This is a genomic window from Rhizobium leguminosarum (genome assembly GCF_001679785.1).
In the GTDB taxonomy this organism is placed as follows: domain Bacteria; phylum Pseudomonadota; class Alphaproteobacteria; order Rhizobiales; family Rhizobiaceae; genus Rhizobium; species Rhizobium leguminosarum_R.
This window is the reverse complement of sequence record NZ_CP016286.1, coordinates 3,160,001-3,274,235: the sequence shown is the minus strand read 5'-3', so window position 1 is coordinate 3,274,235 and position 114,235 is coordinate 3,160,001. Positions and strand designations below refer to the sequence as shown.

At 61.3% G+C, this 114,235-nt stretch carries 107 protein-coding genes, 1 tRNA gene, 1 other RNA gene, 2 pseudogenes and 1 riboswitch (2 of these 112 cut by a window edge); of the genes and pseudogenes, 47 read left to right on the top strand and 64 right to left on the bottom strand.

Going from position 1 to position 114,235, the window contains the following annotated elements:
* A protein-coding gene (locus BA011_RS16170) for an ABC transporter transmembrane domain-containing protein (protein WP_065281202.1) crosses the window boundary here: on the bottom strand, positions 1-1,021 show its 5' portion. 782 nt of this gene lie to the left of the window's left edge; only the first 1,021 of its 1,803 coding nucleotides appear in the window; the start codon lies at positions 1,019-1,021; the stop codon falls past the left edge of the window.
* Positions 1,022-1,213: 192 nt separating this feature from the next.
* Here BA011_RS16170 and rpmE point away from each other — a divergent pair, with 192 nt between their 5' ends.
* On the top strand, positions 1,214-1,435 hold the full coding sequence (gene rpmE / locus BA011_RS16165; RefSeq protein WP_003542805.1) for a 50S ribosomal protein L31: 222 nt from the start codon (positions 1,214-1,216) through the stop codon (positions 1,433-1,435).
* Positions 1,436-1,626: 191 nt separating this feature from the next.
* On the opposite strand, the gene BA011_RS16160 is transcribed toward rpmE, so the two are convergent.
* The 3 genes from BA011_RS16160 to BA011_RS16150 form a co-directional block, all read right to left on the bottom strand.
* On the bottom strand, positions 1,627-2,142 hold the full coding sequence (locus BA011_RS16160) for a DUF1465 family protein (RefSeq protein ID WP_003542804.1): 516 nt from the start codon (positions 2,140-2,142) through the stop codon (positions 1,627-1,629).
* 391 nt (positions 2,143-2,533) lie between these two features.
* Positions 2,534-2,725, bottom strand: coding sequence for a DUF1192 domain-containing protein (locus BA011_RS16155; protein ID WP_003542803.1), 192 nt, complete (start codon positions 2,723-2,725; stop codon positions 2,534-2,536).
* A 21-nt stretch (positions 2,726-2,746) separates the two neighbouring features.
* Positions 2,747-4,045: an MFS transporter gene (locus tag BA011_RS16150; RefSeq protein ID WP_065281201.1), complete on the bottom strand. Its 1,299-nt coding sequence runs from the start codon at positions 4,043-4,045 to the stop codon at positions 2,747-2,749.
* Between the two features lie 172 nt (positions 4,046-4,217).
* Between BA011_RS16150 and BA011_RS44335 the strand changes: the two genes are divergently transcribed.
* Positions 4,218-4,382 (top strand): hypothetical protein, encoded by a 165-nt coding sequence (locus tag BA011_RS44335; protein ID WP_186806445.1) that lies wholly within the window; start codon positions 4,218-4,220, stop codon positions 4,380-4,382.
* 45 nt (positions 4,383-4,427) lie between these two features.
* Here the strand turns inward: BA011_RS44335 and BA011_RS16145 are convergent, their stop codons facing one another.
* The 8 genes from BA011_RS16145 to tkt form a co-directional block, all read right to left on the bottom strand.
* Complete coding sequence (locus BA011_RS16145) at positions 4,428-5,351, bottom strand: PhzF family phenazine biosynthesis protein (RefSeq protein WP_065281200.1); 924 nt, start codon at positions 5,349-5,351, stop codon at positions 4,428-4,430.
* 150 nt (positions 5,352-5,501) lie between these two features.
* On the bottom strand, positions 5,502-6,527 hold the full coding sequence (locus BA011_RS16140) for a class I fructose-bisphosphate aldolase (RefSeq protein ID WP_065281199.1): 1,026 nt from the start codon (positions 6,525-6,527) through the stop codon (positions 5,502-5,504).
* 225 nt (positions 6,528-6,752) lie between these two features.
* Positions 6,753-7,955: a phosphoglycerate kinase gene (locus BA011_RS16135; protein ID WP_186806444.1), complete on the bottom strand. Its 1,203-nt coding sequence runs from the start codon at positions 7,953-7,955 to the stop codon at positions 6,753-6,755.
* Between the two features lie 70 nt (positions 7,956-8,025).
* The gene (locus BA011_RS16130; RefSeq protein WP_065281197.1) at positions 8,026-9,900 is read right to left on the bottom strand and encodes a potassium/proton antiporter; all 1,875 of its coding nucleotides are present in this window, start codon (positions 9,898-9,900) and stop codon (positions 8,026-8,028) included.
* 495 nt (positions 9,901-10,395) lie between these two features.
* Complete coding sequence (locus BA011_RS16125) at positions 10,396-10,575, bottom strand: hypothetical protein (protein WP_065281196.1); 180 nt, start codon at positions 10,573-10,575, stop codon at positions 10,396-10,398.
* A 151-nt stretch (positions 10,576-10,726) separates the two neighbouring features.
* Positions 10,727-11,041, bottom strand: coding sequence for a hypothetical protein (locus BA011_RS16120; protein ID WP_065281195.1), 315 nt, complete (start codon positions 11,039-11,041; stop codon positions 10,727-10,729).
* A 250-nt stretch (positions 11,042-11,291) separates the two neighbouring features.
* The gene (gap, locus tag BA011_RS16115; RefSeq protein ID WP_024323244.1) at positions 11,292-12,302 is read right to left on the bottom strand and encodes a type I glyceraldehyde-3-phosphate dehydrogenase; all 1,011 of its coding nucleotides are present in this window, start codon (positions 12,300-12,302) and stop codon (positions 11,292-11,294) included.
* 81 nt (positions 12,303-12,383) lie between these two features.
* On the bottom strand, positions 12,384-14,357 hold the full coding sequence (gene tkt / locus BA011_RS16110; RefSeq protein WP_065281194.1) for a transketolase: 1,974 nt from the start codon (positions 14,355-14,357) through the stop codon (positions 12,384-12,386).
* A 333-nt stretch (positions 14,358-14,690) separates the two neighbouring features.
* Here tkt and BA011_RS16105 point away from each other — a divergent pair, with 333 nt between their 5' ends.
* From BA011_RS16105 to ssrS, 3 genes are all read left to right on the top strand, one after another.
* Positions 14,691-14,966, top strand: coding sequence for a DUF4164 domain-containing protein (locus tag BA011_RS16105; protein WP_012758879.1), 276 nt, complete (start codon positions 14,691-14,693; stop codon positions 14,964-14,966).
* A gap of 15 nt (positions 14,967-14,981) precedes the next feature.
* Positions 14,982-15,368, top strand: coding sequence for a cell division protein ZapA (locus BA011_RS16100; RefSeq protein WP_065281193.1), 387 nt, complete (start codon positions 14,982-14,984; stop codon positions 15,366-15,368).
* Positions 15,369-15,427: 59 nt separating this feature from the next.
* Positions 15,428-15,586: non-coding RNA, 6S RNA (gene ssrS / locus BA011_RS16095), on the top strand.
* An 84-nt stretch (positions 15,587-15,670) separates the two neighbouring features.
* On the opposite strand, the gene BA011_RS16090 is transcribed toward ssrS, so the two are convergent.
* The 3 genes from BA011_RS16090 to BA011_RS16080 form a co-directional block, all read right to left on the bottom strand.
* Positions 15,671-16,678, bottom strand: a complete 1,008-nt coding sequence (locus BA011_RS16090) for an NAD-dependent epimerase/dehydratase family protein (RefSeq protein WP_065281192.1) — start codon at positions 16,676-16,678, stop codon at positions 15,671-15,673.
* A 97-nt stretch (positions 16,679-16,775) separates the two neighbouring features.
* Positions 16,776-17,312 carry a helix-turn-helix transcriptional regulator gene (locus BA011_RS16085; protein WP_065281191.1) on the bottom strand — a complete coding sequence of 179 codons (537 nt, stop codon included), beginning with the start codon at positions 17,310-17,312 and terminating at the stop codon, positions 16,776-16,778.
* Positions 17,313-17,388: 76 nt separating this feature from the next.
* Complete coding sequence (locus tag BA011_RS16080) at positions 17,389-17,721, bottom strand: ArsR/SmtB family transcription factor (RefSeq protein WP_027668253.1); 333 nt, start codon at positions 17,719-17,721, stop codon at positions 17,389-17,391.
* A gap of 55 nt (positions 17,722-17,776) precedes the next feature.
* Here BA011_RS16080 and BA011_RS16075 point away from each other — a divergent pair, with 55 nt between their 5' ends.
* The 5 genes and pseudogenes from BA011_RS16075 (at position 17,777) to BA011_RS16055 (ending at position 20,362) form a co-directional block, all read left to right on the top strand.
* Entirely contained in the window at positions 17,777-18,259 is a 483-nt protein-coding gene (locus BA011_RS16075; RefSeq protein ID WP_027668254.1) for an SRPBCC domain-containing protein, read from the top strand.
* Between the two features lie 11 nt (positions 18,260-18,270).
* Positions 18,271-18,624 carry a glyoxalase/bleomycin resistance/dioxygenase family protein gene (locus BA011_RS16070; protein WP_065281190.1) on the top strand — a complete coding sequence of 118 codons (354 nt, stop codon included), beginning with the start codon at positions 18,271-18,273 and terminating at the stop codon, positions 18,622-18,624.
* Positions 18,625-18,722: 98 nt separating this feature from the next.
* A complete protein-coding gene (gene gnd, locus BA011_RS16065; RefSeq protein WP_065281189.1) occupies positions 18,723-19,754 on the top strand; it encodes a phosphogluconate dehydrogenase (NAD(+)-dependent, decarboxylating) in 1,032 nt (343 codons plus the stop codon).
* Positions 19,755-19,826: 72 nt separating this feature from the next.
* Positions 19,827-20,170: pseudogene (locus BA011_RS16060) on the top strand (mechanosensitive ion channel protein); the annotation flags it as partial.
* Positions 20,168-20,362, top strand: a complete 195-nt coding sequence (locus tag BA011_RS16055) for a mechanosensitive ion channel family protein (RefSeq protein WP_065281187.1) — start codon at positions 20,168-20,170, stop codon at positions 20,360-20,362. The pseudogene BA011_RS16060 and the gene BA011_RS16055, both read left to right, overlap by 3 nt.
* Before the next feature lie 6 nt (positions 20,363-20,368).
* On the opposite strand, the gene BA011_RS16050 is transcribed toward BA011_RS16055, so the two are convergent.
* A complete protein-coding gene (locus BA011_RS16050) occupies positions 20,369-20,746 on the bottom strand; it encodes a DoxX family protein (protein WP_065281186.1) in 378 nt (125 codons plus the stop codon).
* A 234-nt stretch (positions 20,747-20,980) separates the two neighbouring features.
* Here BA011_RS16050 and mprF point away from each other — a divergent pair, with 234 nt between their 5' ends.
* Positions 20,981-23,587 carry a bifunctional lysylphosphatidylglycerol flippase/synthetase MprF gene (gene mprF / locus BA011_RS16045; protein ID WP_065281185.1) on the top strand — a complete coding sequence of 869 codons (2,607 nt, stop codon included), beginning with the start codon at positions 20,981-20,983 and terminating at the stop codon, positions 23,585-23,587.
* Positions 23,584-24,966: a virulence factor family protein gene (locus tag BA011_RS16040; RefSeq protein ID WP_065281184.1), complete on the top strand. Its 1,383-nt coding sequence runs from the start codon at positions 23,584-23,586 to the stop codon at positions 24,964-24,966. Before mprF ends, BA011_RS16040 begins: the two co-directional genes overlap by 4 nt.
* An 81-nt stretch (positions 24,967-25,047) precedes the next feature.
* On the opposite strand, the gene BA011_RS16035 is transcribed toward BA011_RS16040, so the two are convergent.
* From BA011_RS16035 to ruvC, 10 genes are all read right to left on the bottom strand, one after another.
* Complete coding sequence (locus BA011_RS16035) at positions 25,048-25,611, bottom strand: DinB family protein (protein ID WP_065281183.1); 564 nt, start codon at positions 25,609-25,611, stop codon at positions 25,048-25,050.
* Between the two features lie 73 nt (positions 25,612-25,684).
* Positions 25,685-26,197 carry an NUDIX hydrolase gene (locus BA011_RS16030; RefSeq protein ID WP_065281182.1) on the bottom strand — a complete coding sequence of 171 codons (513 nt, stop codon included), beginning with the start codon at positions 26,195-26,197 and terminating at the stop codon, positions 25,685-25,687.
* 7 nt (positions 26,198-26,204) lie between these two features.
* Positions 26,205-27,107 (bottom strand): metallophosphoesterase, encoded by a 903-nt coding sequence (locus BA011_RS16025; RefSeq protein WP_065281181.1) that lies wholly within the window; start codon positions 27,105-27,107, stop codon positions 26,205-26,207.
* Positions 27,108-28,148, bottom strand: a complete 1,041-nt coding sequence (ruvB, locus tag BA011_RS16020; protein ID WP_017968121.1) for a Holliday junction branch migration DNA helicase RuvB — start codon at positions 28,146-28,148, stop codon at positions 27,108-27,110. It abuts the gene before it with no gap.
* Positions 28,145-28,549, bottom strand: a complete 405-nt coding sequence (locus BA011_RS16015; protein WP_081374214.1) for a PIN domain-containing protein — start codon at positions 28,547-28,549, stop codon at positions 28,145-28,147. The genes ruvB and BA011_RS16015 overlap by 4 nt, the downstream gene beginning before the upstream one ends.
* Positions 28,546-28,830 (bottom strand): AbrB/MazE/SpoVT family DNA-binding domain-containing protein, encoded by a 285-nt coding sequence (locus BA011_RS16010; RefSeq protein ID WP_065281180.1) that lies wholly within the window; start codon positions 28,828-28,830, stop codon positions 28,546-28,548. The genes BA011_RS16015 and BA011_RS16010 overlap by 4 nt, the downstream gene beginning before the upstream one ends.
* Positions 28,831-28,905: 75 nt before the next feature.
* On the bottom strand, positions 28,906-29,520 hold the full coding sequence (gene ruvA, locus BA011_RS16005; protein ID WP_065281179.1) for a Holliday junction branch migration protein RuvA: 615 nt from the start codon (positions 29,518-29,520) through the stop codon (positions 28,906-28,908).
* Positions 29,521-29,535: 15 nt separating this feature from the next.
* Positions 29,536-29,949 (bottom strand): type II toxin-antitoxin system VapC family toxin, encoded by a 414-nt coding sequence (locus tag BA011_RS16000; protein ID WP_065281178.1) that lies wholly within the window; start codon positions 29,947-29,949, stop codon positions 29,536-29,538.
* Positions 29,949-30,200 carry an AbrB/MazE/SpoVT family DNA-binding domain-containing protein gene (locus BA011_RS15995; protein WP_017961997.1) on the bottom strand — a complete coding sequence of 84 codons (252 nt, stop codon included), beginning with the start codon at positions 30,198-30,200 and terminating at the stop codon, positions 29,949-29,951. The genes BA011_RS16000 and BA011_RS15995 overlap by 1 nt, the downstream gene beginning before the upstream one ends.
* 57 nt (positions 30,201-30,257) lie before the next feature.
* Positions 30,258-30,767 carry a crossover junction endodeoxyribonuclease RuvC gene (gene ruvC, locus BA011_RS15990; protein ID WP_003542749.1) on the bottom strand — a complete coding sequence of 170 codons (510 nt, stop codon included), beginning with the start codon at positions 30,765-30,767 and terminating at the stop codon, positions 30,258-30,260.
* 244 nt (positions 30,768-31,011) lie between these two features.
* Here ruvC and BA011_RS15985 point away from each other — a divergent pair, with 244 nt between their 5' ends.
* Complete coding sequence (locus BA011_RS15985; RefSeq protein ID WP_065281177.1) at positions 31,012-33,327, top strand: methyl-accepting chemotaxis protein; 2,316 nt, start codon at positions 31,012-31,014, stop codon at positions 33,325-33,327.
* 127 nt (positions 33,328-33,454) lie between these two features.
* A complete protein-coding gene (locus tag BA011_RS15980) occupies positions 33,455-34,456 on the top strand; it encodes an LLM class flavin-dependent oxidoreductase (RefSeq protein ID WP_065282564.1) in 1,002 nt (333 codons plus the stop codon).
* Between the two features lie 94 nt (positions 34,457-34,550).
* Here BA011_RS15980 and BA011_RS15975 read toward each other — a convergent pair whose 3' ends face one another.
* Positions 34,551-35,297: a YebC/PmpR family DNA-binding transcriptional regulator gene (locus BA011_RS15975; RefSeq protein ID WP_065281176.1), complete on the bottom strand. Its 747-nt coding sequence runs from the start codon at positions 35,295-35,297 to the stop codon at positions 34,551-34,553.
* 141 nt (positions 35,298-35,438) lie between these two features.
* Between BA011_RS15975 and BA011_RS15970 the strand changes: the two genes are divergently transcribed.
* A complete protein-coding gene (locus BA011_RS15970) occupies positions 35,439-35,942 on the top strand; it encodes a pyridoxamine 5'-phosphate oxidase family protein (protein ID WP_012758860.1) in 504 nt (167 codons plus the stop codon).
* A 36-nt stretch (positions 35,943-35,978) separates the two neighbouring features.
* Here BA011_RS15970 and BA011_RS15965 read toward each other — a convergent pair whose 3' ends face one another.
* From BA011_RS15965 to BA011_RS15935, 7 genes are all read right to left on the bottom strand, one after another.
* A complete protein-coding gene (locus tag BA011_RS15965; protein WP_065281175.1) occupies positions 35,979-36,824 on the bottom strand; it encodes an MBL fold metallo-hydrolase in 846 nt (281 codons plus the stop codon).
* 169 nt (positions 36,825-36,993) lie between these two features.
* Positions 36,994-37,818, bottom strand: a complete 825-nt coding sequence (locus BA011_RS15960) for a TIGR00282 family metallophosphoesterase (protein WP_017961990.1) — start codon at positions 37,816-37,818, stop codon at positions 36,994-36,996.
* A 3-nt stretch (positions 37,819-37,821) separates the two neighbouring features.
* Positions 37,822-38,409, bottom strand: coding sequence for a 5-formyltetrahydrofolate cyclo-ligase (locus BA011_RS15955; protein ID WP_065281174.1), 588 nt, complete (start codon positions 38,407-38,409; stop codon positions 37,822-37,824).
* Positions 38,410-38,526: 117 nt separating this feature from the next.
* Positions 38,527-39,222, bottom strand: a complete 696-nt coding sequence (locus tag BA011_RS15950) for a hypothetical protein (RefSeq protein ID WP_065281173.1) — start codon at positions 39,220-39,222, stop codon at positions 38,527-38,529.
* Between the two features lie 59 nt (positions 39,223-39,281).
* The gene (locus tag BA011_RS15945) at positions 39,282-40,199 is read right to left on the bottom strand and encodes an NAD-dependent epimerase/dehydratase family protein (RefSeq protein ID WP_065281172.1); all 918 of its coding nucleotides are present in this window, start codon (positions 40,197-40,199) and stop codon (positions 39,282-39,284) included.
* A complete protein-coding gene (locus BA011_RS15940; protein ID WP_065281171.1) occupies positions 40,196-41,020 on the bottom strand; it encodes a glycosyltransferase in 825 nt (274 codons plus the stop codon). The genes BA011_RS15945 and BA011_RS15940 overlap by 4 nt, the downstream gene beginning before the upstream one ends.
* 267 nt (positions 41,021-41,287) lie before the next feature.
* Complete coding sequence (locus BA011_RS15935) at positions 41,288-42,508, bottom strand: NAD-dependent epimerase/dehydratase family protein (protein ID WP_065281170.1); 1,221 nt, start codon at positions 42,506-42,508, stop codon at positions 41,288-41,290.
* Between the two features lie 119 nt (positions 42,509-42,627).
* On the opposite strand from BA011_RS15935, the gene ybgC reads away from it, so the two are divergent.
* The 14 genes from ybgC to serA all read left to right on the top strand — a co-directional run bounded on the left by ybgC (position 42,628) and on the right by serA (position 59,249).
* Positions 42,628-43,083: a tol-pal system-associated acyl-CoA thioesterase gene (gene ybgC / locus BA011_RS15930; protein WP_003552508.1), complete on the top strand. Its 456-nt coding sequence runs from the start codon at positions 42,628-42,630 to the stop codon at positions 43,081-43,083.
* A 375-nt stretch (positions 43,084-43,458) separates the two neighbouring features.
* Positions 43,459-44,178 carry a protein TolQ gene (gene tolQ, locus BA011_RS15925; RefSeq protein WP_003542733.1) on the top strand — a complete coding sequence of 240 codons (720 nt, stop codon included), beginning with the start codon at positions 43,459-43,461 and terminating at the stop codon, positions 44,176-44,178.
* Between the two features lie 18 nt (positions 44,179-44,196).
* The gene (gene tolR, locus BA011_RS15920; protein ID WP_003542730.1) at positions 44,197-44,652 is read left to right on the top strand and encodes a protein TolR; all 456 of its coding nucleotides are present in this window, start codon (positions 44,197-44,199) and stop codon (positions 44,650-44,652) included.
* Positions 44,653-44,660: 8 nt separating this feature from the next.
* Positions 44,661-45,803 (top strand): hypothetical protein, encoded by a 1,143-nt coding sequence (locus BA011_RS15915; protein WP_065281169.1) that lies wholly within the window; start codon positions 44,661-44,663, stop codon positions 45,801-45,803.
* A 460-nt stretch (positions 45,804-46,263) separates the two neighbouring features.
* The gene (tolB, locus tag BA011_RS15905; protein WP_065281168.1) at positions 46,264-47,571 is read left to right on the top strand and encodes a Tol-Pal system beta propeller repeat protein TolB; all 1,308 of its coding nucleotides are present in this window, start codon (positions 46,264-46,266) and stop codon (positions 47,569-47,571) included.
* 152 nt (positions 47,572-47,723) lie between these two features.
* Complete coding sequence (gene pal / locus BA011_RS15900; RefSeq protein WP_027683223.1) at positions 47,724-48,257, top strand: peptidoglycan-associated lipoprotein Pal; 534 nt, start codon at positions 47,724-47,726, stop codon at positions 48,255-48,257.
* 163 nt (positions 48,258-48,420) lie between these two features.
* A complete protein-coding gene (gene ybgF, locus BA011_RS15895; RefSeq protein ID WP_065281167.1) occupies positions 48,421-49,407 on the top strand; it encodes a tol-pal system protein YbgF in 987 nt (328 codons plus the stop codon).
* A gap of 11 nt (positions 49,408-49,418) precedes the next feature.
* Entirely contained in the window at positions 49,419-50,894 is a 1,476-nt protein-coding gene (gene tilS / locus BA011_RS15890; RefSeq protein WP_065281166.1) for a tRNA lysidine(34) synthetase TilS, read from the top strand.
* A 96-nt stretch (positions 50,895-50,990) separates the two neighbouring features.
* Positions 50,991-52,922 (top strand): ATP-dependent zinc metalloprotease FtsH, encoded by a 1,932-nt coding sequence (ftsH, locus tag BA011_RS15885; protein WP_011653398.1) that lies wholly within the window; start codon positions 50,991-50,993, stop codon positions 52,920-52,922.
* A gap of 241 nt (positions 52,923-53,163) precedes the next feature.
* On the top strand, positions 53,164-54,516 hold the full coding sequence (gene glmM / locus BA011_RS15880) for a phosphoglucosamine mutase (protein ID WP_029871976.1): 1,353 nt from the start codon (positions 53,164-53,166) through the stop codon (positions 54,514-54,516).
* Between the two features lie 321 nt (positions 54,517-54,837).
* Positions 54,838-55,077 carry a hypothetical protein gene (locus BA011_RS15875; protein WP_064651403.1) on the top strand — a complete coding sequence of 80 codons (240 nt, stop codon included), beginning with the start codon at positions 54,838-54,840 and terminating at the stop codon, positions 55,075-55,077.
* Positions 55,078-55,370: 293 nt separating this feature from the next.
* Complete coding sequence (locus BA011_RS15870) at positions 55,371-56,207, top strand: outer membrane protein (RefSeq protein ID WP_065281165.1); 837 nt, start codon at positions 55,371-55,373, stop codon at positions 56,205-56,207.
* Between the two features lie 187 nt (positions 56,208-56,394).
* A complete protein-coding gene (locus BA011_RS15865; RefSeq protein WP_065281164.1) occupies positions 56,395-57,573 on the top strand; it encodes a phosphoserine transaminase in 1,179 nt (392 codons plus the stop codon).
* A gap of 80 nt (positions 57,574-57,653) precedes the next feature.
* Complete coding sequence (gene serA, locus BA011_RS15860; RefSeq protein ID WP_003542699.1) at positions 57,654-59,249, top strand: phosphoglycerate dehydrogenase; 1,596 nt, start codon at positions 57,654-57,656, stop codon at positions 59,247-59,249.
* Between the two features lie 91 nt (positions 59,250-59,340).
* Here the strand turns inward: serA and BA011_RS15855 are convergent, their stop codons facing one another.
* Positions 59,341-59,607 carry a hypothetical protein gene (locus BA011_RS15855; RefSeq protein WP_027668285.1) on the bottom strand — a complete coding sequence of 89 codons (267 nt, stop codon included), beginning with the start codon at positions 59,605-59,607 and terminating at the stop codon, positions 59,341-59,343.
* Positions 59,608-59,770: 163 nt separating this feature from the next.
* Between BA011_RS15855 and BA011_RS15850 the strand changes: the two genes are divergently transcribed.
* The 7 genes from BA011_RS15850 (at position 59,771) to BA011_RS41680 (ending at position 69,106) form a co-directional block, all read left to right on the top strand.
* Entirely contained in the window at positions 59,771-61,924 is a 2,154-nt protein-coding gene (locus BA011_RS15850) for a putative bifunctional diguanylate cyclase/phosphodiesterase (RefSeq protein WP_151343486.1), read from the top strand.
* A 448-nt stretch (positions 61,925-62,372) separates the two neighbouring features.
* Positions 62,373-63,572, top strand: coding sequence for a tRNA 2-thiouridine(34) synthase MnmA (mnmA, locus tag BA011_RS15845; protein ID WP_065281163.1), 1,200 nt, complete (start codon positions 62,373-62,375; stop codon positions 63,570-63,572).
* Positions 63,573-63,707: 135 nt separating this feature from the next.
* Positions 63,708-63,784, top strand: a tRNA-Met gene (locus tag BA011_RS15840).
* Between the two features lie 511 nt (positions 63,785-64,295).
* Entirely contained in the window at positions 64,296-65,009 is a 714-nt protein-coding gene (locus tag BA011_RS15835; protein ID WP_065281162.1) for a DUF4238 domain-containing protein, read from the top strand.
* Between the two features lie 74 nt (positions 65,010-65,083).
* Positions 65,084-66,466 carry an IS1380 family transposase gene (locus BA011_RS15830; protein ID WP_065281161.1) on the top strand — a complete coding sequence of 461 codons (1,383 nt, stop codon included), beginning with the start codon at positions 65,084-65,086 and terminating at the stop codon, positions 66,464-66,466.
* 209 nt (positions 66,467-66,675) lie between these two features.
* Positions 66,676-68,355 (top strand): SEC-C domain-containing protein, encoded by a 1,680-nt coding sequence (locus BA011_RS15825; RefSeq protein WP_065281160.1) that lies wholly within the window; start codon positions 66,676-66,678, stop codon positions 68,353-68,355.
* A gap of 205 nt (positions 68,356-68,560) precedes the next feature.
* Positions 68,561-69,106 carry a hypothetical protein gene (locus BA011_RS41680; protein WP_151343485.1) on the top strand — a complete coding sequence of 182 codons (546 nt, stop codon included), beginning with the start codon at positions 68,561-68,563 and terminating at the stop codon, positions 69,104-69,106.
* Between the two features lie 21 nt (positions 69,107-69,127).
* On the opposite strand, the gene BA011_RS15815 is transcribed toward BA011_RS41680, so the two are convergent.
* The 8 genes from BA011_RS15815 to pobA form a co-directional block, all read right to left on the bottom strand.
* Positions 69,128-69,316 carry a hypothetical protein gene (locus tag BA011_RS15815; RefSeq protein WP_065281158.1) on the bottom strand — a complete coding sequence of 63 codons (189 nt, stop codon included), beginning with the start codon at positions 69,314-69,316 and terminating at the stop codon, positions 69,128-69,130.
* A gap of 342 nt (positions 69,317-69,658) precedes the next feature.
* Positions 69,659-70,492: a VCBS domain-containing protein gene (locus tag BA011_RS15810; protein WP_065281157.1), complete on the bottom strand. Its 834-nt coding sequence runs from the start codon at positions 70,490-70,492 to the stop codon at positions 69,659-69,661.
* Positions 70,493-70,899: 407 nt separating this feature from the next.
* The gene (locus BA011_RS15805; RefSeq protein ID WP_011653344.1) at positions 70,900-71,616 is read right to left on the bottom strand and encodes an ABC transporter ATP-binding protein; all 717 of its coding nucleotides are present in this window, start codon (positions 71,614-71,616) and stop codon (positions 70,900-70,902) included.
* Positions 71,597-72,361 (bottom strand): ABC transporter ATP-binding protein, encoded by a 765-nt coding sequence (locus tag BA011_RS15800; RefSeq protein ID WP_065281156.1) that lies wholly within the window; start codon positions 72,359-72,361, stop codon positions 71,597-71,599. The genes BA011_RS15805 and BA011_RS15800 overlap by 20 nt, the downstream gene beginning before the upstream one ends.
* The gene (locus BA011_RS15795) at positions 72,358-73,362 is read right to left on the bottom strand and encodes a branched-chain amino acid ABC transporter permease (protein ID WP_065281155.1); all 1,005 of its coding nucleotides are present in this window, start codon (positions 73,360-73,362) and stop codon (positions 72,358-72,360) included. The genes BA011_RS15800 and BA011_RS15795 overlap by 4 nt, the downstream gene beginning before the upstream one ends.
* A gap of 1 nt (position 73,363) precedes the next feature.
* Positions 73,364-74,227: a branched-chain amino acid ABC transporter permease gene (locus BA011_RS15790; RefSeq protein ID WP_065282562.1), complete on the bottom strand. Its 864-nt coding sequence runs from the start codon at positions 74,225-74,227 to the stop codon at positions 73,364-73,366.
* Between the two features lie 75 nt (positions 74,228-74,302).
* Positions 74,303-75,475: an ABC transporter substrate-binding protein gene (locus BA011_RS15785; protein ID WP_065281154.1), complete on the bottom strand. Its 1,173-nt coding sequence runs from the start codon at positions 75,473-75,475 to the stop codon at positions 74,303-74,305.
* Between the two features lie 61 nt (positions 75,476-75,536).
* Complete coding sequence (gene pobA / locus BA011_RS15780) at positions 75,537-76,709, bottom strand: 4-hydroxybenzoate 3-monooxygenase (RefSeq protein WP_065281153.1); 1,173 nt, start codon at positions 76,707-76,709, stop codon at positions 75,537-75,539.
* A gap of 117 nt (positions 76,710-76,826) precedes the next feature.
* Here pobA and BA011_RS15775 point away from each other — a divergent pair, with 117 nt between their 5' ends.
* Positions 76,827-77,717, top strand: a complete 891-nt coding sequence (locus BA011_RS15775) for a helix-turn-helix domain-containing protein (protein WP_065281152.1) — start codon at positions 76,827-76,829, stop codon at positions 77,715-77,717.
* Positions 77,718-77,750: 33 nt separating this feature from the next.
* Here BA011_RS15775 and BA011_RS15770 read toward each other — a convergent pair whose 3' ends face one another.
* The 3 genes from BA011_RS15770 to BA011_RS15760 form a co-directional block, all read right to left on the bottom strand.
* Positions 77,751-78,029, bottom strand: coding sequence for a hypothetical protein (locus BA011_RS15770; protein ID WP_065281151.1), 279 nt, complete (start codon positions 78,027-78,029; stop codon positions 77,751-77,753).
* Between the two features lie 79 nt (positions 78,030-78,108).
* Positions 78,109-80,493, bottom strand: coding sequence for a phosphoketolase (locus BA011_RS15765; protein ID WP_065281150.1), 2,385 nt, complete (start codon positions 80,491-80,493; stop codon positions 78,109-78,111).
* 71 nt (positions 80,494-80,564) lie between these two features.
* Complete coding sequence (locus BA011_RS15760; RefSeq protein ID WP_065281149.1) at positions 80,565-81,743, bottom strand: acetate/propionate family kinase; 1,179 nt, start codon at positions 81,741-81,743, stop codon at positions 80,565-80,567.
* 96 nt (positions 81,744-81,839) lie between these two features.
* Here BA011_RS15760 and BA011_RS15755 point away from each other — a divergent pair.
* Positions 81,840-82,142: pseudogene (locus BA011_RS15755) on the top strand (inorganic phosphate transporter); the annotation flags it as partial.
* 70 nt (positions 82,143-82,212) lie between these two features.
* Here the strand turns inward: BA011_RS15755 and BA011_RS15750 are convergent.
* Both BA011_RS15750 and BA011_RS15745 read right to left on the bottom strand, forming a co-directional pair.
* On the bottom strand, positions 82,213-83,784 hold the full coding sequence (locus BA011_RS15750) for a putative bifunctional diguanylate cyclase/phosphodiesterase (RefSeq protein WP_065281147.1): 1,572 nt from the start codon (positions 83,782-83,784) through the stop codon (positions 82,213-82,215).
* A 455-nt stretch (positions 83,785-84,239) separates the two neighbouring features.
* Entirely contained in the window at positions 84,240-84,794 is a 555-nt protein-coding gene (locus BA011_RS15745) for a histidine phosphatase family protein (RefSeq protein ID WP_065281146.1), read from the bottom strand.
* Positions 84,795-84,900: 106 nt separating this feature from the next.
* Positions 84,901-84,976: riboswitch (cobalamin riboswitch) on the top strand.
* A 51-nt stretch (positions 84,977-85,027) separates the two neighbouring features.
* Between BA011_RS15745 and BA011_RS15740 the strand changes: the two genes are divergently transcribed.
* Genes BA011_RS15740 through BA011_RS15730 form a run of 3 tightly spaced genes read left to right on the top strand, consistent with a single transcriptional unit; the run spans position 85,028 to position 86,677 of the window.
* Positions 85,028-85,237: a CbtB domain-containing protein gene (locus BA011_RS15740; protein ID WP_020051492.1), complete on the top strand. Its 210-nt coding sequence runs from the start codon at positions 85,028-85,030 to the stop codon at positions 85,235-85,237.
* 13 nt (positions 85,238-85,250) lie between these two features.
* Positions 85,251-85,997, top strand: coding sequence for a CbtA family protein (locus BA011_RS15735; protein WP_065281145.1), 747 nt, complete (start codon positions 85,251-85,253; stop codon positions 85,995-85,997).
* A 50-nt stretch (positions 85,998-86,047) separates the two neighbouring features.
* On the top strand, positions 86,048-86,677 hold the full coding sequence (locus BA011_RS15730) for a hypothetical protein (RefSeq protein ID WP_065281144.1): 630 nt from the start codon (positions 86,048-86,050) through the stop codon (positions 86,675-86,677).
* Here BA011_RS15730 and BA011_RS15725 read toward each other — a convergent pair.
* Positions 86,662-87,324: a sulfite oxidase-like oxidoreductase gene (locus BA011_RS15725; protein ID WP_065281143.1), complete on the bottom strand. Its 663-nt coding sequence runs from the start codon at positions 87,322-87,324 to the stop codon at positions 86,662-86,664. The genes BA011_RS15730 and BA011_RS15725 overlap by 16 nt on opposite strands.
* Positions 87,325-87,511: 187 nt before the next feature.
* Here BA011_RS15725 and BA011_RS15720 point away from each other — a divergent pair, with 187 nt between their 5' ends.
* The 6 genes from BA011_RS15720 to BA011_RS15695 all read left to right on the top strand — a co-directional run bounded on the left by BA011_RS15720 (position 87,512) and on the right by BA011_RS15695 (position 95,322).
* Complete coding sequence (locus tag BA011_RS15720; protein WP_420493431.1) at positions 87,512-89,311, top strand: sensor histidine kinase; 1,800 nt, start codon at positions 87,512-87,514, stop codon at positions 89,309-89,311.
* Positions 89,308-90,642: a sigma-54-dependent transcriptional regulator gene (locus BA011_RS15715; protein WP_065281141.1), complete on the top strand. Its 1,335-nt coding sequence runs from the start codon at positions 89,308-89,310 to the stop codon at positions 90,640-90,642. The genes BA011_RS15720 and BA011_RS15715 overlap by 4 nt, the downstream gene beginning before the upstream one ends.
* A gap of 230 nt (positions 90,643-90,872) precedes the next feature.
* Positions 90,873-91,856, top strand: coding sequence for a tripartite tricarboxylate transporter substrate-binding protein (locus BA011_RS15710; RefSeq protein WP_065281140.1), 984 nt, complete (start codon positions 90,873-90,875; stop codon positions 91,854-91,856).
* Positions 91,857-92,069: 213 nt separating this feature from the next.
* Positions 92,070-92,531, top strand: a complete 462-nt coding sequence (locus BA011_RS15705; protein ID WP_020051485.1) for a tripartite tricarboxylate transporter TctB family protein — start codon at positions 92,070-92,072, stop codon at positions 92,529-92,531.
* 9 nt (positions 92,532-92,540) lie between these two features.
* Positions 92,541-94,046, top strand: coding sequence for a tripartite tricarboxylate transporter permease (locus BA011_RS15700; protein WP_065281139.1), 1,506 nt, complete (start codon positions 92,541-92,543; stop codon positions 94,044-94,046).
* 106 nt (positions 94,047-94,152) lie between these two features.
* Positions 94,153-95,322 (top strand): M20 aminoacylase family protein, encoded by a 1,170-nt coding sequence (locus BA011_RS15695; RefSeq protein WP_065281138.1) that lies wholly within the window; start codon positions 94,153-94,155, stop codon positions 95,320-95,322.
* Positions 95,323-95,353: 31 nt separating this feature from the next.
* Here BA011_RS15695 and BA011_RS15690 read toward each other — a convergent pair whose 3' ends face one another.
* The 15 genes from BA011_RS15690 to BA011_RS15620 form a co-directional block, all read right to left on the bottom strand.
* Positions 95,354-96,199 (bottom strand): metal ABC transporter permease, encoded by an 846-nt coding sequence (locus BA011_RS15690; RefSeq protein ID WP_065281137.1) that lies wholly within the window; start codon positions 96,197-96,199, stop codon positions 95,354-95,356.
* The gene (gene sitC / locus BA011_RS15685) at positions 96,196-97,056 is read right to left on the bottom strand and encodes an iron/manganese ABC transporter permease subunit SitC (protein ID WP_065281136.1); all 861 of its coding nucleotides are present in this window, start codon (positions 97,054-97,056) and stop codon (positions 96,196-96,198) included. Before sitC ends, BA011_RS15690 begins: the two co-directional genes overlap by 4 nt.
* The gene (locus BA011_RS15680; RefSeq protein ID WP_065281135.1) at positions 97,053-97,958 is read right to left on the bottom strand and encodes a manganese/iron ABC transporter ATP-binding protein; all 906 of its coding nucleotides are present in this window, start codon (positions 97,956-97,958) and stop codon (positions 97,053-97,055) included. Before BA011_RS15680 ends, sitC begins: the two co-directional genes overlap by 4 nt.
* Positions 97,955-98,887 (bottom strand): metal ABC transporter substrate-binding protein, encoded by a 933-nt coding sequence (locus BA011_RS15675; protein WP_065281134.1) that lies wholly within the window; start codon positions 98,885-98,887, stop codon positions 97,955-97,957. Before BA011_RS15675 ends, BA011_RS15680 begins: the two co-directional genes overlap by 4 nt.
* Positions 98,888-99,182: 295 nt before the next feature.
* The gene (locus tag BA011_RS15670; protein WP_065281133.1) at positions 99,183-100,970 is read right to left on the bottom strand and encodes an adenine deaminase; all 1,788 of its coding nucleotides are present in this window, start codon (positions 100,968-100,970) and stop codon (positions 99,183-99,185) included.
* On the bottom strand, positions 100,967-101,887 hold the full coding sequence (locus BA011_RS15665; protein ID WP_065281132.1) for a nucleoside hydrolase: 921 nt from the start codon (positions 101,885-101,887) through the stop codon (positions 100,967-100,969). The genes BA011_RS15670 and BA011_RS15665 overlap by 4 nt, the downstream gene beginning before the upstream one ends.
* 107 nt (positions 101,888-101,994) lie before the next feature.
* Positions 101,995-103,038: a LacI family DNA-binding transcriptional regulator gene (locus BA011_RS15660; protein WP_065281131.1), complete on the bottom strand. Its 1,044-nt coding sequence runs from the start codon at positions 103,036-103,038 to the stop codon at positions 101,995-101,997.
* A 174-nt stretch (positions 103,039-103,212) separates the two neighbouring features.
* Positions 103,213-104,643, bottom strand: a complete 1,431-nt coding sequence (locus BA011_RS15655) for an efflux transporter outer membrane subunit (protein WP_065281130.1) — start codon at positions 104,641-104,643, stop codon at positions 103,213-103,215.
* A 148-nt stretch (positions 104,644-104,791) separates the two neighbouring features.
* Positions 104,792-107,902 carry an efflux RND transporter permease subunit gene (locus BA011_RS15650; protein WP_065281129.1) on the bottom strand — a complete coding sequence of 1,037 codons (3,111 nt, stop codon included), beginning with the start codon at positions 107,900-107,902 and terminating at the stop codon, positions 104,792-104,794.
* A gap of 48 nt (positions 107,903-107,950) precedes the next feature.
* Entirely contained in the window at positions 107,951-109,162 is a 1,212-nt protein-coding gene (locus BA011_RS15645) for an efflux RND transporter periplasmic adaptor subunit (protein WP_065281128.1), read from the bottom strand.
* A 170-nt stretch (positions 109,163-109,332) separates the two neighbouring features.
* Positions 109,333-109,935, bottom strand: a complete 603-nt coding sequence (locus BA011_RS15640; RefSeq protein ID WP_012758802.1) for a TetR family transcriptional regulator — start codon at positions 109,933-109,935, stop codon at positions 109,333-109,335.
* Positions 109,936-110,145: 210 nt separating this feature from the next.
* A complete protein-coding gene (locus tag BA011_RS15635) occupies positions 110,146-111,090 on the bottom strand; it encodes a phosphoribosylaminoimidazolesuccinocarboxamide synthase (protein ID WP_065281127.1) in 945 nt (314 codons plus the stop codon).
* Positions 111,091-111,174: 84 nt separating this feature from the next.
* Entirely contained in the window at positions 111,175-112,917 is a 1,743-nt protein-coding gene (locus BA011_RS15630; protein ID WP_065281126.1) for an SLC13 family permease, read from the bottom strand.
* Positions 112,918-113,008: 91 nt separating this feature from the next.
* The gene (locus BA011_RS15625) at positions 113,009-113,707 is read right to left on the bottom strand and encodes a phosphoribosyltransferase (protein ID WP_065281125.1); all 699 of its coding nucleotides are present in this window, start codon (positions 113,705-113,707) and stop codon (positions 113,009-113,011) included.
* A 14-nt stretch (positions 113,708-113,721) separates the two neighbouring features.
* Positions 113,722-114,235, bottom strand: partial view of a pseudouridine synthase gene (locus BA011_RS15620; protein ID WP_065281124.1) — the 3' portion only. It continues 293 nt past the right edge of the window; only the last 514 of its 807 coding nucleotides appear in the window; its start codon lies off the right edge, out of view — the gene reads right to left on this strand; it ends in the stop codon at positions 113,722-113,724.

The window sequence follows — 114,235 nt, the reverse complement described above, 5'->3', positions numbered from 1 at the left end:
GCTCAGGGCTGGCGGGGGCTGCGATCGGCGAGACCTCGTCGAGAAGCTCGGTCAGCCGGTCTGCGGCACCGGCTGCCTGCGAGAGCTCACCCCAGACCTCCGACAGCGCGCCCAGCGAACCGGCGGTGATGACGGCATAGAGCAGGAACTGGCCGAGCGTGCCGGCCGAAAGCGTGCCGGCAAGCACGCTATGGGCGCCGACCCAGAGCACGGCGACGACGCTGCCGAAGATCAGCGTGATGGCGATCCCGGTTAGCAGCGCGCGGGAGCGGATGGCGGCGCGGGCCGCCTCGTAGGCGGACTCGACGGCGGTGCCGTAACGCGTCGCTGCGGCATCCTCGCCGTTGAAGGCCTGGACTGTGCGGGTCGCGGCGATCGTCTCGTTGGCGAAGGCGGAGGCATCGGCGAGCGTATCCTGGGCGGCGCGTGAGCGCTTGCGCACCGAGCGGCCGAAGGCGACGAGCGGGAAGACGATCAGCGGGATCGCTCCGATGACGAGGCTCGAAAGCTTCGGCGAGGTGACGATCATCATGCCCATGGCGCCGATACAGAGGATGAAGTTCCTGAGCGCCACCGAGGCGGTGGCGCCGACGGCGGACTTGATCTGCGTCGTATCGGCGGTCAGCCGCGAGACGATCTCACCGGATTGATTGACGTCGAAAAAGGAGGGCGACAGCCGGGTCACATGGGAAAAGACATCGCGGCGAAGATCGGCGACGATGCGCTCGCCGATGGTGATGACGAAATAATAGCGCAGTGCGCTGGCGACCGCGAGCACGATGGCCATGACCATCAGCATGGCGAAGTAGCTGTTGATGAAGCGGCCGTCGGACTGGGTGAAGCCGTGATCGATCATCCGACGCACGGCGAGCGGCAGCGCCAGCGAGGTGATGGCGGCAAGCGCCAGCGACATCAGCGCACCGGCCACCAGGCCGCGATAACGCATGACATAGGGCGTCAGCCTGCCGAGCGGTCGCAGCGATCGCGTCTTGTTTTTCTCAGCCCGTGCCTGCTCTGCCAAATCGTCTCCGATCGCCCGCAGGACCCGCGCAATGCGGCCTGTTGGCTCTTGTTATCTAGGCGTCCTTCATGTATAGGCACCGCATCCTAATGGGAAGCCGTAGCCATCCGACTGCGGCTTCATTTATTCAATCGGTTCGTTGGCCGCAACTGCATGCGGCAAATTGAACTCCGGTATCGCAGGAAGATTGTTATGAAAGCAGGCATCCATCCCGAATATCACATGATCAAGGTGGTCATGACCGATGGCACTGAGTACGAAACCCGCTCGACCTGGGGTTCGGAAGGCGCTGTCATGAACCTCGAAATCGATTCCAAGTCGCATCCGGCCTGGACCGGCGGCAACCAGCAGCTCATGGACCGCGGTGGCCGCGTCTCCAAGTTCAACAAGCGTTTCGGCGGCCTCGGCCTCTAAATCGCTCCTGCTCGACGGAATTCGAAGAGAGCCCGGTTTTGCCGGGCTTTTTTGCGTTTGCAACGGCTTACTGTGCTGCGCGTCTTTTCAGACGCGCAAAGGAAGCTGGAGGGATGCCGGCGTTCAGCGGCAAACAAAAAACCGGCCGCGCAAGACGCAGCCGGTTTGTATTCGAATTCTTGCAGGTCCGGTCAGTTGTTGCCGAAGGCAGTCTGCAGCAGGGAAAGCTGGGCCTGGACGCTGTTCTGATTATCGTGAACGATCACCGCTTCGGACGGGCGGTAGATCTCGCGGTCGAGCAGGGCAATGCGGTTCTGCAGACGCAGCGAGCGTTCGACGAGGTCGCGGAAGGATTCCGGCAGGTCGCCCCAGCCGGGCGCGGCGCGGTCGACGTTGAAGCCGTCGAGGCGAACCTTGTTCTTTTCAGCCAGCACCTGATCGCGAGACATTTCGCCATTGTTGACGGCGCGCTGCAACAGCAGCCAGGAGGCCATCTGCATGAGGCGGGTGGTGAGACGCATCGATTCCGCGGCGTAGAGAACCGAGGCCATCCGCGGCAGAACCTTGGAAGCGGCGCGGCCCTGACCGTCGAGATAGGCGGCGGTCTCTTCGACCAGCGACATGCCTTCCGCATACAGTGCCTTGAACTGCGAAGATGCAGCGGCGCGACCTGCAAAACTGATCGTGTTCAATCCAACTTCCGACATCGCAATAGTCCCTGTTCGCACGCAGCTACATATATTCAGGTAACGCCGGTTCCGATGGAAAAGTTTCCAGGCCGGGTCTTTATGACTTTAAGATGGTATCATTAGCCCAAATGCGCAAGCCGTTTCTTAAGAAAGGGTTAATCTCCACAGTTTCGTGGAAGTGCGCCGGCCATAGGAAAAAGAAGAGCCGCAAACGCGGCTCTCAAGGTAAAACAGGGAGAAAAATCAGACCAATTCACCGCTTGGAAAACTGTCTGAGATCCAGAGGAAATCCGGATGAATACAGTAATACCTTATAAAGCTTAATATTTTATTAATATTGTGCCGGATTAAGACTTGAGGCGGGCTATTTCATCCGCCTATAGCCTTGTTTTTCGGGGTTTTTATCGGGTCACGAGCGGAAGAAGCTTTCCGCCGCCTGCCGCCCGGAGGCTTTGCGGGCGGCCTCGGCCTCGAGACGGGCGATCTCCGTCTTCAGCAATTCCACCCGCGCCTTCAATTCGTCGACCGAAAGCATGGAGAGATCGGCGCCGATCTCGTGGGCGACTTTCTTCTGCGGCCGGTCATCATCGATGAAGCTCATGGTTCGTCCTCCGTTCGCTGCCTAACCAAACTTTACAGCAGGATCGTCGCTTTCGGGAGACTTTCCGGTTTCGAAAGGTTTGCCGGCGCCGCGATCGGCAAGCGACATGCTTTGCGGTGTCAGGATCGCCGAGGTGCCGGTCGGGATCGTCGTGTAGGCGTCGCGGTCGCTGGCGGGGACCGCGGCCCGGATGCGGCTCCTGATGATGGCATAAACGGTGATCAGCACATGGGCGATGGCGGTGACGAGGAAAAGCGCATGCGGCGTGATCGCCGACATGACGGGACCGCTGAGCGTCGGGCCGATCACCGTGCCGATGCCATAGAGCAGCAGCAGGCCGCCGGAGACCTTGACGAAATCCTCTGACGCCGCGAAGTCGTTCGCGTGGGCGACGGCGATCGGATAGAGCGTATTTGCCACTGCGCCGTAAAGGACGACGAGCCCGATCAGCAAAGCGGGGGACGTCGGGTGGAGCAAGAAGATCAGCAGGCCAGCAAGGGCGGCGATCCCCGACATGGCGGCGAGCACGTAACGCCGGTCGATGCGATCGGAAAGCCGGCCGGCCGGCAGCTGCATCACCGCCCCGGCGAAGATGGTGGCGCTCATCATGACGGCGATGCTGGTGTCGGACAGGCCGGCGCCGGCGCCGAAGACGGCGCCGAGCGTGCCGTAGGCACCGTTGGCGATACCGACGAGCAGAATACCGAGGCAGGAGACCGGCGAATTGCGATAGAGCGCCGGCAGATCGAGGCGCACCGCCTTCAGCGGCTGCGGCGAAGCGGCGGTCGACAGCGTCGTCGGCAGCATGGCGATGCAATAGAAGATGCCGCAGATCATGAACAGCACCGGTGTGCGCACATCCTCGAGCGGGATCATCATCTGGCCGCCGACGACGCCGATGAGTGTGATGCCGATATAGAGCGAGAAGATCGCGCCGCGGCTCTCGTTGCTGGCGCGCTCATTCAGCCAGCTTTCGATGATCATCGACGTGCCGGCGGTGGAGAAGCCGGTGACGGCGCGCAGGACCACCCACCAGATCGGATCGATGATGATGCCGCTGACCAGCGCAATGATGGCGATGATCGAGATGAAGCCGGAAAAGGCACGCACATGGCCGACGCGGCGCACGATCTTCGGCGCAACCAGGCAGCCGATGACGAAGCCCCCGGCCCATGAGGTGCCGAGCAGGCCAAGCGTCGTCGTTCCGTAGCCTTCGAGATTGCCGCGCACCGGAAGCAGGATGCCCTGCAGGCCGTTGCCCATGAAAAGGAAGAGCGTGCCAAAGAGCAGCGCGGCGACGGACAGCAGATTTCTCTTCATTTCCCCAGACTCGGTCTTAGCGATTTGCAATGACATAAGGCAGGACCTGCGTCAGCCCAGCCTCAAGATGATTGATTGTGCCCCGGAATGTCTTTACGGCGTGTCGAGATCCTCTTGTTCGCGCGGAAAAATGTCCGTCCTGTGACATTCCGAAAAACGGAAAAAATAAAGCATGACAAAGCTGATAGCCTTGCTGCTCATCCTTGCCATGGCGATACAAGTGATCAAGCCGCTCGGGCTTCCCGGCCTCAGGCGGCGAATGGATTTCTGGAAGCTCGCGCTGATCGCGTTCGCCGTCTGGGCAGTGGCTCTGCTTTCGCGCGATTTCCTGATATAGCCCCGGACTACCTCTAGCGCAGGGGTACGGTCCGAGCTGCGACTGTCAGTCTTGCAAGCTAATTTCTCCGCGCATGACGGAAACGCAGCCTCCCGAGATGACGACATCGGTGACGATGCCGTCGGATTTCACGACATCAAGGGTGATGACGCTGCGGCGGCCCATTTCGACGCCCTGTTCAATGGTGATGCGGGCGTTCATATCGGCCTCCGGCGCAAGCGAGACGAGATAGGCACCAAGCGCCGCTGACGCGCTGCCCGTTGCCGGATCTTCGGGCACGTTGTCGAGGGGCGCGAACATGCGGGCGCGAATATTCCACGGATTTTCGGCTGTCCTCACATAGAGGAAGAGCGAGAAGTCGTGGCCGCTCGTCGCCTGACGGCCAGCAGCTGCCTGGAACCCGGCAAGGTTTGGGCGGACGGCGGCCAGCGCCTCGAGACCGTTCACTTCTGCAACGGCGAAATTCAGGCCGACGGATGCAAAGACCGGGGCATGGGTGGTGCTGACGATGACACCGGGGTCGAGCGAGACGCAGCCGGCGATGGTTTCCGCGGCGATGGTGTCGCCGATCGTCAGCGGCTGCGGCGCGCGGATGGCGGCAGCAGCAACCTTTCCGCCGCTGCGTTTCAGGCTGACTTCGACGATGCCGGCCTTTTCTTCGAAACGCAGCGTATCGCCGACCGGCTTGCCGAAAATCTCCGCCTGCTGGCCGAGCACATAGGCGGTGCCGACGTTCGGATGTCCGGCAAAGGGTATTTCCATCGTCGGGGTGAAGATGCGCACGCGGGCGGAATTTTGCGGGTTTTCCGGCGGCAGGACGAAGGTGACTTCGGAATAATTGAACTCGGTGGCGATCTTTTGCATCGCCGCATCGCTCAGACTGCGCGCATCGGAGATGACGGCAAGCGGATTGCCCTCGAAGCGGGTGGAGGTGAAGACATCGACGGTGACGTAGGAGAGGGTGTTCATGGCGACTCCCGTTGTGACAGGGCGCTATGAGTAATCACGGTTTTTCGCGGAACGAAGCGGTTTCTTGTCGCCGTGACAATGAGAGGGAAGGAGAGAGGGCAGGAAGCTGCGTTCGCCGCTCTCTGCCCATTAGTTCAAAGCTCCAAAAGCTCAGGCGGCCTTTTCCAGGTCTTTCTTCCAGTTGCCCTTGGCGGCGAGGCTGTTCATCTCGGCGCGGTGGGTGAATTCGCGTTGGCCGGCAGCGACGTTTTCCTGCTTGCCGTTCCAGGCCCGGAGCGCGCTGTCCTGCAGGGCGCGGCCGTAGGAGAAGGTGACGAACCACGGCAGGTCGCCGCTGGCATTGATCGCCGAAAGATGGGCTGTCGCTTCTTCGGTCGTCTGGCCACCGGAGAGGAAGGCGATGCCGGGAACAGCGGGCGGAACCGTCGCCTTCAGTACCTTGACGGTGCGTTCGGCAACTTCCGCGACCGAGGCCTTGCGGGCGTTCTTGCCGTCGATCACCATGTTCGGCTTGAGGATCATGCCTTCGAGGTTGACACGGGCATCGGCCAGTTCCTCGAAAACGATGCGCAGCGTGGATTCGGTCACTTCGGCGCAGCGGTCGATATTGTGGTCGCCCGGTTTGCCGTCCATCAGGCATTCCGGCTCGACGATCGGAACGATCCCGGCTTCCTGGCAAAGTGCGGCATAACGAGCAAGCGCCTGAGCGTTGGCGCGGACGGAACCGCGGGTCGGCAAGGTTGACGAGATGGCGATGACGCCGCGCCACTTGGCGAAGCGGGCGCCGGCTTCATAATATCTGGCGAGGCGCTCGCCGAGGCCGTCGAGGCCTTCGGTGATGGTTTCAGCGGGATATTTGGCCATCGGCTTGGCGCCGGTATCGACCTTGATACCGGGGATGGCGCCGGCTGCGCGGATGATATCGACGAAGGGCGTGCCGTCCGCGGCCTTTTGGAACAACGTCTCTTCGAAGAGGATGACGCCGGAGATATATTTTTTCATCGCCTCGTCGGAACGGAAGAGCATCTCCCGGTAGTCCCGCCGGCTCGTTTCGGTCGATTCGAGGTTGATCGTGTCGAAACGCTTCTTGATGGTGGAGGTCGATTCATCGGCGGCGAGCAGCCCCCGGCCGCCCGCAACCATCTGCACTGCAATGTCTTCCAGTCGTTCGCTCATTTCGTTCTCTCCACAACAATAAACATCGGCACTTGAGGAATATAGAACGCGGATAACAGAAGTTGATAGCGAGGAAAATGGAAGGCTAAGTCATTGAAACGATTGAATCCAATTCAATCGTTTGAAAATTTGGGATTTTTTTCATCATCTGAGCAAAAGACCGCGGAAGCTGTTTTTCTTCCACGGTCTATCCGCATGTAAAATCTGCGGAATCACTCGCGCCGACTATCCGGCGGCGTTGAGGACGGCGACGCCGGGAAGCTCTTTGCCTTCCATCCATTCGAGGAAGGCGCCGCCGGCGGTCGAGACATAGGTGAAATCGTCGGCAACGCCGGCATGGTTGAGCGCCGAGACGGTATCGCCGCCGCCGGCAACGGAGGCGAGCTTGCCGGCTACGGTGCGCCCAGCAGCATATTTCGCGGCAGCGACCGTTGCAGCATCGAAGGGTTCGATCTCGAAGGCACCAAGCGGGCCGTTCCAGACCAGGGTTGCGGCGCGCTCGATCCAGGCATTGATGGCCTCAACGGATTTCGGGCCGACATCGAGCACCATGGCATCGGCAGGAATGGCGTTGATATCGACCGTCTCGTTGGCGGCACCCGCCTTGAACTCGCGAGCGATCACGCCATCCTCCGGCAGGATGATGGCGCAGCCGGCGGTGGCGGCCTCGATCATGATCTGCTTGGCGGTCTCGGCGAGATCATGTTCGCAGAGCGACTTGCCGACATTGGTGCCGCGGGCGGCGATGAAGGTATTGGCCATGCCGCCGCCGATGACGAGCGCATCGACCTTCTTCACGAGGTTCATCAACAGGTCGATCTTGGTGGAGACCTTGGCGCCGCCGACAATCGCGACGACGGGGCGAGCGGGATCACCGAGGCCCTTTTCCAACGCTTCCAGCTCGGCCTGCATGGTGCGGCCGGCATAGGCCGGCAGGTGGTGGGCAAGACCTTCGGTCGAGGCATGGGCGCGGTGGGCGGCCGAAAAGGCGTCGTTGACGTAGATGTCGCCGTTGGCGGCAAGCGCGTTGGTGAAGTCGGGGTCGTTCTTTTCCTCGCCCTTGTGGAAGCGGGTGTTTTCCAGAAGCAGGATGTCGCCGTCATTCATCGCGGCGACGGCGGAGGCGGCGGCTTCGCCGATGCAGTCGGAGGCCGTCAGCACGGCATGATCAAGCACTTCCTCGACGGAAGGGGCGATCAACGACAGCGACAGATCCGGCGAAGGGCCATCCTTCGGCCGGCCAAAATGGGCGAGCAGGATCACCTTGGCACCTTTTTCGGACAATTCGAGGATCGTCGGCGCCACACGCTCGATGCGCGTCGTATCGGTGACCTTGCCGTCTTTCACCGGGACATTGAGGTCGACGCGGACGAGAACGCGCTTGCCGCGGATGTCGGAAAGATCGTCGAGGGTCTTGAAAGAAGGCATGGGGAGGATCCTGTCGTGGTTGGCGAAAGTTGCGCCGAACATAGCAAGGATCATTCGAGACGCAAGGCGTTCAGCGGCCGTTTTCGCGTGTGCCTTCGTGGCGTCCGGCCGGTGGTTTCGGTGTGCTTTCGGAAGCTGCGGTTTCCCGGTTCCGGCGTCCGTTCAACCGGTCGCGGATGCGCTGGATGATGTCCTTGAGATTGAGGAAGATCGGCAGCGTAATTGCCGGTTCGACTGCTTCGAGCGACATGCCGACGGAGGTGATGTGATCGTGCTCGTCGAGATCGCGGACGATGAGGATGATCGAGCCGAGGCGGACGCGGTCAGCATAGTCGGCCTTGCCGCCGAGACGCTGGCGCATCAATTCGGCGATCGTCAGGCCCTTTTCGGATTCGTTGAGCAGGCCGGGGCCATAGGCGGCGTCGAGATCGGCGGCGGGGCGGGCGGGAGAGAGCGCGAAGGCCCCGAAGAATTCGGCATCGTCGTCATCAACAGGCGCCCGGCTGGCGAAGAGCCGGTCGAGCAGGCGGGAATAGCTCGGCACGATGAAGAGGTAGACGAGATCGTGCTCGCGCAGCCGCCCGGCATATTGATAACGCATCGACTTGCCGTCGCGGATGACGAGCGAGGGTGTCGCCCAGCGCGGAATGCGCTCGCCGCGCAGCACCGGGCTATCCTTGATGACGCGGTAGGAGAGCAGTTCGTGGTTGGCTGCGCCCGGCAGGTCGACCTCGACCTTGTCGACGGCGCCGATGCGCGGCGGAATGATCAGCCCGAGCTTCTTGGCGACGGGTTTGATCGTCCAGCCCTGGAGGAGCAGCGAGACCAGCACGATGATGAAGGCGGTATTGAAATAGATCTGGCCGTTCTCAAGCCCGCCGAGGATGGGCATGATGGCAAGCAGGATGGAGACGGCGCCGCGCAGGCCGACCCAGGCAACGAAGCCGATTTCCTGCTGCGTGTAATCGAAGGGAAGCAGCGACAGCCAGATCGCCAACGGCCGGGCGACGAAGATCAGGAAGAGGGCGAGCAGGATGGCCGGCACGATGATGACAGGGAATTGCGACGGCGTGGCGAGCAGGCCGAGCACCAGGAACATGATGATCTGCGCCAGCCAGGTCATGCCGTCCTGGAAGCGCTTGATGGTGCCGATCGCCTGCATCTTCCGGTTTCCGGCGTAGATGCCGGCGACATAGACGGCGAGGAAGCCGCTGCCGCCGACCGCGCCGGTGAAGGAGAAGACGAGAAGAGCGAGCGCCAGCACGAAGATCGGCGTCAGGCCGCGATCGGTATCGAGCTTGCTGACGATCAGCACGATCATCATGCCGCCGAGCAGGCCGAGAATGACGCCGAGGCCCATCTGCTGCACGAACATGGCGAGCATACCGATATTGATGCCGGCATAACGCTCGCCGCTCGCCAGCACCTCGACGAGGGCGATGGTGAGGAAGATTGCCATTGGGTCGTTGGTGCCGGATTCGACTTCCAGCGTCGAGCGCACCTTGTCGCGGATGTTGATGCCGCCGATGCGCAACAGGAAGAAGACGGCGGCGGCATCCGTCGACGCGACGATCGAGCCGAGCAGCAGTCCTTCCAGCCAGGTGAAATTCAAAAGCCACATCGCTGCGAAAGCAAAGAGCGAGGCGGTGATCAGCACACCGACCGAGGCGAGCGCCAGAGAGGGCACGGCCGCCAGCCGGAAGGCCTGCATCGGCGTGCCGAAGCCGGAATCGAAGAGGATGATGGCCAGCGCGATGGAGCCGAGAATATAGGCGAGATAATTGTTGCTGAACTCGATGCCGAGGCCATCGACGCCGGCAGCAAGGCCGATCATCAGGAAGAGCAGCAGCAGGGGGGCGCCGAAGCGGAAGGCGAGCAGGCTCGAAAATGCGGCAAGAAGCACGAGCGCCGTCGAAACCAGCACCACGATATAGAACGCTTCCATGCCCACCCCTTTCCATCGACTTCTTCGCGAACACAGCCGCCCCGGCCGATCCGCCTCTATTCAACCCCTCCGTCACACGCGGCGATCCGTCAGTAAACGGCAAAACGTCAGAGAAGGGTAGGCCTTGCGGCTTAACCTCGTCGCGATGCTGCTTCATGCTGCTGAACGGCTGCCGGACGGCCAACCGACACGGAATGCTACGGGAGAAATTCTCTATAAGGAATGTATAGGAAAATCAGGCAAGAGCAGGGCAAAAAAGACAGGCATGGATTTTTCCTGCCGGTATCTGCGAATGGCAACAGAATAAGACACGCTCCTCCTTTCACCCGGCCCGTTTGCCTTGTCCGATGACGGGAAGAATGGATTGCAGGCGCGGATGCGGAGGGGGGGAAATGAGCGCTGAGATATTTCGATATCGGGTGGACATGCCGGCCGCCCAGCGAGAGCAGCCGGCTGTCGGTTGTGCCGGAAGCGGCCGGCCGGGGCCTTGCTCTGTTATCCCAACACTTCCTGAAGTATGACGATGGCGAGAAACGAGAGGCCAATGAACGCGGCAACCCAGATGACCAGACGATTAGCCTTTGCCAACACGGCAGGTCTGACGTCCCGCTTGGGGTGAAACCGTTGCCGCCGTTTGAGGGTGGTTTGGGACAAGCGTTTTTGTGCCTCTGCCATTTATCACCTCCACTTGGCTCATTTTAGCCATTGTGCAGTGCTGCGCATTTCCTCAATCTAGCACGCTTGCCCAGCGGATTGCCAACCCGTGCAGCGAAGCCTATCGAATTCGTCGCTTCGATATGGCTTCGAAACCGGTGCGGATTGGCGCTCAGTCTTCTGTGTCCTCGCCCTCGTCGGTCAGATCCTCGACCGGGACCAGGAACACGACGAACTCGTCCTCGATCGTCCGTTCGGGATCGTCGTCGAATTCATAGGCGTGCTCGACTTCACTTGCTTCCTCGGCCGTTGCCTTGCGCAAGCTCAGGGCCGCTTTGCGGTCCCAAAGAGGTTTGCCTTCGGATTCCAGGACGGTCAGATCGTCGCGAAAGTCTTCAGCCTCGAAGAAATGCGTCGCTTCCTCGTGATTTTCCGAGCGAAAACTGGCAACGGCGCGGCCGGCGATTTCAACGGTAAAGTAATCCATCCATCTCTCTCATTTTCATGCGGGCGACAGTGCTACCGCACGGTATTGGCGTTCCGTACCTGGCCGGTGGCCGATGCGGCGTGAGGAAACTGGGCATTTTGGAATGTCCAGGGTGACGTATTCTAACAGATCTCTTCCAGGCAATGGGCGAAAAGATGCCAGTGCGGGAAAGCTGGCTTCGTTTGGAGGCACGGCAACAAAAAGCGGCCCGGTTTCCCGGGCCGCTTGCATGTCGATGCCTCAAGAGCGCTCAGATGAGCTTGGCGAAAGCGACTGCCGTGTCGGACATGCGGCTGGAGAAGCCCCACTCGTTGTCGTACCAGGACAGGACGCGCACGAAGTTGCCTTCCATGACCTTGGTCTGATCGGTTGCGAGGATTGAGGAGTGGCTGTCGTGGTTGAAGTCACGGGAGACGAGCGGCTCGTCGGTGTAGCCGAGGATACCCTTCAGCTTGCCGTTTGCAGCAGCCATGATGGCTTCGTTGATTTCGCCAACGCTGGTCGCCTTCTTGGAGACGAACTTGAAGTCGACGACCGAAACGTTCGGGGTCGGAACGCGGATCGAGGTGCCGTCGAGCTTGCCTTTCAGATGCGGCAGAACGAGGCCGACTGCCTTGGCTGCACCCGTCGAGGTCGGGATCATCGAGAGGGCAGCAGCGCGGGCGCGATACAGGTCCTTGTGCATCGTGTCGAGCGTCGGCTGGTCGCCGGTGTAGGAGTGGATGGTCGTCATGAAGCCGTGGTCAATGCCGACGGCGTCGTCGAGAACCTTCACGACCGGCACCAGGCAGTTGGTGGTGCAGGACGCGTTGGAGATAACCAAGTGCTCCTTGGTGAGCTGGTCATGGTTGACGCCGAAGACGACCGTGAGGTCGGCACCATCGGCAGGCGCCGAGACGATGACGCGTTTGGCGCCGGCCGTCAGGTGAGCGGCAGCCTTGTCGCGGGCGGTGAAGATGCCGGTGCATTCCATCGCGATGTCGACGCCGAGTTCGCGGTGCGGGAGCGTTGCCGGATCCTTGATCGCCGTGACCTTGATCGGCTTGCCGTTGCCGACGATAATCGTGTCGCCCTCGACCTTCACCGTTGCCGGGAAGCGGCCGTGGATCGAGTCGTAGCGCAGCAGGTGGGCGTTGGTTTCAACCGGGCCGAGATCGTTGATGGCGACGACTTCGATGTCGGTGCGGCCGGATTCGACGATGGCGCGAAGGACGTTGCGGCCGATGCGGCCGAAACCGTTGATGGCAACCTTGACTGTCATGTTCATTCACTCCCGATAGAGTAGGGCCCGATAGCGAGGGCCTGGAATTGAGGAGATGGAGAGCGCCTCAAGGCGCCCTCATTAAAGCTTTGCTTCGGCGGCCGCAACGACGGCGTCGGCGGTGATGCCGAAATGCTTGTAAACTTCCTTGACCGGGCCGGAAGCGCCGAAGCTCTTCATGCCGATAAAGGTACCTTCCGGTCCAATGAACGCATCCCAGCCTTCGCGAACGGCGGCTTCGACGGCGATCTTGACCGGCGAGTTGCCGAGAATTTCCTTGCGATAGGCTTCCGGCTGCTCGAAGAACAGTTCCGTGCAGGGAACCGATACGACGCGGACGGTGACGCCCTTGGCTTCGAGTGCGTTACGCACCGCAACGGCGATTTCGACTTCCGAGCCGGAAGCAAAGATCGTCACCTTGGCGTCGGCATTGCCGGCCAGCGTGTAGGCGCCCTGTTCGCAGAGGTTCTTTTCGCTGTATTCGGTGCGGGCCGCCGTGAGGTTCTGACGCGTTAGAGCAAGGCCTGAAGGACGGTTGTGTGTCTTGATAGCGATCTGCCAGCATTCCGCCGTCTCGGTGGCGTCGGCCGGACGGAAGACCATCAGGTTCGGGATGGCGCGCAGACCGGCGAGCTGTTCGACCGGCTGGTGCGTCGGGCCGTCTTCGCCGACGCCGATCGAGTCATGCGTCAGGACGTGAATGACGCGGATGCCCATCAGCGAAGCAAGGCGGATCGGCGGGCGGCAATAATCCGAGAAGATCAGGAAGCCGCCGCTATAGGGGATGAGGCCGCCATGCAGCGCAATGCCGTTCATGGCAGACGCCATGCCATGCTCGCGGATGCCCCAATGCATGTAACGACCGGCGAAATCCGTCGGGGTGATCGAATGCATCTGGCTGGTCTTGGTGTTGTTCGACGGCGTCAGATCGGCGGAGCCGCCGAGCGTTTCCGGGAGGAAGCCATTGATGACCTCGAGCGCGTCTTCCGAAGCCTTGCGGGTCGCAACAGTCGGCTTGGTCTCGGCGAGCTTCTTCTTGTATGCGCTGATCGCGGCGTCGAAACCTTCCGGCAGCTCGCCTGCCATGCGGCGGGTGAACTCAGCCCGGGCCGGAGCCTTGGCGAGGCCGTCTTCCCAAGACTTGACGAGCTCGACGGAGCGGGCGCCGGCTGCACGCCAGCTGTCAAGGACGTCCGGGGGGATGACGAAGGCTTCTGCTTCCCAGTTCAGCGCCTTGCGGGTGGCGGCGATTTCCTCGGCGCCGAGCGGGTTGCCGTGGACTTTGTGGGTACCGGCCTTGTTCGGGGCGCCAAAGCCGATGATCGTCTTGCAGGCGATGAAGGTCGGGCGGTCGGACTTGTGGGCAGCTTCGATCGCGGCGGCGATGGCGGCCTGATCATGACCGTCGATCTCGATCGTGTTCCAGTGAACGGCCTTGAAGCGGGCGACCTGGTCGGTGGAATCCGACAGCGAGACGGCGCCGTCGATGGTGATCGAGTTATTGTCCCAGAACAGGACGAGCTTGTTGAGCTTCAGATGGCCGGCGAGCGCGATGGCTTCGTGGCTGATGCCTTCCATCAGGCAGCCGTCGCCGCAGATCGCATAGGTATAGTGATCCTGGAGATCGGAGCCGAACTCCTCGCGCAGCTTGCGTTCGGCAATCGCCATGCCGACGGAATTGGCGATACCCTGGCCGAGCGGACCGGTCGTCGTTTCGATGCCGGTCGCATGACCGTATTCCGGATGGCCGGCGGTCTTCGAGCCGAGCTGACGGAACTGCTTCAGATCCTCGATCGTCATGTCAGGGTAGCCGGTCAGATAAAGCAGCGAATAAAGCAGCATCGAGCCATGGCCTGCCGACAGCACGAAGCGATCGCGGTTCGGCCAGTGTGGCTTCTTCGGATCGAACTTCAGATATTTGGTGAACAGGACCGTCGCCACGTCAGCCATGCCCATCGGCATGCCCGGGTGGCCGGAGTTCGCCTTTTCAACGGCGTCCATGGCGAGAAAACGGATCGCATTCGCCATCCGGTCGTGTTGTTCGGGAGAGGTCATGGCTTTTCCGCAAGTTCCGGGTGTCGGGGGATGGCCTCGAGCCTCCAAGACCATCGAGTGAAAGCGGCAGAGACATAGCAGTTGGGACGGGCAAGTCAATAAATGGCAGGCCAAATCCGGGCGTGCAGCGGCGATTTTTGACATTTGATCGCGCGATTGTACAAATGACGAATCTGATGTGACGGGCATGTGTAAAACGCTCATCCACAGGATAGGCCGGTGGGCAGGTGACGGGATTTATTGACGGGCCGTTTACGAGCGGCATATCCTCTTGAAATCACAGGATCGGTGCGGAGCGCCGATTCGCGGATCCTGCGCGGGAATCGGAAAGGCATGATGCCCACAGGCAAAACCATGGAAGCAGCGCTCAACGAGCTGAGACAGGCGATTTCGAGCCTCGAAAACGCCGTCGACATGCGCGTCGAGCGCCAGCGGGAGCAGGGCGAGATCGAGGGCGAGGTGCGGCGCGTGCATGCCGATCGCTCCCGGCTGGCGCAGGAGCTCGACCAGGCCGAATTCCGCGCCAACCGGCTGGAAGAGGTCAATCGCGAGGTCTCGCGGCGGCTGGTGACGGCCATGGAAACGATCCGCGCGGTTCTGGATCGCTGATAGAAAGAGTTTGGCATGGCGCAGGTGACGGTAACGATCGACGGCAAGGCCTATCGTATGGCCTGCGAAGAAGGGCAGGAGGATCACCTGACCGATCTCGCCAACCGCTTCGACGGCTATGTCGGCCATCTCAAGGATCAGTTCGGGGAAATCGGCGATCTCAGGATCACCGTCATGGCCGGCATCATGGTTGTGGATGAAATTTCCGAACTCACGCGCCGCGTCGCTGGATTGGAATCCGAGCTCGAGTCGCTGCGCGGCAACCGCGATACGGTGCTTGCGGCGACCGCCCGCACCGAGGAAAACCTAGCCGCGGCGCTCAGTGAGGTTTCGAGCCGCATCCGCGGCATCACCGACAAGCTGAACGGCCGGTCCGCCCCGAACTCAATTGATCTCAATTAAATAAGGACGGCTTGCTGCTGCCACTGGCGCGTCGGCGCAAACGACCTTATATATCGGCATGCGGTCTGCGCCTCTCGACAGGAACCACAATCCCTGGGGCCATACTCGATCCAAAGGGAGCTGTCCCTGGCCAGGCCCGTGGGCCTGGACACACGGCGCCCACCTACGTTTGTAGGCACCCAGGATCGTAAACATCCATCGGTGGTCGTGGATCGCACCCTTTCCTTCTATTTTCAGCGAAGACGCCGGATCGACAGCGAGCATCAGGAAGGTTCTTGTCGGAAAGAGCAACGATTTCGCTCTCAGCGGCGATCGTCGTCTTGTCCTTGGCATACCGGGTACGGCCCTTCGGCGAAGACCTCGTCGTGATAGCCCTTGGAGCCGACATTCAGCGCCAAAGGGCTTCGCCACTCCCTGTTGTCGCGCAGGCAATCAAGCACGAAACGGAAATCATATCGCGGCCGCCAGCCGAGTTCCCGTCTTGCGCGTTCGTTGACATAGACACGGTCGAGCGAAGGAAACATCTTCCAGCCGTGTGATGCGTAAAGGGCGCCTGCACCTGGGAACAGTCGTTCGACGACGTGAGGCGCATCGCGCCGGATCGCGGCGAGATCACTTGCCGAAAACGGCGTCGTGGCGGAGATGATGTAGCGGCCAAAGCCGATTGCCGGCGCCTTTTCGAGCGCCAGCAGATGGGCGCCGACCACGTCGCTGATATCGACGCGGCGGTGAAGAAGCTCGTTGGCCTGGGCATTCTCTGCCGAATAGCCGTTGCGAATGTCAGGATCGTCGTCGTTTTCGGGGAAGAAGCGCGACGTTCTGAGAATGACCACCGGCAGGCCGGATTTGCGGGCGAAGAGTTCGCACAGACCTTCGGCGGCGAGTTTCGTCACGCCGTAGATGTTTTTCGCGACGGGAAGCACGTCCTCGGTCACCCATGCCGCCGGTTCGCCGGCAGCCGGCGTCAATGCCGCGCCGAAGGTGCTAGTGGTGCTGGTGAAGACGAAACTTGCAACGCCTGCGGCGACCGCTTCTTCCAGCAGGCTGAGGGTGCCGGCGATATTGGTGTCGAGGAAATCGTAATTGCCGTGGGTTGCCACATGCGGCTTGTGCAGCGTTGCGGCATGGATGACGTGGCTGATGCCTGACATTGCCTGCCGGACGAAGGCGCGATCATTGATCGAGCCGACCATGTCGGTAAAAGCCGAGGGCTTGATATCGATGCCGCGCACCCAGCGGCTTTCCGCCCTCAAGGTTCGCATCAGCGCCTCTCCGAGATGGCCGGCACTTCCCGTTACCAATATCGTCATCACATCGTCTCCTGACCGTTCGGCGGCGGACGCTATAAAGACTAAGGTTTTCAGACAACGCATAAATTATGCATGGGCGTGCAGGAAAGCTTGAGGCTCAGCCGATGGTCGTAACAAGGCGGCCGGTGCTGCCGTCGGAAAGCATGATCCGTTCCCAGGTCACGCGGCCGGCGGCGATCGGCAGCAGCGCATTGCCGTTGGCGCCGGTATCGAGGGTCAACGACGAGAGCCTGCCCTCATGCCAGCCGCGCTCCTCCAGCGACTGCTCGGTGGCGGCGATTTCGGCGGAGGCATAGGAGAACAGAGAACGGCCGAGAAAGGCGCCGAGCGGCGCCCGCCACTCCGCCTGTCGTGGGCGAGAGGCGGAGAGCAGACGGTGGGTGCGGTCGCAGATCAGATGCACCGGCCGGACGGAATCCTCGACCAGCCGCTTCAGCGCCGCATCGACTGCTGCATATTGCGGGGAGGCGAAAATCCGTTCCAGTTTGATGGCCTGTTCGCCCGAGAGAGCGAGCTGATCGCGCTCCCAGCGCGATACCGTCGCCTGGTTGACGCCGACGAGTTCGGCGAGATGTTCCTGCTTCATGCTGCGCAGCAGCCGCATGCGGCGTAAGCCGGCGCCCGATATCGTCATTTGCCTGATCCCGTGCCGTTTTGGCCAGCATAAGGCTTCGGCTGACCGGCCGGCAAGCTGTTAGGCGGCTGGATCATTATTCGGGCTGCCCATCGAGGTCGCCCTTCAGCCGGTCGAGAATCGACAAGGAATGGCCGGCATAGGCGCTGATCCAGCGGTCATAGATGTGTTTGATCGGCAGGCTATTCAGGTGGTTCCAGCGCTCGCGGCCTTCCTTCCTGGCGATGACCAGGTCAGCCTCTTCCAGCACCTTCAGATGCAGCATCACCGTACAGCGATCCATCTGCGGAAACATCTCGCAAAGGGTCCCTGTGGTTCGGGGACCCTCCTTGAGCAGATCGAGGATTTCGCGGCGGCGATGATGCGCCAGCGCCTTGAAAACGGGGTCGTCGGTTGATTCGCTTGACATGTTATATTTTTATAACATAATGGTGCCAGGCACAATGGAGAAGAGGAGAAGTGTCATGTCTCTTGGAATCCGCGTTTCCGGCCGTATCGGCCGCCCCGTCGCAGAGGTTTTCGACGCCGTCGTCAACCCGAAGAAACTCAGCAGCTATTTCACCACGATCGGCGGAGCGAGCGCGCCGCTCGTGAAGGGCACGACGGTGACCTGGTGGAAGGATGCGCCGGTCGAGGTCGTCGATCTGGTGCCGGAAAGCCGCATCGTCCTGCGCTGGGATGGCGGCACTGGCGAAGACAAGGCGACCTACAAGACGCTGGTGGAGATGGACTTCAAGCCGCTGGAGGATGGTGGCACGCTGGTGACGATTGCCGAGAGCGGCTGGCGCGAGGACGAGGCCGGCCGGCGCGGCACCTATCTCAACTGCGAAGGCTGGACGCAGATGCTCTGCAGCATGAAGGCCTTCGTCGAATATGGCATCAATCTGCGCGAAGGCATGTTCCTCAGCGAAATGAAGGGTGAGCCGGCCAGCGCGCCGGACGTTTGAGGAGAAAGGTCATGACGGAACTTCTTTATGGCGGCGTCGATATTGCGATGAAGGTGCCGCTGCACCAGTATCAGGCGACGGTCGCCTTCTATCGCGATGTCATCGGCCTCAAGCAGATCGGCGAAGGTGATGCGGCGCTGTTCGCTCTCGGGCCGATCCGGCTCTGGATCGACGAGGTGCCGGCGATGAGCCAGGCGGAACTCTGGCTGGAGTTGATGACACCGGATCTCGAGAGGGCTACCGCGCATCTCGAAACGGCAGGTGTCATTCGCTGCGATCCGATCGAGGCGTTGCCGGAGGATCTGCGCGGCGCCTGGATCGTCAATCCGGCCGGTATCGTGCATCTGGTGCGCGAGGCGCAATAGTCGCATTCGTCAATATGACCGAGACTTCGCTTGCCTGTCACACCGCGGGTGCTAATTTCCGGATTCGATACTTCATTTCGGTTTCCAGGAGATTCATTATGCAGCTTGGCATGGTTGGTTTGGGCCGCATGGGCAATTATATGGTCCAGCGCTTGATGCGAGGCGGTCACGAATGCGTTGTCTACGACGCAAGGCCGGAAAGCGTTGCCGAGCTCGCAGGCCTCGGCGCGATCGGCAGTGCTTCGCTCGCGGAATTCGTCTCGAAGCTCGCCCATCCGCGCGCGATCTGGCTGATGCTGCCGGCGGCGATCGTCGACAAGGTACTGGCGAGCCTGGTGCCGCTGCTTGAGAATGGCGATATCGTCATCGACGGCGGCAACTCCTATTATCATGACGATATCCGCCGCGGCGCCGACCTCATCACCAAGGGCATCCACTATGTCGATGTCGGCACCAGCGGTGGCGTCTTCGGCCTCGAGCGCGGTTATTGCCTGATGATCGGCGGCGAGAAGGGCATCGTTGAACACCTTTCCCCGATCTTCGCGACGCTGGCGCCCGGCGTCGGCAAGACCGAAGCCTCGCCGAACCGGAGCCCCGAAGCGGCTGCGGTCAGCACCGCGGAACAGGGTTACCTGCATTGTGGCCCGCATGGTGCCGGTCATTTCGTCAAGATGGTGCATAACGGCATCGAATACGGCCTGATGGCCGCCTATGCCGAAGGTATCAATATCCTGAAACACGCCAATATCGGCGCTGCTTCGCACGAGGCCGATGCGGAAACCGCGCCGCTAGCTCATCCGGAACATTTCCAATATGACTTCAACCTGCAGGATGTCGCCGAAGTCTGGCGCCGCGGCAGCGTCATCACCTCCTGGCTGCTCGATCTCACCGCCGATGCGCTGCATGCCGATCCCGCACTTTCGAAATATGCCGGCCGCGTCTCGGACAGCGGCGAAGGCCGCTGGACGATCATGGCGGCAATTGACGAAAGCGTGCCGACGCCGGTGCTGAGTGCTGCGCTCTACGGCCGTTTCTCCTCGCGCGACAATGACGAATTCGCCAACAAGGTGCTGTCGGCAATGCGCGCGGGCTTCGGCGGCCACGTGGAAAAGCCGGCCGCGAAATCCTAAACCAATTAAAGTGCTACAGCGCCCCGCGGCTCTCGAAAAGACGCGTGGCGCTGTAGCGCGCGCCGTCATAGCCGACGCTGTCAGGCGGCGCAGATGGCGGGCTTCCATCTCGCGCCGCGCCTCATCCCGGCATTGATCTTCGCGGCGGCAACGGTGCTGACACTTCTCAGCCTCAGCTGGCCACCGCTCAGCCAGAGCATCGCGATCGTCTGCGTCGTCGCGCTCCTCGTCCAGTGCTTTACGATCTGCTTCGGCGGCGTGCTGGTCGATCTCATCGGGCTGACGAGGGTGGAGGAAGAACGGCAGCGTATCACCGCTGCGATCATGCCCGGGCCGACGGTCGCATTGTTCTGGTACCGGCGCTGTGCGACTTTCGTCATCTATTCATTTTCGGCTGGGCGGTGATTCAGTCGATGATGACGAAGCCCGGCGAGCAATTCGTCATCCGCCGCAATGCGCTGGCGATGATCCGCAATGCCTTCAAGGAAAACGGCATCGAATCTGCCGTGCCGACGGTGCAGGTGGCAGGCGATCGCGACGCGGAGGTGGATGCTGCCGTCGCGCGCTACGCCGCGCATGTCCGGGCGGGCGCCGAGCCGGCGGCATGAACCGCCTTACATCGCGCCGGCGGCTGCGATCAGCAGGCCGCCGATGATCGCCATGTTGGTTTTCCAGGTATTGATCGCGCTGTCGCGCGCCGTTCCCTGCATGTCCCAGAAATTCAGCAGCATGACGGTGGCCGCCAGCGTGAAGATGATGAGACCGAATGCCGCTGTCGTGACGAAAAGGCCGAGCATCAGCAGGATGCCGGCGACGATCTGGAACATGCTGCCCAAGACCAGCACTCCTTTCGCAAAAGGGACGCCGCGGGCTTCGATCGCGTCGGTCAGCGGCACGATGACGAAAAAATGATGAATGCCGCCAGCGACATAGAGGCCGCCCAGCAGCAGACGTCCGAGGGCAAGTATTACGAAGGCCGCATCACCCTGCATATCGAACCGTTCTCCCGCGTCTCAAATCTCCATCGGGGGCAAGGCTCTGCCGAAGCTTACGAAAATGCAATGTGCCGCGACGCCCACCTGCGCAAATTCGCCCCAATTGAGGATGATTGAGGCGCAAAGGGCGAGGTGGGGTAGCGGCGGCATGGCTTCATAGAGCTTCTATGCCTCTTATGTTACGTCATCTGAAATGATTCCCGCCACGCTGGCAGTTGCGACAGGTACGAGATGTCGGGTCACGGCAATTTGGAAAATATCGAAGAAACGGACGGCGGGTTTTCTTTTCGCGGGCTATTCAGACGGTACAGAACGCCGTTGTTGGCAGCCGCGTCACTCGTGGTCTTCTGCCTCGTCGGTTACGCGATCATGCAGCTCACCAACGAGGTGCGCTATGACGACGTCGTCGGTGCGCTGGCGGCGACCAGGCCGAGCGCGATCCTGCTTGCGCTGTTCTTCACGGCGCTCAGTTTCCTCGCGCTGATCTTCTACGACCTCAACGCCATCGAATATATCGGCAAGAAGCTGCCCTTTCCGCATGTGGCGCTGACGGCGTTCAGCGCTTATGCGGTCGGCAATACCGCCGGTTTCGGCGCGCTTTCGGGCGGCGCGATCCGCTACCGCGCTTATACGCGCCTCGGGCTCTCGCCGGAGGATATCGGCCGCATTATCGCCTTCGTCACGCTGTCCTTCGGTCTCGGGCTCGCGGGCGTTGCGGCGATCGCCCTCATCGTCATCGCCGACGAGATCGGCCCGCTGATCGGGGTCAGTGCCTTCCTCCTGCGGTTGATCGCCGGTTCGATCGTCGCCATTCTGGGCGCGGTGATGATTATCGGCCGTGACGGGCGCGTGCTCGATCTTGGCCCTGTGGCAATCCGCCTGCCGGATTCGCGTACCTGGTCGCGGCAGTTCCTCGTTACCGCCTTCGATATCGCCGCCTCGGCGTCCGTGCTTTACGTGCTGCTGCCGCAGACGGCCATCGGCTGGCCGGTCTTCCTCGCCGTCTATGCGATCGCAGTCGGACTCGGCGTGCTCAGCCATGTTCCGGCCGGGCTCGGCGTGTTCGAAACCGTGATCATCGCCTCGCTCGGCAGCGCGGTGAACATCGATGCCGTGCTCGGATCGCTGGTGCTCTACCGGCTGGTCTACCATGTGCTGCCGCTGCTGATCGCCGTGCTCGCGGTCTCGGCGGCGGAGCTGCGGCGCTTCGTCGATCATCCGGCCGCCTCCAGTGTGCGGCGCATCGGCGGACGGCTGATGCCGCAGCTGCTGTCGGCTCTCGCGCTGCTGCTCGGCGTCATGCTGGTGTTTTCCAGCGTCACGCCGACGCCGGACCAGAACCTCGAATTCCTCTCCAACTATCTGCCGCTGCCGATGGTCGAAGGGGCGCATTTCCTCTCCAGCCTGCTGGGGCTGGCACTCGTCGTCGCCGCGCGCGGCCTCGGCCAGCGGCTCGACGGCGCCTGGTGGGTGGCCGTGTTCTCGGCGCTTGCCGCGCTGACTTTGTCGCTGCTGAAGGCGATCGCGCTCGTCGAAGCCGCTTTTCTCGCCTTCCTCATCTTCGGGCTTTTCGTCAGCCGCCGGCTCTTTACCCGCCAGGCTTCGCTGCTCAACCAGGCGCTGACGGCGTCCTGGCTGATGGCGATCGCCGTCATCGTCGTCGGCGCCGTCGTCATCCTGCTCTTCGTCTATCGCGACGTCGAATACAGCAACCAGCTCTGGTGGCAGTTCGAGTTCACCGCCGAGGCGCCGCGCGGGTTGCGCGCCGTCCTCGGCATTACCATCATCTCGTCGGCGATCGCCGTCTTCAGCCTGCTCCGGCCGGCGACCTTCCGGCCGGAACCGGCGACGGACGAGGCGCTGGCGCGCGCCGTCGAGATCGTCATGAAGCAGGGCAATGCCGACGCCAATCTGGTGCGCATGGGCGACAAGAGCATCATGTTCTCGGAAAACCGCGATGCTTTCATTATGTACGGTCGGCAGGGGCGCTCTTGGATCGCGCTGTTCGATCCGGTCGGCGACCATCGCGCCGTGCAGGAACTCGTCTGGCGTTTCGTCGAAGCCGCGCGTGCCGCCGGCTGCCGGGCCGTGTTCTACCAGATATCGCCGGCGCTGCTGTCCCATTGCGCCGATGCCGGCCTTCGCGCCTTCAAGCTCGGCGAACTGGCGGTGGCCGATCTCAGGACCTTCGAGATGAAGGGCGGCAAATGGGCGAACCTTCGCCAGACGGCAAGCCGCGCCCAGCGCGACGGGCTGGAATTCGCCGTGGTCGAACCGCAGGACCTGTCTTCGGTCATCGATGATCTAGCCGCCGTTTCGACGGCCTGGCTCGAGCATCACAATGCCAAGGAAAAGGGCTTCTCGCTCGGCGCTTTCGATTCCGATTATGTCTCCTCGCAGCCGGTCGGCATCCTGAAAAAGGACGGCAGGATCGTCGCTTTCGCCAATATCCTCGTGACCGAATCCAGACAGGAGGGCACGATCGATCTCATGCGCTTCTCGCCGGACGCGCCGAAGGGCTCGATGGACTTTCTCTTCGTGCAGATCATGGAATATCTGCGCGGGCAGGGTTTCACCCACTTCAACCTCGGCATGGCGCCTCTCTCCGGCATGTCGAAACGCGAGGCGGCGCCTGTCTGGGACCGCATCGGCAGCACCGTCTTCGAACACGGCGAGCGCTTCTATAACTTCAAAGGCCTTCGGGCATTCAAATCCAAGTTTCATCCGCACTGGCAACCGCGCTATCTTGCAGTCTCCGGAGGAGGCAATCCGATGATCGCGTTGATGGACGCGACATTTCTAATCGGGGGCGGATTGAAAGGGGTAGTGAGAAAATGATCAGGACAATCCTTCTTGCCACGGCATGCGCCTGCATGCTCGCGGCCGCACCGGCTGATGCCGCCGAGGAAACCACGCAGAGATTCGAAACCGGGCTCATTCCGTCGCCGCACATCTTCCTGCCAGAAGGGGAGGTGAAGGGCACGGTGATGCTGATCTCGGATGCGGCCGGCTGGGGCGACTATGAGAAGGGCGAAGCCGACAGGTTGGTCGCCGAAGGCGCCGTCGTCATCGGCGTCGACTTTCCATCCTATATCCAGGCGCTCAGCCGCTACGACGTCAGCCTCAACGACGGCTGCGTCTATATGGTGTCGGACATTGAATCGCTGAGCCAGCAGGTGCAGCGCGCGACCGGCAACAGCGCCTATCACCTGCCGATCGTCGCCGGCATCGGCGAGGGCGGGGCCTTGGCGCTGGCGATCACCGCGCAAACACCGGATGCGACCATCGGCCAGACACTTGCCGTTAATCCGGTCGCCGGCATTCCGCTTGCCAAGGAGCTTTGCACGCCGGCGTCCAAGCAGGTGGTCGGCGAACGCACGGTCTATGGCCTTAGCGACGGCATCCTGCCGGACCCGATCATTACCGTCTTTACGCCTGATGCCAATAAGGATGGCCGGGCGCATGCCGAGGCGCTGAAGAAGGCCCATGACGAGATCGAGATCCGCGATTCCACCGACGATGCGCAGACGGCGTTTGCCGATACGCTCGACGATCTCGTCACCGCCTCCGGCGCTTTCGGCAACCCGCTTGGCCTGCCGCTGGCGGTGCTCGAGGCAACGCCGGCCTTCGATACGATGGCGGTGATCTATTCCGGCGACGGCGGCTGGCGCGACATCGACAAGGAGGTCGGCGGCACGCTGCAGAAGGAAGGTATTCCGGTCGTCGGCGTCGATTCGCTCCACTATTTCTGGTCGGAGCGCAAGCCGGAGGAGACCGCCGCCGATCTTTCGAAGATCATCGATTTCTACCGCAAGCAGTGGAAGGTGAAGCACGTGCTGCTCGTCGGTTATTCCTTCGGCGCCGACGTCGTGCCAGCCACCTACCAACTCCTCAAGCCAGCCGAAAAGTCGGCGGTGGCGCAATTGTCGCTGCTGTCGCTTTCGCATGAAGTCGACTACGTCATCTCCGTTCTCGGCTGGCTCGGCCAGAAGACGGAAGGGGCGGCAGGTGATCCCGTCGGCGATCTGAAGAACATCGATCCGAAGCTCGTCCAATGTATCTACGGCAAGGACGACGATGACGATGTTGCTTGTCCGGCGCTGAAGGATAGCGGCGCCGAGGTCATCGAACTGCCCGGCGATCATCACTTCGACGAGAATTACGATCTTCTCACTAAGACAATCATCGACGGGCTGAAGAAGCGGCTGCAGAATTAATGCATGTCGCCCAAACTATGCAGCGGTTTTGCACGACATGCATCAAATAGAGACTTACGCACTCGCGGCCCGCAGGACGCGCTAACGCATCAGCTTCTCTTCGCTCCAGCCGAGATCTATAAGCTCGCTGCCGCGGAAGCGGGCATCGTCGGCAACGATGAATTCGTCGAGTTGCGGCGGAGCGACGCTAGTGCCGGACAGCATCGAATGCACCTGTCCGCGATGATGGGTCTGATGCTGGAAGAGGTGGGCGAGCACGTCCTCCATCCGCTCCTCCTGGATGCGGTCGCCGCGATGGAGGCTGATGGTCGAGGTGAGCCTCTCCGGCGTCAGGGCATCGCAAAGCGCCGTCAGGCGCTGATCGACCTTCGCCTGCGCTTCTGCCAGCGAGGAAACGTCATCGAACGGTTCGTCTACCTCGAAGGCCTTGAGCCCGAGCGTGCCGCCTTCCAGGCCGTCGACATAGAACCAGTCGACCGTGATGATATGGTTCAAGGTTTCCTTGATCGAGGGGAAGAAGCTGGAGCGTGGCGCTTCGAATTCTCCAGGCTTTAAAGTCGCGCAGGCCTGAAGTAGCCGGCGGTTGGCGAGGGCGTTGTTATAGGCAAGTTTGCGGAATGGCCTGACAGGATCGAAGGTCGGCATCGGCGCATCTCCTCTTTAAGCGCTTTTGGCTACAGCACCGGGCGCCTTTTGAGGCGCAAAGGACGTCGTAACATCAGTCTTTGCCGTCGAGATCGCCGTCCCGCCAGACGAGATGACGTGGCACAACGGGAAGGTTTTCGATTTCATCGGAGATGAAATAGGGCGGGATGTCGAGTGCGCACAGGGCATTACGCGTTGCCGGCACCCATTTGAACTCGAGATGGTTGTCGCCGTCCTCGACGCGATGGATGATCTCGCCGGACAAAAAGGGGAATTCCGGCGGGAGGTCCATCAGGTAATAGAGACCGAGTTCATGCCAGTCGCGCTGTTCGTAGCGGAAGAAGTTCTCGACGATCCACAGCAAGCGATGGACGGTCACCTCAACGCCCAGTTCTTCCACCATCTCCCGTTTCAGTGTTTCCTCCGACGTCTCGCCGATTTCCGCCCTGCCGCCTGGAAAGGTCCAGAAGGGCTCATGCACGGCGCGGTGGACGAGCACGTGGCCGTCGCGAAAGCCGAGGCCGGCGATGCGATAGTTGAAACGCTCAGCGCCCGCATTCAGGCGGATGAGAGTGCGCTTGGCCATGCCATTCTTATCCAAGATCGATCACGACAATTTCCGGCGGCACGCCGAAGCGCACCGGTGCGATGGAGCAGCCGAGGCCGCCGGAAACGATGATATTACGCCCCTCCTCGATCATATGGCCATAGGCGTAGCGGTTGCCGTAACGCGAGGGCACGATCGGCGAACGGCCGAGGAGGCGGATCTGTCCGCCATGCGTGTGGCCCGATAGCGTCAGCGAGACACGCTCGGGCACGCGCGGAAAGATATCGGGCTCATGGGCGAGCAGAATGACGGGCGCATCGTCCGTCACCTGAGCCATCGTTCCATCGAGATCGTCGAGGCCGCGCATATGTGTGCGACGCCATTTCCGGCCGGGCAGAAGCGCCAGCTGATCTTCGAGGCCTGCCAGCCAGAAGCCGCGGCCATCCTTTTCGAGCCGAACGGCGCGGTTGCCATAGACCGGGATGCCGACGTCGGCGAGGGCCCGGTGTCCGAATGTTTCCATCCCGCCGTTCTTCTGGGCGGTCCTATCCTCCCACCAATCATGGTTGCCCATGACCGCATGGACGCCGAGAGGGGCCTGCAAGGTGGCGAGCGCCTTCGACCATTGGCTCGAATGCACGTACTGCGTCACCATGTTCATGCCGGCGGCATAATCGCCGAGCAGGACGGTGACGTCGCCTTCAAGTTCATTCGCCCTGTGGCAGATCGCGGCAATGCGGCTTGCCGACATCCAGGGTTCGCAGGCATGGAGATCGGCGAGCGCCACGACGCGCAGCTTGAGCCCCGGGGTCCATCCCGGAGGCGTCAGCTGGTAGCGGGTGATGGCGAGCCGCGCGAGCGGTTCATAGGCGAAGGCGTAACCACCGAGCGACATGACGCCTGCGACACCGCCGCCCAGAACCTTGAAAAATCCGCGGCGGGTGATCACTCAGTTGTCCTCCTGGAACAGCCGGAACTGCGCAGCCTCCATATCCTTGGGCGGTTGCATTCCCAGATGTTTCCACGCGATTGCGGTCAGAACACGGCCGCGTGGCGTGCGCTGGATGAAACCTTGCTGGATCATGTAGGGCTCGATGATGTCCTCGATCGCGTCGCGCGGCTCGGAAAGGCCGGCGGCAATGGTTTCGATGCCGACTGGACCGCCGCCGAAATTGACGGCGATCATGTTGAGGTAACGTTTGTCGAGCTGGTCGAAGCCGACATTGTCGACCAGCAGGCGGGTCAGCGCCTCGTCGGCGATCTCGCGGGTGACGGCTTCCGCCCTTGCCACCTCGGCGAAATCGCGCACGCGCCGCAGCAGCCGGCCGGCGATGCGCGGGGTGCCGCGGGCGCGTCTTGCGATCTCGCGGGCGCCCTCCTCGGTGATCGGCAGGTTCATCAGCCGCGCGCCACGGCGCACGATCAGTTCCAGCTCCTCGACGGTGTAGAAGCTCAGGCGCACCGGAATGCCAAAGCGGTCACGCAGCGGCGTCGTCAACAGGCCGAGGCGGGTGGTGGCCGCCACCAGCGTGAATTTCGACAGGTCGATCTTCACCGAGCGAGCGGCAGGGCCTTCCCCGATGATGAGGTCGAGCTGGAAATCTTCCATGGCCGGATAGAGGATTTCCTCGACGGCCGGATTGAGGCGATGGATTTCGTCGATGAAGAGCACGTCGCGCTCCTCGAGATTGGTGAGCAGGGCAGCGAGATCGCCGGCCTTGGCGATAACAGGGCCCGACGTCGAGCGAAAGTTGACGCCGAGCTCTTTGGCCATGATCTGCGCCAGCGTCGTCTTACCGAGGCCGGGCGGCCCGACGAAGAGCACATGGTCCAGCGCTTCGCCGCGGTTTTTCGCCGCCTCGATGAAGACCTTGAGATTGGCGCGCGCTTCCGCCTGGCCGGTGAACTCGTCCAGCGATTGCGGGCGCAACGTGATATCAAGGTCTTCGCCCCGCTTTTCCGGCGATATCAGGCGGGCGGATTCGCTCATGAAAGAAGCTCCATACCTGGCACGGTCTTGAACGCGTGCCGGTCAAATGTCTTGGTCGCCTGGCATCCCTCATCCGCGGCGCGGTAGCCGATCAAGGCATCGGCAAAATCGGCGTTTCGCGTTTCCACGGCCCTCAGGGCCTTGATAACGAGGGTCTGGTTCTCGATGTCCAATCCCCTGACGCGTGTCAACTTGCCGATTGCCTCGACAACATCCTTTTTCTTGAAGCCGAACCGTGCGCGCAACGCCCAATCCAGTTCCAAGAGGTTCAGCAAGGAGAGAAATCCACGATAATCCCTGCCGATGCCTTCACCGAATTTCAGGGCGGCCGCCCTTTGCTCTGGATCATCGTCGACGATGAGCCTCAGCAGGACGTTTGTATCCAAGCCATAGGCCATCATGCCGCTACATCCGATTTCGACCGCGTGGCTTCGTTGACCACATCGCTGCCCGCAGCGTCGGTGACGGTTGCGTCGATCTCCTCCAGGGAAGCACGACCATTTGGAGGCGATCCCAGAAGGCCGGCGAGATCATTGAAGTTGATCGATTTCGGTGTAATCACGACCTCTCCATCGATGATGGAGAAAACAAGCTGATCGCCGGGCTGAAGGCCGAGCGTGTCCCGGAGCTCTTTCGGAAGCGTTATCTGGCCTTTGGGTGAAAGCGTAAATTCTCCCCGCATTGAACAGAAATCCTATTTTCATGTGTTGGTTGGAAAATTTGTCAATCAGCGGAAAAAATGACAATTCATCCTACTCTACCGCGCCAGTTCCTTCAACCCTAGCCGGATCAGCTTGGCGCTGTCGGCACCTTCGCCGGCCGTCTTCATTGCCGCGGCAATCGCATTTGCCGCCTGGTCGCGGGAATAGCCGAGGTTGGTCAGCGCGGAAACCGCATCGGCGACAGGCGCGGCCGCGACCCCTTCGCCGAGTTCCTGCTTGAGGGCGATATTGATCGCTTCCCCGGCAAAGGCCGGCGCTCGGTTCTTGAGCTCGGTGACGAGGCGCATCGCCACTTTGGGACCGACGCCCGGCGCACGCGAGACGGCGGCGCGGTCCTGCAGGGCAATCGCATTGGCAAGTTCGCCTGGCGTCAGCGTCGAGAGCACGGCGAGCGCTACCTTGGCGCCGACGCCTTGGACGCTCTGGAGCAGATTGAACCATTCCCGCTCCAGTGCCGTCATGAAACCGAAGAGCTTCAACTGGTCCTCGCGCACATAGGTCTCGATGAACAGCACGCAGGCCTCGCCTGCCGAGCCGATTTTCGACAGGGTGCGGGCCGAGCAATAGGCGACGTAGCAGACGCCGTGCACATCGACGAGCACATAGTCTTCGCCGATCTCGTCTATGGTGCCTTTCAGCTTGCCGATCATGGGTCGTGGTCTCTCTCAAGGATGCGTTTCGGGGGTTATAAGGTCAACGGAGGGGAAATAGGAGCGGTATCCGCTGGGATCGCGGGTCAAAATTCTGTAGCCCCTTATCGCCGCATGCGCGCCGATGAAGAAATCGGGCAATACCCGTTCGCGCCCACCGCCGGCGCGACGGTAAAGCCGGAAGGCCGCAGCAGCGGCGAATGCAGCCGGCCAAGGCAGATTTTCGCGGCGGAATTCTTCCTGCGGCAGCAGTCGATCGACTTCGTCCACGTCGTCGTACCGAACGGAAAATTCGGAATAGATGATCGGGTTTATGAGGACAGGACCGTCTTTGAAGACGTCAAGCATCTTTCGACGCGACCAACCGTGCCAGTCCGAACCGACCACGGCCAGATCGACAAGTATGTTCGTATCGACAAGTGTGGCCATCAGCGATCACGGGTCATCGACATAAGGTCTTCGGCATCAATCTCCTGATCGCCAGTGCCCTCGAGACGACGGATCGTCTGTATAAAACGATCCAGGCGGCCCCGATCCTCGATCTCCTGCTTGCCGTTCTTCGGCGAGAGAACGAGCTTGCCGCCCTCTATCGAGAAAATGACCTCGCTGTTGGCCTCGATGCCGACAAGTTCCCTGAGATCACGAGGAATGGTGACCTGGCCTTTGGACGTAACTCGCATCTTGTTGCTCCTTCAAAGTAAGAATTATCCTTACCAATGGAACAAGTCAAGAACAAGCTATCCGGCCAATGCCTGCCGCATTCGGTTGCTGCCGCGATTATGCGCATGGCAGATGGCGATCGCCAAGGCGTCGGCGGCGTCGTTGCCCTTGAATTCGACCTTCGGCATCAGGATCTTCAACATCATGTGGATCTGTTGCTTTTCGCCATGGCCGACGCCGATGACGGCCTTCTTCACGGCGTTCGGGGCATATTCGGAGACCGGCAGCCCGGCGCGCGCCGGCACCAGCATGGCAATGCCGCGGGCCTGACCAAGCTTCAGGGTCGCCACCGCATCCTTGTTGACGAAGGTCTGTTCGACGGCCGCCTCATCCGGCTTATAGCTGTGGACGATCTCCGCCAGGCCGTCGTGCAATTGGCAAAGGCGGGAGGCAAGGTCCATGTCTCCATCGGAGGTCACGGTTCCGGATGCCACAAACCGCAGGGAATTGCCTGATGTCTCGATGATTCCCCAGCCGGTGCGGCGAAGCCCGGGATCGATACCGACGATGCGAATCGTATTTTGCATGGTTCAACCTATAGCCATTGCGAAATAACTGCCATTGATATGTGAACAAAACAAAAACGTTCCCGGATTTCGGCCCCGCCATTTACCGCGAATTAAAACAGATGCCTGAATTCTAGTCATCGAATACGAGGGGGCTTCTTTTCGCGAGGATTTAAGCCCCCGATGTTCTGTTTATAGGCCAGTTGATCAGGCATGCGCTGCGTGCCCGCGCTTGGCAGGTGCGTTCAGAAGGGGTTCGTCGTACATGGCTCGGAGATTTCAATCCCTGTCCTTTAAGGTCATCGCCACATTCATTTTGCTGACCGTGCTGTCGATCGCGGTCATTGATGTGCTTGCCTATTTCGCCAGCAGCCGCATTTCCGACGAGCAGGCGCTGAAGGCCAAGGAAAGCGTGCTGATCTTTCGCGGCGACATGCTGCAGGATCAGCTGACGCAGCTTGAAAACCAGGCCAATTCCATCGCGCGTATCGAGGCGCTGCAGATGTCGATCACCAGCCTAAAGAGCGGCTGGAAGACGATCGAGAAGACCTCGGGCGACGCCCGCGCCGAGCTGAAGAAGGTTTTCATATCGGGCAATCCCAACCCGGCAGATCAGCGCGAGAAGCTCATGAAGCCGGAAGAGCCGAGCGGCTTTTACTATTCGAACCATGAGAAGACACAGGGCGAAGTCGCTCGCGACCTTGAGGATACCGCCTTCAGCGATCTGCTGATCGCCGACCTCGAAGGTACCGTGCTCTATTCCTACAAGAAGGAAGACGACTTCGCCGAGAACCTGAAGTCGGACGCCTGGAAGGCAACCGGCGCCGGCATCGCTTTCGCCAAGGCGATCGAGAATACCGCCAAGGCGACCGATGACGCCGCGCCGACAGGCTTTTCCGGCCTTCGCGTCGATGCCGCCAGCGGCAAATCGGCGATCTTCTATGCGGTGCCGATCATTAAGCTCGGAGCGGCCAAGGGAATCATTCTTTTCAAGGTGCGCGACGACATCGTCTCCGGCATCCTTGCCAAGGGCATCGTCCGGGGCAGCACGGCGCGGGCGGCGATCGTCTCCGGCGATGGTTCCGCCATCGGTCTCGACGGAAGCGGTAAGCTTGCGACGCTCGATGCGACACCCTTCACCTTCATCAAGAGCGCGCTTGCCAGTTCGACGATGACGGTTGCCGATTTCGATAGGGCGGACGGCGCGGCCCGCGCCTATGTCCGCGGCATCGACTATCGCGGCGACCGCTTCCTCGTGGTCGAGAGTGTGCTGTTGAGCGAGCTCAATGCCGGCTCGATCGAGATCGCCACCCTGCTGACGATGATCGGCATCGGCGTGCTCGTCGTCATGGCGATCGCGACCGGGCTCGTCACCAATTTGCTGTTTTCGCCGCTTGCGCGGCTTGCCGGCGTCACCCGCGATGTCGCCGACGGCAAACTCGACAGCGAGATCGGCAGCCTGAACCGCAAGGACGAGATCGGCACGATGGCCAATGCGCTCGACCGCTTTCGCCACTCGCTGATCGAAAGCCGCGAACTCGAAGCCGCCAGCGAAGAGACGCGCCTGCAGGCCGAGCACGACCGTCAGCAGAACCTTGCCGAGCGCGAGGCTGAGGCGAAGACGCTGCAGCAGGTGGTCGAGGCGCTCGACGAAGGCCTGCATCATCTGGCGAACGGCGATCTCGCCTATCAGATCGATACCCGCTTCCCGAACGAGCTCGAAAGCCTGCGCGTCAATTTCAACGAGGCGCTGGCGACGCTCAGCGAAACCATGACGGCCATCGGCGGCAACTCGATGGCGGTGCGCGCCGGCTCCGAGGAGATGCGCACCGGCGCCGACGAACTTGCCGGGCGCACCGAGCGCCAGGCCGGCTCGATCACCGAGACGGCGACTGCGATCAGCGCCATCACACAGTCGGTCCGCCGGCAGATCGAGCGGGCCGAACAGGCCGAGCGCATCGCCCGCGACGCCAAGAAGGAGACGACCGGCTCAGGCCAGATCATGCGCGAGACGATCGCGGCGATGGAGGCAATCCAGGCCTCCTCGCGCCAGATCAACACGATCATCTCCGTCATCGACGACATCGCCTTCCAGACGAACCTCCTGGCGCTCAATGCCGGCGTCGAGGCGGCGCGCGCCGGTGAATCCGGCAAGGGCTTCGCCGTCGTCGCCATGGAAGTGCGCGAGCTGGCCCAGCGCTCATCGAGTGCCGCCAAGGAGATTTCCAGCCTGCTGCAGAAATCGACGTATGAGGTCGAAAGCGGCGTTACGCTGGTGGAAAAAGCGGGCGTCGCGCTGACGGGCATCGGCGCCCATGTCGAGGCGATCAACGGGCAGATCAACGAGATCATGAGTGCGACCCGCGAGGAGGCCAATACGCTGCGCGAGATCAATAGCGCCGTTGCCGAACTCGACGCGATGACGCAGCAGAACGCCTCGATGGTCGAGGAGACGACGGCGGCGATCCACCGGCTGGCGACCGAAGCCCTGGAAATGGATCGCCAGCTCGGCAATTTCACGCTGCCGCCCGGCCACCACAAGCCGAGCGCTGAGGTGCATATGCTGCGCCGTCATCGGTAAATGATTGCTTCTGATCTTGCACAGGGGGTCGCGCTCGCGCGGCCTTTTTTGTTTGCGCGGATGGTTTGGAATGGTGCGGACGCGAACCTACATAGACGGCATCGTTCAACTGCCCGGCAGGTTTCCCATGGTTCCCTTTTCCATACTCGACCTTTCCCCCGTTGCCGAAGGCAGCACCGTGCGCCAATCCCTCGATGGCTCGGCGCGGATGGCTGTGAAGGCCGAGGAATTCGGTTACAAGCGCTTCTGGCTCGCCGAACATCATGGTATGCCGGGGATCGCCAGTGCTGCCACCGCCGTCGTCATCGGCCATGTCGGAGCTGCGACAAAACGCATCCGCATCGGCTCCGGCGGCATCATGCTGCCCAATCATTCGCCGCTGGTCATCGCCGAGCAGTTCGGCACGCTGGAGGCGCTCTTCCCCGGCCGCATCGATCTCGGCCTCGGGCGCGCGCCGGGAACGGATATGCGCACGGCACAGGCGCTGCGGCGCAACCTCGAGGCCGGCGCAAACAGTTTCCCCAACGATGTGGTGGAACTGCAGCAACTCCTCGGCACGCCGGTCGAGAACCAGGCGATCCTCGCAGTTCCCGGCAATGGCTCGCATATCCCGATCTGGCTGCTCGGCTCCAGCCTCTACAGCGCCCAGCTTGCGGCCATGCTGGGGCTTCCCTATGCCTTCGCTTCGCATTTCGCGCCCGACATGCTGCTCGATGCGATCGCGATCTACCGCGACCGCTTCCAGCCCTCGGCGACGCTCGACAAGCCCCATGTGATGGTTGGCGTGATGGGTGCGGTGGCGGCGACGGATGAGGAGGCTCGCTACCATTTCACTTCCGCAGAGCAGCAGTTCGTCAATCTGCGCCGCAATGTCCGCGGCCCGTTTCCGCGTCCGGTGGCCGATATGGCGGACTTCTGGTCGCCGATGGAAAAGATGAATGTCGAACACACGCTGCGTTATGCCGTGGTCGGCTCGCCGAAGACGGCGGAGGCGAAACTGACGGAGTTTCTACAGGAAACGGAGGCCGACGAGGTGATCATCTCGATGCCGATCCACGACATCGAGGCGCGGCTGACATCGGTGGAACTATTCGCGGGGCTGGGAAATTTCATGCGAGCCGCCGCTTAGGATCTACGCAAGGCGCACTCCGACGGCGCCATCTTTCCGGCAAATAAAAACCCGGCGTTGTGCCGGGTTTTTATTTGATGCCTGCCTGAGGAGATCAGGCCGAGAGCTTCGCCAGCACTTCTTCCGAGACCTCGAAGTTGGAATAGACGTTCTGCACGTCGTCGTCGTCTTCCAGGCTGTCGATGAGTTTCAGCAGCGACTGGGCTTTTTCCTCGTCTACCGGCACGTTGTTCTGGGCGCGCCAGACGGCCTTGACGGTTTCGGCTTCGCCGAGGCTCGATTCCAGCGCTTTCGCCACTTCGCCGAGGGCTTCGAAGGCGCAGGTGATGTAATGGCCGTCTTCGTCGGTCTCGACGTCGTCAGCGCCGGCTTCGATCGCGGCTTCCATCACCTTGTCAGCATCACCGACGGAAAGCTTGTAGGTGATTTCGCCGACATGGTCGAAGGAGAAGGAAACGGAGCCGGTTTCGCCGAGAGCGCCGCCGGCCTTGGTGAAGCTCGAGCGGACGTTGGAGGCGGTGCGGTTGCGGTTGTCGGTCAGGGCTTCGACGATGATCGCCGTGCCGCCGGGGCCGTAGCCCTCATAGCGGACTTCATCATAATTTTCGCCGTCGGCGCCGGCTGCCTTCTTGATGGCGCGGTCGATATTGTCTTTCGGCATGGACTGGGCCTTGGCGTTCTGGATCGCCAGGCGAAGGCGGGCGTTCATCGTCGGGTCGGGCAGGCCGGCCTTTGCGGCAACGGTGATTTCGCGCGCAAGCTTGGAGAACATTTTCGACCGCACGGCATCCTGACGGCCTTTGCGGTGCATGATGTTTTTAAACTGTGAATGGCCAGCCATGGCACCCCTGTTCACGTCTCATTGTTCGGAATGGGCCGCCTTATAAGAGCGAAACGGCACCCGTTCAAGGAAAAAGCAGTTCGGAACAAAGGTGAGGGGATGACGTTTCAACCGAACTCCATCCAACGGAAAGGAACGGTCATGGCAAGTCTCAGTGAGGCGCAGGAACATCCAGCACGTCAGCTCTGGGATCAGGTCAACGATGTTCATGCCGGCATGCTCGGAATTTCCGGACTGGACATGCACATGCAGCCGATGGCGCCGCATGCCGATCCCACCACCAACACCATCTGGTTCTACACCAAGACCGACGCCGACATCGTGCGCGCCATCAAGCCCGGCAGCCGTGCGCATTTCTGTGTCATCGGCAAGGATCACGACTATCACGCCTGCCTCGCCGGTGTGATCGAGGTGCATCCCGACCCCTCCAAGATCGAGGAATACTGGAGCTCGATCGTCGCGGCCTGGTATGACGGCGGCAAGAAGGACCCCAAGCTCACCATGCTGTCCCTCCATGTCGACGATGCCGAGATCTGGGTTTCCACGGGCAACAAGCTGAAATTCGGCTGGGAGATCGCCAAGGCCAATCTCGACGACGACAAGATGCCGGATGTCGGAATCAAGCGCCACCTGCAGTTCGCCTGATGCGCGAGGCCCAGAAGGAGACGCCGGGCCTTTCTATTACTGCACGCCCTTGAAGACATAGATCAGCGGCTTTTTCGGCAGCGTCCGCATCGAGACGGTGATACTGTCATCGGGCGCATTGGCGACGTCGAAGTCCTTGCCGAACATCGAGACGAAGGCTTCAACCGGCGGGCCGCGCCGGTGCATCGGCAGGATCAGCGACGAGCGTAGCCGTTTGATGACGCGGCTCATGCTGTCGGCGCCCATGGTCAGGCCGCCATCGACGGGGACCATGACGACGTCGAGGCGGCCGATCTCGGTATAATGGGTATCCGTCAGTTCGTAATGCAGGTGGCCGAGATGGCCGATGCACAGACCGGCGATCTCGAAGATGAAGATGGAATTGCCGTTCTCGTGCGAGCCGCCGAGGCCATAGCTGAAGCGGATATCCGTCGTGACGTTGCGGATATAGGCATCGCCGACGACCAGATTCACATTGGCCTTCTCGTCCGGAACATCGCTCCACCCGTGCAGTACGTGCTTGATGCCCGGATCGGGCGCCAAGGTGAAGTGGGTCGAGTGGGCCTTGTTCATGGTCACGACGTCGGGCATCGTCGCCGGCCTGTACCAGCCATTATAGTCTGTCGCGATGACGATGCCGCCCGGGGTCTCGATCGCGAAGGTGGAGTGGCCGAGGAAGGTGAGTTTGACGTCCTCGCCCTCGGAGACGGCAGGCACCAGCGGCGGGGCGCCGGAAAAGCTTGCGAAGGTCACTTTGGGGATGGTTTGCGCGATTGCCTGGCACTGGCTGACCGGCGGCCGCTGCTCTTGTGCCCCGGCAAGATTCGGCGCGGCGAAGTCCGCAAGGCATGCGATAGCGAGGACAAGATATCGCGGCTTCATGCCACCCCTCCGGCGCTCTATCACCCTTCAATCGGCGCATAATCCTTTCCGAAAATCGATCCCGATTTTCGGGGTTATGCGCGAATGGCGGGGAGGATGCGGCATGAGGCCGCAGGGGTCCAGACCGAGGATGCTCACAATTGCGTGTTGGACGGCCGCGCGTCGCCTGTTACCGCCAGAACTCCGGCAGAGTTTCGGCCAGCCGCGGCCCGAGCCGGAGCGGCGCGATCTTTTCGGCAAGTCCCGTCGTATCCGAAATCTCCACGCCGACGCCGCAGATCGTCGCGGGGCCGTTGGCGGCTTCCATGCGGCCCTTCGGCATCTTGGAGATGAAGCGGTTGAGCGGCTCCTCCTTGTCCATGCCGAGGGAGGAGTCGTAGTCGCCGCACATGCCGGCATCCGACATATAGGCGGTGCCGCCGTTCAGGATCTGTGCGTCGGCGGTCGGTACATGCGTGTGGGTGCCGACGACGAAGCTGGCGCGGCCGTCGACGAAATGGCCGAAGCACTGCTTCTCGCTGGTCGCCTCGGCATGGAAATCGAAGATGATCGCGTCGGCCTGCTCCTTCAGCGGGCACGCGTCGAGGATGACCTCCGCCGATTTGAAGGGGTCGTCGAGTTCCGGATGCATGAAGACCCGGCCCATGACGTTGGCAACGAGCACACGCGCGCCGTTCCTGGCATAGAAAAGGCCGGAGCCGCGGCCGGGCGTGCCTTGGGGATAGTTGGCGGGACGCAGGAATTGATCGTGGCGGCCGGCAAAAGCGACGGCTTCCTTCTGGTCCCAGACGTGATTGCCCGTCGTCACCACATCGGCGCCGGCATTGATCGTTTCCAGAAAGATATCCTCGGTGATGCCGAAGCCGCCGGCGGCGTTCTCGCCGTTGACGATGACGAAATCGAGCTTGAGGTCGGAAACCAGGCCGGGGAGGCGGTCCCATACCGCCGTGCGTCCCGTCTTGCCGACCATGTCACCCAGAAAAAGCAGCCGCATTCCCTATCCAATCCAAGAGGCAAAAAAGCGAAGGCCGCTTTCTGTCAGGATGGCATCCAGGCTTATGTCGTGCGGCTCGTCGGGCACATGTGCCACTTCCTGGCAGTCGAATGCAATGCCGATCAGCTTTGGATGCAGGCCTTTTTGCCTTAGCCGGCTGATGGCGCGGTCGTAGTGGCCGGCGCCGTAGCCGATGCGGTGGCCGCGGGCATCGAAGGCCGAAAGCGGCACCAGCATGATCTCGGGATCAAGAATGGCGGCATCCGAGCCGGGGCCGACCGTGCCGAAACCGGTATCGATGAGGGGCGCACCTTCCGCCAGCTCGCGAAAGACGATGGTCTGCCGATCGAGGATCGCCGGCACGCAGAGCCGCGCACCGCGCACGGCAAAGCGCGCCATCAGCGGCCTGATATCGGCTTCCGAACGGATCGGCAGGAAGCCGGAGACGATCGTATCCAGCGCAAAACCGACGGCCTCGCCGGCATGGTCGGCCATTGCGAGGCTTTTGGAGGCGCGTTTCTCGGCGGGGATGGCGTCGCGTGCGGACAGCCGTTCGTCGCGCAGCTGCGCTTTCAATTCTTTCGCGGTCATTGGATCTGCCGGTTCTGAGAGATTTGACCGAGCATAGACGGCTGGATGTCCGATGCAAATGCAGGATGCGACAGCATCACGTTCGTTTCACGTCTCGCCCGCTTGCGGTAGCGGTCGTCAGACGACGATGCTTGTCGGTATTGTCGCCGTGGCGATGGAGAAGCCTGCCAGATTGGCCCCAGCCTGCCGGTCCTGCTGCCGCAAATCGCGCATCGCTTTTTCGAGCACTTGCTTGAGTTCGCGCACAACCGCCTTGAACTCTTCCATCGTTTCGCGATCATCGGCCGAAATGCCTGAAAATTTCGGGGCATCCTCGGCGACGCTCGCATAGGCCTTGCGGGCGTTGGCGGCGGCGTCCGGTTCCTGCGAACCGGTCTCGCCGGCCGCAGTTTCCCCCGCGGTATCCGTCAGCGCAGCATCGGCCCCGCTGGTCGCGACTGCTGTTGCAGCCGTGGTTGCATCCACCGGAACAGCCGTTGCCGGGCTGCCGGTCGCGACTGATGATGCGAATTCGGAGGCGGCGGTGCCGACCTTGCGCGCCAGTTCGGCGGCCAGCCGGGCGACCACCTCAGGTGCCATGTTGGAGCTGCGCAGCATCTCCAACTCCTGTTTTGCCTCTTCGAGCTTGCGTTGCGCCTTCGCCTTGGCCTCGTCTCCCGAGTTCGCCAAGGTCTGGCGCATCTGCTGCAGCGCCTGCGTGGCGCGCTGCAGCTTCAGCACGCCCTGATCGGTCTCGCTTCCGGGGGCGGATAGGGCTGCCGTCGAAGACGCGCCGCGCAAGATGATGGAGGCAGACGTGGTTGCGACCTGCATGAACAATTCCCCGATTTTTAATTCAGGCCCCGATTGCGATTCGGGCACATTCTGCAACGTCAGACTTGCGTGGACCTGTGTCTTGGGGATTTAGGCAGCGCAACGGCCAGCCGCTGCATCGTCTCGTCGAATAGAGGGGTTCCGCCGGGCGCCCAGCCGAGCGCGCGGATTTTCGCAGTGCTCATGGGATTGAGCGCGGCGCTATCGGCAGGGGCCGGCAGCGCGTGTCGACAGCCCGTCTCGCGGCGGATGGGTGAAAGGATATCGCGCGTGTCGACTGACATGTCCGAGACGTTGAAGACCTCGCCGGAGATGCGGGTGCTTTCCGTCTCCAGCATCAGTCTCACCGCACGACCGAGGTCGCGGCCGTGAACTTCCGTTCCCAGGCGGGCAGTAACCGGCCGGCCGGCGAGGTAATCGGCGATGAGGCCGTCCCATTTGTTCGGCGAGAGATCGCCATAGACGCCGGTCGGCCTCAGGCTTACGCCGGCAAAACCCGGCGTGGAGAGGTGGGCAAGCGCGCGTTCGGCATCGAGCTTGATCTGGCCGTAGAGTGTTTCGGGCTTGGCCAGCATCGTCTCCGTCAGTTCGGTTGCCTCGGGATGTTCGCCGTAGGCGGCGCGGCTGGACAGGAAGACGCAGCGGCGCGTGCCGGCGCGTTTGGCGGCTTCGAAAAGCCGGACGGTGCCGTCGAGGTTCAACCTGTGGAAGGTCTTCGGGTCGTCGCCCTCGCCGCCGCGATATTTACCCGGAACATGGCTGAAGGCGGCGTGGACGAAGAAATAGGCGTCGTCGAAGACGTCGATCTGATCCTTGTCGGGATCGAGCGAAAGCGCTGCGAACTCGACCGGGCGGGAGAAGAGGCGGGGCAGCGGCGCGCGGCGCCCGCCGACGATCACCTGATATCCAGCGGCCAGCAGTTCCTCGACGACATACCGGCCGACGAGACCCGTTCCACCCGATACCAGTACCTTCATGCTGCCCCTTCCGGATTGTCCAGCGCCGTGATCTCAGGCACATCGCCGCCATCGTGGAAACGGTGCCACAGATCGATCAAAGGTTGTAGTCGCGCTGCCTTGGGATGATCCTTTTCCCACGGTTTTTCATACTGGTAATGCAGGATCGAAATGCTCTTCCAGTCCCAAAGCTCCGGCATGGTGAACCATACATATTGCAGCATGTTGAAATAAACCGGCAAGCCGTGCCAATCCGGGAAGAACGTCTCGAGAAAGGTCTGATCGGTACGTCGCCAGAAGGCGTTCGGCCTGTCGAGACTTTCGAGCATGTGCCGGAACGTGTCATGCGAGGGCGTGGCGACGAAGACTCCGGAATTCATGCGGTGGAAGTCGGCGAGGCTTTCGTAGACATTGGGGGCGGCGGAAAATTCCGGATAGAGGAAGAGCCTGTCGACGTTCTTCAGCACGAGGGCGTCGGCGTCGATGAAGACGCAGCGCTGGTATTCGACGAACTGCCAGAGCCTGAGCTTGCAGAAATTGTCGAGCGGCGAATGGAAATCCGGTTTGCGGCCCTTGGTGAAAGGAGCTGTCGAATGAAGCTGACCGCGGGCGTGGCGTTCGTTGAAGGCCGCAGAGAGCGGCAGGTGCTCGACTTCGATCAGGCGGCAGTCGAGCGCTTCGATGGGTGCGAGAATGGCTTTGTCGACACCGCCGGTGTGGAGAATGACGATGTCGGCGGTGGTGCCGGTTCGGCGCAGGGAATGGGCGAGCGCAGTCGCGCCCATGGCGTAATCGGCATTGGTGACGAGTGTGATGTAGGCGAAGACGGACGAACGGTTCATCGGGTTCGGCTGCCCCGATACATCTTGTTCCGGCGAAGGAGAGACGGCAAGGCGTTGCCACACGTCTCTTCTCCCCAGCGGGGAGAAGGTGCCGGCAGGCGGTTGAGGGGGTGAGCGACGACAGGAGCGACTGCGCTGAGCGCGAGCGAAGGGCAATGAAGGGCGTGCCGTGTGGCCCCCTCATCCGACCCTACGGGCCACCTTCTCCCCGCTGGGGAGAAGGGGGAGCAAGCCGCGGCCTTCCTAGCCTTCGTCATCTCTCGGCACTCATGAAACCGACTTCAGCCGCTTGCCTTCCGGATCGTGATTGATCGTCGCGGCGATGTCCTTGGTCCAGGCGGAGACGGCCGGAACGCGCGAGCGGTCGACGCGATAGGCGAATTTCTTCGCGACATCGACGATCTCGCCGAGCAGGCCCGCTTCCAGCGTGATCGGTTCGAGGCCGAGATCGCGGAATTTTTCGTTCCGGACAACCAGCTCGTTCTCGGCGGCTTCCTTACGCGGGTTGGGCAGCCAGGCAATCTTGGCGCCGCTCATCCTGGCGATCATCTCGGCGAGGTCGCGCACCCGGTGGGTTTCGGTCATCTGGTTGAAGATCTCGACGCGGGCGCCGCGGGCCGGCGGATTTTTCAGCGCCAGCTCGATGCAGCGCACCGAATCCTGGATGTGGATGAAGGCGCGGGTCTGGCCGCCGGTGCCGTGCACCGTCAGCGGATAGCCGATCGCCGCCTGGATGAGAAAGCGGTTCAGCACCGTGCCATAATCGCCGTCATAGTCGAAACGATTGATCAGCTGCGCGTGGCGGCGCGTCTGCTCGGTATGCGTGCCCCAGACGATGCCCTGGTGCAGGTCGGTGATCCTCAGGCCGTCATTCCGCGCGTAGAACTGAAAGAGAAGCTGATCCAGGCACTTAGTCATATGGTAGATCGAGCCGGGATTGGAGGGATAGAGGATCTCCTGGCTGACCGTCTCGCCGCCAGCAGTCTCGATGCCGACCGGCAGGTAACCCTCGGGGATCGCCGCCCCGACCGTCGAATAGCCGTAGACGCCCATGGTGCCGAGATGGATGAGATGGGTATCGAGATTGAGCTCCGTCAGCGCGTTCAGCAGGTTGTGCGTGGCGCTGACATTGTTGTTGACCGTGTAATTCTTGTGGCGGTCGCTCTTCATCGAATAGGGCGCGGCCCGCTGCTCGGCGAAATGGATGACGGCATCCGGGCGATGTTCGGAAAGCCAGTTCTTCAGGAGTTCGTAATCCTTGGCGAGATCGATCAGATTGAAGTGGATGCGGCGCCCGGTTTCGGCATGCCAGATGCGGGTGCGCTCCTGGATCGAATCCATCGGGGTCAGCGACTGAACGCCGAGTTCGGTGTCGATCCAGCGGCGCGAGAGATTGTCGAGGATATGGATGTCGTGCCCGGCATCGGAGAGATGCAGCGACGTTGGCCAACCAATGAAACCGTCTCCGCCCATAACCGCAATCTTCATCGCATCGTCTCCTGATTGGTCGCTCGTTGTCGGGAATAGTTAGGAATTGTGACAATCATTCAATGCTTGCCTGTCGGGAAGCGTTGCGCCAAACAGGGCACCTCAGTTTGGAGAAAATTATGACGGAACGCCCTTTTTCCATTTCGGGAGAGCTGACGGAGACCGGACACCGCCTCGTTCAGCGGGTCTATTATGAAGATACGGACTTTTCCGGTCTGGTCTATCACGCCCGCTACCTGCATTTTCTGGAGCGCGGCCGCACCGATTATCTGCGCTGCCTCGGCGTCGAGCAGCGTGAACTCGTCAGCGCCGACGAGGAGGGGCTGGTTTTCGTCGTCCATCGCATGGAGATCGACTTCAAGAGCCCGGCGCGCATGGACGATGTGCTGACGATCCTGACGCATACGGAAAAAGCCGGCGGCGCCAAGATGGTGCTCAATCAGCAGATTCGCTCGGGTGAGACGCTGCTGATCGCCGCCAAGGTGATCATCGCCGTCATCAACGCCCGGGGGCGGCCGAGGCGGCTGCCGGAAACACTGGCGGTGAAATTCCTGGAGGGCAGCACGCCGTTGTAGTCAGATTCGCTTGAAATTCAGGTCTTGTCAGAACTTGAGTTTTATGTGAAGGAATTCCCGCGCCGCAGGATGAGCGCTCTTTCGGCAGCCGGACCTTGCTCCGGTCAAGTAATCCATGGAACGAAATCTTCCAAACACAGGCTTACTGTCGCAGTCCGGCACTAACGATCTATTAACCATAATAGTGTCTTACTGGGAAAGTCGGAGTTTGTGCGGTGCACGCCTTCCTTTGACCAAATTTGACGGCAAGAAGGCGGAAGATGAGCTTGGAAGTTTGACCAGGGCTTTGGGCGGCGGCCGCCGGACACTTCTTGCGAGATCAGTTTGTGCCGCCCGGTCCAGCACCGGGCGTTTGGATTCGGGGATTTTGGACCAATGGAACAAGTAGGATTGGCAGCAGCAACGACGGACGTCAGCCTCTGGTCGCTTTTCATGCAGGCCGGCATCGTCGTCAAGCTCGTCATGCTCGGGCTCATCGCGGCCTCGGTGTGGACGTGGGCGATCGTCATCGACAAATACCTGGCCTATGGCCGCGCACGGCGCCAGTTCGACAAGTTCGAACAGGTGTTCTGGTCGGGCCAGTCGCTGGAAGAACTCTACCGCTCGCTGTCGGAGCGCAACAATACAGGGCTCGCGGCAATCTTCGTGGCCGCCATGCGCGAATGGAAGAAATCCTTCGAACGCGGCGCCCGCTCGCCGATCGGCCTGCAGATGCGTATCGACCGCGCGATGGACGTGACGCTCGCCCGTGAGACCGAATTTCTCGGCGCCCGCCTTGGATCGCTCGCGACCATCGGCTCGGCCGGTCCGTTCATCGGTCTCTTCGGTACGGTCGTCGGCATCATGACCTCGTTCCAGGCGATTGCCGGCTCGAAGTCGACCAACCTTGCGGTGGTTGCGCCCGGTATCGCCGAAGCGCTGCTTGCCACCGCGATCGGTCTCGTCGCGGCTATCCCGGCAGTTATCGCCTACAACAAGTTCTCTGCCGATGCCGGCAAGCTCTCGGGCCGCATGGAAGGTTTCGCGGATGAATTCTCCGCCATACTTTCGCGCCAGATCGACGAGAAACTGCAGCCGCGCGCTGCCGCTCAGTAACCAACGGAGTATTCTGACATGGGTATGGCTGTTGGAGGCAATGGCGGCGGGGGCGGCGGACGCCGTCGTCGCGGCGGTCGGAACAGGGCCGTGATTTCTGAAATCAACGTGACGCCGCTCGTCGACGTCATGCTGGTGCTTTTGATCATCTTCATGGTCGCGGCACCGATGATGACTGTCGGCGTGCCGATCGACCTGCCGGAAACGCAGGCCAAGGCGCTGAATTCCGAGACGCAGCCGATCACCATTTCCGTCAAGAATGACGGCGAGGTGTTCCTGCAGGAAACGCCGATCCCAGCCGCGGAGATCGCCGCCAAGCTCGAGGCGATCGCCACCACCGGCTATAACGAACGTATCTTCGTGCGCGGCGACGCGACCGCGCCTTATGGCGTCATCGCCGATGTCATGGCCCGAATTCAGGGCGCAGGCTTCAAGAATATCGGCCTCGTGACGCAGCAGAAGAAGGACCAATAGCGCGCAAAATGAAGGCCAGTGTCATCACATCTGCTGTTTTGCACGGCCTGGTGCTCACCTGGGCGATGGTATCGCTCGGCGCTCCGGAATCCTTCAAGGTAGAGGATTTCGAGGCGATGCCGGTCGATCTCGTGCCGGTGGAATCCATCACACAGATGCAGCAAGGCGACAAGAAGGCTCCGAAGAAGGAGACTTCCGCGCCCGTGCCGACGACGCGGCCGCCGATCCCGCAGCCGGCGGAGAATGCCGGCGACAACAATGTCGACATGAAAACGCCGCCCGTCCCGAACGCCAAACCCAGTAATACTGAGGCTGCCGCGGCGAATTCGACCGATAAGCCGATGCCGAAGATCGATCCTAAGCCGAATGACGTCAACGAGATCGTCAAGGAGGAAACGGAAGTCGAGCAGCCGAAGGAGGTCGCTTCAATTCCGCCGCCGAAGCCTGTCGAAGTGACGCCGCCGAAGCCCGAGGAAAAACCGCCGGAAGAACAGGCCAAGCCGGAGGAGCCGCCGAAGCCCGATGCCGAGGCGCTGCCGGACAATGTACCGACGCCTGTCGCCAAGCCGCAGGTGAAGCCGCCGGAACCACAGCAGCCCGTCGAAAAGCCGCCGGAAAAGACTGCGGATCAGCCGAAGACCGCCGACACACCGACGGACAAGAAGAAGGCGGACAAGAAGCAGGAAACTGCGAAATCCGCCTCATCGATGAAGAGCGACTTCAATGCCGACGAGGTTGCTGCGCTGCTGAATAAGACCGATCCTTCCGCTGGGGGTGCGAAGCGCTCGACGCAGGAAGCATCGCTTGGTGCGAAGAAGAGCAATGGTGGTGCTGCACTTAGCCAGAGCGAGATTGATGCCGTACGCGGCCAGATCTCTGGCAACTGGACGGTTGTTTCCGGGTTGGCGGGCGCTAACGAGGTTCATCTTAAGGTTCGTGTTCAACTTGATCCGGCCGGTAATGTCGTTGGCGATCCCGAGGTCATTGCTTCAGGCGGGCCGGATTCAACACGTCAAGCGCTCAAGAGCAGTGTCTACCGCGCTGTTATGAAATCATCTCCTCTCAAAAATTTGCCTGCAGACAAATATGAGGGAGAAAATGGCTGGAACGAGCTGGATCTCAACTTCGATGCCAGCGATCTGGGAATCTAAATGTTGAGTAGCTTATCCCATTTCGCGAAGTCTATCGGGGCGTTGACGATGTTAATGGCTGCTTTCTCACTGCCGCCTGATGGACATGCGGAGGCGATGAGTCGGGAAAAAACTGACTCAAAAGCAAAGATTTTAAGTATGCCCGTCATCGATGCGATGCGAAATGCCATCACAAATCGTTTTGTCCTTCCTGCGGGCCTGAAGGATGCCGCCAGCGTTCATTTAAGGTTCCGTGTGCGCCTCGATAGGACGGTCGCATTATCGGAACTCCCGGCGCGGAGGTCAGTGGTGGCAGCGAACGTACACGTAAAATCATTACCGACGCAGCTCTTCGCGCAATTGTCCGTGCAGCTCCTTACGCGATGCTTCCAAAAGATAAATACGATGCCTGGAAGGAAGTCGTTTTGTACTTCGACGCCAGCCAACTGAACCTATAAAGTGCTGAAAGGCTTGTTTTGATATGGTCAAGTGTTCCCTCATCCGTGCCCTGATGGTCGTTGCCGGTCTAGTCGGGGCCGCAGTCTTTACGACTCCGGCGAACGCGCTTGTCGAGATCAATATCAACAAGGGTAATATCCAGCCGCTTCCGATCGCGGTGACTGATTTCCAGGGCGACATGGGCGCGCAGGTCTCGCAAGTCATCGCCGCCGACTTGCAGCGGTCCGGTCTCTTCGCACCCATCAACAAAACCGCCTTCATCGAGAAGATTTCTAATCCCGACGCTTCGCCGCGCTTCGAGGACTGGAAGGTCATCAATGCCCAGGCGTTGGTCACCGGCCGGGTTACCAAGGAAGCGGATGGCCGCCTTCGTGCCGAATTCCGCCTGTGGGATACTTTTGCCGGACAGCAGATGACCGGTCAGCAATTCTATACGCAGCCGGAGAACTGGCGCCGTGTGGCTCACATCATCGCCGATGCGATCTACAAGCAGATCACCGGTGAGGAAGGTTATTTCGACACCCGTGTCGTCTTCGTCTCCGAATCCGGCACCAAGCAGCAGCGCAAGCGCCAGCTGGCGATCATGGATCAGGACGGCTTCAACGTGCGAATGCTGACGGATGGCAGCGATCTCGTGCTGACGCCGCGCTTCTCGCCGAGCCGGCAGGAAGTCACCTACATGTCCTTTGCCAACCAGCAGCCACGGGTCTATCTGCTGCAGCTCGAAACCGGGCAGCGCGAAGTCGTCGGCAATTTCCCCGGCATGACATTCTCGCCGCGCTTCTCGCCTGATGGTCAGAAGGTGATCATGAGCCTGCAGCAGGATGCCAATTCCAACATCTATACGATGGACCTGCGCTCGCGCACGACGACCCGGTTGACCTCGACGGCGGCGATCGACACGTCGCCCTCCTATTCGCCTGACGGCGCACGCGTCAGCTTCGAAAGCGACCGGGGCGGAAAGCCGCAGATCTACGTGATGAACGCGGATGGCTCGGGCCAGACCCGTATTTCCTTCGGCGACGGCTCCTATTCGACGCCGGTCTGGTCGCCGCGCGGCGATCTTATCGCCTTCACCAAACAGGCCGGCGGCAAGTTCTCGATCGGCGTGATGAAGCCGGATGGTTCCGGCGAGCGCATCCTGACGACCGGCTTCCACAATGAGGGCCCGACCTGGGCGCCGAACGGCCGCGTGCTGATGTTCTTCCGCCAGGCGGCGGGGTCGGGCGGTCCGCAGCTCTATTCGATCGATCTGACCGGTTACAACGAGCAGCTCGTGAAGACGCCGACCTACGGCTCCGACCCGGCCTGGTCGCCGCTAATGGAGTAGGCGATGCGCTGCTGCCTTCTTGTCGCCCCAAAGTCATGGAACCGAGCGGCCAAGGGACAAATCAGTAAATCGTTAACCATAATCTTTGAGGGGCGGTTAACCGAGTGCGGTTACTGTCCGGAAACCCTGATGAAATCGCAAGGAGACCGGCCATGAGCCGAATTCATACCCCGGCAATGAGCCGCATGCAGAATTTCGCCCGCAACCCCGTCATGATCGCGCTTATCGCCGGCCTTGCGCTCGCAAGCTGCGCCAAGAAGCCGCCGAACAGCGCCGGCGACCTCGGCCTCGGCACAGGTGCTGGCGGCGCTGCAACGCCGGGCTCGGCCCAGGACTTCACAGTCAATGTCGGCGACCGCATTTTCTTCGATACCGATTCCTCGTCGATCCGCGCCGATGCCTCGCAGACGCTCGACCGTCAGGCCCAGTGGCTCGGCCGTTACCCGAACTACCAGATCACCGTCGAAGGCCATGCCGACGAACGCGGCACGCGCGAATACAACCTCGCGCTCGGCGCCCGCCGTGCGGCTGCCGCCAAGGACTATCTCGCTTCGCGCGGCGTCCCGGCGCAGCGCCTGAAGACGATCTCCTACGGCAAGGAACGTCCGGTCGCCGTCTGCGACGATATTTCCTGCTGGTCACAGAACCGCCGCGCGGTTACCGTGCTTGGCGGCGCCGGCATGTAATTGCCGAGCAACAATTCGCTTTTTCGAAAGGCGGCCCGCTCAGGGGCCGCCTTTTCTTTTTGACCACACTTTGGCCAGACTCCGTTGCTTTTTGAAAGCAATTGGAAAAATCTCCTGTTCGTGCCATCGAGGTGCGAAGAATCACTGGGACAGGACGATACATATGAAGAAATTTGTCGTGGCAGGCATGCTGTGCCTCGCGGCTGTGACCGGAAGCGAACGGGCAGCCTATTCGGCCTCGTTCTTCGGGCTACATCTCGGCGGCCGATCCGCGGAAAACCAGGCGGCGCCGCCCGTCGTCAAGGTGCAGAGCGGCGATGCGGAGGTCCGCGTGCAGCAGCTCGAAGAGCAGCTGCGGCAGCTGAACGGCCGGATCGAGGAGATGAGCTTTCAGCTTCTGCAGATGCAGGAGACGATCCGCAAGCAGCAGGAAGACAATGAATTCCGCTTCCAGCAGCTCGAAAAGACGGGTGCCAGCGGCGGCGCCAAGGCTCCTGTCAAGAAGAGCGAGACCGATGCTGCTCCGGCAGCCTCCGGCGGCGACGACATTGCCAAGGTGATCCAAGCACCGCAGGGAGCCGAAACGGCTCCCTCCACCAGCGTGCCGGAGAATAGCGGCCTCGGCCAACCACCGAAGGAACTCGGCTCGATCGATTTCGATCAGAACGGCAATCCGATCGGTGGAAGCGTCGACGAAAACGCCACGATCGGTTCCGGGCCGATTCCCGATGCCAGCCGCAAAACGCCGCAGCAGACCGCTTCGCTCGGCAGCGAGGCCGATCAGTACAAGGCCGCCTATGGCCACGTGCTATCCGGCGATTACAGTACGGCCGAACAGGAATTCACGCAGTATATCGCCCGCTACCCGAGCAGTGCGCGGGCGGCGGACGCCAATTTCTGGCTCGGCGAAGCGCTCTATTCGCAGGGCAAGTACAATGAGTCGGCCAAGACCTTCCTCAACGCGCATCAGAAATACGGCACATCGGAAAAGGCGCCGGAAATGCTGCTGAAGCTCGGCATGTCGCTTGCCGCCCTCGACAATACCGAGACGGCCTGTGCAACGCTGCGCGAAGTGTCGAAGCGTTATCCGAAGGCCTCGCGTGCCGTCATAAGCAAGGTTGCGAGCGAACAGAAGCGCCTCTCCTGCTGAGGTCTTCCGGAATGTCTCCGGAAGCCGCATCGCCTCAACTGGCGATCCTCCAGTTTCTCACGTCGCTTCAAAGCCCTGCGCGCATTCTCGTCGCGATATCAGGCGGCAGCGATTCCACCGGCCTGCTTCTTCTGCTCGATGAAGCCGTGAAGGCCGCGCCCCATCTCAAGATTTCCCTTTGCGCTGCGACCGTCGATCATGCGTTGCGCGCCGGCTCCGCAGACGAGGCGCGTGAAGTCGCAGCGCTCTGCGCATCGCTAGGCATTCCCCACATCATCATGATCTGGCAGGGCGACAAGCCGAAAACCGGTATCATGGCTGCGGCCCGAGAGGCACGTTATGGCCTGCTTGCCACTGCCGCCGAACGTTTCGAAGCCGATCTCATCGTTACGGGCCATACGTTCGACGACCAGGGCGAAACGCTTGCCATGCGTGGGATGCGAACGGAGCAGCTTTCGACCGGTATTGCAGATGCGGTGCTCTTCGACCGGCGTTTCTGGATTTTACGGCCGCTTCTTTTTTCCACCCGGGTAGATATCCGCGCTTTCCTGAAAGAGCGGGGCGTGCCGTGGATCGACGATCCTAGCAACGAGGATACGAAGTACGAGCGCGTGCGGATGCGCCGGCAGCTTTCGGCTGATGCAGGCATGGAGAAGGATATTGGCGCGGCCTGGGAGGAGCGGCTGGCCCTGTCGTCCAGAGGAGCTGAATGGCTGGATCGTCATTTCCGGCTTCACGGCGGCCTGCTCGGGCAGGTGATGCCTGATGGGTTGCGGCAGGATCGCCTCGTCCTCGACTATGTACTCGCCCGTCTGGCAGCCGTTTTCGGTGGGCAGCCGTTTGTGCCGGGCAGGGCGCAGATGGAGCGGGTTCTCACATTTGCCACCGGCAGCGGGCTTGGACGAATGGCCGCCGGCAGGGTGGTGTTTGATCTCAGGCGCGACGGGCTTTATCTGGCGCGCGAGAGCCGGGGGATATTGCCCCTGGTTCTGCGGCCGGGAGAGGCTGGGGTTTGGGATGGAAGGTTCGGGGCCGTAAATAGGTCTGGAACGACTATAGGGGTGGAAGCCCAGGCCGGACACTCCCTCATTCCCGCCCTCGGGTCCAACCCGAGGGATGTCACAGGAATCCAGCCACCGCGCGTCGGCGCGGCGAATGACTCAACAATGCGTGAAGAGCCTCCCGCGCCCAAGGAGTTGGGCGCGCTGGATTCCTGTGACGAGCACAGGAATGAGGGAGGGTTGGGCAGGGACTTTCCCAAAGGCGCATGGAGGCGCGCTATCGCTTCGGCGCCGGCGTTATCGGCCGAAGGGACCCCTTTATCTGAGGAATCTGCCCGCATGGTCGAACAAACACCCTATTTCGCACCCTTCGACCGCTTTTTGACACGATTTGACTTCATCTTTGCCAATAGGCTTTCGGCGGTTTTCGCGACGGCGCCCTATGCGAGGCTGCCTTTAAGAAGTATTGACGGAAAAACCATCTGACTTAGGGGATCGCCTTGGCAATCGCACGGCGCAACCCTATGTTAGAAACGAATAAGACGGTCGCCATGAGGCGGCTGTTCCATGCTGGGGAGTTCAATGAACCCTAACTTACGTAATTTCGCCTTGTGGGCGATCATAGCGCTTCTGCTGATCGCCCTTTTCAGTATGTTTCAGACGGCGCCGGCGCAAACGGGCTCCCGCGAAATCCCTTATTCGCAGTTTCTGCGTGAGGTCGATGCGGGCCGCGTGAAGGACGTCGTGGTCACGGGCAACCGTCTCTCCGGAAGCTATGTTGAAAATGGCACCACCTTCCAGACCTATTCGCCTGTGATCGACGACAGTTTGCTCGATCGCCTGCAGTCGAAAAATGTCCTGGTTTCCGCCCGTCCTGAAACGGACGGCTCCTCGGGTTTCCTCAGCTATCTCGGCACGCTTTTGCCGATGCTTCTGATTCTCGGCGTCTGGCTGTTCTTCATGCGGCAGATGCAGGGCGGTTCACGCGGGGCGATGGGGTTCGGCAAGTCCAAGGCCAAGCTGCTCACCGAAGCGCATGGCCGCGTGACTTTCGAAGACGTTGCCGGTGTCGACGAGGCCAAGCAGGATCTCGAAGAAATCGTCGAATTCCTGCGTGATCCGCAGAAGTTCCAGCGTCTCGGCGGCAAGATCCCGCGCGGCGTGCTGCTCGTCGGCCCTCCGGGTACCGGCAAGACGCTGCTCGCCCGCTCGGTTGCCGGCGAAGCCAATGTGCCCTTCTTTACCATTTCGGGCTCCGACTTCGTCGAAATGTTCGTCGGCGTCGGCGCAAGCCGCGTGCGCGATATGTTCGAGCAGGCGAAGAAGAATGCGCCCTGCATCATCTTCATTGACGAAATCGATGCCGTCGGCCGCCATCGCGGCGCCGGTCTCGGCGGCGGTAATGACGAACGCGAGCAGACGCTGAACCAGCTGCTGGTCGAAATGGACGGCTTCGAGGCGAATGAAGGCGTGATCCTGATCGCGGCCACCAACCGCCCCGACGTTCTTGACCCGGCGCTGCTGCGTCCCGGCCGTTTCGACCGTCAGGTCGTGGTGCCGAACCCCGACATCGTCGGCCGCGAGCGCATTCTCAAGGTGCATGCCCGCAACGTTCCGCTGGCGCCGAATGTTGATCTCAAGATCCTCGCCCGCGGTACGCCCGGTTTTTCCGGCGCCGATCTGATGAACCTCGTCAACGAAGCCGCCCTCATGGCCGCCCGCCGCAACAAGCGCGTCGTGACCATGCAGGAATTCGAGGACGCCAAGGACAAGATCATGATGGGCGCCGAGCGCCGTTCCTCGGCGATGACCGAGGCGGAAAAGAAGCTCACCGCTTACCATGAGGCCGGACACGCCATGACCGCGCTCAATGTCGCTGTCGCCGATCCGCTGCACAAGGCGACGATCATTCCGCGCGGCCGTGCGCTCGGCATGGTCATGCAGCTTCCCGAGGGCGACCGCTACTCGATGAGCTACAAGTGGATGGTCTCACGCCTCTGCATCATGATGGGCGGCCGCGTTGCCGAAGAGCTCACCTTCGGCAAGGAGAACATCACTTCGGGTGCCTCCTCCGACATCGAGCAGGCCACGAAGCTTGCCCGCGCCATGGTCACGCAGTGGGGCTTTTCCGATCAGCTCGGTCAGGTCGCCTATGGCGAGAACCAGCAGGAAGTCTTCCTCGGCCACTCGGTTTCGCAGTCGAAGAATGTTTCGGAAGCAACCGCGCAGAAGATCGACAATGAAGTGCGCCGCCTGATCGATGAAGCCTATACGCAGGCCCGCAAGATCCTGACGGAAAAGCACGACGAATTCGTCGTGCTTGCCGAAGGTCTGCTCGAATACGAGACACTGACCGGCGAAGAGATCAAGGCGCTGATCCGCGGCGAAAAGCCTTCCCGCGATCTCGGCGATGATTCGCCGCCAAGCCGCGGCTCGGCTGTTCCGAAGGCCGGCGCACGGCCTGCCACCAAGGGCGATGAGCCCGAAGGCGGCCTCGAACCGCAGCCGCATTGAACAGCGGCACTACCTTGAACAAGGCCGGATTTCCGAAGTGGGAGATCCGGCCTTTTCTATTGGTAACGGGATATAATCATTTTTCTTGCTAATTTACGTGCTGATCGCCGCATTTTGTGGCATTCCGCTGAATTGAGGCGAGCATGAATCACGCTCCTGGATTGACGACATTCCACTGAAGCCGGATTCGCTTGGAACGATGCGCTGCCTTGAATGGCGCGCGGAAAGCGCAGGAGTGCAGATGAAAAGACGCTATTTCGGTACCGACGGCATTCGCGGCCAATCCAACGTCTTCCCGATGACGCCGGATCTCGCCATGCGGGTCGGCATTGCCGCCGGTACGATCTTCCGCCGCGGCAATCACCGCCACCGGGTTGTCATCGGTAAGGATACGCGCCTTTCCGGCTATATGCTGGAGAACGCCATGGTCGCGGGCTTCACGGCGGCGGGCCTCGACGCCTTTATTCTCGGCCCGATCCCGACACCAGCTGTCGCCATGCTGACGCGCTCGCTGCGCGCCGATCTCGGCGTGATGATCTCTGCTTCGCACAATCCTTACGAGGATAACGGTATCAAGCTCTTCGGTCCCGATGGCTACAAGCTTTCAGACGACATCGAGGCCGAGATCGAGGATCTGCTCGAAAAGGACCTGAATGCGCAGCTTGCCAAATCCGACGATATCGGCCGCGCCAAGCGCGTCGACGGCGTGCACGACCGCTACATCGAACATGCCAAGCGCACGCTGCCGCGCGACGTGACGCTGCAGGGTCTGAGGATCGCGATCGATTGTGCCAATGGAGCCGCCTACAAGGTGGCACCGGCGGTGCTCTGGGAACTCGGCGCCGAGGTCGTCACTATCGGCAACGAGCCGAACGGCACCAACATCAATCTGAATTGCGGCTCCACCAGCCCCGTCGCGCTGCAGAAAAAGGTCGACGAGGTGCGCGCGGATATCGGCATCGCGCTCGACGGCGATGCGGACCGCGTCATCATCGTCGACGAGAACGGCTCGATTGTCGACGGCGACCAGCTGATGGCCGTCATCGCCGAGAGCTGGGCCGAGAGCCAGCAGCTGCGCGGCAATGGTATCGTTGCGACCGTCATGTCCAATCTCGGCCTCGAGCGTTTCCTCGAGGACAAGGGCCTCGGCCTTGCCCGGACGAAGGTTGGTGACCGCTATGTCGTTGAGCATATGCGCCAGCACAATTACAATGTCGGCGGCGAGCAGTCCGGCCACATCGTGCTTTCGGATTACGGCACGACCGGCGACGGTCTCGTCGCGGCGCTGCAGATCCTGGCCGCGGTCAAGCGTACCGGAAGGACTGTCAGCGAGGTCTGCCGCCGCTTCGAGCCGGTGCCGCAGCTCCTGCGCAATGTCCGCATCAGCGGCGGTAAGCCACTGGAGGATATCCAGGTGCAGAAGGCGATCGCCGATGCCGAAGCCGAGCTTGCCAGGAACGGCCGCCTCGTCATCCGCCCCTCGGGCACCGAGCCGCTGATCCGCGTCATGGCCGAGGGTGACGACCGCGCCCAGATCGAGCGCATCGTCAACGAACTCATCGGCACGATCTCGAACGTCCGGACCGCCGCCTGATTTTTTCGGGACGGAATATCAAAAGCCGGTGCGCAAGCGCCGGCTTTTTCGCTATTGGCGCGCCTTCGAAGATCTACGCCGGATCGTCTTCCCGCCGGAACCGTTTCCGCCCTTCCGAAGATAAGATGTCAGTGACTTGCCAGCTTTGCTTCCGGTAGGGAGCAAGCCTCGGCTGCAGCATGTCCGGGCGCAGTGAGCACCGAAACGGCATCCACGGAAATTCGCCGATGCCTTGGTGACAGAGCTGTCACCTTGGTGACAGTGCTGTCAACCTCCACACGCGGATGCTACACGGCGGCGTTTGCATTCAAAGGAAATATCATGAAAAAATTGGTGCGCCTGCTGCTGACGATCGCTCTCGCATTCGTCGTCTTTACCGGTTTCCGCTGGTATCGCTACATCACCAACACCGACAGCCCCTACGATGAAATCGGCATCACGCTCAACAATGCCATGCCAGGCCCGATCAATGCCTGGGGCTGTGCCAAGCTCAAAACGACCTTTGGCAGCTCCTTGCCCCCGTACGGCTGCGCCGCCGAAAATGCGACGCAATGGAAGTAACGGCAGGATTCGCCGAGTGGAGTCGACCGACTTGACGGCGAAGGAAACCGACTTTGCGATTTGACGGTGTGGACTTCATATCGTTGCAGCTGGCGGTCTTCGGTGAGTCCGGCGGCTGCCAGCTTGAACCTAACTCCACGATATCGAGGAATTTGCCGCCAATCTCTCTCTTAACGTTTCTTCCCATTTATAGTTAAGCAGCTTTTAACGTTTCCAATTCATTATCCATACGAAGCGTACCAGATTGGCGGCGATTGAGCCTGCCGACGCAACGAGATTTTGGAGTGGGATCCATGAAAAGAAGCTTGTCCGGCATCTTCGCCGCATTGTTGATCGCGACAAATGCCTATTCCGCGGACTTCGCTCCTGCCGAGCCTATCCCGGAGCAGCCGCCCGAGGTAACGGTCACCGAAGCGACCGGCTGGTACCTGCGCGGCGATGTCGGCTATGCCTTTACCGATCTGCGCGGCGCCCGCTATTTTCAGGGCAGCAACGCCACGGAAGTCGATTTCGACGACGCTGATCTCGATGACGCATGGACGATCGGCGGCGGTGTCGGTTATCAGATCAACAGCTATCTGCGCACCGATCTGACCTTCGACTATCTCACCCAGGCGGATTTCAAGGGCTCGACGGTTGGGCAGTGCGGCTTTCCGCTGGTGGACTGCACTTCGAGCGACCGCTCTTCGCTGACAGCCTATACGCTGCTTGCCAACGCCTATGTCGATCTCGGCACCTATGGCTACGTCACGCCTTATGTCGGCGCCGGTATCGGTGGTTCCTACGTGAAGTGGAAGAACCTGCGCAACGTCGCCTGCGCCGATGACGGCAGCTTCTGCGACGATCAGGTTACCCATGGCGGCAAGGGCAACTGGCGCTTCACCTATGCTCTGATGGCCGGTGCTTCGATCGACGTGACGTGCAACATCAAGGCCGATGTCGGTTACCGTTATCTGCATATCGATGGCGGCAACATGTTCGGCTATGCCGACAATGGCGGCCCGGGCCGCGACAAAGGTCTCACCGCCCACGAAGCCCGCGTCGGCGCCCGCTATCTCTTCGGCGGCTGCGCCCAGGCGAGCTACGAACCGCCGCCGGAAATCCCGCTGCAGCAGCCGATCTACAAGTAAGTCCGATCGCCTTACACCAGAAGCCGCCCCCAACCGGGCGGCTTTTCGTATTGCGGCCCTACCGCCCTGCGTCAAAATATGTTCCGCCCGCGACACTTCGATCTTGACTATGACGCGCCGGATCCATACACACGGCGGCGGGACACCCTTCCCCAACGAAGGGCTTTCTATCTGAGAGGATAGCATCATGGCGAAGACCGCAAAGCCGGACATCCGTCCGCACAATACCCATTTTTCTTCTGGCCCTTGCTCGAAGCGCCCCGGTTGGTCGCTCGAAGCCCTTTCCGACGCGGCCCTTGGCCGTTCGCACCGCGCGAAGGTCGGCAAGGCCAAGCTCAAGCAGGCCATCGACCTTACCCGTGAAATTCTCGAAGTGCCGGCGGATTACCGCATCGGCATCGTTCCGGCGTCCGATACCGGTGCCGTCGAAATGGCGCTTTGGTCGCTGCTCGGCGAACGCGGCGTTGACATGCTCGCCTGGGAAAGCTTCGGCGCCGGCTGGGTCACCGATGTCGTCAAGCAGCTGAAGCTCAAGGATGTGCGCAAGCTCGAAGCCGGTTACGGCGAGCTTCCCGATCTCTCCGCCGTCGATTTCGACCGTGACGTCGTCTTCACCTGGAACGGCACCACCTCCGGCGTGCGCGTGCCGAACGCCGATTTCATCCCAGCCGACCGCAAGGGTCTGACGATCTGCGACGCCACCTCGGCCGCTTTCGCGCAGGCACTCGATTTCGCCAAGCTCGACGTCGTCACCTTCTCCTGGCAGAAGGTTCTGGGCGGCGAGGGCGCCCATGGCGTCATCATTCTTTCGCCGCGTGCCGTCGAGCGTCTGGTCAACTACACGCCGGCCTGGCCGCTGCCGAAGATCTTCCGCATGACCTCGGGCGGCAAGCTGACGGAGGGCATCTTCCAGGGCGAGACGATCAACACCCCGTCGATGCTCTGCGTCGAGGACTATATCGATGCGCTTGTCTGGGCGAAGGGCCTCGGCGGCCTCAAGGGGCTGATCGCGCGTGCCGATGCCAATGCCAAGGTCATTCACGATTTCGTCGCGGCAAACGATTGGATCGCCAATCTCGCCGTCAAGGCGGAAACGGCCTCCAACACTTCCGTCTGCCTGAAGATCGTCGACAAGGACATCGCAGCGCTTGATGACGACGGCCAGGCGAATTTCGCCAAGGGCTTGGTCGGCCTCCTTGAAAAAGAAGGTGTCGCCTATGACGTCGGCCACTACCGCGACGCGCCGTCGGGGCTGCGCATCTGGGCTGGCGCCACGATCGAGGCATCCGACATGCAGAAGCTGATGCCGTGGCTTTCCTGGGCCTTCGAAACACAGAAGGCGCAGCTCGCTCAGGCCGCCGCCTGAGGTGATCGCATCCGGCTCCGCCATAGGGCGGAGCCTATTCCTGATTCATTCATCGCTGAACACTTTTGAAGGAGGCCCTCATGGCACCTCGCGTTCTCGTATCCGACGAATTGTCGGAAACCGCCGTCCAGATTTTTCGCGACCGCGGCGTCGAAGTCGATTTCGAACCGCAGCTCGGAAAGGACAAAGACCGTCTGCTCGAAGTCATCGGCAAGTATGATGGCCTGGCCATCCGCTCCGCTACCAAGGTGACTGAAAAGATCATCGAGGGGGCGACGAACCTCAAGGTCGTCGGCCGTGCCGGCATCGGCGTCGACAATGTCGATATCCCGGCCGCCTCGCGCCGCGGCATCATCGTCATGAACACGCCCTTCGGTAACTCGATCACGACGGCCGAACATGCGATCGCGCTGATGTTCGCCGTCGCCCGCCAGCTTCCGGCCGCCGATACCTCGACGCAGGCCGGCAAGTGGGAGAAGTCGAAGTTCATGGGTGTCGAGATTACCGGCAAGACGCTCGGCGTCATCGGTGCCGGCAATATCGGCTCGATCGTCTGCGCCCGGGCTATCGGCCTAAAGATGCACGTCGTCGCCTACGACCCGTTCCTTTCCAAGGAGCGTGCCGAAGAGATGGGCGTCACCAAGGTCGAGCTGGAAGAGCTTTTCGCCCGCGCCGACTTCATTACGCTGCATGTGCCGATGACCGACAAGACACGCGGCATCCTCAACAAGGAAGCGCTGGCGAAGACCAAGCCGGGCGTGCGCATCATCAACTGCGCCCGCGGCGGCCTCGTCGATGAGGCCGCGCTTGCCGAGGCGATCAAGTCGGGCCATGTCGCCGGTGCCGCCTTCGACGTGTTCGAGGTCGAGCCCGCCAAGGAAAGCCCGCTCTTCGGCCTGCCGAACGTCGTCTGCACGCCGCATCTCGGTGCCTCGACGACCGAGGCGCAGGAAAACGTCGCTTTGCAGGTGGCCGAACAGATGGCGGATTACCTCGTCAACGGTGCCGTCTCCAACGCCATCAACATGCCGTCGATCACGGCTGAGGAAGCGCCGATCCTGAAGCCTTTCATCCGCCTTGCCGATGTTCTCGGCGCCTTTGTCGGCCAGGTCACCGAAGAGCCGATCAAGGAAATTGAAATCCTCTATGACGGCATCACTGCCAACATGAACACGCGGGCACTGACGAGTGCTGTGCTCGCCGGCCTCATCCGCCCGCAGGTCGCCGACGTCAACATGGTTTCGGCGCCGATCATGATCAAGGAAAAGGGCATCGTGCTCTCCGAGGTCAAGCGCGACAAAACCGGCGTCTTCGACGGCTATATCAAGCTGACGGTGACGACGGAAAGCATGACGCGCTCGGTCGCCGGCACGGTGTTTTCGGACGGCAAGCCGCGCTTCATCCAGATCAAGGGCATCAACCTCGATGCCGATGTCGGCTCGCACATGATCTACATCACCAATACCGACGTCCCTGGCATGATCGGCTTCATCGGCACGACGCTTGGTGCTGCCGGCGTCAACATCGCCAACTTCCAGCTCGGCCGTGACAAGCAGGGCGGCGACGCCATCGCACTGCTCTATGTCGACGGCAAGGTTGATGACGCCGTGCTTGCTGAGTTGACCGCCCACCAGGCGGTACGCCAGGCAAAACCGCTGACCTTCAATATCGACTGAGTTTCCTTCTCAGGATCTCGATCAAGGAAGAACGAAAAACCCGGCGCGGGAAAACGGCGCCGGTTTTTTTCCGTGTCAGCAACCAATAAATTTAGTGGTGCCGGCGTTTCCGGCGGAGAATTTTGCCGAAACGGGCGACATCGTCTTCAGCCTTGGTGCGGTGAAGGAAGGCGAGCCTGCTGCCGTCGAGGCCTTGGAAGAATTCGTCCCAGGAAATCTCTTCCTGCGTTTCAGAGGAAAAATCGACGCGGACGGTTTCGCTATCGCTTGCGTCCTTGATGCGGGCGGGATGGCCGCCGCGCTCCTCGATCCAGTGTCTGATCCTGCTGTAATCCGTCGTCGTGCCGAACCTGCCCATGAACCCTCCTCAGCAATTCGATTGCGACTTCGATGCCCAAGAACGCACGATCGAGGGAATTGTTCCATGGTGCCTCAAATATTTTATCGAGGCCCGAGATCGCGATGGCAAACCGCCGCTTTTGCACATTCTGAGGGCGAAAGCCTAAAGTTTAACCCTGTGTATGATTCTGATTTTATTTAAGTTTTCTCGATATATCCCTGGCATCGGCATCAACCGCGCGCGAAGTTCCATGGCCCCCTTGCAGAAGACCGAGCAGACCGAAGCACCAAACGACGACTTCCGGTCATTGTTTGCAACGCATCCGTCGCCGATGTGGGTCTATGATCCGGTAACGCTGCGCTTTCTCATCGTCAACGAAGCGGCGGCAGCACTTTACGGCTACGGCGCGGACGAATACCAGCGCATGACGGTTCTGGATATCCGCCCGGAGCATGAGCGGGAGAGGATGATCGACGCCATCAGCGGCCGTACCGACATGGAAAAGGCGGAACGCTGGGTTCACCTCAAGGCGAGCGGCGAGACCTTCGAAGTGCTGACCTATGGCCGAGAAGTGCGTTTCGAGGGTCGGGCCGCAATCCTGGCAATCGTGCAGGATCGCACCGAGGTCAACGCCGCCAGACGCCAGATCAGCGATACCCGCTCGCTTCTCGACAGCATCGTCGACAACCTGCCGGTCGGCGTCTTCGTCAAGGACATGGAAGCGGACGGACTTTACGTGCTTTTCAACGAGGCCTGCGGCGACATCGTCGACATGAGGGCGGAGCACGTGGTCGGCCGAACCGACCGGGCGCTGTTTCCTCCCAGCCAGACAGACGCCTTCCGCGAGCAGGATCGCCGGGCCTTCGAAACCAATGCGGCAATCAGCTTCGAGGAGACGATGCTGCGCGCCGATGGCGTGCCGCGCATCCTGCGCACCGTCAAACGCGCCCTGCCGACGCCGGAGGGCCATGCGCCGCGTTATCTGCTCGGCATCTCGCAGGACGTGACGGAGGAGCGCACCGTCGAGGCAAAGCTTGCCCATCTCGCCATGCATGATTCGCTCACAGGCCTGCCGAACCGGGCGGCATTTTCCAGGCGTATCAACCAGCGGGCGGTCGAAGCGACCACCGATAGCCCGATCGCGCTGCTTTATATCGACGTCGATCACTTCAAGCATATCAACGACAGCAAGGGACATGCCGCCGGCGACGCGCTGCTTTGCCAGGTGTCGGAGCGGCTGCTGCAGCTGGCGGAGGAGGGCGATCTCGTCGCCCGTCTCGGCGGCGATGAATTCGCCGTCGTGCTGGAGCTCGACGGATCGGAGCGGGCCGGACGTTTTGCGCAGCGGCTGCTCAAGGCGCTGAGCCGTGCCTTCGATCTCGACGGCGCCCGGGAGCATGTCACCTGCAGTATCGGCATCGCCTTGGCGCCCGACCATGCCGGCGACGCGGATGTGCTGATGCGGCACGCGGATCTGGCGCTCTATGCCGCCAAGGAGAGCGGACGCTCGACCTATCGTTTCTACGAGACGGAAATGCGGCTTGCCGCCGAGCGCCGGCACGTGATGACCGCCGAGCTGTGGGAAGCGCTGGAGAAGCGCCAGTTCGAGCTGCATTACCAGCCGATCGTGCAGCTCGACAATGACGGCATCGGCGGCTTCGAGGCGCTGATCCGCTGGCGCCATCCCAGGCGCGGGCTGGTGGCGCCGATGGAATTCATTCCGCTCGCCGAGGAAACCGGCCTTATCGTGCCGATCGGCGACTGGGTGATCCGGGAAGCTTGCCGCACGGCTGCCGGCTGGCCCGCCCATCTGAGGATCGCCGTCAATCTCTCCGTCAGCCAGTTTCGGCATGCGAGCCTGCTTTCGACCGTGGTCGCGGCGCTCGACGAGACGGGCCTCAATGCCGACCGGCTTGAAATCGAGATCACCGAGTCCGTATTCCTGACCGATGCCGATCAAAGCCTGCCGCGGCTGCGCGCATTGAAGGCGCTCGGCGTCCGCATCGCCATCGACGATTTCGGTACCGGCTATTCGTCGCTGAGCTATCTCCGGTCCTTCCCCTTCGACAAGATCAAGCTCGACCGCAGCTTCGTTTCGGGCATCGAGACGGATGCGGGCAATCTCGCCATCGTGCGTGCCGTCGTCGGCATCGGCTCCGGCTTCAATGCGACGACGCTGGCCGAAGGGATCGAGACGGAGGAGCAGTTGCAGAAGCTGCGCGCCGAAGGTTTCAGTGAGGTGCAGGGTTATCTGCTCGGCCGGCCGATGCCGCAGCACGAGGCGGAGGCGCTGATCTACGGCCGCGCGCTGAAGGCCGTTTGGTCACGCAGATAGAAGCGCTTGTGCGGCAGCAGGGATCAGCCGTGTGGGTGAGGCATGCCGCCTGATGCCATCAAGCATTCGTTATTTTGAGAAAGGCGGCCGAAGCGGCATAATTGTCGCGGGCTGGAAAGGAGAATGTCTATGAAACGCTTTTCATTCTCGACGATCGGACTGGCGCTCGTAACCACCATCATCGCCAATCCGGGCATCGCATTCGCCTGCAACAAGCTGATCGGCACTTGAGCCGCACCCCCGCTTCCAAGGCGCGGCTTCGGCTGCGCCTTTCTTTGTGCGGGAATGCGAAACACTCAGACGCCGAAGACCGCCCCTTGCGTCCAGGGACAATCCTTTCTATATCGGTGCCTCATCGAGAGACGGCGGCCGATCCCGCCGGAGATCAGCAATCCGCCGCAATTGCAGCGCAAGGGCGGATCGTGACCGCGCAGAATTGGCACCATCGTTGAACACACTGGATTTTGACAAGCAGCCGGAAGAGACCCGTGTCGTCGTCGCCATGTCGGGCGGCGTCGATTCATCCGTCGTGGCCGGCCTTCTCAAACAGCAGGGTTACGATGTGCTCGGCATTACGCTGCAGCTTTACGATCATGGCGCCGCCGTGCACCGCGCCGGCTCCTGCTGCGCCGGCCAGGATATCGACGATGCGCGCCGTGTCTGCGAAACGCTCGGCATTCCGCATTACGTGCTCGATTACGAAAAGCGTTTTCGCGAGACTGTCATCAATCCCTTCGCCGAAAGCTATGTGGCGGGCGAAACGCCGATCCCTTGTGTTTCCTGTAACCAGACCGTCAAATTCGCCGATCTTTTGGCGACTGCCAAAGAGCTTGGCGCCGATGCGCTGGCGACCGGCCACTATATCCGCTCGGGACGGAATCCTTCGCCGGACAATCCCGGCCGCCGCGCGCTTTTCCGCCCGGCCGATGCCGACCGCGACCAGAGCTATTTCCTCTTTGCCACGACGCAGGAACAAATCGATTATCTCCGCTTTCCGCTGGGCGGCCTGCCGAAGGCCGAGACCCGCAGGCTGGCCGAAGAAATGGGCCTCGTCGTCGCCAAGAAGGCCGACAGCCAGGACATCTGCTTCGTGCCGCAGGGCAAATATTCCGACGTCATCACCAAGCTGAAGCCGAATGCGGCGCTCGCCGGCGAAATCGTCCATCTCGATGGCCGCGTGCTCGGCACCCATGAGGGCATCCTGCACTTCACGATCGGTCAGCGCCGCGGCATAGGCATCGCCACCGGCGAGCCGCTCTATGTTGTCTTTCTCGACGCCCGCTCGCGCCGCGTCATCGTCGGACCGAAGGAGGCGCTGGAGACACACCGCGTCTACCTGCGTGACGTCAACTGGCTGGGCGACGAAACACTTCAGGAAGCCGCCTCCGGCAAGGGCTTTGCCTGTTACGCCAAAGTCCGCTCGACGCGCGCGCCGGCGCCTGCCGTGCTGCATGTCAAAGCAACCGGCACCTATGTCGACCTGACGGTCGGCGAGGCGGGCATCGCGCCCGGCCAAGCCTGCGCGCTTTATTCGGCGCCCGGCGACAACGCCCGCGTCTTCGGTGGCGGTTTCATCGAACGCTCCGAGCGCGAACCTTCGGCGGAAGCCTGCCTGAAGGCCCTTTTGGCCAGCCCCGTCGCCGCCTGAAACCCATCGGAAACGGGAGGCGGTAAAGCCCACCGTTTTTCTCGATCATGCGCTTGACACAAAGCCGAAGCGCACCTTATAAGCCGCTCATCCCACGAACCGGCATCGCTTCGCGAGCGGGTATCGTTGACCAGTGGCGGAGTAGCTCAGTAGGTCAGAGCAGAGGAATCATAATCCTTGTGTCGGGGGTTCAAATCCCTCCTCCGCTACCAGTCAAAATCCGATAAGAACAAATGGTTAGACGGTCTTTTGTGGCAAGTCCTGCGCTTGGTCTTGTGCGTCGTGTTGCGGGCAATTTCCGCTGATTTTCGGGCAGCGACGGCAAAGCCACGCAACATGGAATGCAACATGTATCGGCCCTAAAGACGCCCTTTGATTTGATGCGATACTTTCCCGCATTCGTCTGCTCAGCCGGACTATTTTAAAAGTTTGCTGATGTCGGATTAGTGGTCACGCCCCGCCTTTAAATCCTCCATCACACGCTTCAGTTGTTTGATAAAGGGTTTGTGTCATTGGTCTCATGTTCAGCCATCGCGTAACCGCTCCGATCCGGGTTGGCGCGAGATCGAAGGCGTACTGGCATCGCAATGAAGATGCGCGAAGAAAAGGCTCACCGTTGGCGGCTATCGACGGGTGCCTGAAACGACGCTGCTGTAGTAATAGCCGGGGAAAATCATTTGCTGATATTGCGTATAGCCAGGGCAATGCTGCAAACATTATCGAATGTCTGAGACTAGAGACAACCACTATGTGCCACAGTGGTACCAAAGAAGGTTCTTCGAGCCCGGCAAGAGCACGCTGGCCTATCTCGATCTAACGCCACCTCGAAAAGTTCTTGACGACGGCCGGATTATTACAGAACGGGCTTTATTCGACAGATATACAACGGGCGCATTTTACCAAACGGACCTATATTCGACGTTCTTCGGAACATCGGTAAACGACGAGATCGAGCGTCACCTATTCGGCAGCGTTGACGTGAGAGGATCGAAAGCTGTTAAGGCCTTTGCCGAAGCCGATCCGGTCGAATGGCATCGGCACTTCCAAACCCTCTTCGAATATATTGATATCCAGAAAATTCGAACGCCCAAAGGTCTGGAATGGCTAAGGACGCAATATCCTAAGCTCACCCAGAATCAGTTGATGCTTGAGATGCAGGGCATTCGTATGATGCATTGCACGATTTGGGCCGAAGGAGTGCGCGAGATCATTTCTGCAGAAGACGCAGACATAAAATTCATCGTCAGCGACCACCCGGTAACGATTTATAATCATGCAGCACCACCTCAATCTTCAAAATGCGCGTATCCGCTCGACCCCTCGATCGCTCTAAAAGCTTCGCAAACGATTTTTCCGCTCTCCCGAGATTTCTGCCTCATCCTCACAAATCTCGAATATGCGCAGGACCCCTCCACTAGCCTGAATCTCTCAAAGTAAAGGGTGCATCGGGCCTGCGAATCTGAGAAACTGCTTTTGCGACAAAGGCTTACCAGATTCCTTACGGAGGCCCGATGCAAACACACTGTATCTCCGCGCAGTTCGGATTTGAAGGCTTCGACGGCCACAAAGTTATCGCTGGTTTTGACGGCGGCGCGATCACCTCGGATGCCGGTGCGCTGCTGCTTCGCCACGTCGATGGGGCCATCGGGCTATTCGACCGGGTGGCCGGCTGCTTCATTGATGGCCGCGATCGCAAGTGCACGGTCCACAGCATGCGCACGCTGGTCGGGCAGCGCATTGCAGCGATCGCGCTGGGCTATGAGGATGTCGACGATCACGACACGCTGCGCCACGACCCGGTACTTGCGCTGCTGTCGGAGCGGCTGACGCCGAAGCGACAAGACTGTGCGGTGCTTGCCGGCAAATCCACGTTGAACCGGCTGGAGCACGGCCGCCCCGGCGCGCCGACGCGCTATCATAAGATCGCCTATGACGCAGGGGCGCTGGAAGCGCTATTCGTGGAGCTGTTCGTGGACGCACACGACAGGCCGCCGGAGGAGATCGTGCTCGATCTCGACGCCACCGACGATCCGCTGCACGGCCATCAGGAAGGGCGGTTCTTCCACGGCTATTATGACGGCTATTGCTATTTGCCGCTCTACATCTTTTGCGGCCGGCATCTGCTTTCGGCCAAGCTGCGACGCTCCAATATCGACGCCAGCGCCGGCGCGGTCGAGGAGGTCGGGCGGATCGTCAAGCAGATCCGCGCGCGCTGGCCCAACGTCCGCATCATCCTGCGGGCCGATTCCGGCTTTGCCCGCGACGAACTGATGGACTGGTGCGAGGCAAACGGCGTCGACTATGTCTTTGGCCTTGCCCGCAACAAGCGGTTGGAAGAGAAGATCGCCGAGGCCCTGGAGGAAGCGAGCCTTGCGGCCAAGGCAAGCGGCCAGGCTGCCCGCGTCTTCCGCGACTTCCTGTGGTCGACGAAGGGCAGCTGGTCATGCCGGCGGCGGGTGGTGGCCAAGGCCGAATGGACGATGGCGGGGGCCAATCCGCGCTTCATCGTCACCTCGCTGGAACCGGAATACTGGGCGGCACAACCGCTTTACGAGGAGCTTTACTGCGCCCGTGGCGATATGGAGAACCGCATCAAGGAATGCCAGCTCGATCTCTATGCCGACCGCACCAGCGCCCACACCATGCGCGCCAATCAGTTGCGGCTCTGGTTTGCATCCTTGGCCTATGTGCTGATCTGTGCGCTACGCCGCCTCGGCCTCACCGGTAGCCGCCTTGCCGATGCCACCTGCGGCACGATCCGATTGAAGCTCTTGAAGATCGGCGCCCAGGTCCGCATCTCCGTCCGCCGCATCAAGGTGGCGATGGCTTCGGCCTGCCCATATGCCGAGGAATTTGCCCTGGCTCACGCCCGAATATGCGCCGCGGCCCGATGATGCCGCCGGACCCGAGCCCTTCCCGCCAACGACAGAGGATACATCGCCGGACCAGACAAAACGCCCAACATCGCGGCGACGGCCGCCCGCGTCCTCGGTGTGCACGCAACGCCAGCCGACAGCGCACCCAATCAATACCAGAGACGCTGTGAGAAAAGCGGGCTAGTGCGCTCGAAAAGCGAACTTTCGCCCGTAATTTTCGCAATTCGATGGTTCGAACCGATGCGATTATTCGCAAGCGGAAACTTTCCAACGCCGATGTCGGTAAGGTCAATTATGTACTGAAAGCACGTGCGCGTCGCTATATTGCGGCCGGCAGCAGGGAGTGGCTTTACCCTGAGAAAACGGTTGCTGAGACCTGGAAGGACTTATACGAAATATTTCTACCGCCGAGGGATGATCTCTGGCGTTTTGGCGGCGAAATGTATGCTAGTTTCGAGGATGGCCGCACCTACTATCAGGATGCATTCGGACGAACCGAAAAGGAACGGGAGTTTTTAAAAAAGAAGCTGCCGAAAGAGCCACTGAGGGATCGAGACCTTTGCGGATGCGGTTCAGGACTATCCTTCAAGAAATGTTGTAAATCAGTGCCAGCAGCGCTTCGTTCATCATGGACAGAGGTCAGCATTCGCGAGCGCAATCTGATGTTTTTCAACGCGGTGGCGAAGGTGCTGGGTCTCGACCAACGAAAGGACTGGATCACCGTTCGACGCGAACTTACCGATGAAAAAATCAGCAATATCTACCAACTCTATGAAGGCTTGTGGCCGCTGGAAACTGACTTGTTCCAACTGCTGCCAAAGCCAGATGGAAGACCTAGAGCTATCTATACGGGTTCCATTCATCCTTCGATGATCACCAAATTTGCACTTGGCGCCTCGCTCTACTTCGGTGAATTGATCATCCAACATCCATTTCTCCACCCCTCCGCGCTTAATGAGAAATTCAATCCCGTCAAAAACCCAAGCGCATATCGCCAGGAGTTTCTCAAAAGCGTCGTGTTCTTTCTTACATTGATGCCTCTGATTGAGCAGGGTACGGTTAATTTAGTCCCTGACCCTTGCAATTTTGATCTTCACCTGCGCGATCAGATGCACGGGATGGCTCAGGCTCGCTCGACTTGGATAAATAAAGATCTTCTGAAAGATGCTCCCACGCGAGAACTCTTGAAGGAAGACAGCGCTCGAGGGTTGATGTCTGCCCCGCGCGATGTTTTGCTCAATATTCTCAAAAAAACTACAGAACTTGACGACGAACATTTGAGAGAAGTTTTACTCGGGATCGAGAGGTTAAAGGAGAACGACCCGCTGGCCGTTTTGCAAGAGGATGGATCGGCGATGGGTGAGAACAGTGAGCAGTTTCACCTAGCGAAGCTGGCACCCAATTTTGAAATGACCATGTATTTGGCGCAAGCTACTGGCGCCTGCATCGTTACTGATGACGTTGTTCGGTGGAACGAGATTAAGCGAGCCATGTCCTGGCAGCCTGATACTGCTCTTCGCGCGCTGGCGAGCAAGATCGAAGCGTCGAAATTTGCGTTCCCGCAGAACGTCGAGGAGATCCAGGCATTGGCGTTTGAGCCAACTCTGTCCGTATATCCCACACTGATGGGGGAGGTCTTTGGCTATCTTTCCAAGCTCGGCGGTGGGGAACGCAAGCCGAACTTTGAGGGACATCTTGCCGCCCGTTTCTGTCGCGTGCAGTCGCTGGCTCAAGCTGCACTTCGAAAGTCGGGTGTTGCAGTCAAGGAGGCTCGGCTTTTGTGTGCCTTCCCGGTTGGAGGCATCCAGGACAATACCATCAACCGTCTTCTGCTGATGTCGAGTTCCGAACGGCATTTGCCATGCGCGCCTGCGGCATTTTTCATTGATGGACAATTTCACGGTTGAAAAAGGCTCGGAGCGCTGAACCCAGATGCCCCGGCAACCACGATCTGCTGTGCGCCGGCGGCGCCAGCTGCGCGGTTGGCATTTAGTCCTGACGACGTGTGGAATACCTACCCGCCGTCATGGTCAGGCGTCCAAGTTCATCACAAGTAATGCCTAGACAAACCCACAGGTTGGTGGGAGGCTTTCAAAGCGGTGAGGGGGTAGCATGAACGGTTCACGGACGTCCCTATTTTTAAGAAGATCGACGGCCGCGATTGTTGCGCTAACGGCATTTCTTGTTGCCGTATTGGCGCTATCGGATCAACTCAAGCCGTCGGCTTCATGGGTTTACTGCAGCTTCGTTGATTGCACCCCGCCGCCGCCGCCTGCGCCACCTCTTCCGTCAATAAAGCTTCTCAAGGCTGCTGATCTTGACGGGCTGGATGGCGGCAGAAGCAAGTCTGGTCGAATGAGCGATATTCAGGTCTCCATCACCAATAACCCTGTCGGACAAGCGGATACGTTCGTCGCAAGTTGGGTGTGGTCAGGAAGTGGCGGGAGCCAGGGCGGCTCGCAAAACGTTGTACTCGATATGAAAAGCAAGGACGGAGCAACAGTGTTCACGTACACGTCCGGCATCGACCGAAGTCATTGCTACTATACACCCGGCAACCGTGAAACACGTCAAGGATCAATTACCGGCGAGGCCTCCTTAATAGACATCATTGCCGTGCGGATCACTGAGGTCACTGGCAAGCAGGGCGGATGCTAAACGAGTTTACATGGTAGTCGATCAGATGAAATCGACGCTATATTCGTTGATAGCATAGCCCTTTGCATCGACGCGGTCCCGAATGCTGCCGAGATCTTCCTCTTCAGCTTTCTGCAGATAGGTGAAACGGGCAGCCCGCTCCAGATCAGTAAGCGCAGCGGGATCGCTAGCACATTGATCGCAGCGCCAAACGTCGCGGCGATGGGACAAAACCAGTTGCGCCCCTGATCTGCAGGATTTCCGCCAACGGCGAGGACAGGCCTATCTGTAGAGCGTCAGAAGCAACAAAGGCATCTTCGTCGCCCAAAGGTGGGATGCGACAGCGATAATAATAGCCCATACGGCGAGCGAGAACATGACCGCCGCTAACCTGATGCCGACTGGCTGCATCATTTCCTCCATCCCAGCATAATCGTGCCCCTCGAACGATCCGATGCTAGCAAGATGCAGGCCCGTCAGCTATCGCAAGAAATTGGTACCCGGATAGGCGCCGCAGAGCGCAGTCGGTGAAGGTGCACAGATTTCGGTGATGCGGCGCCTTTTCCCCATCAATCAAACGATGAAGTGAAAGTTGTCGTATTGCGCGCCGTAATAATCCGGGCCGCTCGTTTCGTTGATGACGGGTTCGGTGTCGAGCACGAGTTGGTCGATTTCGCCGTAGGCGCTGAGATCGATCACTTGCGGGTCATGAATGCTGTCGGCGGTGACGTTGAGCGTGACCAAGAATACGGTATCGCCGTCCAGCTTACCTTCGATCGTCAGAACGTTGTCATAGTCCGATGTGCCGTTTGCGACACTGAATTGCTCGATCTGAAAGTTGCCGCCATCGGCGGCTTGGATGGGTGTCCAGAACACGCCTCCTCCCAGATAGTGGTTGCCATCCGCTTCCTCCCGCACAGTCGCGTCGTCACCATCGTGCCAAGCGCCCCAATCGAAGCCTTTGTAGCCCGTCGGGAAGTCGTGGTTGCCGACATCCTCGAAATTGACGAAGACGTCGCCGCGTTCCGGCAGGTCGACCGCGATGTTGAGCAAGCCGAAGTCGGTGGCGCCTTTGCCATCCGAGATCTTGAAATTGAACTGGTCGACGAGTTGGTCTCCCGGGCCGAGCGCTGATACCACCGGGTTGGTGTGATCGAGCTCATAGGTGTAGTTACCATTGGAATAGACGGTCAGAGTGCCGTATTTTCCCTCGACTGTGGTGGTCGTGGCAGGCCCGTTCGGATCGGCCGGTTGCGGAATTCGCTGCCCATTGACGAAGTTGAGACGCACCTGATCTCCGTCGGCATCCGTGGAACTGGTATTGTCCAGGATGTTGCCGTCGATCGGGTTGTCGATGTTGAAAATAGGCTGGTATACATCACCTGCGACCGGCTTGTGGTTTGCCATTTCTATCCCCCCGTTTGATGTTCTGTTCGACTATGCAACCCTATAGGGTATCTGGCAACCGAAATTGATGGAGCGTCAGAGCAATTCCGCCCGTCAACGTCACAAATTCCGGTCGATTACAGCTCAATTGTTCAAGTAAAGGGAGCGGCATAAACGTCGATCCTGTTTATGAACCTGGATTTACGTCTTGTCTTACGTTGCTGCCGCTTCATCGATCATGGTGTTTCTCGCCTTTTCAGGCGATCCATCAATTCCGCCAGCGGAAAACTTTCAGGCATGATAATAATGACAGGTCAATCATGACGTCGTCATGACGATATACTGCATGAATTGCTTGACGCACCAAGAGCAATCTTGAAGGCGAAAGGGGAGCAATCAGCAGAGCCCGAGCTTCTGCCGACTATCGATCAATGCAGGCCGCCGACCCCGAGCAGGCTCTCGACAGCCTCGTGATCCCTGGTGAGATTTTCCGGCGTTCCGGTCCAGGCCAGTCTGCCGCGTTCGAGAATGACGACTTGATCGGCGAAATCGAGCGCGCTCTGGATGCGCTGCTCGACCAGCAGAATGGTCATGTCTCCCGTCTTGGCGAGGTCGGTAAAGGCGGCCATCAGTTCCTCGCAGATAACGGGCGCGAGGCCCTCCAGCGGTTCGTCGAGCAGCAGGACGGAGGGGCGGCCGAGAATGGTGCGGGCGGTGGAGAGCATCTGCTGCTCGCCGCCGGAAAGCTGGCTGCCGAGGTTGCGGCGGCGCTCCTTGAGGCGCGGGAACATCGCATAGGCTTCCTCCAGCGCCGTCTTCGGTCGCGCCTTCAAGCCGACGAAGAGGTTTTCTTCAACCGTCAGCGTCGGGAAGACGCAGCGTGCCTGCGGCACATATCCGAGGCCTTTATGCGCGCGTGCAGCACTCGGTGCCGTCGTGACATCCGAATCGCCGAGGCGGATGCTGCCCTCGTATCGCCTGGTCTGCCCGGCAAGCGTCGCGAGCAGCGTGGTCTTGCCCATGCCGTTGCGGCCGAGCACGGCAAGCCGTGCACCTGCCGGCACGGAGAAGGAAATGCCTTCGAGCACTCTCGTCGGCCCATATCCGGCCGACAGATTCTCGACCTCAAGCGATATGGCTGGCATTGGCATAGCTCCCGAGATAGGCCTCGCGCACGCGCGCATCCTTGGTGACGTCTTCAGGCAGGCCATCGAAGATGATCGCGCCTGATGCAAGCACGATGACGCGCCTGGCAAAACGGAAGACGAGATCCATGTCGTGTTCGATCATCAGCACGGCGAGATCGGCGGGCAGATCGGCCAGCGCCTGCTCGATGCGGCCGGTATCGCTCTGCGGCACGCCGGCTGCCGGCTCGTCGAGCAGCAGCACCTTCGGCTTCAGCGCCAGCGCCACGGCGATCTCCAGAAGCCGCTGCTGCCCATAGGCGATTTCGCTGACCTTGCGATGCATCAGGAAAGCCAGTCCGAGCTTGCCGAGGAGATCATCGACCTCGGCCATGATGGCGGGCATACGCAGGAAATTGCCGAACATGTGCCCGGTCTTTCCATCGCGCTGAAGAACGGCAAGTCCCACATGTTCGGCCGGCGTCATGTCCTGGAAGAGCCGCGTCACCTGAAATGAGCGGACAAGACCGCGTCTGACCCTGCCAATCGCATCCACCTTCGTTACCGCCTCGCCACCCAGGCGAACCTCGCCGGAATCGGGAGAGAGATTGCCGGTCACGAGGTTGACGAAGGTGGTCTTGCCGGCGCCGTTAGGGCCGATCAGCGCGATGCGATCGCCAGGCGACATCGTGAGCGAGACATTATTGGTGACGGCCAGGCCGCCGAAGGCTTTCTTGAGATTGGCGACTTCGAAGACCGGGCTCATGAGCGCTGCTCCCTGCGGCGACCAATGAAGGCTGCGGCCGTGCCATAGAGACCTTTCGGCGCAAAGAGCACGACGGCGATCAGCAGCGCGCCGACCATGGTCAGCCAATGGAAGGGATTGGCGGCGGAGACATAGTCCTCGAACAGCATGAAGATGAGAGTGCCGGAAAGTGCCCCGAAGAGAGAACCGGTGCCGCCGAGCACCAGCATCACAAGCGCTTCGGCCGACTGGGTGAAAGACAGGCTGTCGAGGCCGACGACCTGTGTCGAAATCGCATTCAAGGCGCCGCCGACACCGGCAACGGCGCCTGATATCGCATACATTCTGATGAGAGCTGCCTTCGGCGAAGCGCCTATGGCGCGGATGCGCAGCGGGTCCTGCTTGATGGCGCGGCAGAGCATGCCGAAAGGCGAGCGAACCAGAACCCTCAGCAGCACGAAGACGATCAGCAGCAGCGCCATTCCGAAGAAGAAGGCGGTGTGACCGTAGAGATCGAATTCGAAGAGGCCGAAGACCGGGTCCGGCGCGATGCCGGAAAGTCCGTCGCTGCCGCCTGTCCATGACGAGGCCTTGTTGGCGAATTCATGGAAGAGGTTGATCAGCGCAATCGACAGCACCAGCTGCGGCAATCCATGCGCACGCAGGATGATCGCGCCGCAGAGCAGCCCGGCAACCGCGCCGCCTGATATGCCGGCCAGCATCATCAGCAGCGGGTCATTGATGCCGTAATGCGCCGACAGGATCCCGGCGGCATAGGCGCCGGAGCCGAAAAGTGCTGCATGGCCGAGCGTTGCGACGCCGCAATAACCGGTCACGAGATCGAGCGACAGGACGAGCAGCGCGATCGTGATCATCCGGGTCAAAAGGGCGAGATTATCGGGGAAGGCGAAATAGCCGATCGCGGCAATGGCTATGATGACCGCTATTCCGATGAGGTCGCGGCCGATAAATCCGCGACGATGCTGTAGACCTTCGTTTTCGTTGTTCATGACAAGCGCCATCTTATTTCGCCCTTCCGGCAAGGCCGCGCGGGAAGACGCAGATGATTGCGATCACGGCGAGATAGAAGAAGAATTCACCGAATTCCGGCATCAGATACCGCCCTGTCGTATCGATCGCGCCCAGCAGCAGACAGGCGATCAGTGCACCTGGAATGGAGCCCGCGCCGCCGACGGAGACGACGACCAGGAAGGTCACCATGTAGCGCAGCGCGTAATAGGGTTCGACGGGCAGGAGTTCGGCCCCGACCACGCCGCCGAAGGCGGCAAGCCCGACGGCAACGGCAAAACTCACCGCATAGATGATCTCGGTGCGCACGCCGAGGGCCGCGGCCATTGCCGCATCATCGACGGAGGCACGCAGCTTGACGCCGAAGCTCGTCCTGTCGATCGTAAACCAGAGGGCGAGCGCCACGGTGAGGCCGCAGAGGATGACGAAAAGCCGGTGAACGGGAATGGTGCGGAAGCCGAGATCGGCTGACCCCTGCAGCGCACCGGTAAGCGGTATGGTCTTCAGCGTCGGTCCCATGACATAATTGGCGATGCCGATGACGCAGAAGGTGATGCCGATGGTCATCAGCACCTGGGTCAGTTCCGGTGCGCCATAGATCCGGCGGTAGAGAAAACGCTCGATCGGAATGGCGACGATGATGGTGATGACAACGGCGGCGATGACCGCCGCGGCATAACCGAGGCCGAGGTCGCGGGCGACATAGGAGGCGATATAACCGCCGATCATCGCGAAGGCGCCATGGGCGAGGTTGACGACACGCATCAGCCCCATGGTCACCGAAAGGCCGATCGAGATCACGAAGAGCACCATGCCATAGGCCAGCGCGTCGACGGCTATGCTGAAGACTGTCTGCATGGAAATCCCTTGCTTCCAAGCGACGGGCTCGGCCTGATCGCAGGCCAAGTCCGTCGCCTGTCTTGACGCTCTATGTTACTTGACGGCCGCCAGGCCCGGATCACCCTGCTTCTCGAAAGTCTGGACCTCCTTGTTGATGTAGGTCCCGTCATCGGCTTTCGTCACTTCGCGCAGATAGATGTTCTGCTTGATGTGACGGCTTTCCGGATCGATCGAAACCGGGCCGCGCGGGCTCGTCCAGGCAAGGCCCTTGACCGCATCGACGGCCTTCTCAGCATCTTGTTTGCCGCCCGTCGCCTCGATCATCTTGTAGATGACATGCATGCCGTCATAGGCGCTGACTGAGGGGAAGGAGAGTTCGGCCTTGTTGCCGATCGCTTTGGTCGCCGCCTCGACGAAAGCCTTGTTCTCGGGAGAATCGTGCGACACGGCGTAGTGGAAGGTCGTCTGGATGCCGAGTGCGGCATCGCCGAGCGCCGGCAGATCGGATTCCTGCGTGAGGTCACCCGGTGCGAAGAACTTGATGCCGGCAGCCTTCAGGCCATTGTCGTTGTAAGCCTTGACGAAGCCGAGCGTCGTCGGACCGGACGGCAGGAAGGCGAACACGCCCTCAGCGCCGGAATCCTTGATGCGCTGCATGATCGGGCTGAAATCGTTGGTCGCAAGCGGCATGCGGATTGCCTCGACCACCTGGCCGCCGGCCTTTTCGAAGCCGGCCTTGAAAGCGTTCTCGGCGTCGATGCCGGGGCCGTAATCGCTGACGACGGAAATCACCTTCTTGACGCCGGCGTCGAAGGCGACCTTGGCGATCGGCGTCGAGGTTTGCCAGGTGGTAAACGAGGTGCGGACGACGAGCGGGCTCTTGGTCACGATCGCCGAGGTGGCGGCGTTCATGATGACCATCGGCACATTGCCCTGCTTCAGGATCGGCGTCACCGCCATGGCATCGGGCGTGAAATAGAAGCCGGCAAGATACTGGACCTTTTCCTTGACGATCAGTTCCTGCGCCAGCGCCTTGGATTGAGCGGGATCGGCCTGCGGCACGTCGCGATAGACGATTTCCACTGTATCGCTGTCGACCGTGTTGCCGTTGACCGCCATATAGGCGTCGATACCGGCCTTGAAATTCTTGCCCTGGAGCGCGAACGGACCGGAGAACGGGCCGATGACGCCGACCTTGATGGTGTCGGCATAGGCCGTGCTGCTGAGCAGCACCGCCGCAACGGCGGCGAATACAAGCTTTTTCATGTTAGTTTCCTCCACTTTAAAATGCGGCCTTCATGGCTCGCCTCAGTCTCAGATCTTCATATCAGAACGGCAATCCGACGTAGTTTTCTGCGAGCGCCGTCGAGGCGGCGCGTGAATGCGTCAGATAGTCGAGTTCCGCCTCCTGGATTTTCTGATCGAAATCGCCGGTGTCGGGAAATCGATGCATCATCGTCGTCATCCACCAGGAAAACCGCACGGCTTTCCACACGCGGGCGAGCGCCTTTTGCGAGTAGGTGTCGATGCCGCCATCCGATTTCTCGCGGTAATGCTCGATCAGCCCCGAGAAAAGATAATGAACGTCGCTGGCGGCAAGGTTCAATCCCTTGGCGCCGGTCGGCGGGACGATATGGGCGGCGTCGCCGACCAGGAAAAGCCGGCCGAAACGCATCGGCTCAGTGACGAAGGAGCGCAGCGGCGCGATCGATTTCTCGAAGGACGGCGCGGTCGCCAGGGCCTCGGCGTGATGCACCGGCAGACGCCGTCTCAACTCGTCCCAGAAGCGATCGTCACTCCAGTCCTCGATCTTCTCGTCGAGCGCGCATTGGATGTAGTAGCGGCTGCGGGTCGCCGAGCGCATCGAACAGAGCGCAAAGCCCCTTGGATGGTTGGCGTAGATCAGTTCACGGCTGACAGGCGCCACATCGGCAAGCACCCCCAGCCAGCCGAAGGGATAGACCTTCTCGAAACTCCCGATCGCCCGTTCCGGGACGGCCTTGCGGCTGACGCCGTGAAACCCGTCGCAGCCGGCGATGAAGTCACAATCGATGCGCTTGGCAACACCGTCTCTCACATAGGTGACGAAGGGAGAATGGCCGTCGAAATCATGCGGCGCGACATCGACGGCATCGTAGATCGACAGGGAGCCGCTCGCTTCACGCCGCTCCATGAGATCGCGCGTCACCTCGGTCTGTCCATAAACCGTCACGCGTCTGCCGGCGGTCAATTCGTGGAGGTCGATGCGATGGTCGCGTCCGTCGAAGGCCAACGAGAAACCGTCATGCGGCAGGCCTTCGGCGTGCAGCCGTGTCCCGGCTTTTGCCTGATCCAGCAGCCCGACGGTGCCTTCCTCCAGAACGCCGGCACGAACCCGGCCGAGGATGTAATCCTTGTTCACACGATCGAGAATGACATTGTCGATGCCTGCTTCGGTCAGGAGCTGGCCGAGCAGCAGGCCGGATGGTCCCGAACCAATGATGGCGACCTGCGTTCGCAACTGCTTCCTCCCTGCATTTTTGCGTTTTGCCAGATTCTGCCGTTTCGTCCCTGCCGTAGCAATGGACATTCCGGCCGAAAAATTGCACTAATCGAACATTGGTGCGGGAGCAGCCCTATGAGCAGACATATCCCTACCTACGAACTCTACGGTGAGAATACCGGGCGAAAGCCCGATTTTTGGTTGCATTGCGAAACAATTCGCTCCCGCAGCAGCTTGCATCAATGGGAGATTCGCCCGCACCGTCACGAGAGTTTCTTTCAGATATTGTACATCGAAGGCGGTTCGGGCGATGCGATCTTCGGCGAAAACAGCCATGCCATCCGTCCGCCGGCAATCATCACTGTGCCGCCTGGGCTCAATCACGGCTTTCGTTTTTCACGCGATATCGACGGCTTGGTGATCACCCTGTTGAGATCCCATCTCAGCCATCCGCCCGGCGACCGAAGCCACCTCGGCGAATGGTTTGCTACGCCGCATCTGACGCCGCTCGATCCCGATAATGCCGAGGCAGCCTATGTCATGCAGACGTTGAAGCGGCTGGGCGACGAATTCGAAAACCGCCGCAGCGGCCGCAACGAGGCGTTGGCCGCCTATGTCGCCCTGGCACTGCGGCTGACGGCGAGGATTTCTCATGAAGGGAATACGGGCGAGCTTCCGCCCAACGAGAACGAGCGGCGAATGGAAATGCTGAGCGAGCTCATTCAGCAACATTTCCGATCACACAAGCCCGCGTCCTTCTACGCCAGAGAGCTTGGGGTTTCGCCGACTCATCTCACCCGTATCGTCCGGTCGATGACCGGCAACACTCCCCACGAACTGATCGCCGGCAAACTCGTCGAAGAGGCGAAACGCCAGCTGGTTTTTACGCTGGGCAGTGTTCAGGAGATCGGATTTCGGCTCGGCTTTGCCGACCCCGCCTATTTCTCGCGATTCTTCGTTAAATACACCGGAGAAACGCCGCGGGTCTGGCGCATGAAGGAGAAGGTTCGGCTTGAAGGTGTATAGGCCACCCGCAAGGGTTGTGGGCGCGCAACTGCCCTACCAGGCTTCGACGCCCTCTTCCGTGTTGCGGGCGCGTTCGCCGGCGCGGGTCTCGTATGCGCCTCGTTGCTCAGCTGACTTGACGACATCCTCTGAGCCATCGCGCTGGGCTTCGGGCGTCATGTAGAAGGCGAGCGCCTTTTCCAGCCGGGCGGCGGTAAGCGTGGCAGCGAAACTTTTCATGTCGTTTCCTCGGTCGACGGCCTTGAAGCTTGCCCGAGACACATAGCCTACGATGCGGTCTTCCAGGAACAGTGCGCCGATGGTTTTCACCAACTTTAGACTTTGCTTGACGATTGTTTCTGCCGGATGATCTCCGCCGACCAGTTCCGTGCGATTCCGTTTGGTTTTCGCTTCACGCCATCGGCCATGTCCAGTTTCGCACCTCCGGCATGTCCTCGCCATATTCACGGACATAGTCGTGATGCTCCGCAAGCTTGCCGCGGAAGGCGGCGAGCGCTTCGCCTGCTTTCTCCTTCAGGCAGGGTACACGCTCGATCGCTTCGATGGCGAGATGGAAACGGTCGAGTTCGTTGAGGACGGTCATGTCGAAGGGCGTCGTCGTCGTGCCTTCCTCGATGAAGCCGCGGACGTGGATGTTGCGGTGGTTGGTGCGTTTATAGGTCAGGCGGTGAATGAGATAGGGATAGCCGTGATAGGCGAAAATGACAGGCTTGTCGGCGGTGAAGATCGCGTCGAAGGCCTCGTCGGTCAGGCCGTGCGGATGCTGATCCGTGGATTGCAGTGCCAGGAGATCGACGACGTTGACGGTGCGGATCTTCAGCTCGGGAATGGCCTTGCGCAGAAGATCGACCGCAGCAAGCGTCTCCATGGTCGGCACGTCGCCGGCGCAGGCCATGACGAGATCGGGCAGAATGGTATCTTCCTCGTTGCTCGCCCAGTGCCAGATGCCGATGCCGGCCTCGCAATGTTTCACCGCCTCGTCCATCGATAGCCATTGCGGCTCCGGCTGCTTGCCCGCGACGATCACATTGATGCGGTCATAGGTGCGCAGGCAATGGTCGCCGACCCAAAGCAGGGTGTTGGCATCCGGCGGCAGGTAGATGCGGACGATATCGGCCTTCTTGTTGGCGACGAGGTCGACGAAGCCGGGATCCTGATGGCTGAAGCCGTTGTGGTCCTGACGCCAGACATGCGAGGTCAGCAGGTAATTCAGCGACGAGATCGGCTTTCTCCACTCGAGTTCCCGCGTCACCTTCAGCCATTTGGCGTGCTGGTTGAACATGGAATCGATGATGTGGATGAAGGCCTCGTAGCAGGAGAACAGGCCGTGGCGGCCAGTCAGCAAATAGCCTTCCAGCCAACCCTGGCAGAGATGTTCGCTCAGCACCTCCATGACACGTCCATCTCGGGACAAGTGGACGTCGTAGGGTTCGATATGCTCCATCCAGACACGGTCGGTGACTTCGAAGACGCTGCCGAGACGGTTCGATTCGGTCTCGTCGGGGCCGAAGATACGGAAGTTGGCGGCCTCCGCGTTGCGCTTCATCGTGTCGCGCAGGTAATGGCCGAGGATCTCGGTCGACTGCACCATGGTGCTGCCGCGCTTGCCGATATCGACCGCATAATCGCGGATATCGGGAACATCTAGCTCCCGGCGCAGCAAGCCGCCATTGGCATGCGGATTGGCGCCCATGCGGCGTTCGCCGACAGGGGCGAGCGCGCGCAGCTCGGGTTTCAGCCGGCCGTCGGGGTTAAACAGGTCTTCCGGGTCATAACCGCGCATCCAGTCCTCGAGGATCTTGCGATGACCTTCATTCTCGCGGCAATTGGAGACCGGCACCTGATGGGCGCGCCAGAAGCCTTCGACTTTCTTGCCGTCGACCTCCTTCGGGCCTGTCCAGCCCTTCGGGCTGCGCAGCAGGATCATTGGCCAGCGCGGGCAGCCGTCCGCGGCCTTGCCGTCCCGGGCTTGCGTCTGGATGTCGCGGATGCGGTCGAAGATCTGGTCCAGGGTTGCTGCCATCTGCTGATGCATGTCGCGCGGCTCATGGCCCTCGACGAAGAACGGCTCGTAGCCATAGCCTTCGAAGAGACGCCTGAGGTCATCATCACTGGTACGGCCGAGAATGGTCGGATTGGCGATTTTGTAGCCGTTCAGATGCAGGATCGGCAGCACGGCGCCATCGCGGGCGGGATTGAGGAATTTGTTGGAATGCCAACTCGCGGCTAGCGGCCCGGTTTCGGCCTCGCCATCGCCGACGACGCAGGCGACGATCAGGTCGGGATTGTCGAAGGCAGCGCCATAGGCATGGACGAGGGCGTAGCCGAGTTCGCCGCCCTCATGGATCGAGCCTGGCGTTTCGGGTGCCGCATGGCTCGGAATGCCGCCGGGGAAGGAGAATTGCCGAAAGAGTTTGCGCATGCCTTCGGCATCCTCGGAGATATCGGGATAGATCTCGCTGTAGATGCCTTCGAGATAGGTGTTGGCGACCATGCCCGGCCCGCCATGGCCGGGGCCGCACATATAGATGATGTCGAGATCGCGGGCGCGGATCAGGCGGTTCAGATGCGCATAGATGAAGTTGAGGCCGGGCGTCGTGCCCCAATGACCGAGCAGGCGGGGCTTGATATGCTCGGCCTTCAACGGCTCACGCAGCAGAGGATTGGCAAGCAGATAGATCTGGCCGACCGAGAGATAGTTGGCGGCTCGCCAGTAGCGGTCGATGAGTGTGAGTTCGGGATCGGTCAGGGCGGCGGTCGAGACATGCTTTTCCATGGGTTTCTCCCGTTCGAAAACGTCTTCAACGTCAATTCTACCGGCTGATGCCGGCAAGCTGTTGATCTGGATCAGCCACTGCCAAGAACGGTCAGCGCCTCCTCGGCGATGATCTGCTCCTCATCGGTGGCGATGACATGGGCGACGATGCGGCTTTCCCTGGTGCTGATCGTGAAATCATTGGCGGCATTGGCCTTTTCGTCCATCGCAAGGCCAAGCCAGGACAGCCGCTTTGCCACGCCGGCGCGGATCTCCGGCTGATGTTCGCCGATGCCGGCGGTGAAGACGATGGCGTCAAGGCCGTTCAGCGTCGCCGCCATGCGGCCGATTTCGCCGGCAATGCGCAGGGTGAAGAGGTCGATCGCCTGGCGCGCCTCCGACCGTCCGTCCTTCAACAGGTCGCGCGTATCGGCGCTGATGCCGGAGACGCCGAGCAGGCCGGAGCGGTGATAGAGCAGGTCTTCGATCTCCTCAAAGGACTGCTTCCTCTGACCGGCCAGATGCAGGATGACGCCGGGATCGAGCCAGCCCGGGCGCGTCGCCATCGGGATGCCGTCGAGCGTCGAAAAGCCCATGCTGCAATCGCGGCTGACGCCGTCATTCAGCGCACAGAGGCTGGCGCCGCTGCCGAGATGGGCGACCACCACCTTTCCGACGCGCGGCGCCTTGCGGCGAAGTTCTCCGGCGATGAATTTATAGGAGAGGCCGTGGAAACCGTAGCGCTTGATGCCCTCGTCATGCAGCGCGCGGGGAATGGCGAAGCGGCGAACGAGATCGTCCTGCGTGGCGTGAAAAGCCGTGTCGAAGGAGGCCGTCTGGGCAAGATGCGGTTTCAGATGCCGGAGGGCGCGGATGAAACGCAGCGCCTGCGGCTGGTGCAGGGGCGCAAGCGGGGTCAGCGCATCGACGGCATCGATTGCGGCGGCGTCGAGGCCGATCGCCCTGGTGAAGCGGTCGCCGCCATGGACGACACGGTGGCCGGCAGCACGCGTGGCGGTCATGTCGAAGTGATCGGCGAGACGCGCAAAAGTCTCATCGATGACGCCGTGCAGGTCTTCCGTCACCTCGGCCTTCAACGGCATCTCGACTACCTGCTGCCCTTTTGTCAGACCGAGCGAGAGAGGTTCGGCGCGGAAATCGATGACGCCCTTGCCGATGCGCTGCGCCTCGGCGCCATCTATCGCGAAGATGCCTATCTTGATCGTGGAGGAGCCGGCGTTGAAGGTCAGCAGGAGGTCGCTCGATGACATGTTTTCCAAGACTCCGTGCGGGCGTGACGATAGCCGAACTTAGTGCCGCGGCTTCTGACGGAAAGGTATTTATTCACCCACCCGTGGGTTTTGTCGCTGGGCTGGAAGCGCATCGTCGTTACCGTCGGCGAAAAGATCGGCAAGACGCATCTGACCTATGGTCAGGGCGCGGCGGCTGAAGTCGTGGCGATGGTCACCATCGCTTCGGCCGACCATCTCGGCCTGCCGGTCTCGACCACGCATGTGCTGTCACCAGGCGTTGCCGGCACCATGGCGGCCAACGGTTCCGGCCTGCAATGGTCGACCGTGCGCAACATGCTGATGGCCTGGGTGCTGACGCTGCCGGCCTCGATCGCTATCGCCTTCGTGCTGTTCGTGATCATGCGCCAGGTTTTTTAAAGCAAATTCCCGGCAAAGCGCGAAGCGGTTTTGCCGGGAATTGCGTCAAAACAAAAGGTAGAGCGTTCCGTCAGCCCGTCGAGGCCAATTTGGCATTGCGATCGCTGATGAAGATGCCCGCCTCGGCGGCGGGCATCGCCTTGCCGAAGAGATAACCCTGGCCGATATCGCAGCCGAGCTGCAGCAGGAAGGCGAGCTGGCCGTGCTCCTCGATGCCTTCGGCCGTCGTCTTGATGTTGAGGCTCCTGCCGAGGCCGAGCATGGCGCGGACGATCTTTTCCTGGCGCTCGTCGTCGCGATAGGTGGCGATGAAGCTTTTGTCGATCTTGATCTTGTCGAAACGATAGCGGGCGAGCTGAGCGAGGCTCGAATAACCCGTGCCGAAATCGTCGAGTGCGATCTGGATGCTGGCCGCGTGCAGTTCGTCGAGAATGGCGGCGGCGACGGCGGGATCCTGGATCAGCGCATTTTCGGTGATCTCCACTTCCAGGCGCTGCGGCGGCAGCCGGCTGGCCGAAAGGACCTTGAGAATACGCGACGTCAGCAATCTGTCTTCCATCTGCACCGGCGAGACGTTGAAGGACAACATCACATGCTCCGGCCAAGCGAGGGCGTCAGAGCAGGCCTGGGCAAGAAGATCCTCGAACAATGCGGTGATCATGCCGGTTTCCTCGGCAATATCGATGAAGACCGGCGGCGGAATGTTGGCGCCGTCGTCGCCGATCCAGCGTGCTAAGGCCTCGAAGCCGCAGAGCTGGCCGGTCTTCAGGTCGATCAGCGGCTGATAGAAGGGCTTGATCGCCTTGTTGGAGATTGCGGCGCGCAGCCTGGTTTCCAGCGCGGCGCGCTCCGTTACCTTGTCCTGCATCGAAGGTTCGAAGGCCAAATAATGGTTAGGCCCGCGTGATTTCGCCTCGTACATGGCGAGGTCGGCACGGTGGGCGGCATCTTCCAGCGGCTCGGCTCCTTCGGCCCAGCGGTCATAGCCGACGCTGGCGCCGACTTCGACGGCAAAGCCATCGATATGGATCGGCCGGGTGACGGCCTGGATCAGCAGCTTGGCAAAACGCTCCTCGCGCTGCGCCGTCAGGGCGAAGGCGACGATGATGAATTCGTCGCCGCCGAAGCGATAGACGCAGTCGGCATTGCCGAGCGCGCAGATGCGTCTGGCAACCTCGATCAACAAGATGTCGCCGCCCTTATGCCCGACGAGATCGTTGACCTTCTTGAAGCCGTCGAGGTCGACGCAGAAGATAGTGACGTTGCGGTCCCACTCCTCGATCTCGGCCTCGTCGTCCTTGATCGGCCGTGACAGGATCTTGCGCTCGAAGGCGTAGCGGTTCGGCAGCTTGGTCAGATGGTCGTGGGTCGCGGTCCAATCGGCTTTTGCCTGGGCGGCGGCGCGCAGTTCCATTTCCTTGCGCAGGTCGGCGATGCGCAGCACCGAATAGATGAAGCTCATGGCGCCGGCGATGCCGAGCGCCAGAACGAGCTTGTCGGCGCCGTACTCGCCGAAACCGGTCATGAAGGCGACCAGGCTGTCGTCGAGCTGCAGCAGCGTGCCGAGAAGCCAGAGGGTCACGCCAGACACCACGATCGACACGCACTGCCGCCCGGGCCTGCTTTGGAAAAACACCGGCATTATGCCTTCTCCATCTCCACCTTCGCGGAAATATCACGAAAGTCTGAAATGTTTGTTGAAACCAGAAGGCGAATTATGGGATGCGGCAGCCTGTCGCTGTGCCGCAGAGAGTCCCGACGGGGCTTGTGATGAACCAGGGCGTCGTTGTCAGCGCGATCCCTTCGTGGTCAGGAGACCGGCTGATGCGGGAAAAGAACGAAGGCGAGCGCGCTAGTGCATCGCTCGCCCTTTCTCGTGCTTCAGGCGGTGACGATCAGCAGCGGAACGCTGACGATGAGACCGACCAGAACCGTGACTGTGGCGACACGCATGAAACGCAGGCGTCGCGTGCGCTCGCCACTCCAATCATATGTCATTCTTCCATCTCCTTGGGACAAGGAAGTAGTCCCCGCAAAGCCGGGTTCAACAGAGATGACGCGATTTGCTTGTGCAAAGCTGGATAAGATCAGCAGTCTCTAATGCTGGAAGCGCAGAGACCAGCGCTGTGCGTTGCTGGTCATGCGGATGACGGAAAGCGGCTCGACGTCGCTCAGCCAGAAGGAGGAGAGCGGCGCCTGCAGCACATGCACGATCGATGCCCGGATGACGGCGGCATGGCTGATTGCAATGACGTGGCCGCCGAGGACGGTCTGGCCATCCATCCAGCCGGCGATGCGCGTGCGCAGATCAAGAAGGTTCTCGCCGCCATGCGGGGCCGCTTCCGGATCGCTCATCCAGCCCATGAGGTTCTCCGGCTCTTCTGTCCCGATCGCCGCGATCGACCTGCCGGCCCAGCGGCCATGGTCGCAGTCGCAAAGCGCCTGATCTATTTGGGCTTCGAGGCGGAGCGCGTCAGCAGTCTGACGGGCGCGCAAGGCGGGGCTCGTGGCAATACGGTCGGCGCGGGGCGGGGCGATCATCCTGCCGGCTTCCTCCACGGCCTTGCCCTCCAGCGGTTCGTCGAGCGGGAACAGGGCCTTGCGGCTTGCTGCCGTCGCGCCATGGCAGATCCAGGTGAGGCGCGTGTTCACGGTCGTTCTTGTCTCCCGGAATGCGGCGACAGCGTCCTTCGCCGGCTTGTGAAGTTTCGTTGACAGTCTCTTCGGCGTGCAGATATAACCGTGCTGTTGCGGGTTTGGAAGCCGGTGTAAGTCCGGCGCGGTCGCGCCACTGTGACCAGCGTGTCGAAAGCTCTTCGCGCTGGAAGTCAGACCCTACTGCACAAGCACTCTTTCGACTGAACGCGTCATTCCCGGAGGAATACATGTCTGACACCACTTTCGCGCCCGTTGCTGTACCGGCGCCGATCCCTGTAGGCGAGATCCTGCCCTGGGCGATCTTCGGCGGCCTGCTGATGCTCATCGTCCTCTATTTCGTCGGCACAGAAGAAGGCGCAATAGCGCTGTTCAACGGTATGTATGTGCATGAATTCGTGCATGACGGCCGCCATCTCCTCGGCTTTCCCTGCCACTAAGGGAGTTCCTGACATGGTTGGAAATCTTCTGCTTCGCGGCATGCTCGCGGGCCTGATTGCTGGCATTCTCGTTTTCGCTTTCGCCCACACCTTCGGCGAGCCGCTGGTGGATGCGGCGATCGCCCTCGAGGAGGCGAGCGCCCAGGCGGCCGGCGAAGCTGCCGAACCCGAAATCGTCAGCCGCGCCACGCAGGCCGGTCTCGGCCTTTTCACCGGCGTCATGGCCTACAGCGTCGCCGTCGGCGGGCTCTTCGCGCTCGCTTTCGCTTTCGTGCAAGGCCGCTTCAGCAGCCTTTCGCCGCGCGGCACCTCGGCCGTCATCGCCATTGCCGCCTTCGTGGCGGTCGTGCTTGTTCCCGGGATCAAGTATCCGGCCAACCCGCCGGCGGTCGGCAATCCCGATACGATCGGCGCCAGGACCGAGTTGTTCTTCCTGATGATCGTCGTGTCGCTTGCCGCACTCATTGCCGCGGTGGCGCTGTCGCGTCGTCTTTCCGAGCGCTTCGGTCCCTGGAACGGCGCGACCATCGCCGGCATCGCCTATCTCGTCTTCATCGGCGTCGTGCTCTACCTGCTGCCGCCGATTAACGAGGTGCCGGAGAAATTCTCGGCGATGGTGCTCTGGGGCTTCCGCACGACCTCGCTCGGCATGCATGCGATCCTCTGGGCAACGCTCGGCCTCGCCTTCGGGGCGCTGGCGGAAAAGCGGCTTGCCGTTAAGGGCGGGCAACGCGGTCGGCCGGCAGCAGTATTCCATTGAACGCATCGAAGGGCGCCGCTTTGCCGGCGCCCTGAACTTTTCGGGCGATTATGAAAAACGACAAAGCCAGACCACTGCTGCTGACGGCGTTTTCTGCCGCCGCCTTTTTTGTCGTTGCCGGAGGTGCTTTTGCCCATAGCCGCAGCGACGCCGGCAGCCATGCCGGGCTGGATATCCCAGAGATTTCACACGGCGAGATGGCTGTCATGTCTGACTATCGCGGCCGGATTATCGATCTGGCGTCACGCGCCGTCGATACGAACGAGCCGTTCCGGCGCGTGCTGAACTATGCCGAGATCCAGTATTCCTACTGTCTGTGGGGGCGGATGCCGGGCAGCGTGACGGATGAGGAAAGCCCGTTCAACGAATGCGCCCATGCCTATCTCGCCGCGACCAAGGCGGTCTTGCTTTCGATGCGCGAGATGCCGCGGGAGGCTGCTGCGGCGGGTGAAATCATTTCCGCGGTCGACGCCGACATGTTGCGGCGCGGTCTTGCGCTGATCAACTGCCGGTTCAGCGGCGAAGCCTTCAACACGGCCGATATCGTCAAGCCGCGCTGGAGCGGGATCCCATTCCATGCCGCCAGCATGGCATCGCTGACGGGGCTTGCCTCTTTGTTCGGCCTTGGCGTGTTTGCGCTTCGCCGTTTCTCGCGACCGAAAGCTCAGTCGTCGGAATAGCGCTGCTCGCGCCACGGATCGCCATACATGTGGTAGCCGTTCTTTTCCCAGAAGCCGGCCTGGTCGGCAGGCATCAGCTCGATGCGGCGCAGCCATTTGGCGCTTTTCCAGAAATAGAGATGCGGCACGACGAGGCGCATCGGTCCACCGTGCTCCGGTGTCAGCGGCAGGCCTTCCCAGGCGGTGGCGAGGATCGCATCCTCGGCGGCGAAATCGGAAAGCGGCAGGTTCGTGGTATAGCCGTCATAGCTCGTCAGCATGACGTAAGCTGCTTCCGGCTTCGGCATTGCGAGGTCAAGCAGATCGCGCGTCGAAACACCCTTCCATTTGTTGTCGTAGCGCGACCAGGTGGTGACGCAGTGGATATCGCTCACCCCCGTGCTCTGTTCGATCGCCTGGAAGTCGGCCCAGGTGAGGGTGCGCGTCGTTTCGACGAGGCCGCGCACCTCGAGCCGCCAGGTCTCGGTCGAGATGACAGGCTGCTGGCCGAGGTCGAGTACCGGCCAGTTCTTGACAAGGTGCTGGCCGGGCGGCAGGCGCTCGGCTTCGGGACGGCTGATACGGCCGGTCAGGAACTTGCCCTCTGCCGCCCAGCGGCGCTTGGATGTGGTGAGTTTGCTGTCGGCGGGCGTCTGGTCGTCGCTCATGGGCGGGCCTCCTTGCGGTGCAGCAATAGGACATCCGCCCCTGCCGGGTGTCAAGTTTCGGCGGCCCCTTGGAAATCCCTAATCACCCCTCTAAACTCGCTCCCTCGGGTATGCCTCGCTGGGGAGTGGAGGCAGAAAAGGGGAGGAGCCGGTTCTGTCTTCGAAATATCGTGCGATAGCGGCGTTGCTGGTGGTGCCGCTGATCATCTTCGCCTTCTTCACCTATGGGAGCGCGATTGCGACGCGCGCCTATATGGAGGAAGCCTCGGCGCAGGCGGGGACGGCGCTGCGCCTTGCCGTTTCGGCACTCAGCGGCCATCTCAACCGCTACGAGGCGCTGCCGGCGCTGATCGCCGATCATGACGACATCAAGGAACTGGTGAGCGCGCCTGACGATGCGGCGCTGCGCGATGCCGCCAATCTCTATCTCAAGGAGATCAACGGGCTGCTGAAATCCTCCGATATCTATGTGGTCAAGCCAGACGGAGAGACGATCGCGGCCAGCAATTACGATGGGCCTGCAAGCTTCGTCGGACAGAATTTCAGCTACAGGCCCTATTTCCAGGATGCAATCGAAGGCCGGCAGGCACGGTTTTACGCGCTCGGGACCACCTCGCTGAAGCGCGGCTATTATTTTGCCGCACCGATCCGAACCGGCGCGGATATTGGCGGCGTCATCGTCTTTAAGGTCGATATCGACATGATCGAATCCTCCTGGGGCGGCGGCGAATACAAGATTTTCGTCTCCGATCCGGAGGGTATCATCTTCATGTCCGGCAGCCCGGAATGGCTCTATGGTGCAATCCTGCCGCTGACGGCCGACCGTGTCGCCCGCACCGAAGCATCGCGGCGTTATGCCAATGCCAGGCTGGCGGCGCTGCCGGTGACGCGTCACCACTTCGAGCAGCATGAGCTGATGACGCTGGCCGGCGAGCGCGGTTCGAGCGAATTTCTGGTGCTCTCGCATTATATGCCTGCCGAGGACTGGACGGTGAACGTGCTGATGGAGACGAGTTCCATCCGTGCCCAGGCACGCACAGCGCTTGCGGCAGTCTTTCTCTTCCTCTGCATCGCCGGGCTCGCGGTCGCGGTTCTGCGCCAGAGGCGGGCGCGGCTTGCCGAGCGCATGCAGATGCAAGCCGAAGCCCGCAACGAGCTGGAGCGGCGCGTCGAGGAGCGCACAGCCGATCTTGCCCGCGTCAACAGCCGTATCGAAGAAGAAATCGCCGAACGGCGGCTGACCGAGCAACAGCTCCGACAGACTCAGGCCGATCTGATCCAGGCGGGCAAGCTTGCCGGGCTGGGGCAGATGTCGGCTGCCCTTTCGCACGAGTTCAACCAGCCGCTCGCCGCCGCCAAGACCTATACGGACAGCGCCTCCGTTCTCATCGACCGTGGGCGGACGGATGAGGCGCGGGACAATATCCGGCGTATCGGCGGGCTGATCGACCGTATGGCTGCGATCAGCCGACACCTGCGCAACTTCGCGCGCAAGCCGAACGAGAAGCTCGGTCCCGTTTCCCTCGACGAGGCGATGCGCGATACGCTCGAGATCATCGCCTGGCGGCTGAAGGCGGCGGATGCCGAACTGCTTCTCGCTCTCGGGCCTCGTCCGCCGGCGGTACGCGCCGGTTCGGTGCGCCTGCAGCAGGTGCTGGTGAATGTGATCTCGAATGCGGCCGATGCGGTGGAGGGGCTGGATGATCGACGCATCGAGGTTTCTGCCTTCGAGGAGGCCGGCAAGGTGGTGCTGACGGTGCGAGACCATGGACCGGGCGTGCCGGCGGCGATCGCCGAGCGCATCTTCGATCCCTTCTTCACGACGAAGGGCGTCGGCAAGGGGCTCGGCCTCGGGCTTTCGATCTCCTACAACATCATCAAGGATTTCGGCGGCAGCCTTACTGCTGCCAATCATCCCGAAGGGGGCGCGGTGTTCCGCATCGAGCTGCAATCGGCGGCAGGACTGATGCCGGAGGCAGCGGAATGAACGACGCGAAGATCTTGCTGGTTGACGACGAGGAGGAACTGCGCCGCTCGACGGCGCAGGCGCTGGAGCTCTCCGGCTTCAGTGTCGAGACCTATTCGAACGGCGACCACGTGCTGGAGCTGATCGGCTACAGCTTCCCCGGCGTCGTCGTCAGCGATATTCGCATGCCCGGCATCGACGGCATGACGCTGATGCAGAAGATCCGCGAGCTCGACCCGGAGGTGCCGGTCATTCTCGTCACCGGCCACGGCGACGTTCAGCTTGCGGTGAAGGCGATGCGCGAAGGCGCCTATGATTTCATCGAGAAGCCGTTCACGCCGGAGATGCTTGCCGGCGTCATCCGCCGGGCGATGGAGCGGCGCGGCCTCGTGCTCGAAAACCGGCTGCTGAAGGCGGTTGCCGGCAAGCGCGACGATATCGAGGCGCGGCTGCCGGGGCGCACGCAGGTGATGGTGGATCTGCGCTACCGCATCCGGGCGATCGGGGCGAGCGATGCCGATACGCTGATCGTCGGCGAGACCGGGGCCGGCAAGGAGGTGGTGGCGCGGGCACTCCACGACATCAGCGCCCGGGCGAGCCGGCCGTTCATCGCGATCAATTGCGCCGCACTGCCCGCAAACCTGATCGAGAGCGAGCTTTTCGGCCATGAGGCGGGTGCCTTTCCGGGCGCGGTAAGGCCGCGCTATGGAAAATTCGAACACGGGCGCGGCGGCACGATCCTGCTCGATGAGATCGGCTCCATGCCCTTCGACCTGCAGGCGAAGTTCCTGCGGGTGCTGCAGGAGCGGGTGATCTCCAGGCTCGGTTCGAACGAGGTGGTGGCGCTCGACGTGCGCTTCATTGCGACAAGCAAGGTCGATCTGGAGGCAGAGGTGGCGGCGGGGCGCTTCCGCGCCGACCTCTTCTATCGGCTGAACGTCGCGACGCTGCACGTGCCGTCGCTGTCGCAGCGGCGGGCGGATGTTCCATTGCTTTTCCTGCAGCTGGTGCGGGAGGCGGCGGCCCGCTACGGCCGCGACGAGATGACCGTGCCGCCAGACGTTATTTCCGACATTGCTCAGCGCGACTGGCCCGGCAATGTGCGTGAGCTGAGGAATGCCGCCGACCGTCTGGTCCTCGGTCTCGACAATGGCGGGCGGCAAGCCGAGGAGGCGACCGGGCTTGCGGAGCGCGTCGCCGAATTCGAACGCGGGGTCATCGCCAGTGCACTGGTGGCGCACGGCGGCAGCCTCAGGCCGGTCTATGAGTCGCTCGGCATTTCCCGGAAGACCCTCTACGAAAAGATGCAGAAATATGGTCTCGACAAGCGGATGCTGACCACCGAAAGCTAGCCGGGTGCTGGGGCGGCGCTGCAATTTTCGCGGTGCGATGGGTGGATTTCCACCCATCGCCAGAGCCGTTTGTTTCCAAATCGACCCATGCTGCATCGCACTGTCGTAAAATTGTCTTTCGAAAGCGACTGCAATGATTGCGGGTCGATTTTTCCAGGCGGCAAATAGGTTATCCGAACCGGCGCGGAGGATGTGTCGGCGGGTTCGCTTATTTCATCAGGGAGGAAACGATGAAAATTCTGAAGGCCATGCTCGGCCTGACCGCGGCTGCCGCGGTCTCTCTTCTCGCCGGCGCCGCTTCGGCGCAGACCTATCCCGAGCGCACCATCACCATGGTCGTTCCCTTTGCGGCCGGCGGCCCCACCGATACCGTCGCGCGCCTTGTCGCCGAATCCATGTCGAAGGATCTCGGCCAGCAGATCGTCGTCGAAAATGTCGGCGGGGCGGGCGGCACGCTCGGCGCTGGCCGTGTGGCGAATGCCGATCCCGACGGTTACACCATCCTGCTGCACCATATCGGCATGGCGACCAGCGCCACGCTCTATCGCAAGCTCGCCTATGACACGCTTGGCGCCTTCGACTATGTCGGCCTCGTCACCGAGGTGCCGATGACGATTGTCGCCCGCAAGGACATGGAGCCGGCCGACCTCAAGGGGCTGATCGATTATATCAAGGCCAACAAGGACAAGGTGACGGTCGCTAATGCGGGCATCGGTGCGGCATCGCATCTCTGCGGCATGATGTTCATGAGCGCCATCCAGACGCCGCTCACGACCGTTCCCTACAAGGGCACCGGCCCTGCCATGACCGATTTGCTCGGCGGTCAGGTCGACGTCATGTGCGACCAGACGACCAACACGACGAAGCAGATCCAGGGCGGCACGATCAAGGCCTATGCCGTGACCTCGCCCAAGCGCCTCGACGTGATGAAGGACATTCCGACGGCAGTCGAAGCCGGCCTGCCGGGTTTTGAAGTCGGCATCTGGCACGGCATCTACACGCCGAAGGGCACGCCGGCCGAGATCAACGAACGTCTGTCGAAGTCGCTGCAGGTGGCGCTGAAGGATCCGAATGTCGGCGCCCGCTTCGCCGAGCTCGGCACGGTGCCATCCTCCGACGCCGATGCGACGCCGGCTGCGTTGAAGGCCAAACTCGAAAGCGAGATTGCCCGCTGGAAAACGGTGATCGAGGCCGCTGGTGAATATGCCGACTGAGGGTTATCCTCGTCCAGGCATGCCGAGAGAGCCCCTCACCCTAACCCTCTCCCCGTGAACGGGGAGAGGGGACTTGCGTCACTAAAGCGGCGGCAAGGGGCGAATGGCTTGCAGCATTTTCCCTTCTCCCCGTATGCGAGGAGAAGGTGCCGGCAGGCGGATGAGGGCAATCGCAGCAGCAGTGCGTCACGAACCATCTCCCCAGGAGACACCATGAAATCCATCAGTTTCGATACCACCAATGCGATTTGCGGCGCGCTTTTCGTCGCGACCGGCGCTTTCTTCGCCATCCAGTCGCTGGGGCTCGACCTCGGCACGACGGTGCGCATGGGCCCTGGTTATTTCCCGCTGGTGCTTGCCGCCGTGCTCGTGCTTCTCGGCGCGATCATCTTCATTCAGGCGCTGCGGGTCGAGGGCGAGCCGATCGACCCGTTTGCCTGGCGCGGCATGCTCTTCATCCTGCCGGCGCCGGTATTCTTCGGGCTGACGGTGCGCGGTCTCGGATTTGCACCGTCACTGTTCCTCACCGCCTTCATCGCCTGCTTCGCATCGCAAAAGATGAACGTGTTCTTCGCGATCGTGCTGTCGCTGCTGCTGACGATCTTTTCGGTTGGGGTCTTCAGCTACGGGCTCGGCCTGCCGTTCGAGCGCTTCGGCCCCTGGGTCCGGTTCTAGGAGACGATGATGGATCTTTTCAGCAATCTCGCGCTCGGCTTTGCAACAGCCGGCACTCCGGAAAACCTGTTCTTCTGCCTGATCGGCGTGCTGCTCGGCACGCTAATTGGCGTGCTGCCCGGGATCGGCGCCACGGCGACGATCGCCATGCTCCTGCCGATCACCTTCCAGCTCGAACCAGTCTCCTCGCTGATCATGCTCGCCGGCATCTATTACGGCGCGCAGTACGGCGGCTCGACGACGGCGATCCTGATCAACATGCCGGGCGAATCCTCGTCCGCCGTGACCGCGATCGACGGCTACCAGATGGCCCGCAAGGGCAGGGCGGGGGCAGCGCTTGCGATCGCGGCACTCGGTTCGTTCTTTGCCGGCACGGTCTCGACCTTCCTCGTCGCGATCTTCGCACCGCCGCTGACTGCAATCGCGCTGCAATTCGGCTCGGCGGAATATTTCTCGCTGATGATCGTCGGCCTCGTCTCCTCGATCGCGCTCGCGCATGGCTCGGTCGTCAAGGCGCTGGCCATGGTGGCGCTCGGGCTGCTGCTCGGCCTCGTCGGCACCGACATCTACACCGGCACGCCACGTTTCACGCTCGGCATCCGTGAATATGCGGACGGGCTGAACTTCGTGGCGCTTGCCGTGGGCGTGTTCGGCGTGGCCGAAATCCTGCGCAATCTCGAGGGCGAGTCGACACGCACGGTGCTGATGGCCAAGGTCACCGGTCTTTTGCCGTCCCGCCAGGAATTCAAGGAGATGATCGCGCCGGTCATTCGCGGTACGGCAATCGGTTCGGCGCTTGGCATCCTGCCGGGTGGTGGCGCCATTCTCGCGGCCTTCGCCTCCTATACGGTGGAAAAGCGGATGTCGAAAACGCCGGAGGAATTCGGCAAGGGTGCGATCGCCGGCGTTGCGGGACCGGAATCGGCGAACAATGCCGGCGCGCAAACCTCGTTCATTCCGCTCTTGACGCTTGGCATTCCGGCCAATCCCGTCATGGCGCTGATGGTGGGGGCGATGATCATCCAAGGCATCGTACCCGGTCCGAACGTCGCCACCGAGCAGCCGGCGCTGTTCTGGGGCATCATCGCCTCGATGTGGATCGGCAACCTGATGCTGGTCATCCTTAACCTGCCTCTGATCGGGCTCTGGGTGAAGCTCTTGACCGTGCCTTACTACGTGCTCTTCCCCATCATCATGGCCTTCTGCTCGATCGGGGTCTACAGCGTCAACGCCAACGTCTACGATCTCTACGCCGTCGCCTTCTTCGGGCTCATCGGCTATGTGCTGGCGAAGCTTCGCTGTGAGCCGGCGCCGCTTCTGCTAGGCTTCGTGCTCGGGCCATTGCTCGAGGAGAACCTCCGGCGCGCCATGATCCTGTCGCGCGGCGATCCGACCACCTTCGTTACGCGGCCAATCAGCGCCATTCTTCTGGCCATTGCGGTCGCCGTGCTGATTGTCGTCTTCCTGCCGAGTGTCAAGAAGAAGCGCGAGGAGGTGTTCGTCGAGGAGGCCTGAAGGGTTGAACTTGTGGGCCGTTTGATGAACAACGGATGATCTGACGCGGGCGCCGGTTGGGCGCCCGTTCGCTTGACAGGATATCCAGGCCCATGAGCATTGCCCGATGAGTATCCCCGCCCGGATCAAGGAAGATTTGCTTTTTCTCACCTCCTTGCGCCGCGACTTGCACGCCCATCCCGAACTCGGTTTCGAGGAGGAGCGTACCGCCGGCATCGTCGCGAGGCTTCTCGAAGAAGCTGGCCTCACGGTGCATCGCGGACTCGGCGGTACCGGCGTGGTTGGCACGCTGCAGCTCGGCAACGGCACGCGCAGGATCGGGCTGCGCGCCGACATGGATGCGCTTGCCATGCCTGAGATGGCGGAGCGGCCTTATAAATCGACGGCGCCTGGCAAGATGCATGCCTGCGGCCATGACGGTCATACGACGATGCTCCTCGGCGCTGCCCGGCATCTTGCGGCGACGCGGAATTTTTCCGGCACGGTGCATTTCATCTTCCAGCCGGCCGAAGAAGGGCGAGGCGGAGCAAGGCGCATGGTGGAGGAGGGGCTGTTCACGCTTTTTCCCTGCGATGCCGTCTACGGGCTGCACAACATGCCTGGGCTTGCGGTCGATGAGATCGCCGTGGTCGAGGGACCGCAGCTTGCCTCCTCCGATAGCTGGCGCATGACCTTCCGTGGGACCGGCACGCACGGCGCCAAGCCGCATCTCGGCCGCGATCCGATCACGGCGGCCGGAACCTTCCTATCATCGCTGCAGACGATCGTCGGGCGGGTGGTCGATCCGCTGCAACCGGCCGTCGTCAGCGCCTGTTTCCTGCAGGCGGGCGACTCGAAGGCGCTGAACGTCATTCCTGATATCGTCGAGATCGGTGGGACTGCGCGGGCCTATTCGCCCGATGTGCGCGACCAGTTGGAGACCGAGATCGGACGATTGGCGCATGGCACTGCGGCCATGTACGGCATTGCTGTGGACTATGTATTCGAGCGGCGGATTCCGCCTGTCATCAACGATGCGGATGCGACCGCACGGGCGCTCACGGCCGCCGGCTCGGTCTTCGGCGGGAAGGTGCAGACAAGTTTTCCGCCGTCGACGGCAGGCGACGATTTCGCCTTCTTCGCCCAGAACGCGCCGGGCTGCTATGTCTGGCTCGGCAACGGTCCGGCGCTGGATGGGGCGCTGCATCACAACACGGCCTATGATTTCAACGATGAAGCGCTGGGATATGGGGCGGCCTATTGGGTGGCATTGGTCGAGCGAGAATTGAAGGTTTGATTATCTGCTGCAGCGACGTCGTCAATGTCCATCAGTCGATCGGCGATTCCTCAACCCGGGCCGTCCCGCGCGTGGCATGGATGAAGGCGAGCACGAAGCCGATCGCCAGCACAAGCACGATGGTCGGCGCCGGCGCGCTGTCGATGAAGAAGGACAGGTAGACGCCGATAAAAGAGCCGATCACCGCAATGGCGACGGAGAGGAGCAGCATCGTGCTGAACTTGCGGGTGAGCAGGAAGGCGATGGCTCCCGGCGCAATCAGCATGGCGATCGAAAGGATGATGCCCACCGCCTGCAAGGCACCGACGATCGTCAGCGAGATGAGGGCGAGAAGGCCGTAATGCAGCAGGTTGATCCTAAGGCCCACCGCTCTCGCCTGGGCGGGGTCGAAAGCGTGCAGCAGGAAGTCCTTCCACTTCACACCAAGAATGACAGCCGTGATCGCAGCGATGACGGCCGACTGCCCGATGTCGCGCCAGGAGACACCGAGCATGTCGCCGAACAGGATGTGATCGAGATGCACGTCGGACTGGATCTTGACATAAAGGACCAGGCCGAGCCCGAACATGCCGGAGAAAACAATGCCCATCACCGTATCCTGTTTGATACGGCTGTTATCTTTCAGGAAACCGGTGGCGATAGCGCAAAACATGCCGGCCACGAAGGCGCCGACCGCAAACGGTATGCCGACGATATAGGCGATGACCACGCCGGGAAAGACGGCGTGGCTGATGGCGTCTCCCATCAGAGACCAGCCTTTCAGAACCAGGAAGCAGGACAACAGCGCCATCGGGATTGCGACCAGCACCGAGATCACCAGCGCATTGACCATGAAGCCGAACTGGAAAGGCGAAAGAAGCGTCTCGACCATGTTCATGGCGCTGCCTCCAGCGCCTGCGCGGCGCGTCTGCGCGCCGCCAGCATGCCGTGTTTGGGTGCGAAGAAGAACGCGACCAGGAAGATTGCCGTCTGCAGCACCACGATGATGCCGCCTGTCGCGCCATCGAGGAAGTAACTCGTATAAGCGCCGACGAAACTGGTCATCGATCCGATGATGACGGCGATCACCAGCAGCCGCGGGAAGCGGTCGGTCAGCAGATAGGCGGTCGCGCCAGGCGTCACCACCATGCAGATGACTAGGAATGCACCGACTGTCTGAAGCGCCGCGACGGTGGAGGCGGACAGCAGCGTGAAGAAAATGACCTTGAGAGCGGTCGGATTGAGACCGATCGATCGGGCATGGCTCTCGTCGAAGAAAGTGACCATCAGGTCCTTCCATTTGACGAGCAGGACAGCGAGTGACACGAAGCCGATGATGGCGAGTTGCAGCGTATCCTCGGGCGTGATGGCGAGAATGTTGCCGAGCACGATCGTCTGGATGTTGACCGCCATCGGCTGGAGCGAAACCATGAACAGGCCCAGCCCGAAGAAAGAGGAGAAGATCAGGCCGATGATGGCATCTTCCTTCAGCTTGGTACGCTGGTTGAGGAAAAGCATCGCTGCGGCAGCGAGCCCTCCGGAAAAGAAGGCTCCGATCGAAAAGGGAAGTCCGAGCATATAGGCGCCGGCAACGCCGGGAACGATCGCGTGCGAGAGCGCGTCGCCGATCAGCGACCAGCCTTTCAGCATCAGATAACAGGAGAGGAAAGCGCAGACGCCGCCGACAAGGGCAGACACCCACATGGCATTGAGCATGTATTCATAGGTGAAGGGCTGCAGGAGGTCGGCTATCATTCCCGCCCCCCATTGCCACTATCGGGGCCCCGGGCAGTCGCTTTGCCACCCTGCAGAATCAAAGGGCGCTCATCATCGGTTATGACGCCGATCGACGTTGCCCTGCCGTTCTGCGCTCCGCTCAACACGAAATGACGCAGCACGCCGCCAAAGGTCTTTTCCAGATTTTCCTGCGTAAAAGTCTCGACGGTCGGGCCGTAGGCGAGCACCGTGCCCTTGATCAGGATGGTCCGGTCGCAGAATTCCGGCACGGAGCCGAGATTGTGGGTGGAGACCAGCATGACGCGGCCTTCATCCCGCAGTTCGCGCAGGAGCTTGATGATCTGGTCCTCGGTCTTTACGTCGACGCCGGTAAAGGGTTCATCGAGCAGAATGACCCGGCCGTCCTGCGCCAGTGCTCGCGCCAAAAAGACCCGCTTCCTCTGACCGCCGGAAAGTTCGCCGATCTGGCGCTTGCGGAACTCGCTCATGGCGACGCGGGCGAGCGCGGCCGCCACTGCCTCATGGTCCGCTGCCTTCGGGATGCGCATCATGCCCATGTGGCCGTAGCGGCCCATCATTACGACATCCTCGACCAGCACCGGGAAATTCCAGTCGACTTCTTCCGATTGCGGCACATAAGCGACAAGGTTCTTGCGCAACGCCTCTTCGACCGGCATGCCAAGCACGCGAATGTGGCCCCTGGCGAGACGCACGAAACCCATGATCGACTTGAAGAGTGTCGACTTGCCGGAACCGTTGACACCGACCAGCGCGGCGATCGTGCCCGTGGGGATCTGGAAACTCGCGTCCCTCAGGGCCGTATGTCCGTTGCGGTAAGTGACGGTCGCATCCTTTACCGTGATCCCCGATCCCGCATCCGAGGATGCGGGACGGACATGGTTACCAAGCAGCACGGTCATTGCGACAACCCATCGGCAAGACCCTTCGCGACGGTATCGGAGGTCACGCGCAGAAGATCGATATAGGTTGGCACGGGGCCGTCGGCTTCGCTCAGCGAGTCGACATAGAGGACGCCGCCATAATGCGCGCCGGTTTCGCGCGCCACCTGCCGGGCCGGTTTGTCGGAAACGGTGCTCTCGCTGAAGACGGTTGGAATCTGGTGTTCCTTCACCGCATCGATCACCTTGCGGACCTGCTGGGGCGTGCCCTGCTGGTCGGCGTTGATCGGCCAGAGATAGAGTTCCTTCAGCCCGAAATCGCGTGCGAGATAGGAAAAGGCGCCCTCGCTGGAAACCAGCCAGCGCTTGTCCTCGGGAATTTTTTCGAGGGTGGCGCGGATCGGAGTGATCGTCGCTTCGATCTTCTGCTTGTAGGCCTCGGCGTTAGCCTTGTAGGTCTCCGCATTCGCCGGATCATACTTGGCGAAAGCATCACGGATATTGTCGACGTAGATCAGGGCGTTCTTCGGCGACATCCAGGCGTGGGGATTGGGCTTGCCTTCGTAGGGGCCTTCCGAGATGCCCATCGGTTCGATGCCATCGGAGACGACGGCACCGGGGACGTCGTGCAGGTTCTGGAAGAACTTTTCGAACCAGCGTTCCAGATTGAGCCCGTTCCAGAGAATGAGCTGTGCGCCTTGTGCTCGCTGGATGTCACCCGGCGTCGGCGCATAGTTGTGGATCTCCGCGCCCGGCTTGGTGATCGATTCCACGATCGCGGCATCACCGGCCACGTTTTTTGCCAGGTCGGCAACTACCGTGAAGGTCGTCACCACCTTGAACTTCGAATTGGTTGTCTGTTGGGCAGCGGCGGGAAAGGCAACCAGCACGGCTGCGAATGCCACCCCTATCAGTCCGGCCAAAACCGACCGTCTTTCCTCATAGAGCATATGTTTCTCCTCTTGCTGCTATTGCGACCGAATTGCAAAAGCTGCGGAAAGCCGACCAAGTTGCGATTCAGAATGATTTGCAAAAAATGCTTGACGACCCTTGCTTTCACTATTGTGCAATTAAGAATGAATTGCAACAATGATCCGAACGGGAGGCCGAAAAATGATCATAGGAGGCCCGACGGGCTGGCTGCGGTCACCCTCATCGAACAACGCATACCGGGATATGCTTCGATCGGTTAGGCGTTTGAGGAGCACACTGCGCGCCTTCTGGCGGAGCCGCGCTTTCCTCGATCTACCAAACAGCCAGTACCGGCTTTTCCAGCACCTTGCCCGTCACCACATCGGCAATCCCCCGATCAGTCTGATGCGGGCCGACATTGCAGGCGAGCGTTGCGCCGAAGCAGGCTTTGAAGACCAGATAGGGCGGCTTCCACATGACGATCTTTTCCATCGCTTTGCGAATGCCGGCGAAGGCCAGGGCTGTATCCCTCAGCGAGGCATCGGTCACCAGGCCGGAGAGCGGCAGCGGCAGCATCGCCTCGATCCTGCCGTCCTTGGCGACAGCCATGCCGCCGCCGGCTGATATGACGGCGTTGGCGGCGAGCGCCATGTCGCCGGCATTGCCGCCGAAGACGGTGAGGTTGTGGCTGTCATGCGAAACGGTGGTACAGAAGGCGCCGCGCCATTCACCCCAGCCGGTGAGGAAGCCGATGCGCGGGATGCCGTCGGTCTTGCCGTGGCGATGGGTGACTGAAATCATGGCGATGCCGGCCGGCGGCACGATGAAACCATCCCTGACCTCGGTTTCGGCCTCGCCCCATTGCGTGAAGCGCGGGCGGTCGATGGTAGCGACGCGGACGCGCTCCCCCTTCGCCGGAATGCGGAAATCATTCTCGGTCAGCGGCGGCAGCTTCACCGAATTAACAAGCGGCGCCGTATCGATCTGTTGGACGGCAACCTGCATGCTGCCGTCGCGGGCAATTATGCGGCCGCCTGATATGACGAGCCGCGCGCGGAATTCCGAGAGGTCTTCGAAGAGCACGATGTCGGCACGGCGGCCGGCGGCGACGAGGCCGAGATCGGAGCGCTTCAAACGTTGTGCGGCATTGAAGGTCGCGGCACGGATGGCCCATTCCGGCTTCATGCCGTAGCGCACCAGGCGCCTGATGACGTCGTCGAGGCCGCCGCCTTCATGGAGTTCGTCCGGAAAGACGTCGTCGGTGCAGAGCGTGACGGTCGGGGGCAGGTGGCCGAGACCGTTCAGCACCTCGACGAACTCCTGCAGCAGATGGTCGTGAGAGCCGCGCAGCTCGATCGTCAGGCCGGCGGAAAGCTTGGCGAGGAAATCGGCGCCGGAGGTAAGTTCGTGGTCGGAGGTGATGCCCGACGCCATGAAGGCGTTGAGATCGGCGCCTTCGAGGCCGCGGGCATGGCCGCAGACGAGCTTGCCGGCGGCAAGGCCGGCATTGACGATATCAGTCATGCGCGGATCGCCGTCGATGACGCCGCGCATATTCATCACTTCGGCGACGCCGCCGATGGCGGAGGAGTGCAGCATCTCGGTGATCATGGAGGCATCGAAATCGGCGCCGGCAAGTTCCAGGCCCGGCGCGGAGGGCACGCAGGAGGGCGCGAGCAGGATCATACGCAGCGGCAGGCTGCGCGCCGCCTCGATCGCCCAGCGCACGCCGTCGAGCCCATGGACATTGCCGAATTCATGCGGATCCCACACGATCGTCGTGACGCCGCGTGGCAAGACCGCGCTCGCATATTCGGCGGGTGTCACCATCGAACTTTCGATATGCATGTGCGTGTCGATCAGGCCTGGCGTCAGGATACTGCCCGCCGCATCGATGATCTCGACGGCATCCGTGCGGCTTGCCGGGGCATGAACGCTTGATATCAGCGCGCCGACGAGGCCGATATCGGCTTGCCGGGTGAGGCCCGTCACCGCATCGAGCAGCCGGCCGCCGGTGATCAGCATGTCGAAGGGGCCATCGCCGCGTGCAGCAGTGACGGCGCGGGCGCGCAAAGCGGGATCGTTGAGATCGGCGGGTTCTTGGCGAGCGGTGACGTTCATTTGCGGGCCTCGTTGACCAGGGCAGCGAGAATGATGACACGCGCCATGTCGGCATCGATGTCGGCGGCGAATTGAGTATTGAAGGTCGCATGCATGGCGCGGGTCTCGACGACGGTACGGCCACGGGTCAAGGCGCCCTGCAGCTCGATGTCGATACGGGCAGGGCGGAAGCTGACTATATCCGGAGCGACGAAGGCGACGGCGGCGGAAGGATCGTAAATTGCCATGGCCGGGCGGCCGCGGCTGGTGCCGATGCGGATATAACCCGAAAACATATCGGCGATCAGCTCGGCATTGGCGCCGCCGGCGTTGCGCACCGGCTCGGCGTCTTCGGGCCTCGCCAGCACCTTGCGGCAGAGGTCGAGATCGACCATGCGCAGCGGCAGGCCATGGGCGATGACGATCGAGAGGGCCTCGGGATCGGCGAGCGCGTTGAACTCGGCGGAGGCCGTATGGTTGCCTGACGTGACGCCGCCGCCCATCCAGACAAGTTCGGTGATGCGGGCGGCAAGATCGGGCCGGGCGAGCGCCACGGCGGCGATGTTGGTGAGCGGGCCAAGCGCCAGGATACGGTGCTGGCCTTTGCGCTCCAGCCAGCGGCAGAGTGCTGCGAAGGCATCGCTTTTGGCAAGGGCAGCCGCCTGCGGCAGGCTCCTGCCGATGGTGGGGATGCCGGTTTCGCCGAGGATCGCCTGAGCGGTTTCGAGCTTGCCGAGCACGGGCATGGCGCGGCCGGTGTGGATCGGGAACGTCCAGCCGAAGGCGCTGGCGGCGCCGGCGGCGTTTATCCTCACCTGCGGCAGCGGCGTATTGCCGAAGACCAGTGATATTCCGTCGATCTCGAATTCCGACTGTCCCACCACCAGAATGGCGGCGATGTCGTCGAAGCCCATGTCCGTGTCGATCCAGACGCCCATAATTTCACCCGAACCGTTTGAGGCTTGCCGCGCCGGCAACCGGCAGATCGAAGGCGAGCGCGGTATCGAGGAGGGGGGCTGCCGAGGCAATGAAAGCTTCTTTCATCTTACATGTTCTCCATCTCTGAAGTCTTTTGTGCCGGTTTCGCAGGCCCGGATGATTGGCGGACGACTAGCTGCATGGCGACGCGTTCGATCTTCGCGGTAACGAGCATGCCCTCCCGGATGCTGCTTGCTCTTATGGTATCCACCAGCGCCGACACCGCAATTTCGGCAATTCTATCCATGTCCATCCGGACCGTCGTCAGCGACGGCGTAACAACAGGCGACCAGATGAGGTCATCGAAGCCGGTGACACTGACGTCAGTGGGAATGTTGATACCTGCCTGCTGCAACTCCGTCAGCGCCCGCAGCGCCTGCAGGTCGGAGAGGGCTGCGAAGGCGGTGAAACCCTGCCTGACTTTTTCGGCGAGGCCGAGCGGGCAGTCGCCGCCGTTCTCCTGCTCCAGCCTGTCGATCCACAGCGTTTCCGAATGCATGCCCGGGCGCATGCCGGATCGGATGCCGCCGACGCGGTCGTTCTGGACGTTGGATTCCTGATTGTTGCCGATGATGAGGATACGGCGATGGCCGAGGCCTGCGAGGTGGCCGGCGATTTCGCGGCCGCCCTGCCAATGGTCGGCAGCGACGGTGTTGCCGGGCGTCGAGGGAGTGTCGATGACGGCGACCGGACAGGCGGCGGACGAAATGCGGGTGGCGCGGCGGGGAATGACGACCATGCCGTCGACGCCGCGCTCGACCAGCCGGTTGATTGCCTCGGCCTGGGCGGCGACATCACCGCGGGAATCGGCGATCAGCACGCCGTAACCTGCGGCGGAGGCTGCGAATTCTATCGCCTGCGCGATCTTCGGGAACAGCGGATTGGCGATGTCGGGCAGCACCAGGCCGAGGACGCGGCTGCGGCCGGTCCGTAGCGCCCGCCCGGCTTGACTCGGGACGTAGCCGAGCTCGGCTGCATGCTCACGGATCCTTTCGACCAGTTGGCCGGAAACCCGGCCCTTGCCGGAAAGCGCATTGGAAACCGTGGCGACGGAGACGCCGAGCGACGTTGCTATCCTGCTGAGGTTCGGTCCCGGGCGCGGTGCTGCCATAATCGACGATCACTCTGATTAATCGTTTAATCAGAGTGATAGCTCAGCTTTTCCGGCCTGTCGAATCCGAATTCATCTTATGCGCAGTTATTCGGTTACGACGCGCGGCGGATAAGAAAAAGCCCCGCGAGACGATCGCGAGGCTTTGTACTTTCAGATCGATTGAAGCAGCTGTCAGCCCTTGACAGAAACCTTCACCGCCGGTGCGGTGGTCTTGCCGCCGGGGGCGAAACCGCCGCCGATTGCAATGTTCAGCGAGACATAGTCCTTGGCCATCTGCTGGACGGCTGCGGCAAGGCTTGCCTGAGCGAGCGAAACCTGGCGCTGGGCGTCGAGAACGTCGAGCAGCGAAGAGGCGCCGTCCTTGTATGACGCTGTGGAAAGCTCGAGCGTTTCCTGCGTGGTCTTCACTTGGGCCTGAAGTGCTGCGACCGTGCGCGCGTCACGCCGGACGGCCGAAAGTGCATTCTCGACCTGTTCGACGGCGGACAGCACCGTCGACTTCCAGTTGAGATAGGCATTGGCGGCATTGGACTGTGCAGTTTTGACGTTGGCGCGCAGGGCGCCGCCGTCGAAAATCGGCAGATTGAGGGTCGGGCCGAAGGACCAGCCGGTCAGGCCGCCATGGACGCCGCGCTGGTTGATGTAGGACGGCGAGATCGAGCCGCTGAGCGAGATGCTCGGATAAAGCTGCGCCTGGGCAACGCCGATATTGGCCGTTGCGGCGGCGAGATCACGCTCCGCTACGCGAATGTCGGGACGGTTGCGGATCAGATCTGCCGGAATGCCGGAGGTGATGCCGCCGCGGAATACCGGCTGGCCACGGCCCTTCAGCAATTCATCGACGAGAGCCGAGGCCGGCAGGCCGAGCAGCGTGGCGATGTGATGGGCCGATATGCGGATGTTGGTTTCGAGGCCGGGAATTTCGGCGAGCGTCGACTGTACGAGACCTTCGGCCTGGACGACGTCAAGACGTGAGGCGGCGCCGGCTTCAAGCTGGAACTTGGTCAGTTCGTAGGTTTCCTGACGAGACTTCAGGTTGGCCCTCGAAAGCGCCAGGCGCTGCTGATAATAGCGAACGTCGATATAGCTCGAGACGAGATCCTGCACGAGGGTCAGCTTGGCAACATCAGCGGATGCGTATGCTGAATCGAGCGACGCAAGCGCGCTCTCGGTGCTGCGCTTGTAAAGGCCGAAGAGGTCGAGCAGCCAGCTCAGCTGGACGTCGCCGGCACTGGTGTTGCGCGTGTCGAACTGTGTGCGCAGCTCGCCCCTCTGGCCGCTGATCGTGTGCGAAGCGCCGACGTTCAGGTTCGGCAGGCCGCCGGCGCCAGCGGCGGTGACGTTGGCGGTAGCCGCATTGATGCGTTCGATCGCCTGCTGGACGGTCAGGTTCTGATCGAGTCCGGCCTGGACATAGCCATTCAGTTTGGGATCGCTGAAGGCGGTCCACCAGGCTGCGGTTGCAACATCGCCTACACTCTTCGTTCCGCCTTCTCCGAATTTGGCGGGCAGCGGCATTTCAGGAGGAGCATGATCCGGGCCTACGACGCAGCCCGACAACAATAACAATAATGCCGGTGTGGCAAAACGAAGAGATACCATTCATTTCATCCTGTACTCGAGCAAGTCAATTCTTGTCCGACGCTTCATGCTTCACTATCGCCGCCGCGCCTCGTCATACCAAAAAAACACACCGAAGCAGTCGGGCGCAATGTAGCAACGGGAACTGCATTATCACAGTGCATTTATATCACAGTCCTGCCGCATTTTTGGCGCGTGTGGCAAAGATGCGTCGAATGACGACGAAAAACGACGGCACGAAGAAAATTCCGAGCAGCGTCGCCGCCAGCATGCCGCCGAGAACGCCGATACCGATGGCATTCTGCGCCGCCGAGCCCGCGCCTGTCGCGATCGCCAGCGGCACGACGCCGAGAATGAAGGCAAGCGAGGTCATGATGATCGGCCGCAGCCGCAATCTCGCCGCTTCCAATGTTGCCTCGTAGAGCCCCATGCCGCTTTCCATGCGGTCCTTGGCGAATTCGACGATCAGGATGGCGTTCTTCGCCGCCAACCCAATGGTAGTCAGCAAGCCGACCTTGAAATAGACGTCGTTTGCCTGGCCGAAGACGGTTGCCGCCGTCAGCGCCCCGAGAATACCGACAGGCACTGCCATGATCACCGAGAAGGGGATCGACCAGCTTTCATAAAGCGCTGCCAGGCAGAGGAAGACAACGAGAACCGAGATCGCGTAAAGCATTGGCGCCTGCGAACCGGACAGCCGCTCCTGATAGGAGATGCCCTGCCACGCCACTGTATAACCGCCGCCGAGCTCACTGGTCAGCGCTTCCATTTCGTTCATCGCATCGCCGGAAGAAACCCCGGGTGCGGAAGCGCCGTCGAGTGGAATGGCGCTGACGGCATTGAAGCGGGCAAGCGAGGGCGCCCCCTTCACCCACTCCGTGCGGGTAAAGGCGGAGAAGGGCACCATTTCGCCGTCATTGTTGCGGGCGTACCAGTGGTTGAGATCGCTCGGCTGCATGCGGAAGGGCGCATCGCCCTCGACGTAGACCGGTTTGATCTCGCCGTTCAGCGTGAAGTCGTTGACGTCACGGCCGGTGAAGATGATCGACAGCATCGAATTGACCGAGGTGATGTCGACGCCCATGGCGCCGATCTTTTCCTGATCGAGCACGATGCGCATCTGCGGCTCGACTTCCTTGTTGCTGCTGCGCAGCGCCACGATCTTGCCCGAGCTATTGCCCATCTGGATCAGCCGCTTGGAGGCGGCCGTCAGGGCGTCGTTGCCATGGCCGCCGGTGTCGACGAGATACATGGAGAAGCCGCTCGACACGCCGAGACCCTGGATCGCCGGCGGCAGAAGCGCGAAGACCTGCGCCTCGCGGATCGCAAAGAAATTGCCAAGCGCACGGTTGACGACCGATTGGGCGCTCAGCGTCGGATCGGTGCGCTGTGCGAAATCCTTGAGCTTGGTGAAGACGATGGCGCTGTTCTGGCCAGAACCACTGAAGCCGAAGCCGAGTGCGCCGAATACGGAATCGACGGCGTCCTTCTCGTTTTCACGATAATATTTCTCGACCTTTTCGACGACGGCCTGGGTCTGCTGCGTGGTCGAGCCCGGCGGCGTGGTGACGATGGTCAACAGGACGCCCTGGTCTTCCTGCGGCAGGAAGGAGCTCGGCAGGCGGGTGAAGAGATAGGCGCAGCCGGCGCCGACCAGAAGGAAGACCAGCATGGCGCGGATCGGCCGCTTCAGCAGATAGCCGATGGCGCTGATATAGCCGTTGGTCGAGCGCGTGAAGTTGCGGTTGAACCAGTCGCCGACGCGGTGCTTCCTGTGTTCGCCGACCGGCTTCAGCATCGTGGCGCAAAGTGCGGGCGTCAGTACGAGGGCGACGAGTGCCGACAGCAGCATGGCCGAGACGATGGTGATCGAGAACTGGCGATAGATGATGCCGGTCGAACCGCCGAAGAAGGCCATCGGAATGAAGACGGCAGTGAGGACGAGCGCGATACCGACAATGGCGCCGGTGATCTCCCCCATCGATTTTTCCGTCGCCTCGAGCGGCGAAAGCTTTTCTTCGGACATGATGCGTTCGACGTTTTCGACGACGACGATCGCGTCGTCGACAAGAAGACCGATCGCCAACACCATGGCGAACATCGTCAAGGTATTGATCGAGTAGCCGGTGACCGCCAGCACCCCGAAGGTGCCGAGCAGCACCACGGGAACGGCAATCGTCGGGATCAGCGTCGCGCGGAGATTCTGCAGGAAGACGAGCAGCACCACGAAGACGAGCACGATCGCCTCGATCAGCGTGTGCACGACCTTCTCGATCGACAGTTCCACGAAGGGCGTGGTGTCGTAGGGATAGGTGATCTCGACACCTGCCGGCAGTCCGCGGCCGATAACCTCGAGCGCGGAGCGCACGCGGGTGGCGGTATCGATGGCGTTGGCGCCGATTGCAAGGTTGACGGCGAAACCGGTCGATGGCTGGCCGTTGTAGCGCGAACTGCCGCCGTAGCTTTCCTGGCCGATCTCGATGCGCGAGACGTCGCTCAAGCGCACCGTCGCGCCGTCCTTTTCGACCTTCAGGATGATGTGCTCGAAATCGGCGACGGTGGTCAGCTGGCTTTGGGCGGTGATGGTGACGTTGATCTGCTGGCCGGGGATCGTCGGCTGCGCACCGAGCGAACCGACGGAAACCTGGGTATTCTGCGCCTGGATGGCAGACGTCACGTCGCTCGGTGTCAACTGGTATTTCAGCAGCTTGAACGGATCGAGCCAGACGCGCATGGCGTATCCCGAACCGAAGACATTGATGCTGCCGACGCCTTCCAGGCGCTGGATCTGATCCTCGATCGAGGTCGACATGATATTGCCGAGGTCGACGGAGTTGCGCTTGCCGTCGGTCGAAACGAGCGAGCCGACGAGAAGGATGCTCGAGGTCGAGCGGGTGACGCTGATGCCGGCATCGATGACGTCGCCTGGAAGCTGCGACTGAACCAGTTGCAGCTTGTTCTGCACCTGCACCTGGGCGATATCGGGGTCGGCGCTCGTCCCGAAGGTGAGCTGGATGCTGGCCGAACCCGTCGATGAGGTCGAGGTCATGTAGGTGAGGTCGTCGAGGCCGGTCATGCCGTCCTCGATGATCGTCGTCACCGACTTCTCGACAGTCTCGGCGCTGGCGCCGCGATAGGTGGCGTTGATGCGAACCGTCGTCGGGGCGATGTCGGGATATTGCGAGATCGACAGCGTGAAGATCGCCAGCAGGCCAGCAAGCATGATGGTGATCGCAATGACCCAGGCGAAGATCGGACGTCGGATGAAAAACTTGGCCATCGGTTGTTCCTGTGCGGCTGAGGCGGTGACGATGCGGGGCTGCAGCGACTATTTCGCTGCGGGCTTCTGCGCGTCACCCGCCGCGGGCTGCTCGGCAGGCACGACCACGCCGGTGTCGTTGATCTTCATCGGGACCGGCTTCACCGGCATGCCTGAGGTGATCGATTGCAGGCCGCTGACGATCAGTTGATCGCCGTCCTTGATGCCTTCGGTCACGAGCCAAAAATTGTTGGAGGGCGAGCTGTTCTCGAAGGCGCGGGTTTCGACCTTGCCGTCGGCGGAAATGAACTGTGCCGTCAACCGGCCGTTGGCGTCACGGCTCGTCGCCAGCTGCGGCAGCGCATAACCGGCCTCGGCGCCGAGCTCGACGGTTGCGCGGACATACATGCCGGGCAGCACGATACGGTCGGGATTGGGAAAGAGCACGCGGATGATGAAGGTGCCCGTGGTCTCACTGACCACCTGCTTCGACATGTCGAGCTTGCCCTGCTGGTTGTATTCCTTGCCGTTTTCCAGGATCAGATGGAAGACCACGTTGGCTTCGCCCTTGATGTCGCCGGCGGCCATCGCATCGCGCAGTTTCAAGAGGTTGGTGCTCGATTCCGTCAGCGAGATGTAGATCGGATCGAGTTGGCGGATCGTCGTCAGCGCCGTCGTCTGGTTGGCCGAGACGACGTTGCCGACATTAACGGCCGTCTGGTCGATGATGCCATCAAAGGGGGCGACGATCCTGGTGTGGTCGAGGTCGATCTGTGCAGCGGAAAGCGAGGCCTTCGCCGACTCGACTTCGGCCTTGGCCTGGAGCAGCGTCGTCTTGGCTGTTTCGAATTCGATCTGGGTGGCGCCGCTGCCGACGAGGCGCTGGTAGCGGTCGAGATTGCTTTCAGCGCTCGGCACGCTCGCCTGCGCCTTGGAGATCGCCGCCTTGGCCTGCTCGACGGCAGCGATATAGGGTGCATCCTCGATCTGGTAGAGAAGGTCGCCCTTCTTGATTTCGCCGCCGTCCTTAAAGGCGACCTCGCGGATCAGGCCGCTAACCTGCGGCCGAATATCGGCGGTCTGAAATGTCTCGGCACGGCCAGGCAGGATCGTGGTGATCGGGAACGTGCCCTTCGTCAACGCGATCACGCCGACGGGGGCAGCCTGCTGCGCCGCGCCTGCACCCGCATTGCCGGCGGGCTTGGAGCCACTGTCGCTGCAAGCGGCGAGAAGGGCTGCGAATGCCAGGGCCGAGGAGGTGAGGAGGGCACGCCGTATCATGCTGAATTCCTGTGCGGTGGCAATCGCCGTTCAATCTACGAGCTCGGGCCTGCGGGCTCGGCTTGATCGAGCGCAGGCTTATATAAGCGTCAGGATTGGGTTGGCTTCAAATGCCGTCATCCGAATTTTAAGAAAAGCTTTACGAAGTGACGTAATTCAGCAATCATCACTTAGCAAGCGCTATTTTGCAGTGCGGCATGGACGAAACACACGATTTTTTCGGCGCGGTGCACGAGCGTCTCCTTGTCGTCGCGAGCGATCAGGACAGGGTGCAGCACGCAGGCGAGGACGTCTGCCACCGTATGCGCCGCGCTTTCGGGATCGCGGCAATGATAACTTCCCTCGGCCATGCCTTCGCGGATGATCTCGCCGAGCTTCGCCTCAATGCGGGCGCGATAACGATTGCCGGCCTCGAGTTTGGCTTCGATCGTCGAAAGCACCATTTCGAAGATATAAGGGTTCTTCTGGATGTCCTGCAGGTGGCTTTCCAGCAGGCGCAGGATGAAGCGGAGCAGTTGTTCCTTTGGCGGCAGCTTCTCATCGAAGGCGGCGAAGCGCTCGGCGGCATCGTCGAGATGGCGTCCGGCGATCGCATCGACGAGTGCCACCTTGGAACGGAAATGCTTGAAGACATTGGCGGGCGACATGTGAAGAGCGCCGGCGATATCGGCGATCGACACCGCGACGAAGCCGCGCTCGCGAAACAGCATCTCCGCCATGGAGAGAATGTCTTCCCGCGTTTCCTCGGCCTTGCGTCTTGGCCTTCTTACCATCTGTTCCCCGCCGGGCTGAGCCCGATACCCCTTTTTTTCGATGCTAGCGCATAACCCCAAAAATCGGAATCGATTTTCGGAAAGGATTATGCGCCAATTCAAAGTGATAGAGCGTCCTTAGCGCGTCCTGTTGGACGCGCGGCGCTCTAGCGCGATTGGGCGAAACGCCGCAAGCTGATGAACGGCTTGGCGGCCTTCGTGTTCGCCTTTTCAAGGAAAGTAGCGGGCGAGGTTGTTTCGGACACGGGCAAGCGGGGTCTCGCCGCTATCATCGGGAGCGAAGCGCTCGCCGGTGATCGCCTCGTAGGCTTTGATGTAGACGGCCGAGGTCTGCTCGATCAGTTCGGCGGGGATTTCCGGGATCTCGTCCTTATAGGGGTCGCAGCGCTCCGCCACCCAGGCGCGGACAAAATCCTTGTCGAAACTTTCCGGGCGTTTTCCGGCGGCAAAGCTTGCCGGATAGCTTTCGACAAGCCAGTAGCGGCTACTGTCCGGCGTGTGGATCTCGTCGGCGAGGATAATGTTGCCGTCACCATCGGTGCCGAACTCGTATTTGGTATCGACCAGGATCAGCCCGTTTTTCGCCGCCATCTCCTGGCCACGGGCAAAGAGGGCGAGCGCATAGGTCGACAGCGTCTGCCATTGTTCATTGGTGAGAAGGCCACGCGTGACGATTTCGGCCGGGGTCAGCGGCTCATCGTGGCCGCCGTCGAATTCCTTGCTGGTCGGCGTGATGACGGGTTCCGGCAGGATCTGGTTGTCGCGCATGCCGTCGGGCAGGCGCATGCCGTACATCTCGCGTTCGCCCTTCTTATAAAGCGTCAGGATCGAGGTGCCGGTGGTGCCGGCGAGATAACCGCGCACGACGACCTCGACCGGCAGGATGTCGAGCCGCTTGCCGATGACGACATTCGGATCGGGATAGTCGAGAACGTGGTTCGGGCAGATGTCCTTCGTCGCCTCGAACCAGTAGCGCGCCGTCTGCGTCAGTACCTCGCCCTTGTAAGGGATGCAGGTGAGGATGCGATCGAAAGCGCTTAGCCGGTCGGTGCTGATAATAATGCGGCGTCCGTCCGGAAGATCGTAATTCTCGCGCACCTTGCCGCGATAATAGTTCGGCAATTCCGGGAAATGGGCTTCAGAGAGAATTCGCACGGTGCTCGACTGTCCTTCATTATTGGGTGAGGACTTCCTGCTCTAGTTTCATTGCTGGGGAAGTCAAGCCGATCGGGTATCGCATCACAGCCAGAACAGACCGGTAAGAAGCAGGGCGAGGCCGTAACTTGAGACGGCAAGCGGCCAGCCGGCGCGCAGGAAATCACGGAAGCGGTAGCCGCCGATGCCCATTGCCAGCGTGTTGTTGTGATGGCCGAAGGGTGTCAGGAAATCGAGCGACGCGCCGGCGGCGACCGCGATCAGATAGGCGTCAGGCGCATGCCTGCCGGCTCTTGCGAATTCCAGTGCGATCGGGGTCAGGACGATTGCGACCGACGCGTTGTTGACAAAAGGCGTCAATGCCATGGCGAGGAAGAGGATGAGGGCGATGCCGAAGAGTGGATGGGTGATCGGCACGACGAGGCTCAGCCAGCCGGCAATGGTTTCGGCCGCTCCGGTGCTTGCCACCGCCTGGCCGATCGGGATCATCGCCGCCAGCATGATGATGATCGGCCAGTTGAGATCGGCCATCGCCTGACGGATGTTCAGATGATTGAGCAGAGCGAGCACGAGCACGACGCCGGCAAAAGCGACGTCCGGACGCAGGCCGGCCGCCGAGGCGGCGACGCCACAGGCAAAGAGCGCGAAGGGCCGCCAGGATAGGAGCGCCGGTTCGCTCTGTGTTGTCGAGGCGAGCGGCAGGCACTCGCTTTCCTCCAACGCTTCGCCGATTGCAATGCGCGGCCCCTCCAGCGTCAATATATCGCCGATCGACAATTGCAGGTCGAGGAAGCGGCCCTCGATGCGTGGCGCGCGCATGGAAAGGGCGGTGACAGCAACGCCGCGAGAATGGAAGACTTCAAGCGAGCGGACGCGCGAACCGACCAGCGTGCTTTCCGGCATGACCACGGCTTCGATACGGGTGAAATCCGGCTGCAGACCAAGCGCGTGGGCGTCGGCTATCAGCGCCCGTGTGGCGGCAAGATCGGCAAAAGTCGCATCGGCGCCCTCGGCAAGCAGTACGTCGCCGGGTTCGATCACCAATTGGTCGAGCGGACCGAACGCAAAGTTGTCGTCACGGATCAGCGCGTACGGCTTGATGGCGAACCGTGCCGGGCAATCGGTAAGCCTTACGCCGATCAGCGGTGAGACGTCAGGGATGCGACGCTCGACGATGATGCGCCGCGCCGCCGGGGAGATCGTTGCGGGTGTTTCGTCCGGTTCCGGAAACAGGTGCTGCACGCGAAAGGCGATGAGCAGAATGCCGGCGATGGCGACCGGCAGGCCGACATAGGCGAAATCGAAGAAGTGAAAGCCGGTTCCGGTCGCCTTGGCGAGCGCATCGCTGACGAGCAGGTTGGCCGGCGTGCCGATCAGCGAAACGAGGCCGCCGAGCAGGGCCGCGAACGAGACCGGCATGACGAGCTGGCGGCGGGGGATCGTCAGGACCGTGCCGAGACGTAGCGCGACCGGCAAGGTGATCGCAAAGGCGCCGATATTATTCATGAAGATGGAGATGAAGCCGGCGAGCGCGGACGTGCCGGCGATGACCTTGAAGCCCGAAGGTCTTGCAGCAGCGAAACGGGCGGCGAGACTGTCGAAGAGCCTGGCGCGCGCCAGCACCTGGACGATCAGCAGGATCTCGACGACGGTGATGACGACGGGACTGGCGAAGCCCGTGAAGATCTGATCGGCGGGATAAAGGCCGAGCGCATACCCGCCAAGCAGGCCGGCGATCGAGACCACCTCGATGCGGATGCGATCGAGCGCGAAGAGAATGAGCATCGCCAGCAGAAGGATCAGCAGGGATGCTTGCTCGAACGACATGGGCGGGTCCGTTGTTTCATCGATCAGGCGGGACTGTAATCGTTCCTCATGCGCTGTACAGAGGCGCCTTCAGCCAAAGATTGAACAATCCTCATATCGCGCGCCAGGCTGGTGGTGCCTGCCACCGGCCTCTGGCGTTCCGCTGCAGAATGGGGGTTGCGAAGACGCCGACGGTTCGCGCGATCCATTGCGGCCCGGCGGCTGCGAGGCTTTCGCGCCAGCGCTCCGATTGCAGCATAGCCGCACCGATGACGACGGGTTCGATGCCGCAGCCTGTCAGCAGATGAAGACCGGCGACGATCGAGGCGCCGCTGGAAATGACGTCATCTATGAGTGCGACGCGTCGTCCCTGAAGCAGCGGCAGCATGCGCGGATCGATATAGAGACGTTTTTGCTGTGTCGGGGTGGTGATCGAAGACAGGGCGACGGAGAGCTCGTCGCGATACCAGAATTTACGCGAGGTGCCGAGCGGAGCGTAGCGGTCATGGCCGAGCTTCTGCGCCACGGCGGCGGCCAGCGTCAGGCCGAGCGTCGGCAAGCCGGCGACGACATCGATGCGCGTGGGCCTGATCTTTTCGGCGAGGCTTTCGGCGAGCGCATCGAGCACGGCGAAGCTCGCCTGGTTGACAATCAGCGAGGCGAGAGCCTGGCCGCCATCCACCAGCTCACGGATCGGCAGGCGAAGCTGGCGGCCGTCTTCGAGCGTGGCGACATAGAAGGAGGTAAATTCCCCATCGCCGGCAAAGGTGCGGGGCGGGTGAAGCTCCTGCCAGAAATCGTGCGGCGCCATCTCCGTCACACCAGTCAATTGCGCCTCGTCCTTTCCATGCCGGTTTTCCGGCGCAGCGCCTGCAATTCCGGTTCGGTCAGCGCACGCACGGCGCCTTTCGGCAGTGCGCCGAGTTCGAGCCCACCGATTGCGACGCGCACGAGGCGCAGGCATTCGGTGCCGAGCGCCTCCAGCATGCGGCGGATCTGGCGGTTGCGGCCCTCGTCGAGCTCGACCTCGATCCATGAATTCCTGTCGCCCTGGCGCAGGCGCCGCGCGGCCGTTGCCGTCAGCAGCTCGCCGTCGTGGCGGATGCCCGATGTCATGGCGGCAATGTCTTCGTCGTCCATGATCCGGTCGATCTGGACATGATAGGTCTTCGTCACATGCGTGACCGGATCGAGCAGGATCTGGGCGAATTCGGTGTCGTTGGTGAAAAGCAGCAGGCCCTCGCTCGCCTTGTCGAGCCGGCCGACCGGAGAGAGATGCGGGATGTCGAAATCCCTGAGGCAATCATAGACCGTCGGCCTGCCTTCGGGATCGTGGCGG

Bases quoted from the DNA above. Each gene is read 5' to 3' on its own strand.
- rpmE (WP_003542805.1), top strand. From the start codon at position 1,214: ATGAAAGCAGGCATCCATCCCGAATATCACATGATCAAGGTGGTCATG.
- serA (WP_003542699.1), top strand. From the start codon at position 57,654: ATGGCACCTCGCGTTCTCGTATCCGACGAATTGTCGGAAACCGCCGTC.
- BA011_RS16030 (WP_065281182.1), bottom strand. From the start codon at position 26,197: ATGGCCAAGCGCACTCTCATCCGCCTGAATGCGGGCGCTGAGCGTTTC.
- BA011_RS15760 (WP_065281149.1), bottom strand. From the start codon at position 81,743: ATGTCATCGAGCGACCTCCTGCTGACCTTCAACGCCGGCTCCTCCACG.
- gap (WP_024323244.1), bottom strand. From the start codon at position 12,302: ATGACAGTCAAGGTTGCCATCAACGGTTTCGGCCGCATCGGCCGCAAC.
- BA011_RS15790 (WP_065282562.1), bottom strand. From the start codon at position 74,227: ATGCAGACAGTCTTCAGCATAGCCGTCGACGCGCTGGCCTATGGCATG.
- BA011_RS16140 (WP_065281199.1), bottom strand. From the start codon at position 6,527: ATGAGCGAACGACTGGAAGACATTGCAGTGCAGATGGTTGCGGGCGGC.
- BA011_RS16130 (WP_065281197.1), bottom strand. From the start codon at position 9,900: ATGGAAGCGTTCTATATCGTGGTGCTGGTTTCGACGGCGCTCGTGCTT.
- BA011_RS16055 (WP_065281187.1), top strand. From the start codon at position 20,168: ATGATGACGAAGCCCGGCGAGCAATTCGTCATCCGCCGCAATGCGCTG.
- BA011_RS16040 (WP_065281184.1), top strand. From the start codon at position 23,584: ATGATCAGGACAATCCTTCTTGCCACGGCATGCGCCTGCATGCTCGCG.
- BA011_RS15660 (WP_065281131.1), bottom strand. From the start codon at position 103,038: ATGGCAGCACCGCGCCCGGGACCGAACCTCAGCAGGATAGCAACGTCG.
- BA011_RS15690 (WP_065281137.1), bottom strand. From the start codon at position 96,199: ATGAACATGGTCGAGACGCTTCTTTCGCCTTTCCAGTTCGGCTTCATG.
- BA011_RS16080 (WP_027668253.1), bottom strand. From the start codon at position 17,721: ATGTCAAGCGAATCAACCGACGACCCCGTTTTCAAGGCGCTGGCGCAT.
- BA011_RS15960 (WP_017961990.1), bottom strand. From the start codon at position 37,818: ATGCGGCTGCTTTTTCTGGGTGACATGGTCGGCAAGACGGGACGCACG.
- BA011_RS15915 (WP_065281169.1), top strand. From the start codon at position 44,661: ATGAAGGCCAGTGTCATCACATCTGCTGTTTTGCACGGCCTGGTGCTC.
- BA011_RS15630 (WP_065281126.1), bottom strand. From the start codon at position 112,917: ATGTCGTTCGAGCAAGCATCCCTGCTGATCCTTCTGCTGGCGATGCTC.
- BA011_RS15965 (WP_065281175.1), bottom strand. From the start codon at position 36,824: ATGAAGCCGCGATATCTTGTCCTCGCTATCGCATGCCTTGCGGACTTC.
- ruvA (WP_065281179.1), bottom strand. From the start codon at position 29,520: ATGATCGGCAAGCTGAAAGGCACCATAGACGAGATCGGCGAAGACTAT.
- tkt (WP_065281194.1), bottom strand. From the start codon at position 14,357: ATGACCTCTCCCGAACAACACGACCGGATGGCGAATGCGATCCGTTTT.
- BA011_RS15825 (WP_065281160.1), top strand. From the start codon at position 66,676: ATGGTTCGAACCGATGCGATTATTCGCAAGCGGAAACTTTCCAACGCC.
- BA011_RS15680 (WP_065281135.1), bottom strand. From the start codon at position 97,958: ATGACCGTGCTGCTTGGTAACCATGTCCGTCCCGCATCCTCGGATGCG.
- BA011_RS41680 (WP_151343485.1), top strand. From the start codon at position 68,561: ATGAACGGTTCACGGACGTCCCTATTTTTAAGAAGATCGACGGCCGCG.
- BA011_RS15870 (WP_065281165.1), top strand. From the start codon at position 55,371: ATGAAAAGAAGCTTGTCCGGCATCTTCGCCGCATTGTTGATCGCGACA.
- BA011_RS15700 (WP_065281139.1), top strand. From the start codon at position 92,541: ATGGATCTTTTCAGCAATCTCGCGCTCGGCTTTGCAACAGCCGGCACT.
- BA011_RS15735 (WP_065281145.1), top strand. From the start codon at position 85,251: ATGGTTGGAAATCTTCTGCTTCGCGGCATGCTCGCGGGCCTGATTGCT.
- BA011_RS16100 (WP_065281193.1), top strand. From the start codon at position 14,982: ATGGCGCAGGTGACGGTAACGATCGACGGCAAGGCCTATCGTATGGCC.
- tolR (WP_003542730.1), top strand. From the start codon at position 44,197: ATGGGTATGGCTGTTGGAGGCAATGGCGGCGGGGGCGGCGGACGCCGT.
- BA011_RS15940 (WP_065281171.1), bottom strand. From the start codon at position 41,020: ATGAACCGTTCGTCCGTCTTCGCCTACATCACACTCGTCACCAATGCC.
- sitC (WP_065281136.1), bottom strand. From the start codon at position 97,056: ATGATAGCCGACCTCCTGCAGCCCTTCACCTATGAATACATGCTCAAT.
- BA011_RS15865 (WP_065281164.1), top strand. From the start codon at position 56,395: ATGGCGAAGACCGCAAAGCCGGACATCCGTCCGCACAATACCCATTTT.
- ybgC (WP_003552508.1), top strand. From the start codon at position 42,628: ATGACGGAACGCCCTTTTTCCATTTCGGGAGAGCTGACGGAGACCGGA.
- BA011_RS44335 (WP_186806445.1), top strand. From the start codon at position 4,218: ATGACAAAGCTGATAGCCTTGCTGCTCATCCTTGCCATGGCGATACAA.
- BA011_RS15810 (WP_065281157.1), bottom strand. From the start codon at position 70,492: ATGGCAAACCACAAGCCGGTCGCAGGTGATGTATACCAGCCTATTTTC.
- BA011_RS16150 (WP_065281201.1), bottom strand. From the start codon at position 4,045: ATGAAGAGAAATCTGCTGTCCGTCGCCGCGCTGCTCTTTGGCACGCTC.
- BA011_RS15695 (WP_065281138.1), top strand. From the start codon at position 94,153: ATGAGTATCCCCGCCCGGATCAAGGAAGATTTGCTTTTTCTCACCTCC.
- BA011_RS15950 (WP_065281173.1), bottom strand. From the start codon at position 39,222: ATGCAGGTCGCAACCACGTCTGCCTCCATCATCTTGCGCGGCGCGTCT.
- BA011_RS16000 (WP_065281178.1), bottom strand. From the start codon at position 29,949: ATGGCCACACTTGTCGATACGAACATACTTGTCGATCTGGCCGTGGTC.
- BA011_RS15785 (WP_065281154.1), bottom strand. From the start codon at position 75,475: ATGAAAAAGCTTGTATTCGCCGCCGTTGCGGCGGTGCTGCTCAGCAGC.
- BA011_RS15835 (WP_065281162.1), top strand. From the start codon at position 64,296: ATGTCTGAGACTAGAGACAACCACTATGTGCCACAGTGGTACCAAAGA.
- pal (WP_027683223.1), top strand. From the start codon at position 47,724: ATGAGCCGAATTCATACCCCGGCAATGAGCCGCATGCAGAATTTCGCC.
- gnd (WP_065281189.1), top strand. From the start codon at position 18,723: ATGCAGCTTGGCATGGTTGGTTTGGGCCGCATGGGCAATTATATGGTC.
- BA011_RS15935 (WP_065281170.1), bottom strand. From the start codon at position 42,508: ATGAAGATTGCGGTTATGGGCGGAGACGGTTTCATTGGTTGGCCAACG.
- BA011_RS15710 (WP_065281140.1), top strand. From the start codon at position 90,873: ATGAAAATTCTGAAGGCCATGCTCGGCCTGACCGCGGCTGCCGCGGTC.
- BA011_RS15705 (WP_020051485.1), top strand. From the start codon at position 92,070: ATGAAATCCATCAGTTTCGATACCACCAATGCGATTTGCGGCGCGCTT.
- BA011_RS15800 (WP_065281156.1), bottom strand. From the start codon at position 72,361: ATGAGCCCGGTCTTCGAAGTCGCCAATCTCAAGAAAGCCTTCGGCGGC.
- ybgF (WP_065281167.1), top strand. From the start codon at position 48,421: ATGAAGAAATTTGTCGTGGCAGGCATGCTGTGCCTCGCGGCTGTGACC.
- BA011_RS15850 (WP_151343486.1), top strand. From the start codon at position 59,771: ATGATTCTGATTTTATTTAAGTTTTCTCGATATATCCCTGGCATCGGC.
- BA011_RS16155 (WP_003542803.1), bottom strand. From the start codon at position 2,725: ATGAGCTTCATCGATGATGACCGGCCGCAGAAGAAAGTCGCCCACGAG.
- BA011_RS15665 (WP_065281132.1), bottom strand. From the start codon at position 101,887: ATGGGCGTCTGGATCGACACGGACATGGGCTTCGACGACATCGCCGCC.
- BA011_RS15650 (WP_065281129.1), bottom strand. From the start codon at position 107,902: ATGGCCAAGTTTTTCATCCGACGTCCGATCTTCGCCTGGGTCATTGCG.
- BA011_RS15670 (WP_065281133.1), bottom strand. From the start codon at position 100,970: ATGAACGTCACCGCTCGCCAAGAACCCGCCGATCTCAACGATCCCGCT.
- BA011_RS16105 (WP_012758879.1), top strand. From the start codon at position 14,691: ATGATGCCCACAGGCAAAACCATGGAAGCAGCGCTCAACGAGCTGAGA.
- BA011_RS15855 (WP_027668285.1), bottom strand. From the start codon at position 59,607: ATGGGCAGGTTCGGCACGACGACGGATTACAGCAGGATCAGACACTGG.
- glmM (WP_029871976.1), top strand. From the start codon at position 53,164: ATGAAAAGACGCTATTTCGGTACCGACGGCATTCGCGGCCAATCCAAC.
- BA011_RS15655 (WP_065281130.1), bottom strand. From the start codon at position 104,643: ATGGTATCTCTTCGTTTTGCCACACCGGCATTATTGTTATTGTTGTCG.
- BA011_RS15675 (WP_065281134.1), bottom strand. From the start codon at position 98,887: ATGCTCTATGAGGAAAGACGGTCGGTTTTGGCCGGACTGATAGGGGTG.
- mprF (WP_065281185.1), top strand. From the start codon at position 20,981: ATGTCGGGTCACGGCAATTTGGAAAATATCGAAGAAACGGACGGCGGG.
- BA011_RS15805 (WP_011653344.1), bottom strand. From the start codon at position 71,616: ATGCCAGCCATATCGCTTGAGGTCGAGAATCTGTCGGCCGGATATGGG.
- BA011_RS16010 (WP_065281180.1), bottom strand. From the start codon at position 28,830: ATGCGGGGAGAATTTACGCTTTCACCCAAAGGCCAGATAACGCTTCCG.
- BA011_RS15955 (WP_065281174.1), bottom strand. From the start codon at position 38,409: ATGACCGCGAAAGAATTGAAAGCGCAGCTGCGCGACGAACGGCTGTCC.
- tilS (WP_065281166.1), top strand. From the start codon at position 49,419: ATGTCTCCGGAAGCCGCATCGCCTCAACTGGCGATCCTCCAGTTTCTC.
- BA011_RS15980 (WP_065282564.1), top strand. From the start codon at position 33,455: ATGGTTCCCTTTTCCATACTCGACCTTTCCCCCGTTGCCGAAGGCAGC.
- BA011_RS16090 (WP_065281192.1), bottom strand. From the start codon at position 16,678: ATGACGATATTGGTAACGGGAAGTGCCGGCCATCTCGGAGAGGCGCTG.
- BA011_RS16085 (WP_065281191.1), bottom strand. From the start codon at position 17,312: ATGACGATATCGGGCGCCGGCTTACGCCGCATGCGGCTGCTGCGCAGC.
- BA011_RS15640 (WP_012758802.1), bottom strand. From the start codon at position 109,935: ATGGTAAGAAGGCCAAGACGCAAGGCCGAGGAAACGCGGGAAGACATT.
- BA011_RS16125 (WP_065281196.1), bottom strand. From the start codon at position 10,575: ATGGCAGAGGCACAAAAACGCTTGTCCCAAACCACCCTCAAACGGCGG.
- BA011_RS16035 (WP_065281183.1), bottom strand. From the start codon at position 25,611: ATGCCGACCTTCGATCCTGTCAGGCCATTCCGCAAACTTGCCTATAAC.
- BA011_RS16070 (WP_065281190.1), top strand. From the start codon at position 18,271: ATGACGGAACTTCTTTATGGCGGCGTCGATATTGCGATGAAGGTGCCG.
- BA011_RS15715 (WP_065281141.1), top strand. From the start codon at position 89,308: ATGAACGACGCGAAGATCTTGCTGGTTGACGACGAGGAGGAACTGCGC.
- tolB (WP_065281168.1), top strand. From the start codon at position 46,264: ATGGTCAAGTGTTCCCTCATCCGTGCCCTGATGGTCGTTGCCGGTCTA.
- BA011_RS15795 (WP_065281155.1), bottom strand. From the start codon at position 73,362: ATGGCGCTTGTCATGAACAACGAAAACGAAGGTCTACAGCATCGTCGC.
- BA011_RS15730 (WP_065281144.1), top strand. From the start codon at position 86,048: ATGAAAAACGACAAAGCCAGACCACTGCTGCTGACGGCGTTTTCTGCC.
- BA011_RS16050 (WP_065281186.1), bottom strand. From the start codon at position 20,746: ATGCAGGGTGATGCGGCCTTCGTAATACTTGCCCTCGGACGTCTGCTG.
- BA011_RS15775 (WP_065281152.1), top strand. From the start codon at position 76,827: ATGAGCAGACATATCCCTACCTACGAACTCTACGGTGAGAATACCGGG.
- BA011_RS15725 (WP_065281143.1), bottom strand. From the start codon at position 87,324: ATGAGCGACGACCAGACGCCCGCCGACAGCAAACTCACCACATCCAAG.
- BA011_RS15985 (WP_065281177.1), top strand. From the start codon at position 31,012: ATGGCTCGGAGATTTCAATCCCTGTCCTTTAAGGTCATCGCCACATTC.
- BA011_RS16120 (WP_065281195.1), bottom strand. From the start codon at position 11,041: ATGGATTACTTTACCGTTGAAATCGCCGGCCGCGCCGTTGCCAGTTTT.
- BA011_RS16135 (WP_186806444.1), bottom strand. From the start codon at position 7,955: ATGCCTTCTTTCAAGACCCTCGACGATCTTTCCGACATCCGCGGCAAG.
- BA011_RS15830 (WP_065281161.1), top strand. From the start codon at position 65,084: ATGCAAACACACTGTATCTCCGCGCAGTTCGGATTTGAAGGCTTCGAC.
- BA011_RS15945 (WP_065281172.1), bottom strand. From the start codon at position 40,199: ATGAAGGTACTGGTATCGGGTGGAACGGGTCTCGTCGGCCGGTATGTC.
- BA011_RS15625 (WP_065281125.1), bottom strand. From the start codon at position 113,707: ATGGCGCCGCACGATTTCTGGCAGGAGCTTCACCCGCCCCGCACCTTT.
- BA011_RS15750 (WP_065281147.1), bottom strand. From the start codon at position 83,784: ATGCCGGTGTTTTTCCAAAGCAGGCCCGGGCGGCAGTGCGTGTCGATC.
- BA011_RS15975 (WP_065281176.1), bottom strand. From the start codon at position 35,297: ATGGCTGGCCATTCACAGTTTAAAAACATCATGCACCGCAAAGGCCGT.
- BA011_RS15740 (WP_020051492.1), top strand. From the start codon at position 85,028: ATGTCTGACACCACTTTCGCGCCCGTTGCTGTACCGGCGCCGATCCCT.
- ruvB (WP_017968121.1), bottom strand. From the start codon at position 28,148: ATGAGCGAATCCGCCCGCCTGATATCGCCGGAAAAGCGGGGCGAAGAC.
- BA011_RS15970 (WP_012758860.1), top strand. From the start codon at position 35,439: ATGGCAAGTCTCAGTGAGGCGCAGGAACATCCAGCACGTCAGCTCTGG.
- BA011_RS16160 (WP_003542804.1), bottom strand. From the start codon at position 2,142: ATGTCGGAAGTTGGATTGAACACGATCAGTTTTGCAGGTCGCGCCGCT.
- ruvC (WP_003542749.1), bottom strand. From the start codon at position 30,767: ATGCAAAATACGATTCGCATCGTCGGTATCGATCCCGGGCTTCGCCGC.
- BA011_RS16075 (WP_027668254.1), top strand. From the start codon at position 17,777: ATGTCTCTTGGAATCCGCGTTTCCGGCCGTATCGGCCGCCCCGTCGCA.
- BA011_RS16015 (WP_081374214.1), bottom strand. From the start codon at position 28,549: ATGATGGCCTATGGCTTGGATACAAACGTCCTGCTGAGGCTCATCGTC.
- BA011_RS15765 (WP_065281150.1), bottom strand. From the start codon at position 80,493: ATGGAAAAGCATGTCTCGACCGCCGCCCTGACCGATCCCGAACTCACA.
- BA011_RS15875 (WP_064651403.1), top strand. From the start codon at position 54,838: ATGAAAAAATTGGTGCGCCTGCTGCTGACGATCGCTCTCGCATTCGTC.
- ftsH (WP_011653398.1), top strand. From the start codon at position 50,991: ATGAACCCTAACTTACGTAATTTCGCCTTGTGGGCGATCATAGCGCTT.
- BA011_RS15645 (WP_065281128.1), bottom strand. From the start codon at position 109,162: ATGATACGGCGTGCCCTCCTCACCTCCTCGGCCCTGGCATTCGCAGCC.
- BA011_RS15995 (WP_017961997.1), bottom strand. From the start codon at position 30,200: ATGCGAGTTACGTCCAAAGGCCAGGTCACCATTCCTCGTGATCTCAGG.
- tolQ (WP_003542733.1), top strand. From the start codon at position 43,459: ATGGAACAAGTAGGATTGGCAGCAGCAACGACGGACGTCAGCCTCTGG.
- BA011_RS16145 (WP_065281200.1), bottom strand. From the start codon at position 5,351: ATGAACACCCTCTCCTACGTCACCGTCGATGTCTTCACCTCCACCCGC.